This is a genomic window from Staphylococcus sp. GDY8P54P, from assembly GCF_017892645.1.
GTDB lineage: Bacteria > Bacillota > Bacilli > Staphylococcales > Staphylococcaceae > Staphylococcus > Staphylococcus ureilyticus.
The window spans coordinates 173,014-269,077 of the sequence record NZ_JAESLN010000009.1 but is presented as its reverse complement, the minus strand read 5'-3'; the positions used below and the strand labels follow the sequence as shown (position 1 = coordinate 269,077).

Below are 96,064 nucleotides of genomic sequence, written 5' to 3'. Positions count from 1 at the left end.
TTTTGGGGGCTTTTATTGTTACTATTCTACTACTTGTACATTTAAATCTACGTCAATATTACCGCGTGTCGCTTTTGAATATGGACAAAATTCGTGTGCATCTTGTAGATATTTTTCAGCATCTTCTTGTGATAAAACATTTTTAACTTTTGCATCTATTGAAACACTTAATTTAGGGCTTTCTGCATCTGGGTCATCTTCTAAACGTACAGTTAAAGTGACTTCAGGTTCAGCGCCTCTGACTTTGTTTTGTTTAAGAATTAAATCAAATGCACCATTAAAGCATGATGCATAACCTGCTGCAAATAATTGTTCAGGATTAGTACCTTTTTCAGCATCAGCTTGTGCTGGAGGAATGACTGCTACATCAATTGCTTTATCATCTGTTTGCACGTGACCGTTACGACCACCTGTATTCGTTGCTTTTGTTTCATAATTTACTGCCATTATATTACCTCCTAAATTACTTATATAACAACAATACCCTTAAAATTAAATTTTAATCATATAAAAGGTGAATAGATTTTTGTTATTTGTTTAAATGTACGCTTTAAAGATTGTGTTAGTTCTTAAGATTGTTATACAATAATTTTAATGTTGATTGAAAAGGAAGTTTTTAAAATGTCTGAAGTAAAAATTGCGGTAACGATAGAGCCAGAAAATAAAATTTCACAAACTTTTTTACATGAATTAGTAAAATATCAAACTTCTATCGATATAATAGAATTGAGAGTTGATCATTGGGCAACACCAGAGATAAATGATATAGCTAATGTCATTGATAAATTATATGAATTAAATTTAAATAAAAAACTTTTAGTTACGTATCGGACACAATCACAAGGGGGTAAAGGTGATTTGACGTTTGATTCGTACATTAAATTACTTGAAAGCATAATTAAAATAGATCACATAGATATGATTGATGTAGAATTTGAAATTAACCAACAATCTCAATATATATTGAACTTGATTGACCAAGCACACAAAAATAATATTGAAGTTATATTGTCTTATCATGATTTTCAAAAAACACCAGCACTCACACAGCTAAAACAGTTATATTTTAAAATGCATCAAATGAATCCAGATTACTTAAAAGTCGCGGTCATGCCTTTAAGTAAAGAAGATGTTTTAAATTTATTATATGCATTATCAGCAACAGTAGATACAGTTCCGCAACAAGTCATTGGCATTGCAATGTCGAAATTAGGCACCATTTCGAGAACTGCACAAGGTTTATTTGGAGGCGCAGTATCATATGGTTGTTTAGATAATCCTAAAGCACCTGGACAGATTCAAGTTGAAACTTTAAGCGCGCAATTAAAGTTATATCAGTAGTTTGAAAATCTTATCGTCCTGTCTTATAATTGAAAATAGTTATCAATAGTGAAAGGGCGATATTAGATGGAACTACAAGATGCAATAGCTCAACGAAGAAGTATAAAGGTCTTTAGAAGAGATATGAATATAGATGACGATGCTTTATATGAAGCGATACAGCGTGCTACAGATGCACCGAATCACGGTTTGAGAGCACCTTGGAGAGTGGTTCATATCGCAAAAGATAGATTGGGAGATATGAGTAAGCAATTAACTGAAATTGCTTTTCCTAATCTAAGAAAAAAACAGGAAGATCACTATAAAGTTGCTACTAATTTAGGTGGTATGCTTGCTTTAATCGTTAAAGAAGATCCAAGACAAAAAGAAAGTTTAGAGAATAATATGGCATTTGGTGCATTTGCGCAAAATCTCATGTTATTACTTTTTGAAGCAGGTATTGGTACATGTTGGAAGTCTCCGGCTTATATATTTAATCCTGAAATACGTAAAATATTTGGTGTGAAAGATGATGAGCGTTTAGTAGGGTTATTATATTTAACAGATTTGGAAGATTTAGAAAGAATGCCACACAGAGAACGCCAACACAATCAAATCATTGATAAGTTCTAATTATGAAAAAAGGGAGTGGGACTGAAATCTTTTAATAAAAAGATTTCAGTCCCACTCCCTAATAATGTCTATTTCAAAATTTTGATTGTTTAAAAGTTAAAATAAAAGAATTAAAGCAAAAATTACTCAAATGTTTCAGCTAAGAATGATTCAACTTGTTCAGGAGATTTTGCATTTGCTGAATGTAAATGTGCTAATTTCTCCCCATTTTTAAAAACTAATAAACTTGGAATACCCATAACGTCATTTTCAGCCGCGGCATCTTCTAATTCATCGCGGTTTACAGTATACCAATTATAATTGTTGTATTTTTCTACAATTGGGTCAATCCACATGTCCATAGCTTTACAATCTGGGCACCATCCTGCTTCAAATTTAACGATGACTGGTGCGTCGCTTTGTATTGTGCTTTTAAATTGATCATTAGTATTAATAGATTCCATAATTAGACTCCTTTATAAAAGATATTAGTATTGACATTATAACTGACAAATTGCAGTAAATAAAAAAATCAGCTTAATAATTAGAGCGTTTTTGTTATAAGTTTGTTATATTAGTGTTAACTAAGCATAGGAGGTTCTGAAAAATGATAAAATTTTACCAATATCCTAATTGTACAACTTGTAAAAAAGCAGCTAAATTTTTACAAGAATACGGGGTAAGTTTTGAACCCATCGATATTGTGCAACATACACCAACTAAAAATGAGTTTAAAGAAATCATAAATACTACAGGTATAGATATCAATAAACTATTTAATACACATGGTGCAAAATATCGTGAACTAGGCCTTAAAGATAAATTGAAAGACCTTTCTGACGAAGAAAAACTAGATTTATTATCCTCAAATGGTATGTTAGTGAAACGACCACTCGCAGTATTAGGGGATAAAGTAACGGTAGGTTTTAAAGAGGAACAATACAAGGAAACTTGGTTGTAAACACACATGCTTTTACAATTCATTTTTAACAACTTTTGAAAAAACCGTTATATACTTCGGAAAAGTTTTGTGCGATGAATTGTAAAACATGAGAAGTATTGTAAAATCAATTAAATAGTTGATTGTAAGCCTTTCATATGGCATCATGAATATGTAAAAACATTTAGGAGGGGATTCTCGTGGCAGTACCAAGTGAATTAAAATATTCTAAAGAACATGAATGGGTAAAAATTGAAGGAAATACAGTAACAATTGGTATCACTGAGTATGCGCAAAGTGAATTAGGTGATATCGTATTCGTTGAATTGCCTGAAACTGATGACGATATTGATGAAGGTGAATCTTTTGGCAGTGTTGAATCAGTGAAAACAGTTTCAGAACTTTATGCACCTGTTTCAGGAAAAGTTGTAGAAACAAATGATGAACTAGAAGATAGTCCAGAATTCGTTAATGAATCACCATACGAAAAAGCATGGATGGTTAAAGTTGAGTTAAGCGATGAAAGTCAATTAGACGAGTTAATGTCAGCTGACCAATATTCTGAAATGATCGGTGAATAATATGAAATCAAACTCCACGATACGATATATCATGGAGTTTTTATTTTTCTATAACAAAAGATTAAATTTCACTTGAATATATTAATTGATTTTGAAGTGTCAAAAACATTAAAAAGTTCAATGGTGACAAATGGATGGTTCAATTATAAGATTTTAATAAGAAACTATAATAAATGTTTATGTTGATAATGTATGGTGTAGAACTAAATATAAAATTGAATTTACTATCACATTTAGAGGTGACTGTCATGGCGATATTAAACCAAGTTATAATTGTCGAAGGTAAAACAGACAAGAAACGGGTGAAGCAGGTGATTGACCAACCGATTGAAATCATTTGTACAAACGGTACTATGGGAATTGATAAGTTAGATGAGATGATAGAATCGTTATACGACAAGCAAGTTTATGTGCTTGCGGATGCAGATGATGAAGGTGAAAAGATACGTAAATGGTTCAAAAAATATTTAAGTGAAAGTAAACATATTCGCATAGAGAAACAATATGGTGAAGTAGCGAGATGCCCTAAAGCCTATTTGTCAAAAGTGTTAGCAAAACATGGTTTTATAGTGAAAGATGAAGAAAAAGTAGCAAAAGCCAAATTAGATTATATTGCTGAAAGGGTCAGTTTATTAACATGAATGTAAAGAATGAAACGCGTGTTAATGTTTTCGAACACGTAGATAAAGAAAAATATCTAATTTTTGGTTATACGCCAACTTGTGGTACATGTAAAGTGTCAGAACGCATGTTAGATATTGCGAATGAAATTTTAAAATTACCAATTACTAAAATAGATTTAAATTTTCATCCTGATTTTAGTCAACAACATGAGATACAATCGGTACCGATACTTATGCTTATGTCTAAAGGTGAAGAACAAAAAAGAATTTATGCATTTCAATCAGTGCCTTATTTGTTAGAAAATTTAAAATAATTATTGACGAATCTTTAGTACAATGGTAGGATTATGGATAATTAAATAATGTACTCTTATCACGAGAGGTGGAGGGATGTGCCCTATGAAGCCCGGCAACCGTCTGTAATAGAAATGGTGCCAATTCACATAAAGTAGATAAACTTTAGAAGATGAGAGAAGCGACATTGCTTTCTCTATTCTTCAGTGAAAAGAGAAAGCATTTTTTAATTGAATGAGCAATACAAGGAGGAAACGACAATGATTGAATTAAATCAAATCGTTAAGAGATACAAGACGAAAAAACACGATGTGTTAGCAGTAGATCATGTTGATTTAAGTATTCAATCAGGCTCGATTTTTGGTGTGGTTGGTTTTTCGGGTGCAGGTAAAAGTACTTTGATAAGACTTTTAAATAATCTTGAACAACCAACTTCAGGAGATGTCATCATTGATGGAGATACGATTGGGAAATTATCAAAATCAGAATTGAGAAAAAAACGTCAAAAAGTGAGCATGATTTTTCAACATTTTAATCTATTGTGGTCACGTAATGTTTTAAATAATATTACTTTTCCATTAGAAATTGCTGGTGTATCACGCAATGAAGCCAAAAAAAGAGCGATTGAACTGGTGGAATTGGTAGGACTAAAGGGTAGAGAAAACGCCTATCCATCAGAGTTATCGGGTGGACAAAAACAACGTGTAGGTATTGCCCGTGCGTTAGCAAATGAACCTAATGTTTTACTTTGCGATGAAGCTACAAGTGCATTAGACCCGCAAACAACGGATGAAATACTAGAATTATTATTAAAAATTAAAGAAGAAAGAAATTTAACAATAGTTATTATCACACATGAAATGCAGGTCATAAGACGTATTTGTGATGAAGTGGCAGTGATGGAAAATGGTCGCGTCATTGAACAAGGACAAGTGTCAAATGTTTTCGAAAATCCACAGCATGAAGTAACAAAACGCTTTGTGAAAGAGGACTTAAATGATGAGTTTGATGAGTCTATTTCTGAATTAATCGAATTAGATGAAACTGCTTATATCGTACGATTGAATTTTACAGGAAATAATACAACTGAACCATTGGTATCATACATAACAAAGACACATAATATAGATGTTAATATTCTTGAAGCAAATATTAAGCATACTAAAGATGGTGCTCTAGGATTTTTAGTATTACATTTATTAGATGTGAATTCTGAAAAATTCGAAAAGTTCAAAAATGATTTAGCAGCACAACATGTTTCTGTGGAGGTGTTAAAGCATGGGTAGTTCATTCGGCGAGATTCTACAGGAAATGCTAACAATGCCTAATGTAAGTTGGGATGAAGTTTGGTTAGCTACATATGAAACAATTTATATGACATTGATTTCTACAATATTTGCTTTTATTTTTGGTTTGATACTTGGTGTGCTTTTATTCTTATCTGCTAAAAGCCAATCACCAGTAGCTAGAGTGTTTTACAGTGTCGTATCGTTTATTGTGAATTTATTCAGAGCAATACCATTCATTATTTTAATTTTACTACTTATACCATTTACGAGTTTAGTACTTGGAACAATTAGTGGTCCAACAGGTGCTTTACCTGCACTAATTATCAGTGCAGCACCATTCTACGCTAGATTAGTGGAAATTGCTTTTAAAGAAATAGACAAGGGTGTTATAGAAGCGGCTTGGTCAATGGGAGCTACAACATGGACAGTAGTTAAGAAAGTGTTGTTACCTGAAGCTATGCCAGCATTAATATCTGGAATAACTGTAACAGCAATAGCATTAGTAGGCTCTACTGCAGTAGCTGGTGTGATTGGAGCTGGAGGTCTAGGTAACTTAGCATACCTAACTGGCTTCACACGAAACCAAAACGATGTCATATTCGTTTCTACAATTTTAATCTTAATTATTGTTTTTATCATCCAATTTATTGGAGATCAAGTTACTAATAAAATAGATAAACGTTAAGTTAAAGGGGACAATTATATGAAAAAATTATTTAGTTTAGCTTCAATCATCGCTTTAGCATTAGTATTAGCTGCTTGTGGTAATGGCGGCGGAGGTAAAGATAAGACAATTACAGTTGGCGCTTCTCCGGCACCACATGCTGAAATATTAGAAAAAGCAAAACCAATTCTAAAAGATAAAGGTTATGACTTAAAAATTAAAACGATTAACGATTATACAACACCTAACAAATTATTAGATAAAGGTGAGTTAGATGCAAACTTCTTTCAACATACGCCTTATCTAAATACTGAAAAGAAAGACAAAAACTATAAAATTGAGTCAGCAGGAAATGTACATTTAGAACCTATGGCTGTTTACTCAAAGAAATATAAAAGTTTAAAAGAATTACCAAAAGGTGCTACTGTTTATGTTTCAAACAACCCTGCAGAAGAAGGACGTTTCTTAAAATTCTTCTCTGACGCTGGATTAATTAAAATTAAAAAAGGTGTTAAAACTGAAGATGCTAAATTTGATGACATCGTAGAAAATAAAAAAGATATCAAATTTAATAATAAACAATCGGCAGAATACTTACCTAAGATTTATCAAAAAGAAGATGCTGACGCAGTAATCATCAATTCAAACTTCGCAATTGATCAAAAATTAAGTCCTAAAAATGATTCAATTGTTTTAGAAAAAGCAAAAGATAATCCATATGCTAACTTGATTGGTGTAAAAGAAGGCCATAAAGACGACAAAAAAATTAAAGCGTTGATGGATGTATTACAGTCTAAAGAAATTAAAGATTACATCAATAAAAAATATGACGGAGCCGTAGTACCAGCAAAATAATAGCAACACAATTAACAAACCCTTTAACTTCAATAGTTGAAGGGTTCTTTTTGTTTGAATTTAGTAAAAGGGCAGTGTGTGAAATTATCAATATAACTCGGAAAATTCGTCCAAACAGTTATATTGATCTAAATTTATTCACTCAAGATGATCATATTTTCATATCAAAAACTATTTGATGCAAGTAACTTATGAAATATTGCTCTATGGGCTTAATGGTCTACAAAATGGCTTTTAAGTTGAAGCGGTATTCATTTGTTTTGTTTACAAGGTGATTTTATATAGAAAAATTGCATATTTGAAAATTAAAGTTTTATAGACTAAAATTAAATTATGTTTGAGTGAATTGCTTTAAAGCACGAAAATATTGAAGACGTTATTCAATATTATATTATCATTCAAACTGTGACAGGGAGAACTTAAAATTGTGCGTAACTTATATCATGATATAGGTTGCGTCATTATATATAAGCGTTCATCATATATCATTTCGCTGTTGATGTATAAGCATGAATGTAAAATAGCCCGGATATGGTATGGATTTGTAACTAAACTACTTAACTAGTTATTGCAACGAATCATTACCATTCCGGGCTTTTAATATTTTAATATGGGGAGAAATCAAATGTTATTACGTGATTTCAAAGTCAAAATCTTAGTAAGCTACTGATAAATTAATATGATTTCTGCATAGAAGTATTAAAAATCATCACTCGTAATATGTCCAAGTTTATAGCTAATAAAGTAACCTGAAATTATTGTGATAATAGAAATAATCCATGTAGTAACATCGCTTGGTAACCCAGGAAATACTGCATACAGTGATCCTACAACAAAACCAATGATAATGGCATATGTTAAGTATGTGTAATGGTTTAAAAGGTACTGAATCAATTTACTAGAAAATAAGAACCCACAAATAATTCCAATACCTACAATCATTAAGATAGGTACAGCGTTAAAATTTAAAGACATAAATTCTGAAATTGAAAACATTATAGTACCATATACACCAAATACTAATAGCATAAAGGACCCTGAAATACCTGGGAGTAACATTGCACTAGAAGCACAAACACCTGCAATAAAATATTTAATAATAAGACCAGTTGATAATTCAAGTGTTTCTCCTGCATGTTTATCACCATCATTTAATAAGGTAATCACTACAATGATTATAATACCAAGTAAAACGAGTAAATAATGAGAAGTTTGAAATGTTTGTTTAACTCTTGCTGTGTTTAATAAATAGGGTATGATGCCTGCTATTAGACCAACAAATAAAAACATCGTTGGCACGGTATGTTCACTTAAAAGATAATTAATTACTTTACTTAATAAACCTATGGCAATGACCATCCCTAACCCAATAGGAATCAGGAATTTTAAGCTTTCCCAAAACTTCTTTGAAAATATTCCACTAATAGAGCGTATAAAATCATCATAAATACCTAGAAGTAAAGCGATAGTTCCTCCGCTTACACCGGGTACTAAATCTGATGTGCCCATTGCAAATCCTTTCCATAGATTTGACCACTTAATTTTTGACATATCATAATCCTTTCTATCTAAAATATATTAAAAATGATAGCACAATTTGTCTTAGAACTATATTAAAAACAAAAGTTAAAATGAATAAATGATTATAGAATATGCTTTGTTCATAATGAATAATATAGGGATAAATGAGTTGAGAACATCATATCTTATATTATCAGTTAAAGAATTCTTTATTGCACTAACAAAAATCATTGTATTTTGATAACAATTTTAATTTAGCACTTGAAAAGGTTTATATTCCAACACAACTGCGTTATAATTAGAAGGTGTAACAAGGGCTCAGTCTTTTGACTGTAGATTAAAATTATTATAAACTGGATAGGAAAAACATATCATATAATACGGAGGGAATATGTATGCCATCAACATTAGAAATTAAAGACCTACATGTGTCTATTGAAGATAAAGAAATTCTTAAAGGTGTTAATTTAACAATTAATACAGGAGAAGTACATGCAGTAATGGGACCTAATGGTACAGGTAAATCGACGTTATCATCTGCAATCATGGGACATCCTAGCTACGAGGTAACACAAGGTGAAGTATTATTAGACGGCGTTAACATTTTAGAGTTAGATGTTGATGATCGTGCTAAAGCGGGATTATTCCTTGCTATGCAATATCCATCAGAAATTACTGGTGTAACGAATGCAGACTTTATGCGTTCAGCGATAAACGCTAAACGTGAAGAAGGCGAAGAAATTAACTTAATGCAATTCATTAAAAAGTTAGATAAGGAAATGGACTTTTTAGATATTGATCAAGATATGGCACAACGTTATTTAAATGAAGGATTTTCAGGTGGGGAGAAAAAACGTAATGAAATTCTTCAATTAATGATGTTAGAACCTAAATTTGCTATTTTAGATGAAATAGACTCAGGACTTGATATTGACGCATTAAAAGTAGTTTCAAAAGGCATCAATCAAATGCGCGGAGAAACGTTTGGTTCATTAATCATTACGCACTATCAACGACTATTAAATTATATTACACCTGACCATGTACATGTTATGTACGGTGGTAAAATTGTTACTTCAGGAGGACCTGAATTAGCGAAACGCCTTGAAGAAGAAGGTTATGAATGGGTTAAAGAAGAGTTTAATGCTGCAGAATAAGTCTTAATTCATATGAAAAAATATTATAGATGAAGATTTAGGTTTTGATTTATACCGATGAGTTAAATCATACAATCATCAAATGGGAGGAAAAAAGTATGACGACTGAAACTTTGAACATTTCTGAAGCACAACTTGTTGAATATTCACAAGCCCATAATGAACCTTCTTGGTTAACTGAATTACGTAAAGAAGCGTTGAAATTAACTGAAACTTTAGAAATGCCAAAACCAGATAAAACAAAAATCACGAGATGGGACTTTGATTCATTTAAACAACATGAAACAACAGGTAGCGTATATGAGTCATTAGAAGAATTGCCAAGTGAAGTTAGAGAGATAATTGATGTTGAAAACACTGAAAATTTGGTTATTCAACATAATAATACTTTAGCGTTCACAAAAGTTTCTGATTCAGCTCAAAATGATGGAGTTATCGTTGAAGGCTTAGCAGATGCATTAATAAACCATCCAGATTTAGTGAAAAAATATTTTATGAATGAAACTGTTACAGTTGATGAACATAGATTGACTGCACTACATACTGCATTGTTAAATGGTGGCGTATTTGTATATGTTCCAAAAAATGTAGTAGTTGAGCATCCAATTCAATATGTAGTATTGCATGACGATGAAAATGCCAGTTTCTTTAATCATGTCATTATTGCAACTGAGGAAAGTGCTGAAGTGACGTATGTAGAGAACTACTTATCAATCGCCAGTGGAGAAGGCAATCAACTTAACATTGTTTCAGAAGTGAGTGCTGGAGCTAATTCGAAAATCACATACGGTTCAGTAGATTATTTAGATAAAGGTTTCACTGGGCATATTATTCGTCGCGGTGTTACTGAAGCAGATGCCACTATCAACTGGGCGTTAGGTTTAATGAACGAAGGTAGCCAAATCATTGATAATACAACGAATTTAATTGGTGACCGTTCTGAAAGTGAACTCAAATCAGTTGTTGTTGGTACTGGTAGCCAAAAAATTAATTTAACTTCTAAAATTGTTCAATATGGTAAAGAAACAAATGGTTACATCTTAAAACATGGTGTAATGTTAGAAGGTGCGCAAACAGTATTTAATGGTATTGGTTATATTAAACATGGCGGTACGAAATCTATTGCGAACCAAGAATCTCGTGTTCTGATGTTATCTGAGAAAGCACGAGGAGATGCGAACCCTATCTTACTTATCGATGAGGATGATGTAGAGGCTGGTCACGCTGCATCAGTTGGTCGTGTCGACCCTGAACAATTGTATTATTTAATGAGCCGTGGTATTTCACGTCAAGAAGCTGAACGTCTTGTTATTCATGGTTTCTTGGACCCAGTTGTACGTGAATTGCCAATCGAAGATGTTCAACGTAAGTTACGTGAAGTCATCGAATTAAAAGTTAATAAATAATAAACACTGAATACAATTGAATCCGAAGCAAAATAAAATTAAGAGAATGTTATTGAACATGACTATAAAATGCTCAGATTAAATGAAATAATATACGTTAGTTTGTTGTATTTCTTAAATTGCTACGGTTTCTTTATTGATTTTTTAAATTAAGAAAGGTCTGTGGATAATTTGACCCAATCATTAAATGTTAACGAAATATTAAAAGACTTTCCAATTCTCAACCAAAAAGTTAACAATAATCGCCTTGCTTATTTAGATACAACTGCTACTAGTCAAACACCAATACAAGTTATTGATGTTATAGCGGATTATTATAAGCGTTATAACTCTAACGTACATCGTGGTGTACACACACTTGGATCATTAGCAACTGATGGTTATGAAAGCGCACGTGAAACAGTCAGACGTTTTATTAATGCAAAATATTTTGAAGAAATTATCTTCACTCGTGGTACTACAGCATCAATTAATATTGTTGCACATAGTTATGGAGATGCGAATATTTCAGAAGGTGATGAGATTGTAGTCACTGAAATGGAACATCATGCCAATATCGTGCCTTGGCAACAATTGGCTAAGCGTAAGCATGCATCTTTAAAGTTCATTCCAATGACAGATGATGGTGAACTTACAATTGAAAATATAAAAGCAACAATTAATGATAATACAAAAATTGTCGCTATTACACACGTTTCAAATGTATTAGGTACAATTAATGACATTAAGACTATTACTGATATTGCTCATGAACATGGTGCTATCGTAAGCGTAGACGGTGCACAAGCAGCGCCACATATGGATTTAGATATGCAATCACTAGATGTTGATTTTTATAGTTTTAGTGGCCATAAAATGCTAGGACCTACGGGTATCGGAGTATTATATGGTAAACGTGCCTTGCTAGATAAAATGGAGCCAGTCGAGTTTGGCGGAGATATGATTGACTTTGTTGAAAAATATGATGCTTCATGGGCTGATTTACCTACGAAATTTGAAGCGGGTACACCATTAATTGCGCAAGCGATTGGTTTGGCTGAAGCAATCCGTTATATTGAAAACCTAGGTTTTGATGCGATACAAGCACATGAACATGAATTGACGACGTATGCTTATGATAAGATGTCTGAAATTGAAGGTATAGAAATATATGGGCCACCAAAAGACAGACGTGCGGGTGTTATAACGTTCAATATGGCTGATGTTCATGCTCATGATGTAGCGACTGCAGTGGATACTGAAGGTGTTGCAGTTAGAGCAGGCCATCACTGTGCGCAACCATTGATGAAATGGTTGAATCAATCGTCAACTGCACGTGCAAGTTTCTATATTTATAATACTAAAGAAGATATTGATCAATTAGTAGAATCCTTGAAGCAAACGAAGGAGTTTTTCTCATATGAATTTTAATAATTTAAACCAGTTGTATCGTTCAGTCATTATGGATCATTATAAAAACCCTAGAAATAAAGGGCGTTTAGATACTGGTGCAATGACAGTTGATATGAATAATCCAACTTGTGGGGATCGCATTCATCTTACGTTTGATATTGAAGATGGTTTTATCAAAGATGCAAAATTTGATGGAGAAGGTTGTTCAATTTCAATGTCTAGTGCTTCAATGATGACTGAAGCAGTAAAGGGTCACTCTTTAGCTGAAGCAATGCAAATGAGTCAAGAATTCACAAAAATGATGCTTGGTGAAGATTATGAAATCAGTGAAGCAATGGGAGATATTGAAGCGCTGCAAGGCGTTTCTCAATTCCCAGCTAGAATTAAATGTGCTACTTTGGCTTGGAAAGCTTTAGAAAAAGGTACAGTTGAAAAAGAAGGAAATACAGAAGACTAATCCATGTTGATACGTTGACATTGTGTAAATTTCCATTCACACTAGACATAACACCAAGATTAGTTGTAATACGATGTAACTACAAACGAAGTTGTCTTGACGCGAGTCGTTTTAATATATAAAAGGAGTGATTTAAATGGCTAAAAAAGCACCTGATGTGGGTAATTACCAATATGGTTTCCATGATGAAGATGTTTCCATTTTTAGATCAGAACGCGGTTTAACAGAAAATATCGTCCGTGAAATTTCAAATATGAAAGAAGAGCCAGAATGGATGCTTAATTATAGATTGAAAGCATTAAAACAATTCTACAAAATGCCTATGCCTCAATGGGGTGGCGATTTATCAGAATTGAATTTTGATGATATCACTTATTATGTTAAGCCATCTGAACAAACTGAACGTTCATGGGATGAAGTGCCTGAAGAAATCAAACGTACATTTGATAAATTAGGTATCCCTGAAGCTGAACAAAAATACCTTGCTGGTGTTTCAGCCCAATATGAATCCGAAGTTGTTTATCACAATATGGAAAAAGAACTTGAAGAAAAAGGTATCGTCTTTAAAGATACTGATACTGCATTAAAAGAAAATGAAGACCTATTTAAACAATATTTCTCAACAGTTGTGCCAGCTGGAGATAATAAGTTCTCAGCACTTAATTCAGCTGTTTGGTCTGGTGGTTCATTCATTTATATACCGAAAAATATTAAGCTAGATACGCCATTACAAGCGTATTTCCGTATTAATTCTGAAAACATGGGACAATTTGAACGTACACTCATCATTGCAGATGAAGGTGCTTCAGTTAACTATGTAGAAGGTTGTACGGCTCCGGTTTATACAACAAGTTCACTACACTCAGCTGTAGTTGAAATTATCGTCCACAAAGATGCCCATGTGCGTTATACTACAATTCAAAACTGGGCTAATAACGTTTATAACTTAGTTACAAAACGTACATTAGTACATGAGAATGGTAATATGGAATGGGTTGATGGTAACTTAGGCTCTAAATTAACGATGAAATATCCAAACTGTGTACTTATGGGTGAAGGTGCTAAAGGTAGTACGTTATCCATTGCTTTCGCTGGTAAAGGTCAAGTTCAAGATGCTGGTGCAAAAATGATTCATAAAGCACCTAACACTTCATCTACGATTGTATCTAAATCAATTTCTAAAGACGGTGGTAAAGTAATTTATCGCGGTATCGTACACTTTGGTCGTAAAGCTAAAGGTGCACGTTCAAACATTGAATGTGATACTTTAATTTTAGATAATGAATCAACTTCAGATACAATTCCATACAATGAAGTATTTAATGATAATATTTCATTAGAACATGAAGCTAAAGTATCAAAAGTTTCTGAAGAACAATTATTCTATTTAATGAGCCGTGGTATTTCTGAAGAAGAAGCTACAGAAATGATCGTTATGGGCTTCATTGAACCATTTACTAAAGAGCTTCCAATGGAATATGCTGTTGAAATGAATCGTCTTATCAAATTTGAAATGGAAGGTTCAATCGGCTAAAAATTGATAATCAAAAATTTGGTTTTACAGTAAATGATTAAATATAAAACACGAGTGATACTATTTTGATACCCGTATACTTTTGGGATTCAAATTTGTATCACCTCGTGTTTTTTTATTCGTATTGTTTTGAAAACGTAGTTCTAATAGTTAGAAATGCGTTTATGCATTGTAATATGAGGGAATTGATACATATCGTTTAAAATTTTATAGAATACAAAAAGGAGTTATGCTGATATGATTATTGCTATAATCATACTTTTATTTGCTTCATTCTTCTTTTCTGGTAGTGAAACAGCTTTAACTGCTGCAAATAGGATGAAAATACAAACTGAAGCTGAAAATGGAGATAAAAAATCCGCTAAATTATCAAAACTACTTACAAAACCCAGTGAGTTTATTACTACAATTTTAATTGGAAATAATATTGCGAATATTATTTTACCTACATTGGTGACAGTCTTAGCAGTGGATATTGGCGTGAACGTTGGTATAGCTACTGCAGTGACAACGGTTGCTATCATCATTATTTCTGAAGTAATTCCAAAATCTGTTGCTGCAACTTATCCAGATCGTATGTCTAGATTGGTTTACACGCCAATTGCATTTTTTGTCATAATATTTAAACCAATTACGAAATTGTTAAACTGGTTAACGGATATGATTAATAATTTACTTTCCAAAGGACAAGAAGATCAACAACGGTTATCAAAAGAAGAAATTAGACAGATGGTTACAATTGCAGGTAGCGAAGGTGCATTTAATGAAATGGAACGAAATCGAATCCAAGGTGTTATGGATTTTGAACAATTAAAAATAACCAATATTGATACAACACCGAGGATTAATGTAACCGCGTTTCCGGCTGATATATCTTATGAAGATGCATATGATACTGTCGTGACGAATCCATATACACGTTATCCAGTATATGATGGTGATATCGATCATATTATTGGCATTTTCCATTCAAAATATTTGTTAGCATGGAGTAAAGAAAAGTCAAATGATATTTTACAATATACTTCAGAACCTTTATTTGTGAATGAACATAATAGAGCAGAATGGGTGCTCAGAAAAATGACTGTGTCGCGCAAACATTTAGCGATTGTATTAGATGAATTTGGTGGCACAGATGCCATTGTGTCTCATGAAGACTTGATTGAAGAGATGCTAGGTATGGAAATTGAAGATGAAATGGATGAACAAGAACGAGAAAAATTAGACGCACAAATGCAAGCTTATAATAAAAAATAAAAACTTTAGTAATAAATTTTCAATGATATTTAGGTTATTGTATTTCAATAAAAGGAGTGTTTTGTATGCACTTTTCATCAAAGGTGACCAAAATGTTGAATATCAAGCTTCCAATCATACAGGCAGGTATGGCAGGTAGTACGACACCGGAATTAGTAGCTTCTGTCAGTAATAGTGGTGGACTTGGTACGATTGGAGCAGGTTATTTTACTCCAGAAAAATTAGATTCTGAGATAACTTATGTGCAAGAATTAACTGACTTACCCTTTGCCGTTAATTTATTTGTTCCAAGTGAACAATTATATATTCCAGAAAATGTAGAACACATGAATGCATGGTTAAAACCTTATAGAAAAGCTTTAAACTTAGAGGAACCTGTGATTGATATTAGTGAAGAACAGCAATTTAACGATGCCATAGATATGGTGATTGAAAAAGGGGTTCCTGTAGTATCATTTACTTTTGGGATCCCAAATCAAAATATTATCAAAAAATTGAAAGCGCGTCAGATTACTGTGGTAGGCACAGCAACCTCTGTTGAAGAAGCGAAAGCCAATGAAAGCGCAGGAATGGATGCGATTATTGCTCAAGGTAGTGAAGCGGGTGGTCATAGAGGTTCTTTCACTGTGACTTCTGGTGAACACACGCCATTGGTTGGTACCATGTCATTGATTCCACAAATCGTGGATAATATATCTATTCCAGTTATAGCAGCAGGAGGCATTATGGATGCACGTGGTGTGGTTGCAAGTATGGTGCTAGGTGCTGAGGCTGTACAAATGGGAACAGCATTTTTAACTTCAGAAGAAAGTGGAGCTTCAACATTATATAAAAATGCAATACAGCAGAGCAAAGAAACAGATACTGTTATCACAAAAGCCTTTACGGGAAAACCAGCTAGAGGTATCGATAATGAATTTATACACAAGATGGAAAGTTATGCTGATGATATTCCAGATTATCCTATTCAAAATCAATTGACGAATAGTATTCGTAAAACTGCTGCTGATTTAGGTAAGGAACAATGGACGCATTTATGGAGCGGACAAAGTCCAAGGTTATCCCAACCGAATTCAGCTGCTCAATTGATAGCTGATATCGTACAAGAAACAGAACGCATACTCAATGATGATTAATCTTTAGATGTTTTAATAAAAGTTGCTATTTAATAAATGATAGCAACTTTTTTGATTTTTGTATCTATTGAATCTTTTAAAATGACCGTTGATTTTCTTAACTTTAACCGTTGAAATAATTGAAGAATAAAATTTAATCAAGTGAATCTTATAAATCATCTATGGTATCATGTAACTGGTGATACTATGATAAATATTGGTTTAACAGGTTGGGGTGACCATGATATTTTGTATGAAGATTTGCAACGTAAATCAGATAAGTTGATTACATATGCAAGTCATTTTCCCATTGTAGAATTAGATGCATCGTATTATGCGATACAACCTGAAAGAAATATTAGGAAATGGATAAGAGAAACGCCTGAGAGGTTTCAATTTATTGTTAAAATTCATCAGGCATTAACACTTCATGCAGATTATCATGATTTTGCTGAATCAAGACAAATACTTTTTGATCAGTTTAAAGCGATGTTAGCGCCATTAAAATCTGAAAAAAAGTTAGCGATGGTATTAGTACAGTTTCCACCTTGGTTTGACTGCACAGTTCAAAACATTAAATATATTCGATATGTACGAGAACAGTTGAAGGATTTTCCTGTCTGTATAGAATTTAGACATCAATCCTGGTTTAATGATAAGTATAAAGAAGAAACATTAGCTTTTTTAACTGAACATGACATGATACATGCGGTATGTGATGAACCACAAGTAGGCCAAGGTTCTATACCATTAGTCAATCGTATTACAAACGAAACAGCATTTGTGCGTTATCATGGTAGAAACGAACATGGATGGACAAAAAAAGACATGACGGATGAAGCTTGGAGAGACGTTAGATATTTGTATGATTATAATAAGCAAGAACTTAATGATTTAGCGCAAAAAGTGAAATTATTAGAACAAAAAGCTAAAAATATTTATGTCGTGTTTAATAATAACTCCGGTGGTCATGCTGCACAAAATGCTAAAACATACCAAACATTATTAGGCATTGATTATGAAGGCTTAGCACCACAACAATTAAAATTATTTTAGGAGCGGTCAGATATGTTAACAATAATCATTTTGATTTTAATTGGTGGTTTGTCAGCCATATTGGGTTCACTTGTGGGCATTGGTGGCGGTATTATCATCGTCCCAACTTTAGTTTATTTGGGCGTAGAAAATGATTTACTACATGGCATCACACCTCAGATTGCCATAGGAACATCTTCATTAATATTAATCGTGACAGGACTATCGTCAACATTAGGTTATTTAAAAACGAAACAAGTTGACGTCAAAAATGGTTCCATCTTTTTATTTGGTTTGTTACCAGGCTCTTTGGTTGGATCAATTTTAAGTCGTTTTTTAACTTTAGATTCTTTTAATTTATATTTTGGTATTTTCTTAATATTCGTAGCAATTCTGCTTATGATAAGAAATAATATAAAACCAATGAAAATGTTTAATAAGCCTAAGTATGAGCGTACATATGTAGACGGTTATGGAAAAATACATCATTATAGTGTTCCGCCAATTGTGGCATTTATATCAACGTTATTTATAGGTGTTTTGACGGGATTGTTTGGTATTGGTGGTGGTGCACTTATGACACCGCTAATGTTAATTGTTTTTAGATTTCCACCACATGTCGCAGTTGGTACAAGTATGATGATGATATTCTTTTCCAGCGTGATGAGTTCTATTGGACATATTGCACAAGGACATGTAGCTTGGGTATATTCTATTGTATTAATCATCTCTAGCTATTTGGGTGCGAAAATTGGTGTAAAAGTCAATCAATCCATACAATCAAATACTGTGGTTATGTTATTAAGAACAGTTATGCTTATAATGGGACTATATTTAATTATTAAGTCATTTTTATAAACTAAGAGGAGGGTACCAAGGTGAAATTAACTATTTACCATACAAATGATATTCACAGTCATTTGCATGAGTATGCTCGTATTTCCGAATATTTAGCTCAAGAGAGACCAAAATTAAATCATCCCTCGCTCTATTTAGATATTGGAGACCATGTAGATTTATCTGCTCCTGTTACAGAAGCTACTATGGGAATCAAAAATGTTGAGCTTTTAAATCAAGCACATTGTGATATAGCAACTATTGGTAATAACGAAGGTATGACAATATCACATGATGCATTAAATACACTTTATGACAATGCAGAATTTGATGTAACTTGTGCAAATGTTTTTGACGAACAGGGTGACTTACCTCGAAATATTACATCATCAATCATCAAAGAGATTGAAGGTGTGAGAATCTTATTTGTTGCAGCCACTGCGCCATTCACACCATTTTATAGGGCTTTGGATTGGGTTGTTACGAATCCATTAGAAGCGATTAAAGATGAAATTAGCGCACATCAAGATGCGTATGACTTATTGATTATTATGAGTCATGTGGGTGTGTTTTTTGATGAAAAATTATGCCAAGAAATTCCTGAAATTGATTTAATATTGGGTAGTCATACACACCATTATTTTGAAAATGGTGAAATGAATAATGGTGTGCTAATGGCAGCTGCTGGTAAATATGGTCACTTTTTAGGTGAAGTAACATTAGAGATAGATCAAAAAAAAGTTGTAGATAAACAAGCAGTGATTTATCCAGTAGACACTTTGCCGGAAGTAGAAACACATTTCGAAAAAGAAGGTAAAGCACTGTTAAGCGATCCAGTTATTAATAGACCAGTTGATTTGCAGAGAAGGACAGATGTAATAACAAAGACGTCTTATATGTTAGCTGAAAGTATATTTGAATTTACGAATGCTGACTGCACAATTATTAATGCAGGATTGATTGTAAAAGGTATTTCAGCGGATCAAGTGACGGAATTTGATATACATCAAATGTTACCTCATCCTATTAATGCTGTTCGCATCCGCTTAAACGGTCTAGAATTAAAAAATATAATCATTAAAAGTCAAAAGCAAGAATATCTAAATGAACATGCACAAGGTTTAGGTTTTAGAGGAGATATATTTGGTGGTTATATACTTTATAATTTAGGATTAATCGAATCTGAAGCAAGATATTTTATCAACGGAGAAGAAATTGAAGACGATAAAAGTTATGTGCTAGGTACTGTTGATATGTATACATTTGGTCGTTATTTCCCAACGCTTAAAGAACAATCTATAGATTACTTAATGCCAGAATTTTTAAGAGATATTTATAAAGATAAATTGCTCGAATATTAAAATATTACATTTTACGTTTTAATTTAATCCGATTTTCGTTATAATGATTACAGATTTGAAATCAGGAGGAATTGTACGGTTATGGCTACTAAAAATGAAGAAATTTTACGTAAACCAGATTGGTTGAAAATAAAACTGAATACTAACGAAAACTACACTGGTCTTAAGAAAATGATGCGAGAAAAGAACTTACATACAGTGTGTGAAGAAGCAAAATGTCCAAACATACATGAATGTTGGGGCGAGCGTCGTACTGCGACATTTATGATTTTAGGTGCAGTTTGTACGCGTGCATGTCGTTTCTGCGCGGTTAAAACCGGATTGCCAAATGAGTTAGATTTAGATGAGCCAGAGCGTGTGGCAGAATCTGTTGAATTAATGAATTTAAAACATGTTGTTATAACAGCGGTTGCACGTGATGATTTAAGAGATGCTGGATCAAATGTTTATGCTGAAACAGTCCGTAAAGTACGTGAGCGTAACCCTTATACTTCAATAGAAATATTACCATCTGATATGGGTGGTGACTTCGAAGCTTTAGAAACATTAATGGCTTCAAAACCAGATATTTTAAACCATAATATTGAAACAGTTCGTCGTTTAACACCAAGAGTTCGTGCTAGAGCGACTTATGACCGTACTTTAGAATTCTTAAGACGTTCTAAAGAATTACAACCTGATATACCAACAAAATCTAGTTTAATGGTAGGACTAGGGGAAACTCACGAAGAGATTTATGAAACAATGGATGATTTACGTGCAAATGATGTAGACATCTTGACTATCGGCCAATATTTGCAACCTTCACGTAAACACTTAAAAGTTGAAAAATACTATACACCATTAGAATTTGGTAAATTAAGAAAAGTAGCAATGGATAAAGGTTTCAAACATTGCCAAGCTGGACCACTTGTGAGAAGTTCTTATCATGCAGATGAGCAAGTGAATGAAGCTGCAAAAGAAAGACATCGCTTAGGTGAAGAACAACTTAACATGGATTCTAATAGTTAAAATATAGAAATTGTATTTAAAGACTTAGTTCAATTAGAGCAATTAACGACGCACGTTAACTCACTTTGGGCTAAGTCTTTTATTAGCAATTATAATAATAGATTACTAACCTTTTTAAGTCAGACACTGTATGGTTAAATTGAGTAATGAAAATTAGATTAGGTGAGTATAATGATAAAAGTTAATAGTTTTTATTTTGAAATTATAGAAGAATATAGAGAATGTTTTGATGAAACATTATTTGCAAATCGTTACGCAGACATTTTAGATAAATATGATTATATTGTAGGAGATTTTGGATATGATCAATTAAGGTTAAAAGGATTCTATAAAGACTCGAATAAAAAGGCTGAATTAAGTAAGCGCTTTTCGACAATTCAAGATTATTTATTAGAATACTGCAATTTTGGATGTCCGTATTTTATTTTAAGAAAAGTTCCTGAAAGTGAGATTAAATCCCGAATTGAAACAGAGGATGAAAATGCAGAAATACCTTTTGAAGAAAATAAATTACAAGATGTCAAAATCCAACCAACAATTCAAGATAATGAGCATTAAGTTGATGTAGATTTAGAGTTAGTTTCATATTATTAATAAGTTAGGCTACGATATTGAACCGAGATTTAAGGTTTAGTATCGTAGCCTTTTTCTATGATTGAAATATGGTGCCTAATGAAAAAGGCTGATTATCGTAGGTGATTCAGCCTTATATCAAGCAGTTATTATTGAATGATTCATGACATTGTGACATATCATGTGCATTAATTTCATTAGCAATATTGGATAAACTAATTGCTAACAAATTGAAGTGATTTTATGTAAGCAATATTATCTTAAACATGTGTGTTTATCGTGGTAATTATTGTATAACTTGATTGAGGTATTCAGTGATTTCATTGCCTTCATTTTCAGTTACACCTAAAATATAAGCAATATAGCCTTCTTCTTCTAAATCATCTGTACCAATAATGCCAAATTTATTTGTTTGCATGTTTAAAACCATTGTTTTTCCAAAATGGCGATCAGTTTGTATGAGCATTAAATCATAACGACTATATTCTCCGACGAAACCTACAAATTGTACCTGTGATGATTCATCATCGTCATAGAGGTACATATCTATCATAATAAACACCCTTTCATCATTGAGTTATTAAAGTTTTTTATCATTCGAATCATTTAATGAAATAAAAAGTCTTAATTTACAGTATAACCATAAATGAATTCGACTGCAAAGGTGTGGTATGATGAGAATGATAGGGGTGACATAGATGTATTTTGTTAATAAAGAAAAGTTAGATAAAAAAATAAATTACTTACAACAATTGGTAAATGATTATCCGAAATATAGAGATAATCACTATGCATTTGAAAGAATTTCACAAATGTTGATCGAATCATCGGTAGATATTGGTAATATGATTATTGATGGCTTTATTTTAAGAGATCCAGGCAATTATAAAGATGTCATCGATATTTTAGAGTTAGAAAATGTAATCACTAAAGATACTCAAAGTAATATTAACCAAACTGTAGATGTTAGAAAACAATTCGTTCATTATTATGACGAGCTCGATACTACAAAGTTAAAACCACTTTTTGATAAAACACTTGATTATTATCAACAATTTATCGATGAGGTAATACAATTTTTGAATAATGAAAATGTGCCTATTACAGCATTTGGACAAAAAGGAGAGAAGTAAGTTTTGATGAAACAGTACAAAGCATATCTCATTGATTTGGATGGTACGATGTACAAAGGAAATGAAAAAATTGATGGTGCAGCGCAGTTTATTGAATACTTAAACAAGCATCAAATACCTCATTTATTTGTTACGAATAACTCTACCAAAGAACCTACAGAAGTAGCAGAAAAATTAAAAGCGATGGGAGTTGATGCTACAGCAGATGAAGTCGTGACGTCTGCTCTAGCAACTGCAGAATATATTGCTGATGAACAACCAGGCGCTTCAATCTATATGTTAGGTGGCTCAGGTTTAGAAAAAGCGTTAACGCAACATCATTTGAAAATAAAAGAGGATGAGTATGTAGATTACGTAGTTATTGGTTTGGATGAAGCTGTAACTTATGAAAAATTAGCAACTGCTACGCTAGGTGTTCGAAACGGTGCAAAATTTATTTCAACTAATAAAGATGTATCCATACCCAAAGAACGTGGATTCTTACCAGGTAATGGCGCGATTACAAGCGTTGTGTCAGTCTCTACTGGTGTTGAACCAGTATTTATTGGTAAACCAGAACCTATTATTATGAATAAAGCCTTGGAAATTTTAGGGTTAGATCGCTCTGAAGTTGCAATGATAGGTGATTTATATGATACAGATATACTTTCTGGAATCAATGTTGATGTTGATACAATACATGTTCAAACAGGTGTATCAACTTTAGATGATGTTAATCAAAAAGCAATACCGCCAACATATAGTTTTAAAGATTTAAATGAAGTAATCAAAGAACTCGAAATTTAGGAGTGATTGAATGCAAAAAATCGTAGTTAGTAGAAAAATTCCACAGAAATTTATTAAGCAATTAGAGGACATCGGTGAAGTAGAAGTTTGTGATGCGTCATTGACCCCTATGCCACGAGAAAAGTTTTTAACTGCTTTAAAAGACGCAACTGCTTGTTTTGTGACATTAAGTGAAATAATGGATGAAGAAGTGATTGAAGCTGCACCAAATCTGAAAGTCATAGCAAACATGGCAGTAGGCTATGATAATATAGATATTGATTTGATGCAAAGTAAGGGTATTGTTGTGACGAATACACCAGGTGTTTTAACTGAAACGACAGCAGAATTAGGATTTACCTTAATGCTTGCAGTAGCAAGACGTGTAGTCGAAGCGGAAACATATGTTCAAAACGGTGAATGGCAGAGTTGGGGGCCGTATTTATTTGCTGGTAAAGATTTATATCAAGCTAACGTTGGTATTTATGGTATGGGGGATATTGGAAAAGCATTCGCGAGACGCCTAAAAGGTTTCAATACGAATATAAGGTATCATAATAGAACCAGACATAAAGATGATGAAGAAGCACTTGGTGCATTATACGTTTCATTTGAAACATTATTAAAAGAGAGTGATTTTGTCATTTGTACGGCACCATTAACTGCAGAAACACGTGATAAATTTGACGATAAGGCATTTAAAATGATGAAAAAAGATGCGATTTTTATCAATATCGGTAGAGGTGCTGTTGTCGATGAAGAAGCATTAGTGAAGGCGTTGCAAAATGAAGAAATTAAAGCATGTGGTTTAGATGTTTTAAGAGAGGAACCCATAGATATGCAACATCCATTACTTTCAATGAACAATGCAACGATACTTCCACATATTGGTAGTGCATCGGTTATAACAAGAGACCGAATGATACAACTGTGCGTAGATAATATAAAGCTAGTATTAGACGAAAAAGATCCTAAAACGCCCGTTGTATAAATGATTGAAACGAATTTAAGCTGCTTATTACCTGTTTAGTTCGGGTGATTGGCAGCTTATTTTTTAGGAACATTACATTAAATAGCGTAATTTGAACTTACTTAATAAATCGAGGATGCTCACCTCATTTGATAAAAAGGGTCATTACATTCATGTATATTACTATATCTTGGGTTAGAATAGTTAAAATTAATACACAATAAATTCTTTTAAATGAGTTTATTGTGTGTTTTTTTGAATTTTAAAATAATACTCTATTTATTTATATACTATCTAACAATTTTGTTATATATATGCACAAATATTTAATTGTAATGATGTAGGAAAAATTGTATAATTAATTGGTGAAAAAGTTGAATAACTTATATACAATAAGGTGTAAAATATAAAAAATAATTTAATGAAGATGATTAATGTTGAATTTATATAAATTTTAGAGGTGAAATATGCACAAAAACGATAAAGAACATACTGCTTTACAAAAATTCAAGCCATGGTTATTGACAGTAATGTACCTAACTATATTAATTGCATTATATTTAATTTATGGTACAGGTGATACACACAATAACTTTATTTACAATGAATTTTAATTAAGGAGACTATCATGAAAGACATCATTCAAACTTTAATAGGACATGGAGAAAACTGTCCAAATCAAGTTGCAGTTAAACATAATGACGAAATTTTGACCTATGAAGCACTAAATCGGTTAGCCAACCAACTTGCAATGATATTAAAAGATGCTAAAACACCATTGATTTTATACGGGCATATGTCCCCGTATATGATTGTAGGAATGGTAGGTAGTATGAAGGCAGGTTGTGGTTATGTTCCCCTAGATACTTCTATCCCTCAAGATCGTATGCTATCAATTATAAATAAAATAGAGCCACAATATATATTTAATACTACTGATGAACATATAGAAATAGAGCATGTTTCTTTTATTTCAAAAGATTCATTATCAAGTGTAAAACAAGATGACACCACAGTAAGTAATATAAAAAATTCTGATATTGCTTATACTATTTTTACATCAGGTTCTACTGGAGCACCAAAAGGTGTACAAATCAGTTATGAAAGTCTCAATCTTTTTACAAATTGGATGTTAGAACTCAATCAAGTTGATTCAAATCAACAATGGCTCAATCAAGCGCCTTTTTCATTTGATTTATCTGTCATGTCCATATACCCGTGTTTAATGACTGCTGGAACCTTAAACTTAGTAGATAAAGTAATGATAAATAAACCAAAATTATTAAATCAAATGTTAGAAGAAGCAAAAATAAATGTATGGGTATCTACGCCTTCATTTATGGAAATGTGTCTTATGCTGCCACGCTTAACGGAAACATATTATAGTAATTTGAAAGAATTTTTCTTTTGTGGTGAGATTTTGGCACATAAAACAGCAGAACTATTGCTTCAACGGTTCCCATCTGCATACATTTACAATACATATGGCCCTACAGAAGCTACGGTAGCAGTCACAAGTATATTAGTTACAGATGAAGTTTTAAATCAATATAATCCATTACCAGTAGGTATACCTCAACCGGGAACGAAGTTATCGTTAACCGACGAAGGTGAACTTATCATTTCAGGTAAATGCGTAAGTGAAGGGTATGTCAAAGATGACATACGTTCAAAAAAAGTATTTACCAAATTGGATGGTGAGAAATCTTATTATACTGGTGACAAAGCACAATTGATTGATAACCAATGGTTTATTAATGGAAGAATAGATTATCAAATTAAATTAAACGGCTATCGTATGGAATTAGAAGAAATAGAGTTTCAATTGCGAAAGTTAGCAAAAATCAGAGATGCAGTTGTTGTACCAACTTATAAAAATAACAAAGTCATTCATTTAAATGCTGCAGTTATTTTAAGTGATTGCGAAACCCACGAAGACGTTCAAACTTTGACTCATGAAATAAAAACGGAATTAAAACATGTATTGCCCGAATATATGATACCTAAAAAGTTAATATATATGAAGAAATTACCGCTTACGATGAATGGAAAATTAGATCGTAAAAAGATTGCTGAGGCTATAGAGAAATGATTCCATACGGCGATTTTACATTCTTTCTTATAGCATTTGTTATTTTGTTACCAGTTATTATATTAGGATTTATGGGTAAGCAGAGCAAAATTTATAATGGTTTGAGTACAGCAGTCATGATTATATTAATATTTTCATCGAATAAGCATCATCTATTTGGACAAGCTTTTTTGAGTTTAGAACTGATAAATTTTATCCTTTATTTAATTTGGCAAGTGTTGATTATCATATATTACTGGAATTCTCGTGCTAAAAATAATACAACAGCAAAATTTATATCGGTTATTTTTCTCTCTGTTTTGCCGCTTATTGTTGTGAAAGTTATGCAAAGTTCGTGGTTTGGAATGGCACAGTTAAAACTACATGAGAGTAAAGTCATAGAATTCATCGGATTTTTAGGCATTTCGTATGTTACTTTTAAAAGTGTTCAACTATTAATGGAAATTAGAGATGGCTCAATCAAAGAGATTAAATTTTGGAAAGTCGTACAGTTTATATCGTTTTTTCCAACCATTTCCTCAGGACCAATTGATCGTTACAAACGTTTTGTGAAAGATGACAATAAAATTCTGAGTGGAAGTGACTATAATGGTTTATTTGTCAAAGCAATACATTACATTATGCTTGGATTTTTATACAAATATATTATTGCTTATTTGATACAAACATTTGCAATTAATCCATTAATGCTCGATTTTTCTGGTGTTATCACAAAATGGTTATATATGTACGCATACAGTTTATATTTATTTTTTGACTTTGCCGGATATTCACTTTTTGCTATTGCGTTTAGCTATATTTATGGTATTCAAACGCCACAAAACTTTAACCAGCCATTTAAAGCTAAAAATATTAAAGATTTTTGGAATAGATGGCATATGTCACTATCATTTTGGTTTAGAGATTGTATTTATATGCGGTCATTATTTTTTATGTCAAAGAAAAAATTACTAAAAAGTCAATTTGCAATGTCGAATATAGCCTTTTTCTTAAACTTTTTAATAATGGGCATATGGCATGGTATAGAACTTTATTACATTTTGTATGGGTTGTATCATGCAGCATTATTTATTGGATATGGCTATTATGAAAAATGGAGAAAAAAACATCGTCCACGTTGGCAGAACCAGTTTACAACTGCTTTGAGTATTGTTGTAACATTTCATTTTGTAACATTTGGTTTTCTGATTTTTTCAGGAAAACTGTTTTAAAATTAGGAGGAATAATAATGGAATTTAAAGAACAAGTATTAGATTTATTAGTTGAAGTAACTGAAAATAATATCGTGAAAGAAAATCCTGACATTGAATTATTTGAAGAAGGTATTATAGATTCATTTCAAACGGTCGGTTTATTATTAGAAATTCAAAACAAATTAGATATTGAGGTTTCAATTATGGATTTTGACAGAGATGAATGGGCAACACCAAATAAGATTGCAGCGGTATTAGAAGAATTAAGATGAAATTAAAACATTTTATACCAATTATCATCAGTTTATGTTTATTTGGGATTTTCTTAATATTACCTTCTAGTTGGTTTAGTGGATTAATCACTCAGAAAACGTTAGATAATCAACGTACTTCACTCTCAGATCAAGTGTTAAAAGGTACGTTAATCCAAGAGCAGATGTTTAAGTCGAATCATTTTTATCCAATTTACGGTTCTAGTGAACTTGGGAAAGATGACCCGTTTAATCCATCTATATTGTTGCGCGATAAAAATATGCATGCTAAGCAACCATTTCTAATTGGCACAGGTGGTTCTACAGATTTAATTAATGCTGTGGAATTAGCCTCACAATATGATCATTTAAAAGGAAAGAAAATGTCACTTATTATATCGCCGCAATGGTTTACAAACCATGGATTAACTAATAAAAATTTTGATGCTCGTATGTCTAAAGCAAAGTTGAACCGCTTATTTAAGCAAAAGCATTTAAGCCCAGAACTTAAACAGCGCTATGCCAAACGTTTATTAAGATTTAAAAATGTAGAAAATCGAAACTATTTAGAAAAAGTAGCTAAAGGTAAAATTAGTGACAATGACCAATATGTATCATCATTTAAAATGAATCAATTTGAAAAAATTGAAGCAATAAAGTCGAATTTACCTCTTGCAAATACTGAGTTAGCAGATATTACACCGGTAACTGCACAAGATGACAGTTGGGGGATGCTTCGCAATAAAGCTGAATACTATGGTGCTAAACATTCACAATCAAATATATTTAAAATTAGAGATGAGTATTGGCAATTAATAAAAAAGCATAAGCGTAAAGTGAACAGAGATTATGAATTTAATAGTAATTCTCCAGAATTTAAAGATTTGGAGTTATTGGTAGATACTATGCGAGAGGCTGGTGCTGATATTGAATATATTAGTCTTCCATCAAATGGAAAATGGTACGATCACATAGGTGTAAATAAAGAAAAACGTCAGAAAGTATATAATAAAATTAAGAACACAGTTATTAGTCGTGGCGGGAAAATTTACGACATGACAGATAAAGATTATGAACCTTATGTTATCAGTGATGCCGTCCATATAGGATGGAAAGGTTGGGTTTATATTAGTGAGCACATTGCTCAGCACATGCGCAAATAACTACTTTCAAATTAAGGATGAATGATTTGAATGATGATTAAAATGTTGACTAGGATAGGAAATCGCAACTATGGATTTTCTATGGTGTTTACTGATTTTATTTATCGGTTCTGCCTTTGATTAAAAATGAACAGCGTGCTGATTACGTCAGGAATGACTTGTATAAATTTAAGCAATAAAGTCAAATCACTTCGCTATCATACAATTTTCAATTTTATTTCTGGTTTTAATATAAAAATGCACTTTCATGTTTAAATGAAAGTGCATTTTGTTATAAATCAGCTATTTGATGAAAGATTCATAAACGAAGAATTCTATAAAATTTGACGTTTTTGTTGTTTAATTTATTTATAAGTTGATCAACTAGAATACTTGCTCTACTTCTACTACTCCAGGTACTTCTTCATGTAAAGCACGTTCGATGCCTGCTTTTAATGTGATTGTTGAACTTGGGCATGTACCACATGCACCGTGCAATTGAAGTTTAACAATGCCATCTTCTACATCTACTAGCGAACAGTCGCCGCCATCACGTAGTAAGAATGGACGTAGTTTTTCAATTACTTCTGCTACTTGATCAAACATTGTTACGTTTTCAGTTGGCATGGAAATGCCTCCTTTCAAGTATATTATTTCATTTTCTGTCTATCTTTTTATTATAATAGATATATAAAGAAAAATCTATCAATCGAGACAAAAGGGGATAAGTAAAATGAATAAAGTAAGTGTAGTCGTTTATGGTGCAGATGTTGTTTGTGCAAGCTGTGTTAATGCGCCAACAGCGCGTAATACTTTTGATTGGTTGCAACCATTGCTCAAAAGAAAGTATCCAGATATCCAATTTGAGTTTACGTATATTGATATAGAAAAGGATACTGAAAATTTAACTGATCATGATCAACAATATATTGAGCGTATTCAAGATGATGAATTGTTCTATCCGCTTGTAACGATGAATGATGAATATGTTTCAGATGGGTATGTACAATTGAGAGATATCACTCAATTTATGGAAGCGCATTAATTTAATTATTTAAAAAAAGACACGTATCTATACTTTTTACGCATGTTAATAAAGTATAGGAAGACGTGTCTTTATAATTACTGATTAAAATTTATCCATTGTGATATTTGTATAACCATAGCACACCAGATTTTAAGATTGAAGCTAAACGTCCAGTGACTGTTCTATCCATGATGTAAGCAAAACCTTTTTTATCACCAAGAGAACCTAAGAAGCCTTGAACTTTGAGTTCTGGCATTTTTTCAGGTAGAGGTTTATCTTGCCATTGTAATTTCATAACATCAGCAATCTGGTCTCCCTGAACTTCAGCAAGTTGTGCACTAGGTGCATGAGGTAAATCTGCACAATCGCCAACTACGTATACATTTTTATAGGTTGGGACTTGATGGTATTGGTTTAGGATGACACGGCCATCTCTGCTAATATCAATTGGTAAATTTCTAACAATTTCCACTGGCTGAATGCCAGCAGTCCATACGATTAAATCCAATGGTTCAGGTACATCGTTATTGAAAATTTTACCAGGTTCTACACGATTAATATCAGAATTTGGAACTACCGTTACATCGTTCTTTTTAAACCAATTTTCTATATAACGACTTAGCTTTTCTGGAAAACGACGTAAAATACGTTCTCCTCGATCATATAAGTATATTTGCAAATCTTTACGGCTTTCGCGAAGTTCACTGGCTAATTCGATGCCACTTAAACCCGCACCTACAATACCCACTTTTGCTCCATTAGGTAATTCACTGATATGATGAAATGTTTCCCGTGAACTTGATAACGTTTGGATACTGTGTGTGTATTCTGCTGCTCCTGGAACATTATGATATTTGTCCTCGCAACCAAGTCCAATGACTAATTCGTCATAATCTACTTTTGTGTTGCCAACTGAAATAATTTGATCATCTAAATTAATATCATTGATTTCTCCGTACACAATATTAATACGTTCTGAATCAGGAAAATTCATACGAATATCTTTGTCTGATTTAGTACCAGCAGCTAATTCATAGAATTCTGGTTTTAAACCATGATAAGGCATACGATCAATTAATGTAATAGAATAATTTTCAGGAAGTGCCGATGGTAAAATATGAGACATAATGCGCATATTTCCATATCCGCCACCCAATAGTACTAAATTTTTCATTTATGATACCCCTTTAGTAAAAATATATTGAGCAATTTGATAAAAATACAGTTTATTTTTTGTAAATAAATAATATTTTTATCTCTTGTCGTCAATGTAAGTCAATAAATACAATTTGGTTAAATCATATTCGTCTTCATTGAACGAAATACCAATTTCATAATAAGCTTACTTAGATATATTATATGCTTTTTTATATACTTCTACAAATAAACGTGATGAATTGTAATTTGTAAACATAAATCTTTAAAAATACAATATGATTATAACAATATAAAAAATTAGTGTGAATGGCATTTTATACGAAAACGTGTTTTGTTTTAATTGAATTGTTACAAAAACAACAAAATGAATGATTAATTCATATAAGCTAGTAAGTGGTCAAAAGTGATGTGATTTTGTTATAATTACTAAACTGATAATTAATTGAGAGGGTGTAATATGAATCCAATAGTTGAGTTCTGCATTTCGAATTTAGCGAAAGGTGGAGATTATGTATATAATCAACTTGAAAATGATCCAGGTGTAGACGTTTTAGAATATGGATGTCTGCAAAATTGTGGCATTTGCTCAAGTGGCTTGTATGCATTAGTAAACGGTGATATTGTTGAAGGAGAATCACCAGACGACTTATTACAAAATATTTATTCACATATAGAAGAAACATGGATTTTTTAGGGAGGTAATTTCAATGGCAGTAGTTGAACTAACAGAAGCGGCAGCATACGAAGTTAAAGATATGATGGAACAGAATGATATGCCAGATGGCTTTTTGAAAATCAAAGTTAATGGTGGCGGTTGCACAGGATTAACGTATGGTATGTCTGCAGAAGCTGAACCTAGTGAAAATGATGAAATATTTGAATTTCACGGTGTCAAAGTGCTAGTTGATAAATATGATATACCAGTATTGGAAGGTACAAAAATTGATTTCAAACAATCGTTAATGGGCGGTGGCTTCCAAATAGACAATCCAAACGCAATTGCATCTTGTGGTTGTGGAAGTTCATTCAGAACTGCAAAAGTTTCTGGTTCACCAGAAGATTGTTAAAAATTTTAAACTGAGTGTTTATGGACTATAGTTCGACTAAATGTGGTTAGAACTATAGTCTTTTATCTGTTTATGTGAAAAAATAAACAATATATGCGTTTCGGCTTGAAAATAAACTATAAAAACTATAAAATTAGTGTTGGATGAAAAATGTCTTTTTTGTGAATTTCTATGTAAATCAGTAAATTATAAAAAGACGATCGCAACAAAAAAATTATGAAAGCTTAGGTGAATGAAATGGCTCAAGAACGTAAAAAAGTTTTAGTTTTAGGCGCTGGTTACGCTGGGTTACAAACTATTACCAAATTACAAAAGCAACTTTCAGCTGATGAAGCTGAAATTACATTAATCAATAAGAATGATTATCACTATGAAGCAACTTGGTTACATGAAGCTTCAGCTGGAACAATTAGTTATGAAGATGTTTTATATCCAGTTGAAAGCGTAATCAATAAGAATAAAGTAAACTTCATTAAAGCAGAAGTTACAAAAATTGATCGCAATGCTAAAAAAGTAGAAACTGATGCAGGAATCTTTGATTTTGATATTTTAGTTGTTGCTTTAGGTTTCGAAAGTGAAACATTTGGTATTAAAGGTATGAAAGATCATGCTTTCCAAATCGAAAATATTTTAACTGCACGTAAATTAGCGCGCCACATTGAAGATAAATTTGCTAACTACGCTGCTTCTAAAAATAAAGATGATAAAGATTTAGCTATTATCGTTGGTGGTGCAGGCTTTACAGGTGTTGAATTCTTAGGTGAATTAACTGACCGTATCCCTGAGTTATGTAACAAATATGGTGTAGATCAAACAAAAGTTAAAATTACTTGTGTAGAAGCTGCTCCAAAAATGTTACCTCAATTCTCTGATGAATTAGTAAACCATGCAGTTAGTTATTTAGAAAGTAAAGGTGTTGAATTTAAAATTGCTACACCGATTGTTGCTGCAAATGAAAAAGGTTTCGTAGTTAAAGTTAATGATGAAGAACAACAATTAGAAGCAAATACAGTTGTATGGGCAGCAGGTGTTCGTGGTAGTAAGTTAATGGAAGAATCATTCGAAGGCGTTAAACGTGGCCGTATCGTTACAAATCAAGATTTAACAATCGATGGTTATAATGATATTTTTGTAATAGGTGATTGTTCTGCATTTATTCCAGCTGGTGAAGAACGCCCATTACCTACAACAGCACAAATTGCTATGCAAGAAGGCGAGCACACTGCTAAGAACATTAAAAATATTTTAGAAGGTCAACCTACTCAAGAGTTTGAATATGTTGATCGTGGTACAGTATGTTCTTTAGGTGCTAACGATGGCGTTGGTGTTGTTTATGGTAAAGATATCCAAGGTAAAAAAGCTGCATTTATGAAAAAAGTAATCGATACACGTGCAGTATTCAAACTTGGTGGTATTGGTTTAGCATTTAAAAAAGGTAAATTTTAATAACTGATAACCAATAGATAAGTATCTATTGACCATAAATATTGAGGCTGAGACATAAATTGTCTCAGCCTCAAATTTTATATATAGTATGATATAATCTATCATTTTTTATAATGATCCGACATTAAAATGATACAATGTGACAGAATAAATTGAAATGAGGGATGTTTGATGAAAACAGTTATAAATAACACTTCTAAGATTGAACAAGAAACAATTATTGTTGGTGTGCCTGAACATTTAAATCAATTAGAGTCGATACGAATTGCTGGAAATGACATAAAAGACTTATTATCCCCTTTAAAAGAACATCATATTTTCAGCACCAATGTTGGAGCGATTTCGAGTACATTTTTTAAAGTAGATGAGAAGGCACATAAACTGATTACTGTGGGCTTAGGAAATACTAAAACATTAGGATATAATGATTATTTAAAAATCTTCGGAAATTTATTTCAAACCTTAAATAGCAAGAGAGTAACTAAAGCTTCATTGTTGTTTAACACGTTTAAATCTCAAAAAGTAGAAACGGAATTAATTGCAGAAATTCTTGGTAAACAAAGTAAACAATCTATATATCATTTTGATGGTTATAAAACTAATAAATCAGCGCCTTATCAATTAACAATAGAGATTCACACAGAAGAAGATCACATTGTCGAGTTTATTGAACGAGGAGAGGCTATTGCAACTGCTGTTAATTTAGCACGTGATTATAGTAATATACCACCTAACATATTGACACCAGCTTATTATGCAGAACTGATACAAAAACAATTTAATGACACTAGCGTATCAGTTGATATCAAAGATAATAAAACTTTACAAAAAGAAGGTTTTGGGTTAATTCATGCAGTTGGTAAAGGTTCTAAAAATGGTCCACGCGTAATAACGTTGACTTATAATGGTGGAAAACCAGGAGAAAATCCTATTGCACTCGTAGGTAAAGGCATTACGTATGATTCAGGTGGCTATTCAATCAAATCAAAAACAGGTATGCAGACCATGAAATTTGATATGTGTGGCTCAGCAAATGTAATAGGAATGATCGAAGCTGCTCGTCAATTAGCACTGCCACTAAATATTGTTGGAATTATTGCCGCTGCCGAAAATATGGTGAATGACGAAGCAATGAAACCAGATGATGTTTACACAGCACTTAGCGGAGAATCAGTAGAGGTATTAAATACTGATGCAGAGGGGCGCCTTGTTTTAGGTGACGCTGTATTTTATGCAAATCAATTTCAGCCAAGTATAATATTAGATTTTGCAACGTTAACTGGCGCTGCTGTAGCTGCGTTAGGTGAAGATAAAGCTGCCGTTTTTAATCAAAATGCTGACACTACGTTAAAATCTATTCTACAACAAGCACAAATGATGGATGAAAAAGTCTTTGAATTACCGATTACTGACACAGAACAAGCACTGATAAGAAAAAGTGAAGTGGCTGATTTAGTTAACCATACCAATGGTCAAGGTAAAGCATTGTTTGCAGCAACATTTATCAATCATTTTGCAGGTAATACACCACATTTACATTTTGATATCGCAGGGCCTGCTACTACGAATAAATCAAGTTATAAAGGGCCTGTGGGACCTACAGGTTATCTAATATCAACAATCGTACAATGGTTACGTGTACTATAGATGTAACAATATTACCATTAAAAACAAAAGCTTCAAGTTAATTTTAGTAGATTAACTTGAAGTTTTTTTAACCTTATATCACAAGGTTGGCAGGTTAATGATTCATATTTTATCTAAATATCAAGATAGGATTGACAATTTGATAAGCAATTGTTATTATAAATCTCGTGATACTTTAGTTCGATAACGTAATAAAGGAGTTGTGCATTTGTGATAAATGCAGTTGTTATAGCAGTGGTACTGATGATTGTACTCTGTTTATGTAGATTAAATGTTGTTATAAGCTTATTTATCAGTGCACTAGTTGGTGGCTTAATCGCAGGTATGAGCGTCACAGACATTGTATCTGTATTTGGTAAAAATATTGTTGATGGCGCAGAAGTGGCATTGAGCTATGCTTTACTAGGCGGGTTTGCTGCGTTGATTTCTTATAGTGGTATTACTGACTATTTAGTAAATAAAATTATCAATGCTATTCACGCGGAAAACAGTAAAATGTCACGTATTAAAGTTAAAGTGATTATTATCGGTGCACTCTTAATTATGAGTGTAATGAGCCAAAACTTAATACCTGTACATATTGCATTTATCCCAATTGTGATACCACCATTAATAAGTTTGTTCAATGAACTTAATATAGATAGAAGACAAATTGCTATTATCATTGGCTTTGGTTTATGTTGGCCATACGTATTATTGCCATATGGTTTCGGTCAGATTTTCCATCAAATTATTCAAAGCGGATTTTCTAAAGCAGATCATCCAATTGAAATGGGCATGATATGGAAAGCGATGCTGATTCCTTCATTAGGCTATATTGTTGGCTTAATTGCAGGTATTTATTATTATAGAAAACCTAGAAAATATTCTGAACATAAAGATATTAAAGATATGAGTGAAATTGAAATTAGACCATATGTCCTCATAGTAACCATTATTTCTATTATTGCTACGTTTTTAGTACAAATGTTCACTGATTCTATGATATTTGGGGCTTTAGCTGGTGTGCTTGTGTTCTTCATCTCACGTGCATACAAGTGGACTGAGTTAGACCAAAAATTTGTAGATGGTATTAAAATTATGTCATTTATAGGTGTCGTAATCTTATCAGCAAATGGATTTGCAGGTGTAATGAATGAAACAGGAGATATCGGTAATTTAGTAAGTGGGCTTAGCGATGTTATTGGTGAGAATAAATTATTTAGTATTATTGTCATGTACATTATTGGTTTGGTCGTAACATTAGGTATCGGTTCATCATTTGCTACAATACCTATTATTGCAACGTTATTTGTGCCATTAGGTGAATCTTTAGGATTAAGTACTATGGCATTGATTGCGTTGATAGGAACAGCAAGTGCATTAGGTGATTCAGGATCACCTGCAAGTGATTCAACATTAGGACCTACGGCAGGTTTAGATGTTGATGGTCAACATGATCACATTCGTGATACATGTATTCCAAACTTTGTTTTCTATAACATTCCTCTAATTATTTTTGGAACAATAGCGGCTATGATATTATAAATCTAAGAATAAAAAAAGAGGTGTCTTAAATGGCAAATATGCTTGATGCTTTAAAGATAAAGGTAGAGCGACAAGAACATGGACTTATGGTTATGTCCATGCCAGTAACAGATGAAGTGAAACAACCATTTGGCTTTTTACATGGTGGGGCGAGTTTAGCGCTCGGAGAAACAGCATGCTCTATGGGGGCTGCTGAAATCATTGACACAGAGCATTACATTCCCCTAGGTTTAGAAATGAATGCGAATCATATAGGTTCGACAACCGAAGGGACAATATTTGCGACTGCTACAATCATACATGAAGGTAGTACGACTCAAGTTTGGAACATAGATATCAGAGACCAAAATGATAGATTGATTTGTGTAATGAGAGGAACCGTTGCTATAAAACCACGTAAACGGCAATGAGCAATTAAAGTATTAGATTAGTGATTTTTATTTTAATGATTAGCATGTATTCAAGCTAATTAATATTAAATGTAAACTATATATGAGCTTGGTACAAAAACTTAGAAAAATAGCACGCAGATGATTTAATTAATGCATCTGTGTGCTTCTTTGTTATTCAATATTTCGTATGGTTGGCTCGCTTTCTTAGGGGCAGCTTCAGCTTGTCTTGTTTCCTCAAGCGGCTCGCCAAAATATAGCGTATTCATATGTCATTTCACATTAAAATACTTTAAAAACAAGGTCTTATATCAACCAAAATGATGTTAATAATTATTCTACATGCATACACCCAATCTGTATACACTGGTCGAAAAATAGAAAAAATGCTTAATAATCGTATCCGAAAGATGTAGCTCTCACAAAATCAAACACCTTCTTATAAAACAATGAATCGTTTTAGAGTAAATCTTAAAGTAGATGTCTTATTAGTATCTTTATTTCTTGGAATTAATGGTATTTAATATGAGCAAAGTAGCAACTCAATGAGTTAATTATTATTTCAATTGAAATTGGCTTTTTCACATGTCCAAGAACTTTATGTCCCAGATTCTTTTGAATATGTTCATTTGTTGTTAAATATATCTTATGTTCAATACGGTTTTTTTGATAATACAGCAGTTGCAATTTTTGCTGCTGCTTCACGGCCACCCATGATGTTGCGAGCAAAGGGACCGAGTTCTAAATCTGCTAGACCACCTGTGACGAATAAATTCGGTAACCATTCTAAATGAGATGAAATAGAAGGCAGTCCCGCGTCTGACACAGGTGCATTAAAATTTTTAACGAGCTGCTTGATAATTGGTTGTTGCATAAGTGTATCTTCGAAACCTGTGGCTAATACTACGCTATCATAGAACATACAATATTGTTCTGTACAAATATGATGATGATGTATATCTTTTAATTCATTGATATGCATTATTAATTTACCTTGCTTCATGTGTTTTTTGAGCCTCAATGCTAATTCTTTAGGCATAGAACCTTTATGGCGCTCTTTTTGAATGATTTTCAGTTTGGTTTTTGAATCAGTTAATGCACTAAAGTTTGACATTTTTTTTGGACCTAACCAACCTGGATCTGCGTCGAAGTCATGTACGTCAATGACTTTATTTGTCCAAAGATGAATGACTGATTGCGGTTGATGTTGTAGTAATTTTAAAGTGACATGTGCTGCAGAAATCCCACTTCCGACGACATGAGAAGTTTGTTTATGTAAATTTAATCGTGAATCAAAAATATGATATACATCTGGTGTATGTTTAAAGTTATGTGGAATATAGGGTACGTGATTACAACCTGTTGCAATCACCAAGTAATCTGATGTAATCCAATTGTGTTGTGATAATTGTACATGCCATTGTTTTTGCTTGAAGCTGATTTTATTAGCAAAACCGACAATATGGTTCTTGTTCAAATTGAATTTATGTAATAGATGGTGAATATGGTCTATAAATAACGCTCGATTTGGTCTTTTATACGGTCCATAACTGGCATTAATATATTGATGACATTTAGCAAATTGATTTAAATGAAAGGGATTAGGATGTATATGGTGGACACACGGCGAACGTAAATAAGGCATTTGAATGCGTTGAGTATAATCCTCGAATTGCTCGCATAAACTTTGATGTGGATCAATAATTGTTAGTTCGTGGTCTTTGATACCTATGGATTTTAATTTTATTGCGATTGTAACTGCTTGGATACCGCCACCGATTATGGTCCAAGTAGACATATTTTCAGCTCCTTTTAAAACGTAATAATTACGATTTAATATATCATCACACACCGAATTTAGCAATCATTAATTTTATAAAATAAAAAACGCATCCCAGTTAATTGGAATGCGTAAGTTAATGACTTTACAATTTTGTTTCTTTTAGGTCTTTTTGTATATCATCACGTTTTGTTCTTTTGGAAGCGGGTGTTCTTAAATTATATGCGGATTTAATAATAAGGTGACTTGCTAGTGGACCTGTTATCAGAATAAATAATATTCCAATAAGTAATTGCATATTTACGTAACCTTCACGCCCGATGAAATATAAGAAAACACCACTTATAAGTAACATTGCTCCCAATGTAGCGGCTTTACCAGCAGCATGTGCGCGCGCATATACGTCATCTAAACGCAAGAGGCCAATCGCAGCTAGTGCACTTATGAGTGAGCCGAGGATAACTAAGATAAGCGCTATGCTAATGATGATCGTTGTTATCATGTTCAATCACCTTACCTTTATCCATATATTTTGCAAACACTGCGGTTCCTAAAAATGCTAAAATACCAATTAACAAAATAGCAACCATCATATATTTAGTACCTAAGAAAATACTAAATAGTGCTACAATCGCCATTAATTGGATACCCATTGCGTCGAGTGCCACAACCCTATCCGCAAGAGAAGGGCCGATAATGACACGAACAAGCATACCAAACATTGACAATGTTACGATAACTAATGCCACGATTAATATTACGTTGTAGTTCATTAATATTCGCCTACCTCTCTTACCACTTTTTCAAGTGATGATTTAATACTTTTTATTTCTTCTTCCTTAGTACTAAAATCAATACTGTGAATGTATATTTTTGTGCGATCATCACTAATGCCTAGAACAATTGTGCCTGGTGTCAGGGTAATCAAATTTGATAACAACACAATTTGCCAATCTTTTTTTAAATCGGTCGGATAAGTAAAAAAGGCGGGTTCGTTGTTGATTTTAGGCTTAGTTACAATTCTAATAACATCAATATTTGCTTTAATCAATTCTACTAAAAAGACGATAAATAATTTAATGATTTTATAAATAGTAATAATATAAAATCTACCGGGTAAGACACCGCGCATTAGGAATACTAATAAAAGTCCAAAGATATAACCTAAAAGGAAATTATTAAATGTATAACTGCCGGTAACGAATAGCCAAAACACAGATAAAATTAAATTTACTAATATTTGAATTGCCATACTATTTACCCCCCAATACGCTGTCTATATATACACTAGGATTATAGAATGTTTCAGCAGCATCTTTTATGATTGGCTGTAAAAAGTCAGCGGATAGGCCAAATATTACTGATATGGCAACTGCGATAATAGCTACTGTTAAGATACCTTTGTACTGCAGTTTAGGATTGACTTCATAACCTTCAGATTCACCGAAGAATCCTTTTAAGAAAATACGAATAACAGAGTAAAGTACGACTAAACTAGATAGTAATACGATTATACCGCTTAGATAAAATCCTTTTTCGAAAGTAGCTTGAACGATATAGTATTTACCATAAAAACCACTTAACGGCGGAATACCGGCTAAACTTAAAGCAGCGATAAAGAAAGACCAACCTAATACAGGATAATGTTTGATTAAGCCACCATATTTGCGTAAATCGTGTGTTTTAGTGATTTTATACATCACACCAATTAAGAAAAATAGTGCAGCTTTTATCAACATATCGTGTAAAGTATAATAAATTGCGCCCATCATGCCAGCCTGATTCATCATTGCTACGCCTACTAAAATGACACCAACAGCAATCATAATATTATAAATGATAATTTTTTTAGTATCAAAGTAGCTTACTGCACCCACACAACCAAAAATAATTGTAAGTAAGGCTAAGAATAGAATGGTGTACAGCGAAAAATTAGAGGAATCGCCAAAGAAAAGGCTTGCTGTTCTAGCTATTGCGTAAACCCCAACTTTTGTTAATAATGCACCAAAGAAAGCGATAATTGCTATAGGTGGCGCATAATAAGCACCTGGTAGCCAGATATACATTGGAAACACACCAGCTTTTGTAGCAAAAACAAAGATGAACATAATAAATATAATACTGATAATTCCTTTGTCTTGTGTTGATAGTTGGCTTAATTTTTCACTAATATCTGCTAAATTCAATGTACCGACGACAGAATAAAGCATTGCAACGGCTATAACAAAGAAAGCAGAAGATGTCACATTCACAAGCACATATTTTATCGTTTCACTCAATTGAACTTGTGTGCCACCAATAACTAATAAAATATAAGATGCCATTAAAAATACTTCAAAGAATACGAAAAGGTTGAAAATATCACCAGTTATAAATGAGCCTATAACACCTGTGAGCATAAACATTATGGCAAAATAATAATAATATGTTTCACGTTCGATACCTACTGATTGATATGAATATAAGATAATCAACATTGTTACAATTAAACTTGTAATCACAAGTAAGATACTAAAAATATCTGTAACAAAAACAATACTATACGGTGCATCCCATGAACCAAGCTCGAGTTTTATAGGTCCATCTCTGAGAACATTCTTTAGATTTATAAAAGCAAAAATTAATGTAACTGCAGTACCTGTTAATGCAACGTAGCGTTTAATTTTAGGGCGTTTACCAATAAAAATTAATGCAATAATTGTTAACATTGGTATGACAAGTAATGAAATAATAAGATTACTCTCTATCATTATCTAGCACCCCTTTCATGCTTTCTACGTTGTCTGTACCTAGTTCTTTATAGCTTCTAAAAGCCAATACTAAGAAAAAGGCTGTTACTGAAAATGAAATTACAATTGCTGTTAATATGAGTGCTTGTGGAATTGGATCCACATATGAAGTGAACCCTTTTTCATAAATAGGGACTTCACCTTTTTTAAGACCACCCATCGTTATTAAAAATAAATTAGCTGTATGTGTTTGTAATGTAGTCCCAATAATGATGCGTATCAAACTTTTAGAAAGAATGAGATAGACGCTCATTGCAGTGAGAATACCACAAACAAAAATCATCACTATTTCCATTACTCATTCTCTCCAATCGCTAATATTATAGTCATTATTGTGCCAACAACCGCACATAAAACACCTAAATCAAAAAATGTGGCAGTGTGCATTTCTATAGGTTTTAAAATACCTAATGGAATTTCAAAAGGTGTATGCGTAAAGAAGTTTTTATTGTATAGCCAACTCGCCATCGGTGTAGCTAAACAAAAGAACAACCCGATACCAATGAGTTTTTTGAAGTCCCATGGGTATATTTTACGCATCGTTTTAATATCATAAGCAACAGCTACAATCACAAGTGAACTTGATAATAGTAAGCCACCGACGAAACCGCCACCAGGTGTATAATGTCCTGTTAGAAATAGGTGTAAACCAAACATAACGATTAAGAAGAAAATCACAATGGCAGAGTATTGGAATATTAAATTATTTTTCTGTCTTTTCAATGTGAGTTCCTCCTTCATCATTTGGTTTATTTTTATAACGAAGTTTAATCATTGTGTAAACACCTAATCCAGCAATACCTAATACTGAAGATTCGAATAAAGTATCCGTACCACGGAAGTCAACTAGGATAACGTTGACCATGTTTGTACCATGAGCTAAATCATATACATGCGCTTTATAAAATTCTCCAATTGAGCCAAAGTGTCTATTTCCGTATGTGATTAAACCCAATACTGTTACAACAGTACCAGCACCGATGGCAATCAAAACATTCAGCCACTTAAATGAAGTGGACTCGTTATGTCGATTTAGATTTGGTAAGTGATAGAAACATAATAAGAACAATGCAGTAGAAATAGATTCTACAACAAATTGCGTCAGCGCTAAGTCTGGCGCACCAAAGAAAATAAAGAAGATTGCTACTGCATAACCTACTGCACTTGCCATGATAATACTGAATAGACGTGAGCGAGCAAAAATAATCATTGAAGCTGCCGTAATAATAATGACTACGATGATCAATTCGAATGGTCTGATTTCACTAACATCTTTAAAGTTAACACTGAATGGTGTTACTAATAACGTCACAAGTGTAATTACGATTAAAGACGCAAAAATGATTAATAAGTTATTACGTGTAAATCCAGTAACATAAGTGTTGGTAAATTGACTAGAATAGCCTGGGAATACCGTTCCAACTTTATCATACCAATAATTGATTGTTAGTTTTGTAGGTTGTGCTTTTAATAAACTAATCCAATAACCAAAGCTAAATATTAACAATATACCAGCTACATAAATGCCCAATGTGGAGAAAAAGGCTGGTGTAAATCCATGGAACATATGAAACTCAGCTGTTGCATTTGTATTATTACTGATTGCGTTGACAGCTGGTTCAATAATCGTACCTGTCAATATTGAAGGGAAGAACCCAAAAACAATGACGAGTAGTGCTAAAATACCTGGAGAGATTAGCATTAATTTTGAAACTTCATGAGCTGATTTTGGTAAATTATCTGGTTTATAACTACCTAAGAATATTTGACCAATAAATCTAACTGCATAAACAAAAGTGAATACGCTGCCCAAAATTGCTACGATAGGTATGAGTATGCCAATACTATTTAAACTGAAGATATTAGCATGTGTAACTTCAATCATACTTTCAAGAAATTTCTCTTTAGATAAGAAACCATTAAACGGTGGAATACCCGCCATACTCAATGATGTAATTAATGTAATCGTAAAAGAAATTGGCATGATTGTTACTAAGCCACCCAATTTATTGACATCACGTGTTCCTGTACTGTGATCAACAGCACCAGTTACCATAAACAATGCACCTTTAAATGTAGCGTGATTTATAAGGTGAAACACAGCCGCTGTAAACGCAGCAACATAAATTTGACTATCTGCACCTTCGAAATGATAACTTACTGCCCCGATACCTAACATTGACATAATCATGCCTAATTGTGAGACAGTTGAAAAAGCTAAAATGCCTTTTAAATCTTGTTGTTTTGTGGCATTCAAAGATGCCCAGAACAGCGTGATTAAGCCGACTGCAGTAATCGTCCAAATCCAACCTTGAGAAAGTGCGAATATTGGTGTCATACGAGCAACTAAGTAAAGACCAGCTTTAACCATCGTTGCAGAATGCAAGTAAGCACTAACGGGTGTCGGTGCTTCCATAGCATCCGGTAACCAAACGTAGAATGGAAACTGAGCTGATTTAGTCATCGCTCCAATGATTACAAAAATCATAGACAATATAAAGTAAGGGCTTGTCTGAATTTCAGACGCATGATTGATGAGCGTTTGAATACTGGTAGAATTACCTGCAAGTGATAGTAAAATAAGACCACCTAGCAGAGAAAGACCGCCCAAAACAGTTATGAGCATTGATTTTTGTGCACCATAAATAGATGCTTGTTTTGTTCTCCAAAATGAAATGAGTAGAAAACTTGAAAATGAAGTTAGCTCCCAAAACAGATATAAGATAATGATATTATCTGATAATACGACCCCTAACATGGCACCCATAAAAAGCAAAAGGTAACAATAAAAATGACCCAATTGCTCTTGTCGACTTAAATAACTAATGGAATATAATACAACCAAGCTTCCGATACCAGTTATTAATAAACTGAATAATAAGCCTAAGCCATCAACGTATAAATCGAAATTCATGCCAAAATGAGGCATCCAATTTGCTTTATGTACTACGTTTTCACCTGACATTGTTGTCGAAATGATTGATATAAAATATATAAATAAGACGACGGGGATAGGTAACACAAACCATCCTAAATGTATCCGCTTATGTATGCGATATACAATTGGAATAATGAGTGCAAATATTAACGGTAATAACACCGCTATATGTATCAAACTCATTATTTTATCCTCCTTTTAAAAATAGTATAAGGTCATTATACATGAATAAGACTATTCTGAAAAACCACGCTAACCCTTGTGGAGCTTTAATTTTAAGTTTGTTTTAAATAAGAAGAAACACGGTATTTTTATTCAAAATTTTGTTTGTATTGAATTGAATAATCTTTTTTTAATTGTGCTAAATTAGCAAGTGAGTATTGTGCAAATTCGGTATTTTCTTCTTTTAATTTGTTTTCTAAATTCGTAATGGCAAATTGTAAAGATTGTATATAATCCAGTTCTTCTACATTAAAAGGTCTAAGTTTGGATTTTGAAGTATAGCGCTTTTCAAATTGACTTAAAGCTTTGCGTTCGTGAAAAAAGACATTGTTCGTTTCGTTTGGGTGATGTAAGTCTCCTTGTTTTGGATGTTTAATGACCTGTTCAATTTGAACAAGTACTTGATTGCCATCTTCTTCTATAATAGATACACCATAACTTCCAGTTTTATGTGCAAAACGATATAACATAATTCAATACACTCCTCATTTTATGTTAGAATACATATATCATCTTAACATGAAATGGAGAATAAAAATGTCGAACTATCCTCAGTTAAATTCAGAAGTAAACGAAAATGAAATAAAAATGGTTATGCATACAAATAAGGGTGATATGACTTTCAAATTATTGCCTGATATTGCGCCTAAAACTGTAGAAAACTTTGTTACACATGCAAAAAATGGCTACTATGATGGCATTTCTTTTCATCGAGTAATCAATGACTTCATGGTACAAGGAGGCGACCCAACAGCAACTGGTATGGGCGGTGAAAGTATTTATGGAGGTCCGTTTGAAGATGAGTTTTCACTAGAAGCATTCAACTTATATGGTGCTTTATCAATGGCAAATTCTGGACCGAATACGAACGGTTCACAGTTCTTTATTGTTCAAATGAAGGAAGTTCCAGAATCTATGCTTAGCCAACTCGCAGATGGTGGTTGGCCAGAACCGATTGTGAAGGCTTATGGTGAAAAGGGTGGTACACCTTGGTTAGATCAAAAGCATACTGTTTTTGGTCAATTATTAGAAGGTGAATCTACATTAGAAGATATTGCGGCTACTAAGGTAGGGCCACAGGATAAACCTTTACATGATATCACGATTGATTCAATAGATATTATTGAAAAATAAGGTAAAATAAAGTTTGGAAGATGGTAAACTCTAGTAAGGATTTAACCATTTTTAAATTGTTTTTAAATACCTGTTATATTAAAAATAAAAAATGTTTAAGAGGTTGAGACAAATTCATTGTTTCAGCCTCTTATTTTATTTTGACAATTTTAGTTATCTCCATTGGAGCGTGATGGTGTAATATATTCAATTAAATACCATTATAAGTAAAAACCTAAGAATTTTTATTTTGAAAGCATTGATGCAAGTATCAGTTCTTGGGAATGGTTTAAAAGCCTTTGTATAATGAGATATAAGAGAAATTCAATCCGTGGTTGTGTAGCTTGATTTTTGATAAATCGTGAAATTTTTCTAGGTAATATTAGTACCATTGAATGATTTATGCTATTATGAACATGTTAAGTAAAACGAATTAAGGGGTTATCACGTTGAATAATCACTATAAAGTAGGTCAACATATCAAAGTTCGTGTGACTGGAATTCAACCGTATGGCGCTTTTGTAGAAACCCCTGACAATACTGAAGGATTAATCCATATTTCTGAAATTATGGATGATTACGTCCATAATTTAAAAAAGTTTTTATCAGAAGGACAAATTGTAAAAGCGAAAGTCATTTCAATTGATAAAGAAGGAAAGTTAAATCTTTCTTTAAAAGATAACGACTATTTTAAAAATTATGAACGTAAAAAAGAAAAGCAATCAGTATTAGATGAAATTAAAGAAACCGAAAAATATGGGTTTCAAACAATTAAAGAACGCTTACCGGTTTGGATTAAACAGTCCAAAAACGCGATAAAAGATGAACAGTCATCTTTTAAAAAACACTAACATCTTATTTTAAGATGTTAGTGTTTTTTATTTATAAGCTAAAATTTATTGGAAGAGTAGCAATATAAAATTATATGCGTGAGCATATAATTTTATATTTAAAACTAAGGAAGTTAGAATTAAAAACACTTAAAGTGATTATGTAATGACATTTAAGTATTTTGTATTTTAGGAGGATTTAATTTAATGGATAAAAAATTTCAACCGTTATTTGAAAAATTAAAATTACCAAATCAAGTTGTTTTAGACAATCGATTTGTACTAGCACCTTTAACACATGTTTCATCTAATGACGATGGCACAATTTCTAATGAAGAGGTTGTGTATATGGAACAGCGTTCAAAAGATGTTGGTTTAGCAATTTCAGCTGCAAGCAATGTAACAGATTTAGGTAAAGCTTTTCCTGGACAACCTTCAGTAGCACATGACTCTAATATAGAAGGTCTAAAACGTTTGGCAAAAGCTATGAAAAAAAATGGTGCAAAAGCGGTTGTTCAAATACATCATGGTGGCGCGCAATCTTTACCTAATTTAACACCTAATGGTGATGTTGCGGCGCCAAGCCCGATATCATTAAAGAGTTTTGGTGAACAAGAAGCACATGATGCACGTGAAATTACAAAAGAGGAAATTGAATCAACAATAAAAGCTTTCGGTGAAGCAACTAGAAGAGTCATTGAAGCTGGATTCGATGGTGTTGAAATTCACGGTGCAAACCATTACTTAATCCATCAATTTGTATCTCCATATTATAATCGTCGTAATGATGAGTGGGGACAAGACCGTTATAAATTTGCTACAAGCGTGGTAGATGAAGTGACAAATACTGTTAAGCAATACGGAAGTAAAGATTTTATCGTTGGCTATAGATTTTCTCCTGAAGAAGCTGAATCTCCAGGTATAAGCATGGAAATTACTAAAGAGTTGATTGAATTATTAGTAGAAAAACCTTTAGATTATTTACATGTATCGTTAATGGATATTCACTCACAAACGCGTGAAGGTCAATACAAAGGCAAAGAGCGTATTAAACTTATTTTAGATTGGATGAATGGACGTATGCCACTCATAGGTATAGGATCTATTTTCACAGCTGAACAAGCTATTGAAGCAATTGAGTCAACTGGTGTAGAACTGGTCGCACTAGGACGTGAAATCTTGTTAGATCATAATTTTGTAAGTAAAATTAAAGATGGCAAAGAAGATGAAATTCTATCTCAATTTGATCCGCAAAGAGCTGATAAACATCACTTGCCACCAAAATTATGGGAACAATTTAATAAAGGTTTTTATCCATTACCTAGAACTGATAATAAATAAAAGTTTTGAATGCGTAAATACTAACTTTATTAATCCTATCTAACTGCCAAAGTGAGTACAAGTTATAAATATTTTACTAGCAAAAAAACGTCAATTTCTATTGAAAAAATTATAGAAATTGACGTTTTTTGTTTGTATAAAATTTTAAATTATAAACACTAGAATTAGCATAAATCTTGTAATCTGGATTTAAATCAAGAAGAATTTTTAAATTTATAAAAATTGGCTTGTGTAAACGGTCGAGAATGTGTCATTATATTAATGTAAAGGCTTACATTTTGACGGTTATATTCTAAATTTAACGTTTAAAAGTTGTAATGTAAGTTCTGAATCGATGATTTTATAGTATTTTCGGAAAATAGTTTTCGTAAGTGAATAAATACGTTATGCTATGAATGAGTAATGCCAATAAATTATTATATAATTCATGCAAAGGGGAGATATTATGTCAAGATCTGAAGAAATCATTGAATTAACAAATCATTACGGTGCCCACAACTATGTGCCACTTCCAATTGTAATTTCAGAGGCTGAAGGTGTATGGGTTAAAGATCCTGAAGGAAATAAATATATGGATATGCTATCTGCTTATTCTGCAGTAAACCAAGGTCACAGACATCCTAAAATCATTCAGGCTTTAAAAGATCAAGCTGACAAAGTGACTTTAGTATCACGTGCGTTTCATAGTGATAACTTAGGGGCATGGTATGAAAAAATATGCAAGTTAGCCGGTAAAGATAAAGCCTTACCTATGAATACAGGTGCTGAAGCGGTTGAAACAGCACTAAAAGCAGCACGTCGTTGGGCTTATGATGTGAAAGATATTGCACCTGATAAAGCTGAAATTATTGCGTTCAATGGTAACTTCCATGGCCGAACAATGGCGCCAGTATCATTGTCATCTGAACCAGAATACCAACGAGGATACGGCCCATTATTAGATGGTTTCCGTAAAGTTGATTTTGGTAACATAGAAGCTGTTAAAGAAGCAATTAATGAAAATACTGCTGCTATTTTAATCGAACCTATTCAAGGAGAAGCAGGTATCAATGTTCCACCAGAAGGTTATTTAAAAGAAATTAGAGAATTATGTGATGAGCATAATGTATTATTTATTGCTGATGAAATTCAAGCTGGACTAGGGCGTTCAGGAAAATTATTTGCCACAGATTGGGATAATGTAAAACCAGATGTCTATATTTTAGGTAAAGCATTAGGTGGAGGTGTATTCCCAATTTCTGTTGTATTAGCTGACGAAGAAGTGTTGGGCGTATTTACACCTGGTTCTCACGGATCAACGTTTGGTGGTAATCCATTAGCGTGTGCTGTATCGATTGCAGCGTTGGATGTATTAGTTGATGAAGATTTAGCAGGGCGTTCATTAGAGCTAGGTGAGTACTTTAAATCAGAATTAGAAAAAATAAATCACCCAGCGATTAAAGAAGTGCGTGGTCGTGGATTATTTATTGGTATAGAACTAAATGAAAATGCTAGACCTTATTGTGAAAAGTTAAAAGAAGAAGGATTATTATGTAAAGAAACACATGATACAGTAATTAGATTTGCACCACCTCTTATTATTTCCAAAGAAGAACTGGACTTTGCATTGGATAAAGTAAGAAATGTTTTTAAATAAAAATGTTCTGTAACTTAAGTTTTGAAAACCCTTTAAAAAGCAAAATCTTATGTTACAATTATCGTGAAAGCGAAATCATTAGTAACGAAAAAGAGGCGAAATGAATCATGACTGAGAATAATAATTTAGTTACTTCTACGCAACAAATTATTAAAGAAGCATTGCATAAATTGGGATTTGATGATGGGATGTATGATTTAGTAAAGGAACCATTAAGATTCCTTGAAGTCCGCATTCCTGTACGTATGGATGATGGTACGGTTCAAACATTTAAAGGTTATCGTGCTCAACATAATGATGCAGTTGGACCAACAAAAGGTGGGGTGCGTTTCCATCCAGACGTTGATGTCGAAGAAGTTAAAGCATTATCTATGTGGATGACATTAAAATGTGGTATCGTCGACTTGCCATATGGCGGCGGTAAAGGTGGTATCATCTGTGATCCTAGACAAATGAGTATACATGAAGTTGAACGTTTATCTCGTGGTTATGTACGTGCGATATCTCAATTTGTTGGACCTACAAAAGATATCCCAGCACCAGACGTATTTACTAACTCACAAATCATGGCTTGGATGATGGACGAGTATAGTTCATTAGATAAATTTAATTCACCAGGGTTTATTACTGGTAAACCGATTGTATTAGGTGGATCACAAGGTAGAGACCGTTCTACTGCACTGGGAGTAGTTATTGCCATAGAACAAGCTGCTAAAAGAAGAGGTCTAGATTTGAAAGGTGCACGTATCGTTATTCAAGGATTTGGTAACGCAGGTAGTTTCTTATCTAAATTCCTTTATGATATGGGAGCAAAAATTGTGGGTATTTCAGATGCTTACGGTGCTTTACATGACCCAGACGGTCTTGACATTGATTATCTTTTAGATAGAAGAGATAGCTTTGGTACTGTAACAAATTTATTTGAAGAAACAATTTCTAATAAAGAATTGTTTGAACTTGATTGTGATATTCTTGTACCTGCAGCGATTGCTAATCAAATCACAGAAGACAATGCAAATGAAATTAAAGCTGATATTGTGGTTGAAGCGGCTAATGGCCCAACAACACCAGCTGGTACACGTATTTTAACTGAACGTGGTAAATTGCTCGTACCTGATGTATTAGCAAGTGCAGGTGGCGTAACAGTTTCTTACTTCGAATGGGTACAAAATAATCAAGGTTATTATTGGACAGAAGAAGAAGTAAATACAAAATTACGCGAAAAACTTATCACAGCTTTCGATACAATTTATGAGTTATCCCAAAATAGAAAAATTGATATGCGCTTAGCAGCTTATATTGTAGGTATTAAACGTACTGCTGAAGCTGCACGTTATCGTGGTTGGGCTTAATTAAATATTAAACTTTTAGAAAAAGAAGAAGTTCTTGAACCCAAGAACTTCTTCTTTTTTGTTATTTATTTTTTTGTTCATTATCTAGAATGACTTGTTTATATAAATCAGGATAATTTGTAAAAACGCCGTCAACGCCATATCGATTTAAGCGGTGCATATCGGTTTCATTATTAACGGTGAAAGGATGTACCAGCAGACCAGCTCTTTTAAGGTTTTTAACATTTTGTTTAGTTAAGTCTGTATATTCAGGGCCGACACCAATTGCGTATTGACGAATTTGATTAAAATCTTGTTGGGTTAACGCGGGTAATTCACCTTTATCTAATAACCTTATCAATGGGACATTGCTATTTAAACGATGTAATTTACTTAAGCTTTCAGGTGAAAATGATTGTAATAAGACATGCCCTTGATTTAATGATTGCTCATTAAGCATTTTGTGATTGTTTAGTGTTTTTAATACTGCTTCTTCCATCCCTGGATACACATCTGGTGATTTAGTTTCAATATAATAATTAGCATTCGGGCCATATCGTTCTAATATTTCATCTAATGTAGGAATTTCAGCACCTACATAATTTGAATTAGCATACTGAGGGTTTGTGGCATTAAATTTACTACCAGCATCTAATTGCTTTAATTCTTTTAGTGTATATGAATCAACTCTACCTGTACCGTTTGTAGTTCTATCAACTGTTTCATCATGCATGGCAACTAGATGACCATCTTTAGTCATCTGAAGATCGATTTCGATATATGATGCTCCCATTGCATTGTGACTTTTATCATATGAATAAAAAGTATGTTCTGGTGAATAACCACTGGCACCTCTATGAGCAATCGTTGCATATTTTTCACCTGTTAGATTTTGAGCTCTGTTTGGGTTGTGTGAGTTGTTACCTTGTTGCTTTGAGGGTGTGGCAGATGATTGTGTATTAATATTGTGGTTATTTTCACTTGCAGTTGCTATAGATGTCGTTCCAATCAAAGCTAGAGATAACGTTGCTAGACTCGTTGATAATGCTTTTTTAAAATTTTGCAAGAATGGGTCACTCCTCGATATGTATTTACATATCAACCCTACAAAATAAACGTTTGTTTGAGAATGACATTTACACGATTAAAATTTAAGATTTAAAAAGTTAATATTGTTATAACAATATATTAAACTAATTAAAATTTTTTCTAGCATATATAGAATGTATTAGTTTAATCACGTTAACTTCATATGTCTATATATAAGTTCAAACCAACAAAAAGCGTCAATTTCATTTGAAACGGACGCTTTGGCGTAGTCAAAGCTGCTGTGCCGGTGACTTAATACATTTATTTGGTTTTAAAATTTTCAATTGCTAATTTAATTTCGTCTCTAACACGTTGAAATTCTGTCCAAGTTTTTCCAGCTGGATCATCAAAACCCCAATGTTCTTTTTTTACATTCGGTGGTAAAATTGAACAATTTTTATCTGCATCGCTACATATAATGTTACGATTAAATTTGCTTGCTTTAAAATATCATTATCAATCAAGTCTGACGTATGATTTGATATATCAATACCTACTTCATTCATAGCATCTATCGCTTTAGGGTTAACACCATGTGTCTCAATACCAGCAGAATAGACATGCCATGTTTCACCTAATATATGCTTTCCCCAACCTTCAGCCATTTGGCTACGACAAGAGTTACCAGTACATATAAAATAAATTATTTTCTTCTTCATAATTAAGACCTCTTTTCTTAAAAAATAACGAGCGTGAAATATAAACCTAACAAGGTAACAAATAGTACTGGAATGGTAATGACGATGCCTGTTTTGAAATAGGTACCCCAAGCAATTTTTACACCTTTTTGTGTTAAAACATGAAGCCACAATAATGTAGCTAAAGAACCAATAGGCGTGATTTTAGGGCCCAAGTCAGAGCCAATGACATTCGCATAAACCATACCTTCTTTCAAAGTGCCAACGACATTGGATTGGCCAATAGCAATTGCATCTATTAAAACGGTAGGCATATTATTCATGATTGATGATAAAAAGGCCGATATAAAGCCCATTCCGATAACACTACTGAATAGTCCATAACTTGAAATACTGGATAATACGTCGGCTAAAATTGTGGTAATACCCACGTTTTTTAACCCAAATACGACGAGGTACATACCAATGGAAAATAACACTATATTCCATGGAGCACCTTTAATTACTTGCTTAGTATGAACTGCATTAGATTTACGAGCTAAGCATACAAAGACAAAAGCAATCATACCTGCAATGATTGATACAGGTATTTGGATAAATTCACTTACAAGATAGCCTACGAGCAGTACGGCTAATACAATCCATGAAATCTTAAATAATTTAGGATCTTTAATAGCATCTTTAGGTACTGAAATGTTTTCAGTATCAAATGTATGTGGTATAGATTTTCTAAAATAAAGCCACAATACGAGAATACTAGCTAGTAAAGAAAATACATTAGGGATTATCATACGACTAAAATACGCAATGAATCCTATATCAAAATAATCTGCAGAAACGATATTTACTAAGTTACTTACAATCAGGGGCAATGATGTCGCATCAGCGATAAATCCACTGGCAATAATAAAAGGGAAGATGACTTTTTTATTAAATCCTAAATTTCTCACCATGGCTAATACGATAGGCGTTAAGATTAAAGCAGCACCATCATTTGCGAAAAATGCTGCTACAACTGCCCCTAATAGCATGATGAAAACAAACATTTTTAACCCGTTACCATTCGATGCTTTAACCATATGTAGTGCAGACCATTCAAAGAAACCAATTTCATCTAATATTAATGAAATAATAATAATAGCAACAAAAGTTAACGTGGCATTCCAAACGATGCCTGTTACTTCTAATACATCGGAAAAGCTAACTACACCTGTAATTATAGCTACGATAGCCCCAGCTAAAGCAGTAATACCAATATCTAATCCCTTAGGTTGCCATATGACAAAAATTAATGTTAAAAGAAAAATTAATATAGCTAAAATGGTCATTGATTAACATTCACCTGATTTCATATTATGACATGCGCAATGTTGGTTCGATGTGTGAATTATATTGAGACTTTGATTGATTTCATCTAAAATAACATGATTAAGCTGGTACAAACGCTTATTTCCATTTTTACGTGTATGCACTAACTCATAATCCACTAATGTTTTCATGTGATGGCTTAGCGTGGGTTGCGAGAATTGAAAGTGCTCCAACAAATCGCATGCACATCGTTCACCACAAGAAAGTAAATCTAATATTTCTAATCTGTTTGAATCTGATAAAACTTTAAGCAATGCTGAAAGTTTTTTATAAGACATAATGATACCTCCTAAGCATTAAATAGACTAACATCTATATAGAAAAGTGTCTATATAGATTTGAGACATATAAATAAATAGCTTTATCTATAGGATTCAAGACATGGTGAGTTGAGTACTGTTAATACATTTATACAAACATATGTTGAGGGAGCTAAGTAAAATGTGAAATGGATTAAAACGTTGGACTATGAATGGAAGAAAAAACCGGAAGTTAAGTAATGGTTTAACTTCCAGTTTTTAAAGGTTTATTAATTTGTATTTAGATGTTGCTTGATAACTGATAATTGATGTTCTACCGCTGATTGTCCAGTTGAGCCATAACTAATTCTACGACTAACGCAATTTTCTGGCTTTAAATAATCATAAATATCTGAATCAATACGTTTATGCGTTTTCTGATATTCTTCCAACGGCACATCTAATAAATAGACATTATGTTGAATTGACCACAGTACGATTTTTCCTACAATTTCATGTGCTGATCTAAATGGAACACCTTTATTGACAAGGTAATCAGCCAATTCAGTAGCGTTTGAAAAATCATTGTAAACAGTTTGTTGTAGATGATCGACATTCACAGTCATTGTATCTATCATGCCAGCAAAAATTCGTAAGGAGCCCTTTATCGTATGCACCGCATCAAATAGCCCTTCTTTATCTTCTTGCATATCTTTGTTATAGGCAAGCGGTAAACCTTTGAGCGTCATCAAAATGCTCATTAGGTTTCCTGTTGTACGTCCTACTTTGCCTCTTATTAACTCTGCCATGTCAGGATTTTTCTTTTGAGGCATAATTGAGGAACCTGTTGAGAATGCATCCGATAAAGTTACAAAATTGGCTTCTGCTGATGACCAAAAGATAATCTCTTCAGCAAAACGTGATAAATGTATCATTGTTAATGATATATTGTGCAATGTTTCTACTATATAGTCTCTATCACTTACAGCATCTATACTATTTTCATAAACAGAGCCGAAATTCAATAAAGATTGCGTTTCATGACGATCGATTGGATAAGTCGTCCCACTTAGAGCAACAGCACCAAGTGGTGAAATATCGATTCGCTTCAAACTATCTTGAAAACGCGATTTATCTCTATCTAACATCCAGAAATAAGTCAGTATATGGTGTGCAAATGAAATAGGTTGAGCTCTTTGCAAATGTGTATAACCAGGCATAATTGTATTGACATGTTGTTCTGCGATATTGACAATTGTTTGTTGCAACTCATTGATGAGCTCAATAATTTGAGTAACTTCTTCTTTAGTATATAAGTGCATATCAGTAGCAACTTGGTCATTTCTGCTACGTCCTGTATGCAACCTACCACCTGCATCACCGATACGTTTAATCAATTCATGCTCAATGTTTAGATGAATATCTTCTAAAGAAACATCGAATGATAAATTACCTTGTTCATAATCATTTAAAATCGTTGTTAAACCATTGATTATTTGCTGACAGTCTTCATCGGTTATGATATCTTGTTTAGCTAGCATTTTAGCGTGAGCAATACTTCCTTGCACATCATATTGGATGAGCGTTTTATCAAAGTGAATGGAGGCATTAAATTCATCGACCCAGTCTTCGGGTTGCTCACTAAATCTTCCACCCCAAGCTTTATTACTCATCTGAATATCCGCCGTGTAACATAGAATTAACTTTTGTAGGTAAACCAAAGATATCAATAAAACCGACTGCAGATTCTTGATTAAATGCATCTTCTTTTGTATAAGTCGCTAATTTTTCATTATATAGTGTATGCGGTGATTTTCTACCATTTACAACGGCATTACCTTTAAATAATTTAAGACGTACGACACCAGAAACGAATTTTTGTGTACTATCTACAAACGCTTTTAGGCTATCAGTTAGTGGAGAAAACCAAAGTCCATTGTACGTTTGTTCCGAAAATTGTTTTTCAATAATAGGTTTAAAATGAGCGACATCTTTAGTTAAAGTGATCGTTTCGAGTGCTTTATGCGCTTTGATTATAACCTCTGCTGCAGGTGTTTCGTAAACTTCTCTAGACTTAATACCGACGAGTCTATTTTCTACATGATCAATTCTTCCAATACCATGTTTACCCGCTAATTTGTTTAAATCCAAAATTAATTGGCTTAATTTATAGGATTTACCGTTTAAAGCGGTAGGTAAGCCTTGTTCGAATGTAAGTACGACTTCATCTGCTTCGTCAGGTGTATCTTCAATTTCATTCGTTAAGTCAAATGCATCTTTTGGTGGTGCTGCATATGGATCTTCTAAAATGCCACATTCATTACTTCTTCCCCATAAATTTTGGTCAATAGAATATGGTGAATCATGTTGGATAGGTACTGGAATATTATGTTTGATTGCATAGTCAATTTCTTCTTCACGGCTCCAAGCCCACTCCCTTACTGGAGCAAATACTTTTAACTCTGGATCCAATGCTTTTATGGCCACTTCAAAACGAACTTGGTCATTACCTTTGCCGGTACAACCATGTGCAATACCTACTGCATTTGTTTTGTTAGCAATTTCAACTAATTTTTTTGAAATTAAAGGTCTTGATAATGCAGATACAAGGGGATATGTGCCTTCATACATTAAATTGCCTTTGATTGCATATGAAACAAAATCTTCACTAAATTCTTCTGTGGCATCAATAATGTGACATTCAACTGCGCCCATATCTAAAGCTTTTTGATGCACTAAATCTAAATCTTTACCCTCGCCGACGTCCAGACAACAAGCTACGATATCATAGTCTTTATCTATCAACCATTTCACTGCAACACTTGTATCTAAACCGCCCGAATATGCTAAAACTATTTTTTCCTTCATACCGTTACACCTCAATTGAATTTTTTAATATGTTGTTTATAAATTTGATATTAGTAAGTATAGCAGAAGGATAATGAAAATAAAACCATTTTTATACATAAATATGCAAATTGTAGAAATTTCTTACAATTTAACCGTCTGCTTGTATATTGAATTATAGGTGTTTTGGAGTTATGTGCGTTTTATGAACATGTATATATCAGTGAATATATAATTGGATGTTCTGTCTGTTGTATAAGAAATGAATAAGCTAAAATAATTATAAAAAATTTTGTTTTGTAGGCTAGTTGTTTGAATAGTCAAAATAAACTTAGTAAAATATGTATGAAATCAAAAACACTGGAGGCAATTTAGATGACTCATATTCAATTAGATTACGGTAAAACTTTAGAATTTTTCGGCGAACATGAATTAAAACAACAAAAGGATATTGTTAAATCAATTCATCATACAATTCATGAAGGAACAGGTGCTGGTAGTGATTTCTTAGGTTGGATTGATTTACCTGTTAATTATGATAAAGAAGAATTTTCACGTATATTAGAAGCTTCTAAACGTGTCAAAAATAATTCAGATGTATTTGTTGTAATTGGTATTGGTGGTTCATATTTAGGTGCACGTGCTGCAATTGAAATGTTGACACCGGCATTTAGAAATAGTAATGAATATCCTGAAATTGTCTTTGTAGGTAATCATTTATCTTCGACATATACACAAGAGTTAATTAGTTATTTAGATGGTAAAGATTTTTCAGTAAATGTTATTTCTAAATCTGGTACTACAACAGAACCAGCAGTTTCATTTAGACTATTTAAACAAATATTAGAAAATAAATATGGTAAAGAAGAAGCAAAACAACGTATTTTTGCTACTACTGATAAAGAAAAAGGTGCATTAAAACAATTAGCAACAAATGAAGGCTATGAAACATTTGTAGTGCCGGATGATATTGGTGGACGTTACTCAGTTTTAACTGCAGTAGGTTTATTACCAATCGCTGTCGCAGATATTGATATTGAAGCAATGATGGGCGGGGCTGCAAAAGCGCGACAAGAGCTCTCTTCTGAAAACTTAGAAGATAATATTGCATATCAATATGCTAGTATCCGTAACATTTTATATGCTAAAGGTTATGACACTGAAATGTTAATCAATTATGAACCTTCAATGCAATATTTTAACGAGTGGTGGAAACAATTATTTGGTGAATCAGAAGGTAAAGATTACAAAGGCATCTATCCATCCAGTGCAAATTATACAACTGATTTACATTCACTTGGACAATATGTACAAGAAGGTCGTCGTTTCTTATTTGAAACTGTTGTCAAAGTAAATACACCAAAGCATAATATTACAATTGAAGAAGATAATGACAATTTAGATGGTTTAAACTATTTAGCAGGTAAAACAATTGATGAAGTGAACACTAAAGCCTTTGAAGGTACTTTATTAGCACATACTGATGGTGGCGTGCCAAATGTAGTGATCAATGTTCCACAATTAGATGAAGAAACATTTGGTTATCTCGTTTATTTCTTTGAAATGGCTTGCGCAATGAGTGGCTATCAACTTGGTGTAAATCCGTTTAACCAGCCTGGTGTAGAAGCATATAAACAAAATATGTTCGCATTATTAGGTAAACCAGGTTTTGAAGATAAAAAAGAAGCATTAGAAAAACGTCTATAATTTTATCTGTGCATTAGATTAATAAGTGACTGAGAAAATGATTTCCGCATTGAAAATGCGGAAATTTTTTTATGTGCTATTTTATAAAAAAACTTATCATATGTGTGTAATGTCATTTACTGTTTTGGTACTTGAGACTGATATTTACACAAAAGTATACATAATTGTTTTAAAATCGCTATAATACACTTATAATAATCGTTGACTAACATTGGTAGGGATTGATGAAATGACTCAAGAACAAGTGCAGTATTGGTTTGATTTATTTGGTAGTTTAGGTTATATCGTAGGATTTTTATTGCCTTTTATTGAAGCATTTATCCCAGTACTACCTATTATTGTATTTGTGATTGTGAATGTGAATGCATTTGGATTTTTGATGGGTACATTATTAGCATGGTTGGGTACTGTTTTAGGAAGTTATCTTGTATTTTTAGGTTTTCGCAAATTGAACCATACACGTTATATGAAAAAATTACAACAACGCACCTCGGTTCAAAGGTTAATACATTTTATAGATAGAAAAGGCGTTATCCCTATTTTCATTCTATTATGTTTCCCCTTTACCCCAAGTGCATTAGTAAACTTGGTCGTAAGCTTGTCGCATATCAGAGCACACGTTTATCTGGTAGTATTGTTCAGTTCGAAATTGATAATGATCGGTTTGATTGGATGGTTAGGCAATGATATTACGACGCTATTTACACAGCCTTTAAGGTTGGTCATCATCATTATTGTTATTATTGTCGTTTGGTTTATAGGTAGAAAACTTGAACGATATTTTATGCATTCTCCAGAGGAGTGACAATTTGACTAAGGTAGTAAAACATTTGATTTCTATAATATTTGCGATTATTATTGTAATATTGATTCAGACTTTTATTATTACAGGAGCAGTCATACAAGATAAAAGTATGACGCCAACGTTGAAACAAAATGATCGTGTGATTGTTAATAAAATCAAGACAACTTTTAATATGTTAAAGCTTAACGATATCATCATGTACCATAAAGGTGACGATGTACATATTGGTAGAATTATTGGGAAGCCTGGCCAATCTATAACCTTTAAAAATAATCAGTTGTATAGAGATGACAGACAAGTAGATGAAATGTATACTGAGTCAAGTATGAAAGATTTATCCCTCAGAAATATTAAAGGCTCTGAAGGAGATATAATTCCACCAGGCGAATACTTTGTACTGAATGATAATCGAGAACTAAAAAACGATTCAAGAACAGAGGGTTTTGTTCGACAAGAAGACATTATTGGTGATGTAAGTTTAAGGTATTACCCTTTAAGCAACTTCACAGTAAACTTTAAATAAATAGACGAGGTGTAAAAAGTGAAAAAAGAAATACTAGAATGGATTGTGTCAATTGCTGTCGCAGTAGCGTTAGTACTATTGATTACAAATTTTGTTGCAAAATCATACACAGTCAAAGGGGATTCTATGGACCCAACCTTAAAAGATGGTGAACGCGTAGTTGTAAATATGATTGGTCAAAAACTAGGACATTTAGAAAAGGGAAATGTCATTGTATTCCACGCTAATAAGGAACAAGATTATGTAAAACGTATTATTGGTACATCTGGAGATAACATCGAATATAAAAAGGATCAATTATATGTTAATGGTAAAAAAGTTGATGAACCTTATTTAGATTACAATGAAAAACACAAACTAGGTGAATACATTACAGGTACTTATAAAACAGAAGATTTTAATCAGGCTGATGGAAAAAACAAAATTCCAAAAGGTAAATTGTTAGTATTAGGCGATAATCGAGAAGTGAGTAAGGATAGCCGCTCATTTGGTTTGATTGATGAAGATAAGGTAGTAGGTAAAGTTTCATTTAGATATTGGCCGTTAAATAAAATGACATTTGGATTTAACCCAGATGTTAGTTATGAATAGATAGCATATGTGTATACTTCCTGAGACATAAAAATGTCTCAGGTTTTTCTATATATTAATGTTGTTCAATTTGTGCTTTTTGAACCTTTTGAATGACACCTTTCAAATATTAAACTTACACAGTATATCATTCATTTATGAACTTAAATGTAGGTAAATCACATAGACTATTAAACAAAGTGTAATGCCTAATATGTTAAAATATGAATCAAAGGAGTTGTTGCACGCAATGGAATTTAATGCTTATATTGGGAGAGCTGGCACTGGTAAATCGCACAGTGTAATAGAAGAAATAAAAACTAAAATGAAACAAAATCCATTAGGTGATCCTATTATCTTAATCGCACCTACCCAAAACACGTTTCAGTTAGAGCAAGCTTTTGTAAAAGATCCATCATTATATGGCAGTTTGAGAACTGAAGTGCTCCATTTTGAACGTTTAAGTCACCGTGTTTTTCAAGAAGTTGGTGGATTAACAGAACAACAGTTATCCAAAGTTGGTACTGAAATGATGATTTATGACATTATTCAACAACATCAGTCAGAATTGAAATTATATCAATCTCAAGTAAAATACTATGGCTTTAGTGAAAAATTATATGAGCAAATTCAAGATTTTAAAAAATATGCAGTTTCTCCACAACATATTGAAGATTATATAGCAAACAACCACTTACAAACGAGGACTAAACACAAATTAGAAGACATCGCGTTAATATATAAACATTTAGAAGATAGGATTCGTGGCGAGTATGTTTCTACTGAGGATAGTTTGCAGCGATTTATTGAGGTGATGAACCAATCCGATTGGTTGCAACGTGCTGAGATTTACATTGATGGATTTCATAACTTTTCTACAATTGAATATCAAATCATTCGTTCATTAGTTCAGCATACCAAGCAAGTTACGGTTGCTTTAACTACAGATGGAGATAAAGATGTTTTTAGTTTATTTAGAAAGCCGTCAGAATCATTAACACAAATGCAAGCCATCGCAAATGATTTGAATATCCATTTAAATGTTAAACCATTTTATCAACAACAAAGATTTATTCATAATGACTTATCGCATTTAGAGAAAAACTTTAATGCATTGCAATTTGAACCTATTGCATTAACAGGTCATATCTCTATCCTAGAATCATCAGTGATGCGAGAAGAAATAAATGAAGTTGCTAGACGGATTTTAAAAGAAAACCGTGAATTAGGTAGACGTTTTCAAGATATTGCTATTTTATATAGAGATGAATCATATGCCTACTTAATGGAATCGATATTACCACAATACGATATACCTTATAACATTGACGTCAAGGCTTCTATGACTCATCATCCTATAATGGAAATGTTTCGCTCGTTAATTGAAGTGCTTCAGACAAATTGGAACTTTGAGCCTCTAATGCGTTTGTTTAAAACGAATATTTTAACTAAAAAATTTAAAGACAGCCAGTACTTAATTGATATTTTAGAAAATTTTGTATTAGAACGTGGTATTTATGGAAAACGTTGGATAGATGATAAATATTTCCAAGTTGAACAATTTAGGAAAATGGGTTTAAAACGACAACCATTAACAGAAGAAGAACGTGAAACATTTGAAAGGGTTATTCAGTTAAAAACAGATGTGATAGATAAAATTATGCGCTTTGAAAATCAAATGGCTGATGCAACCACAGCTGTTGATTTTGCAACAGCGTTTTACGAAGCTATTGAATCGTTCGATTTGCCCAGTCAGTTAATGACAGAACGTGATACGTTAGACGCTGAAGGCGAACACCGTAAATCAGAAGAAATTGATCAAATATGGCATGGATTTATTCAAACATTAGATGATTTAGTTACGGTTTTTGGAACTCAAAATTTAACAAAAAGTAGATTTTTAGAGTTATTAGATATTGGTTTGGATCAATTGGAATTTGTAATGATTCCCCAAACGCTTGATCAAGTTAGCATTGGTACAATGGACCTAGCAAAAGTTGATAATAAAGAACATGTGTATTTAGTTGGGGTCAATGATGGCGTTTTACCACAGACTGTGAATGCTTCAGGCTTAATAACAGATGAGGAGAAAAAATATTTTGAAGAACAAGCTGATATCGAATTAAGTCCAACATCAGATATATTACAAATGGATGAAGCATTTGTTTGCTATATTGCTATGACACGAGGGCGTTCAGAGGTGACATTTTCATATTCCTTAATGGGATCAAATGGGGATGAAAAAGAAGCGAGCCCATTTTTAGGTCAAATTCAGCAATTGTTTACAGATCTTGAAGTACAAAACATCCATCGTCAACATCAAGCAAATCCGCTAACGTTAATGGAACATCCACATCAAACAAAAATTGCATTATTTGAATCACTTAAAGCTTGGCTTGATGAAGAAATCGTCGCAGATACGTGGTTAGATACATACCAAGTTATGAGGGATGATGAGCAGTTAAATGAAGGGCTTACTTATTTGTTATCAGCACTCACTTACGATAATAAAACTGTACAATTAAGTGAATCTTTATCAAAAGATTTATATGGTACGACTATAAATGCTAGTGTATCACGTTTTGAAGGGTATCAATCATGTCCATTTAAGCATTTTGCTTCACATGGTTTACGACTTAATGAACGAACAAAATATAAACTAGAAAACTTTGATTTAGGTGATATATTCCATCAAGTATTAAAATTTATCTCTGAAAAAATTAATGGCGACTTTAAGAATTTAAACATCAAGCAAATTCACAAATTGACGAGTGACGCGTTATCTGAAATCCTACCAGAGATACAATTTAATCTATTAAATTCAACAGCTTATTATCGCTATTTGTCACAGCGCATTGGTTCAATAGTAGAAACAACTTTAACGGCGTTAAAATATCAAGGTAGTTATAGTAAATTCACACCGCAACGCTTTGAAGCCAGTTTTAGAAAAAAACCTAGGGACAATCAAGAACTGTATGCGCAGCCTTTAAAAACTAAACAAGGGGTTCCTATCAACATTCGAGGACAAATTGACAGGATAGATACGTATAACCATGGAAATGAAAGTTTTGTGAATATTATTGATTATAAATCATCAAAATATAGTGGGACCTTAGATTTAACAAAAGTATATTATGGCATGCAAATGCAAATGATGACTTATATGGATATTGTATTACAAAATAAAGCAAGGCTCGGCCTAACCAATATGACTAAGCCGGGTGGGTTATTGTACTTTCATGTCCATGAACCACGTATTAAACTTGCGTGGAATGAATTAAATGAAACGAAAAGGGATTTAGAATTTATCCAATCCTTTAAATTAAGTGGCTTATTAAATAGTGACGAAGCAGTATTGGATGCTTTTGATACTCGAATAGAACCTAGCTATAATTCAGATATTGTACCTTTAGGTTTAAAAAAAGATGGAGGCATTAAATCTAATAGTAAGGTCGCGGACGAAAAGACGATTTATAAATTAATTCAACATAATAAGCAAAATTTTATAGAAACAGCATCTAATATTATGGATGGTCACACAGAAGTAGCGCCAATGAAATATAATCAAACACTGCCATGTGATTTCTGTAACTATAAACCAGTCTGTCATGTTGATGGCATGATTGACAGTAAACGCTATAGAACCGTAGACGAAACAATCAACCCAATTGAAGCAGTACAAAATATGGAGTTAGAAAGTGAGGAAGAAGAATGATCAGTGAGATTCCTGTAAAACCAGCTGGCACAAGATGGACCGATAATCAGTGGAAAAGTATCTATGCAAAGGATCAAGACATACTTGTAGCAGCAGCTGCAGGTTCTGGTAAAACAGCGGTTTTAGTAGAACGCATCATTCAACGCATTCTTAGAGATAAGGTCGATGTAGATCGTTTATTAGTCGTAACGTTTACTAATGCAAGTGCAAGAGAGATGAAGCAACGTGTAGATCAACGAATACAAGAAGCATTTATTGAATCACCTGATAATACGCATTTAAAGAATCAGCGCATCAAAATTCACCAAGCTCAAATTTCTACACTACACAGTTTTTGTTTAAAGTTAATTCAGCAACATTACGATGTATTGGATATTGATCCAAACTTTAAAACAAGTGGTGAAGCGGAAAATATTTTATTACTGGAACAAACCATAGATGAGGTTTTAGAACAACATTATGACATCTTAGACCCGCATTTTGTTGATTTAACTGAACAGTTGTCCTCAGATAGGAATGATGAACAACTCAGAGATATTGTAAAAAAAATGTATTTCTTTAGTGTTGCTAACCCCAATCCTTTGAATTGGTTAAGCGGTCTTGCAACACCATATAAAGATGTAGTGCAACAGGAAGCGTTATTAAAATTACTTAATGAGTTGGCCATGATATTTATGAGGTCTGCCTTAGAGTCATTAAATAAAAGTTATGATTTATTTATGATGCTGGAACAAGTCGATAAACAAATTGCAGTTATTGAAAAAGAACAACAATTCTTAAACAAAGCTATGGAAAATGGCCATATCAATCATGAAGCAATCGTACAACACGAATTTGAAAAAACATTTCCTCGAAAAGATAAAAAAATTAAAGAAGCAAACGAAATGATGATAGATGCTTATGATGATGGTAAAGCATATTATGATAATTATAAAAAATTAGTGTCAAAAGTTAAGAATGATTATTTTTCAAGGTCTTCAGAAAATCTAAAAGAAGATATGCAACGTTTAGCGCCTAGAGTATCTTATCTTAGCCTTATTACAAAAGATGTCATAGAACTTTTTAATCAAAAAAAGCGCAGTCGAAATATTTTAGATTTCTCGGATTATGAACATTTTGCTTTGAAAATTTTAACAAATGATGATGGTTCACCTTCAATGATTGCACAATCTTATCGTGATCAGTTTGAAGAAATATTAGTAGATGAATATCAAGACACAAACAGAGTACAAGAAAAGATTTTGTCATGTATTAAACGTGGTGAGGAACATGATGGCAACTTATTCATGGTAGGGGACGTCAAACAGTCGATTTATAAATTTAGACAAGCAGATCCTAGTTTGTTTATCGAAAAGTATAATCGTTTTACTGTAGATGGCTCATCATATGGCTTACGTATAGATTTATCACAAAATTTCCGTTCAAGATTAGAAGTGTTAACGACAACTAATTATTTATTTAAACATATGATGGATGAATCTGTAGGAGAGATTAACTATGATGATGCAGCACAGTTATATTATGGAGCTCCCTTTGACAACAAGCCATATGATGTGAATTTAAATATGCTAGTAGAAGATGCATCTTCTGAGTTAAATGGTTCTGAACAAGAAGCAGAATATATTGTACAACAAGTTGAAAAAATAATGAATACACGTGAAATCTTTGATATTAAAGCCCAACAATATCGAAAGCCGAACTACAAGGACATTGTTATTTTAGAGAGATCATATGGGCAAGCACGAAAAATACAACAAGCATTTAAGGATCATAATATTCCGTTCCATGTTAATAGTAAAGAAGGTTATTTTGAACAAACAGAAGTGCAACTGATATTGTCTTTTTTAAGAACGATCGACAACCCACTACAAGATATTTATTTAGTCGGTTTAATGCGTTCAGTTATTTACCAATTTACAGAAGATGAATTATCAAACATTAGAGTATTTAGTCCTCATGATGATTATTTTTATCAATCTATCCAACATTATATGGAAAATGACGTGGCAAATAAGAAATTGGTCAAAAAATTAGAAGTATTTTTAAAAGATATAGCTATGTATCAATCGTACAGTCAAAATCATCCTGTATATCAACTGATTGATAAATTTTACAATGATCACTATGTTATACAATATTTTAGTGGTCTTATTGGTGGCAAAGGTCGACGTGCGAATTTATATGGTTTGTTTAATAAAGCAGTAGAATTTGAAAATTCTAGTTTTCGTGGTCTATATCAATTTATTCGATTTATTGATGAACTTATGGAGCGAGGAAAAGATTTCGGTGAAGAAAACATCATAGGTCCTAATGATGATGTTGTGAGAATGATGACAATCCATAGCAGTAAGGGGCTGGAATTTCCATTTGTTATTTACTCTGGCTTATCGCGTAAGTTTAGAAGAGATGACTTACATAAACCTGTGATTTTAAATCAAAATTATGGACTTGGAATGACGTATTATGATGTAGAATCAAATTTAGCTTATCCTTCATTATCATCAGTCACTTTGAAAGCAATCGCGGAAAAAGAAATGGTCTCAGAAGAGATGAGATTAATTTATGTGGCGTTGACACGTGCTAAGGAACAATTATTTTTGATTGGCCGTGTTAAAGATGAGAAAGAATTAACACAATTAGAGCAGGTTTCTGCTTCGGAAACACATTTACCAGTCAGTTATCGGATTACAGCCCAAAGACCGATTGATATGATATACCCAATATTAGCAAAATATCAATCATCATCTTTACCAAGAGAGATGCGTTTTGAGCAATCAATAGAAGATATTGATTCAACGATGCAACCTTATGTGAATTTGACTACAGAATTTTATGAAGACATTGCTTCAGAACAAGTTATTTCAGATAGTGAACAGCGTACAGTTAGTGATATTGAGTATATAAATAGTGGCAATGACACATTAAAAACGCAAATACATCAGCAATTAAGTTACGTCTATCCATATCAAGAAGCTATGATGAAACCTTCAAAACAGTCCGTTTCTGAATTAAAACGACAATTAGAAACAGAACAAGCGGATACAAATTATGATAGAGTTCGTCAGTATCGTATTGGCACAACTTCATATGAAAGACCAGCTTTCTTAAGTCAACAAACAAAGAGAAAAGCAAATGAAATAGGGACATTAATGCATACGGTAATGCAGCATTTACCATTTAAAGAAGAAAGGCTGACAGCAGAAGAAATTGGAATATTTGTTGACCAATTAATAGTTAAAGCGATCATACCTAAAGATGCAAAAGCTGATATTCAATTTGATGATATTTATAAATTTGTTGAGAGTGACTTGTATCTTACGATTGCTCAAAGTGATTATATTTATCGTGAATTACCTTTCGTTGTGAATCAAGCAAAAGTAGACCAGTTGAAAGATGTAGAAACAGACGCATCAATCATTCAAGGGATGATTGATTTGATTTTTATTAAAGATCAGCAATATTACTTTGTTGATTATAAAACAGATGCATTTAATAGACGCTTGCATATGTCAGATGAAGAAGTTGGAAATCAATTGCGTGCGCGTTATAAAATACAAATGGAATACTATAGAAATACCTTACAGACCATACTTGGCGAACCTGTTAAAGGTTATTTATACTTCTTTAAATTTGGTCAGCTTTCAATAGATGATAAATCGATTAAATAATGCTTTGATAAAGGAGTGCTAAACAGTGTCGACACAACAGAGAATATTCGAACTGGATGCTTTACGTGGATTCAGTTTGTTAGGTATTGTATTGATGAATATATTGACATTTAGTATGCCATATGAGGAATCATTTTTACCGGATTTAGTGAAAGGGATAGATCAAAGTATATTAAGAGTTATTACACTGTTTGTAATCAGTTCTTTTTATCCTATTTTCACCTTTTTATTTGGTTATGGTTTAGCCATTATGTACAAACATAGTCAGAGAAGAGCGATGAAATATTATCCCTTTATTTATAGAAGATTAACTTTTTTATTAATATTAGGTGCATTACACGGTTTTTTACTATTTTCAGGAGATATTTTGTTCAGTTATGCATTTACAGGGATGATTGCAGTATTATGTATTAAAAAAAGTAGCAAGAAACTCTTTAAAATAGGTGTTATTTTATATGCAATAAAAGTATTTATCTTAATTTTACCTACTTTTTTAGTAACATACTTAGATGATCCATATAGTACTATTAATATAAGCGGATTTAATGTTTCTGAAATCGTCAATCTAAAGCAAAGTGGCGAATATTTTAACTATTTAAAAGTAAATGTTGTAGAAAACACCTATAATATTATAGATACAATAACTTTTTCTGCATATTTTGAATTTTTACCGTATGTGTTTTTAGGAATGGCAGCACAAAAATACAACTTGGTTGAAAAGGTACAATTCGCACAAAATCGTCATCGTCACGTTTTATATGCATGCCTTATGTTAATTGTTGGATACGCTTTTAAAATGCCATATGTAGTGGACATTGGAAACCAAGCTTTTGCAATCATTAGTGCTATGATTGGTGGGCCACTTGTAGCGTTTGGCTACATATTATTATTTATCTATTGTTGTCGATTTAAGCAATTTTCCAAAACCGTAAATATCTTTAAATACCCAGGAAAATTGAGTCTAACAGTATACTTAATGCAAAGTTTTATTTTTACATTTATTTATGTAGGTTTAGGTTTATATAATAAGTTACCACTGTATGAATCTTATTTAATCGTATTGGTTGTATATAGCTTACAACTAATTTTCTGTTATGTGTATCTGAAATTTTATAGATACGGCCCTATTGAATGGTTGTGGCGTAAAGTGACTTATTTAAAATAGCGATACAAAATTATGTCTATGTTTATTGAATTTTTTGAAAATAATGGGTATTTATTTGTGATTTGTTACTAAATATAGTTATAATATGTAATAAGATAAAGATGAGGAGCTGATATTGAATGAAATTTCTATCATTCAGACATAATGAACAGACATCTTATGGTGTGAAAGTTAAAAGAGAAGAAGCTGCTTGGGACTTGAAAAAAGTCTTTGCAGATTTTGCGGAAGGGGACTTTCATCCTAAGACATTATTGAATGGTCTTCAACAAAATCAAATATTAGATTTCCAAGAACAGGTTCGTAAAGCAGTCGTAGCGGCAGAAGATAGTGGTAGAGGTGAAGAATATAAAGTCGCATTTGCAGATATTGAATTTTTGCCACCGGTCACGCCAACAAATAATGTGATTGCTTTTGGACGTAATTATCAAGACCATGCTAGTGAATTAAATCATGAGGTACAGCGTTTATACGTCTTCACAAAAGCAGCTTCATCGTTAACTGGTGATAATAGTGTAATACCAAATCATAAAGATATTACAGATCAGTTAGATTATGAAGGTGAGCTAGGTATTGTGATAGGTAAATCTGGTGAGAAAATTCCTAAAGCTTTAGCACTTGACTATGTATATGGCTATACAATCATTAATGATATCACTGACCGCAAAGCCCAAAATGAACAGGATCAAGCATTCTTATCTAAAAGTTTAACTGGTGGTTGCCCAGTTGGTCCATATATAGTAACTAAAGATGAATTACCTACACCTGAAGATGTAAATATTGTAACTAAAGTAAACAATGAAATTCGTCAAGATGGTAATACAGGAGAAATGATTCTTAAAATCGATGAATTGATTGAAGAGATTTCGAAATATGTAGCATTACATCCTGGTGATATTATTGCTACTGGTACACCAGCTGGTGTGGGGGCAGGTATGACACCGCCTAAATTTTTACAACCAGGTGATGAAGTAAAAGTAACGATTGATAATATTGGTACTTTAACAAATGTCATAGCAGAAAAATAATTATAAACGAATTAGGCTAATTATAATAAGTTAGCCTAATTTTTTTGATACAAAGTAATGATGTTGCTATAAATTGAAAATGAAGATAAAATGTGAAGTGCAGAACTTTTTTTGAAAAATATTTACTTTTTCAGTATGATTAAAAAAGTACGCTTTTAATTTTATAATTAAAAGTAACAATGTATTGATATTTTTATAAAGTAAAAATAGTGTGGGGGTATTAAATATGTTACATATGCATATTGCAAGTTGGGTATTGCTAATTATCTTGTTTTTCGCTGCTTATTTTAATTTCTCAGAAAAGCAAGGTGCGACACCTTATTTTAAACCAATTCATATGTTATTAAGGTTATTCATGGTTTTAGTCTTAATTTCAGGATTCTGGATTTGGATTCAAGCATTTGGTGATGGAAATTCAGGCGGGCACATGTTATTAACATTGAAAATGATTTGTGGTGTGGCTGTCGTAGCATTAATGGAAGTTACAGTTACAAAACGAAAAAAAGGACAAGCAAGTCATGGTATGATGTGGAGCACAATTGCAGTTATTATAATCACTATCATTATTGGGGTTATTTTACCGCAAGGCCCAATCACACAAATGTTTGGTATGTAATATAAAAAGCGGAGACATTAAGCTGTCTCCGCTTTTTATTTTCACGTATTAAATTAGCTGAAATTATTTGTTGCGCGCTTTATAACCAATCATATTGATGATATCTTTTGGTCGACTATAAGGCGGGGCATAGGAAACTTCGAACTCAGTAAGTTCATCTATTGTCAACTTATGCAACATTGCCATAGATAAAACATCTATACGTTTATCTGCACCATTTTTTCCTACTGCAGCAGCTCGAATAATGCGTCTGCTTGATTTATCGAAATAAACACGTAAATGTAACTTAGTATTTCCTGGGTAATAGCCCGCGTGTTCTCCTTGGTTAGCTTCTACCATTATGTAATCAAAGTTATCTAATTCTTGTGGTGTTACGCCAACGCTGGCAAACGTATAATCAAAGAATTTTACAATATTTGCACCCAAGTAACCTTTAAAGTGTATAGATGCATTGCCAGCTAGTTGTTCTGCTATAATACTCGCTGCTCTATGAGCACCCCATGCTAATGGTACGTGTGCATTTAAGTCCACATGACGATAATGTGAAGTAATAATATCACCTAAAGCATAAATGTTATCAATGTTAGTTTGGAACTGATCGTTTACTGGAATATAACCCTTACTGTCTAAACTTACATTTGATGATTGAATAAATTCGGAATTAGGTTTTACTCCAACCCCTTCAATAATCAAATCATAGTTTTCAACTTTACCAGATTTGAAATGAACTGTATTACCATCCACTGATTCAATTTCTTCATTTAAACGATAATTGATATCTCTCGCTTCCATTTCATCAAAAATGGGTTGATTCATATCGCTATCCATTAACTTGTTTACATGAGTTGAACGGTGTATCAATGTGCTTTCGATACCTCTATGGTGTAAATTGTCTAATATTTCTAAACCTATATATCCTGCACCAACGACAAGGGCAGTTTTAACGTTTTGCTGTTCTATAAATTTTTCAATGGCATCAGTATCTTCCATATTTCTTAATGTAAAACTGATATCACTGTTTAAGTTTAAAGTATTTGCACTGCACCCTGGACTTAAAATTAAAGTGTCATAATCTTCTTCAAACGTTGTATTGTCACGCTTGTTATAAACAGTAATTGTTTGCGCTTTGTCATTAATTGCAGTTACCTCGTGATAAGGTTTAACAACAATTTTTTTAGAATCATAGAAAGACTCGGGTGTAGCTTCTAATACTTTGTCTCTTGAATCTACGACATTTCCTAAATAATAAGGAAGTGCACAGTTAGCAAAACTCATATCTCTATCTTTTTCAAAAACAGTTATTTCACTCTCATGGTCTAGTCTTCTGATTTGGCTAGCAACGGTTGCACCTCCAGCAACAGCACCCACCACTACAATTTTATTCATAGTATATTGCCCCCTATAAATTTAGTGTTTAAATATGTGATTCTACTACTGTTTCATACGATATATTTAAATGAAAGAAATCGTTTAAATAGCGACCAATGCCATCTTCATTATTTGAATAAGTCACATGATTGGCTACATGTTTTAGTTCATCTAAACCATTTCCCATAGCAATACCATGTTTGGCATATTTTATCATTTCTAAGTCATTATCTTCATCGCCGAATGCAATAATATGGTTTCTGTCTACATCTAAATAAGTTTTCACATAATCTATGCCTCTAGCTTTACTAATTCCTTGTTTTACGATTTCGATTACTGGGAAAGGTGAGCCCCATCTTCGGTGTTCAATATTTTCTGCATAGAAACGGGTTAGCATTTGTTTGATTCTAGGAATCATAAATTCTTCAGCTTCAACTAAAATGGAAGTAGGCGATTCATTTAAGGAGTAAAGTAAGTCACCAGTTTCAATTTTAGGATTTCCCATTGAAAAACCATCGAATAATTTTTGGTCAAAATTATTTAAAAAAACATAATCTTTTACTTCAGCAATAATATTGGAGACACCAAAGTTGTTCAGTGATTGAATGATCTCATGTGATAAGTCTAAATCCAGTACTTCATGTTTATTTTGGAAATGATCATCTTTTGGATGGTGAACGAATGCACCATTAAAGTTAACTACAGGAGTATCCATATTTAGTTCATGGTAATAAATTTGACTGGCTCTGTATGGTCTGCCTGTTGCTATCATTAGTTTGTGTCCTTGCTTTTGCAATGTAGTTAAAACCTTTTTTGTATAAGGTGTAATTTTCTTGTCATCGTTTAATAGTGTTCCGTCTAAGTCTAAACAAATTAAATAAGAACTCATGTAAATCTCCTTTGAATTTAATAAATGATGTATGAACATCATAGCATTTTATTGGCGTTTTGTAAGATATTTGATATATTGTTAGTATGATTAAATACGAAGAGGTGAAAAGTATGGACGAAGGATTAAAAGATAGCATACTAAATGCTTTAGAGATGGTCATAGACCCTGAGTTAGGAATCGATATTGTAAACTTAGGTTTAGTATATAACGTAGATGTTGATGATGAAGGTTTATGTACAGTGGAAATGACGTTAACTTCTATGGGTTGTCCGCTTGGACCGCAAATTATGAACCAAGTAAAAATGGTCTTAGCAGAAATTCCAGAGATTTCAGATACAGAAGTAAATATTGTTTGGAGTCCACCATGGAGTAAAGAAATGATGTCACGCTATGCAAAAATAGCGCTAGGCATAGGTTAATATATAGATTAGAGAACTAGTTTAAGTAACAATGCGATGAGATACGTATTGCTAACTTAAGCTAGTTTTTTTATTTAAACAACATATACCCACTTTGTGTCAGGCTATTTTAAAATTATTTATTTCTATCGCTCAATTCATTAAAATAATTGCAGTTGTATTACATTAGTATTACAATGGCTAGGTGAATAAAATAGATGTTTATGTAATTTTAGGAAAGTTTGTGGGAAAATGAACAATAATCTTGAAAATTGTCGTGTGAAACGTAGCACGCGATACATGCCAGGTTTAGATGGTTTAAGGGCAATTGCAGTGATTGGTATTATTATTTACCATCTAAATAAGCAATGGTTAACCGGTGGGTTTTTAGGTGTTGATACATTTTTTGTTATTTCGGGATATTTAATTACTAGTTTACTGTTAAATGAATATGAAGAAACAGGGATAATTAATTTAAAAAACTTTTGGATAAGACGTTTTAAAAGATTGATACCTGCAGTATTAACTTTAGTATTTGTTGTCATTGTGGTAACACTGGTATTAAAACCAGACGAAATTATTAATATTAAAAAAGATGCAATAGCAGCAATTTTTTACTTTTCAAATTGGTGGTACATCGCTACAGATGTCAATTATTTTGAACAATTTGCTTTCATGCCATTAAAACATTTGTGGTCTTTAGCAATTGAAGAGCAATTTTACATAGTTTTTCCAATTCTTTTTATATTCCTTTTATTAGCTTTTAAAAAATATCGTAATGTTGTTTTGATATTTTGGATTATTTCGTTAATTTCTTTACTAGTGATGATAAGCATTTCACAACCACATATGTCTCATTCTCGAGTTTATTTTGGTACAGATACAAGACTTCAAACTATGTTATTAGGCGTCATATTAGCGTTTTTATGGCCTCCGTTTAAGTTGAAAAAACATCCGAAAAAGACATTAACGCATATCATAGATGGTATTGGTGTTTTTGGTATTTTCATCTTGCTTTTACTTTTTTATAAAGTTAATGATAATAGCGATTGGATTTATAATGGTGGTTTTTATTTAATATCTGTAATGACATTATTTGTCATAATGAGTGTTGTTCATCCATCAGGTTACTTTGCTAAAGTCATAGGAAATCCTATTTTTGTTATGATAGGTAAAAGGTCCTATAGCTTATATTTATGGCATTTTCCAGTGATTAGTTTTGTACATTCATATTATGTTGATGGACAATTACCGAGTTATGTGTACTTATTAGATATCATATTGACAATTATTTTAGCAGAATTATCGTATCGTTATATTGAAACGCCTTTTAGAAAAAAAGGTTTCAAAGCACTTTCTATAAAATTAAACAAAAAAATACCATTAGTGAGAACAGCTATTTTATTAATTTTTATGATTCCAAGTTCATTTGTTTTAGCTGGTAGCTTTGATAAATTAGGGAAAGATATGGTTTCAGATAAAAAAACTACGTTTAAGACTAATGAATTTGATAAACAAATAGTGAGGCCTATACCAATTGATGATGTAAACTTTTTTGGTAAATCAAATGCTAAAAAAACCTCCAAATCAGAAGTTTTTACAAATATTAAACCACTGCTCATTGGTGACTCAGTGATGGTTGATATTGGTGAGAATTTTAAAAAAAGGGTGCCCAATGCACAAATTGATGGTGAGGTTGGTCGTAATCTTTACGATGTCGCTCCACTTGTAGAAAAACATTATCATTCGTTTAATAAAAAATCAGATAAAATTGTACTAGAGCTTGGTACAAATGGAGATTTTAGTAAAGAACAATTAGATACGTTAATCAATAAATTCGGGAATGCTCAAATTTATTTAGTGAATACGAGAGTTCCGAGAAGTTATGAAGGCCATGTGAATAAATTGATGACAGATGCTGCACACACACACAAGAATGTAACGCTTGTTGATTGGTACAAACGCTCTGAAAATCATACAGAATACTTTGCACCAGACGGTATTCATTTAGAACCAAAAGGTGTAGAGGCATTGACGGATGAAATTTTAAAACATATAGCTAGCAATGCAAAATAAATTAAAAACTTAGAGAAATATGAAATCAATGAAGCTTAACTAACAAGTAAACGCCAATTTTTGTTAAAATTGGCGTTTACTTTGCTTTTGAACATCTATAAAGAAAACTGTCATTTGAAGATGTACTTTAAATGACATATATTTACCATTGATGAATTAGCATAGTTGATATTAATACTTTCTATCTTGTTTCTTGATTGGGTAATCGTTTGCGCTCATATCCCTTCTAGTCATGAGTCCATGGCTATTAAATTCCCAATGTTCATTACCATGGGTACGCATCCATTGAGTTGTTGAAGCATCATACCATTCATACTCAAATCTAACTGAAATACGGTTATCGGTGTAACACCATAATTCTTTCATCAATTTGTAATGAAGTTCTTTATTCCATTTTCTATATAAAAAAGATTTGATTGCTTCTCGGCCTTCAAAAAACTCATTACGATTTCTCCATTGTGAATCAAGTGTATAAGCGAGACATACTTTTTCAGGATCTTTAGTATTCCATGCATCTTCCGCCAATTTAACTTTTTCTAAAGCTGTCTGTTTATTAAACGGCGGCGTTGGCTTTTTGATTACATCTTTCATATAGATAACCTCCAATCTTGTATATTTACAATAATGCTAACATAGCTTTAAAGTAATGAGGAATGTCCTATTGTTGAAAATATAAATATTGCTATAGAATTTAATAGCTTTATATTATTTATCTAGATGTTTTAACATATATGTATCTGGTAAAAGTTATGATATAGTAAGCGTTCAAAACTTATAAAAAATAATTGAAAAACCAACCCTTTATTGTTGATTATTGCCGAGTAGCGTAATATAATATAAATAAGGTCAAAGAAAGTCAAAGTCAAACTTACTTTATTGATCAATCATTAAATGGTGAGGTGAATCAATTTGGATATCAATCAAATGACCTATGCAGTCCAAAGTACATTACAAAATGCTATTGAACTGGCTAAAATAAATGAAAATCAAAATATTGAAATTGAAGCTGTATTATCAGCGGCATTAACAGAAAGTGAAAGTTTATTTAAAAGTATTTTTGATAGAGCGCATATAGACACTGATAAATTAGATCAATCATATAAAGAAAAGCTTAAAAAATATCCATCCGTTCAAGGAGATAATGTCCAATATGGCCAATATATAAGCCAAAATGCTAACAATTTATTAAATAAAGCTGAATCTTATATGAAAAAATATGAAGATGAATATATATCTATGGAACACATCGTATTAGCTGCTATTGATATAGATGATACGACTAAACAATTTGTAGCAAATAAAAAAGAAGTTATTGAAGAAATTATTAAAAAAGTTAGAGGGGGCAGTCACGTGACATCACAAAATCCAGAAGCAAATTATGAAGCTTTAGAAAAATACGGTCGTGACTTAGTTGAAGAAGTACGTCAAGGAAATATGGACCCTGTCATTGGTCGTGACGAAGAAATTCGTAATTCAATCCGTATATTAAGTAGAAAAACTAAAAATAATCCTGTTTTGATTGGTGAACCAGGTGTAGGTAAAACAGCAATCGTCGAAGGGTTAGCGCAACGTATCGTTCGTAAAGATGTGCCAGAATCATTGTTAGATAAAACAATTTTTGAACTTGATTTAAGTGCACTTGTGGCTGGAGCTAAATATCGAGGAGAATTCGAAGAAAGATTGAAAGCAGTACTTAAAGAAGTCAAAGACTCTGACGGCAGAATTATTTTGTTTATTGATGAAATTCATATGCTTGTAGGTGCTGGTAAAACTGAAGGGGCTATGGATGCAGGTAATATGCTTAAACCGATGTTAGCTCGTGGTGAACTACATTGTATTGGTGCGACTACATTAAATGAATATAGAGAATATATTGAAAAAGACTCAGCTTTAGAGCGTCGTTTCCAAAAAGTAAATGTATCTGAGCCTAATGTAGAAGATACAATTTCTATCTTACGTGGTTTGAAAGAACGTTACGAAGTATATCACGGTGTTCGTATACAAGATAAAGCATTAGTAGCAGCAGCTGAATTATCAGATCGGTATATTACAGATCGATTCTTACCGGATAAGGCAATAGATTTAGTAGACCAAGCATGTGCGACGATACGTACTGAAATGGGCTCAAATCCAACAGAATTAGATCAAGTGAATCGTCGTGTTATGCAGCTGGAAATTGAAGAGTCGGCATTGAAAAATGAATCTGATAATGCTAGTAAACAGCGTTTACAAGAGCTACAAGAAGAACTAGCGAACGAAAAAGAAAAACAAAGTTCTATTCAATCACGTGTTGAAGAAGAAAAAGAAAAAATAGCTAAGTTGCAAGAGAAACGTTCAGAATTAGATGAAAATCGAAAAGCTTTAGAAGATGCTGAAAACAACTACAATTTAGAAAAAGCAGCGGAATTACAGCACGGTAAAATTCCACAATTAGAAAAAGAATTACGTGAACTAGAAGATGCTTTCCAAAATGAACAAAATGAAGACAATGACCGCATCATTCGTGAAATTGTTACCGATGAAGAAATTGGTGATATTGTTAGTTCTTGGACAGGCATTCCAGTATCAAAATTAGTTGAAACTGAAAGAGAAAAACTCTTGAACTTATCTGATATACTTCATGAACGTGTTGTGGGACAAGATAAGGCTGTAGATTTGGTTGCAGACGCAGTTGTCAGAGCACGTGCTGGAATTAAAGATCCTAACAGACCCATTGGCAGCTTCTTATTCCTAGGCCCAACTGGTGTGGGTAAAACAGAATTAGCGAAATCTTTAGCATCAACTTTATTTGATTCAGAAAAACATATGATTCGTATTGATATGAGTGAATATATGGAAAAACATTCTGTCTCACGTTTAATAGGTGCGCCTCCAGGTTATGTTGGACATGAAGAAGGCGGTCAACTGACTGAATCAGTACGACGTAATCCTTATTCAGTCATTCTGTTAGACGAAATAGAAAAAGCACATTCAGATGTGTTCAATGTGTTGCTTCAAATATTAGAAGAAGGTCGTTTAACTGATTCACAAGGTCGAGAAGTAGACTTTAAAAATACAATTATTATCATGACGAGTAATATAGGTTCACAAATTTTATTAGAAAATGTAAAAGATACAGGTGTAATAACTGAATCAACAGAAAAAGCAGTTATGAATAGTTTAAATCAATACTTCAAACCTGAAATCATTAATCGTATGGATGATATCGTATTATTTAAACCATTATCTGTAAATGATATGAGTTTAATTGTTGATAAAATTTTAACACAATTAAACATTAGACTGATGGAACAACGTATTTCAATTGAAGTTTCTGACAAAGCTAAGACTTGGTTAGGTGAAGAAGCATATGAACCACAATTTGGTGCAAGACCACTTAAAAGATTTGTTCAAAGACAAATTGAAACACCACTTGCACGCAAAATGATTAGAGAAAATCTACCGGAAGGTACGTTAATAAAAATAGATTTATCTGATGATGGTTTAACATTTGAAGAAATTAAACCAGAAATGATATAAGAAGAAATAAATAGAAAATAGTGTTTGCGCATCATCGCTATTAAAATATGCCCATAAATGATTTGGAGAAATTCATTTATGGGCTACTATTATATTAATGTTGGATTAATTAAAAAGTTAGTACATTTAAAATCTTAGAAATTTTTATAGCAAAAAGGCAATCTCTAAATTGATAACTTAGAGATTGCCTTTTTAAATTCGTTCGAGATATTTTCGTTTCGAACGCTTCTTAAAAATGTGTATGCGATAAATAATTAGTGTTGTTCTTTCGTTTCATGCTTTGAAGGTTTAATAATCAAGTCAAATAATACGACAATGATTGTAAATACAATAGCACCAATAATAGGGGTGATCAAATTAAGTGCGCCCCCACCTGAAAGACTGTTAAGCACGAAATTTACCATTTGTAATAAGACAATAGACCAAAATAACACTGCGAGGTATTTCATTATGTAATGCCTCCAATTTAATATATATACATTTATTATAAATAAGAATGTGATATTTGTATAGTAGTAAGTTATAAAGTGTAGATTTTAATTGTACTAATTTTCACTATAAATTATAATAATAAATGTGATTTTAATGAGTATACTAGGTGAAGTTCTTGTATTGGAATTATGTATTATGTTAAATTAATACCTGGTATTAAAAAATTATTAAGAAGGTGTACAACCATGAACGTGGGTATTAAAGGTTTCGGCGCATATGCGCCTGAAAAAGTAGTAGAGAATGCCTATTTTGAATCGTTTTTAGAAACTTCAGATGAATGGATTTCGAAAATGACAGGTATTAAAGAAAGAAGATGGGCTGATGAAGATGAAGAGACGTCTGATTTAGCTTATCAAGCAAGTGTTAAAGCTATTAATGATGCTGGTATTGAACCAACGGACATAGATATGATTATTGTTGCAACATCTACAGGAGATTTTCCATTTCCAACTGTGGCTAACATATTACAAGACAGACTTGGCATCGGAAAGGTTGCTTCTATGGATCAGTTAGCTGCATGTAGTGGTTTCATGTATGCAATGATTAACGCTAAACAATTCGTACAATCAGGCGATTATAAAAATATTTTAGTTGTAGGTGCAGATAAATTATCTAAAATCACAGATTACACAGACCGTTCAACCGCTATTTTATTTGGTGATGGTGCTGGTGCAGTCGTTATCGGCGAAGTGTCTGAAGGCCGAGGTATTTTAAGTTATGAACTTGGATCAGACGGTTCTGGAGGCGAATATTTATATTTAAATCCAGAAAATGGTAAGATATTTATGAATGGACGAGAAGTGTTTAAATTTGCTGTTAGAATCATGGGTGAAGCCTCTAATAATGCAGTTGCAAAAGCAAATTTAGAACCAAACGATATCGATATGTTTGTGCCACATCAAGCGAATATTAGAATTATGGAATCTGCAAGAGAACGATTAGGTATACCTAAAGAAAAAATGAGCGTCTCAGTGGATAAATTTGGTAATACTTCTGCAGCTTCAATTCCATTAAGTATCGCACAAGAATTAGAAAATGGTAAAATTAAAGATGATGATGTTTTAGTACTAGTAGGATTCGGTGGCGGTCTTACTTGGGGTGCTGTAACAATAAGATGGGGAAAATAGGAGGATAATATATGAGCAAGGAACATCGTGTCGTCATTACTGGTATGGGTGTTTTATCACCAATCGGTAATGATGCAAAAACTTCATGGAAAAATGCACTAAATGGTGTTAGTGGTATAGATGAAATAACACGTATAGATACATCAGCATATAAAGTTCATTTAGCTGGTGAATTAAAAGACTTTGATATTGAAGATCATATAGATAAAAAAGAAGCGCGTCGTATGGATCGATTCACACAGTATGCAGTAGTCGCTGCAAGAGAAGCGGTTAAGGATGCAAAACTAGATATTAATGAAGATACAGCTAATAGAATTGGTGTTTGGATTGGCTCAGGTATCGGTGGCATGGAAACATTTGAATTATCACATAGCCAATTGCTAGAGCGTGGCCCTAGACGTGTCAGTCCTTTCTTTGTTCCGATGTTAATTCCTGATATGGCTACAGGCCAAGTATCTATTGATTTAGGTGCAAAAGGGCCGAATGGTGCTACGGTTACAGCATGTGCTACAGGTACAAACTCAATTGGAGAAGCTTTCAAGATTATCCAACGCGGTGATGCCGATGCTATGGTTACTGGTGGTACTGAAGCGCCAATTACACATATGGCAATCGCAGGCTTTAGTGCAAGCCGTGCTTTAACAACGAATGAAGATAAAGAAACAGCTTGTCGACCATTCCAAGAAGGCCGCGATGGCTTTGTAATGGGAGAAGGCGCAGGTATTGTTGTACTTGAATCTTTAGAGTCAGCCAAAGCACGTGGTGCAGAAATTTATGCTGAAGTAGTTGGTTATGGTTCAACAGGTGATGCTTATCATATTACAGCTCCAGCACCTGAAGGCGAAGGCGGCTCACGTGCGATGCAAGCAGCGATTGATGATGCAGGCATTGAGCCCCAAGATATTCAATATTTAAATGCTCATGGTACGAGTACGCCAGTAGGCGATTTGACTGAAATTCAAGCGATTAAAAATACATTTGGTGAAGCAGCTAAAAACTTAAAAATTAGCTCTACAAAATCAATGACTGGTCACTTATTAGGTGCAACAGGTGGTTTAGAGGCCATTTTCTCTGCTTTATCTATTAGAGATGGCCGCATCGCGCCAACCATCCATGCTGAATCTCCAGACCCAGAGTGTGATTTAGACATTGTTCCAAATAAAGCTGAAGATTTAGATATTACTTACGCTATGAGTAATAGTTTAGGATTTGGTGGCCATAATGCCGTCCTTGTTTTGAAAAAATTTAACGACTAAATCATATGTAATGATAAAAGGCTGAGACAATTCATTTGTCCAGCCTTATTTATTTTGGCTGAAATTATTTAACAGATACGGAGTGATATGAATAAGCGATGATATCGATTGAAGATAGTTTTAATTTTTAAATAATATATATTTTAATAGTAAAATACATAATTAAATTTGATATATTGTATATTTATAGTGTGCATCTAGTGTATAATGTGCTTTATATTTACTTCAAAAGGAGGCAGTCAAGATGAAACGCTTTTTAACTTTGTCAACAACTTTGAAAACACGAATGATTGCAGATTTTATCTTGATTATAGCAAGTCAAGCCATCATGCCTTTTATAGCACTTTATTTAACGAGCAAGGTGAACGCAGTTTTTGCAGGGACATTTTTAATTATAAATATTATAGTGAGTTTTATAGTGTCTTTTTTAGGTGGATATTTAGGTGATAATTATAATAGGAAGAAAACGGTGAATTATATTCACTTTTTATATGCAATTTGCCTAATTATTCTAAGTATTACGGTTACTATGGACGGTACTGGTTTAGTTATATTTTGTATTGCTATTTTTGTTTTTCAATTATTATTTGCTGCAAGTGAACCTATATTTGAAGCGGCTATTATGGATGCTATATATGAAGATGTTAGGGCATATGTATATCAACTCAATTATTGGATGTTTAATATCGGTACAGCCATCGGTATGGCGTTAGGTGCATTATTATATTTGGGGCATAAACATTTATTATTTATTCTTTTCTTTGTCGCTATGTTAGTAAGTTGGTACTTATTTGAGAAGTATTATGATGTTAAACAAGTTATTAGTAAAAAAAGCGACGTTACGACTAAGTTTAAACATTTTTTTGAAAGCTATCGAGATGTAGTTAAAGATAAATATTATATGATGCTAAATTTGGGCTATATGATGGTAATCATGGCTGAATTGAGTTTAAATTCTTATGTCGTGGTAAGGTTGAAAGATGCTTTTGAACCATTATCAATTTTAGGTTTTTATATAGATGGTGTCAGAATGTTTACGGTCATTATGATTATTAATACAGTAGTTGTCGCCACTTTAACATTTACTGTCAACAGAATTGTCGCAGCGACTTCGACTAGAATTGCATTTATGATTGGGATTGTCTTGTATACATTAGGATACAGTGTATTGACGTCTGCAACATCGTTTTGGATTTTATGCTTATTTTCAATTTTGGCTACTTTAGGGGAATTAATATATTCACCTATACAAAATGCACAACGATTCTTGATGATTCCTGAAGATAAACGTAGTACGTATAGTACATTTGCAATGGTTTCATTTTACGGCGGAAATATTTTAGCACGTCTAGGACTTATTATTGGCGCATTTATATTACCGTGGATGATGTCTATCTACGTGGCAGTCATTGTTTTGTTGGGCTTTATCCTACTTTATTATGCACTTTTTTGTAATCCTAATATTGATAATCAACAGAAAAAAAGGCTGGATTAGTTATTGTTATTAAATACAATTACTAATCCAGTCTTTTTATATAGCAAATGATATTAAAATAGAGATAATGACATAAATGAGATTACAAAGAAAAGCAATTTTCACCCAAGATGAAACAATATAAATATCTTTTTTAGGTTTAGTAGGCTTAAAAAACGTATCATCTTCAAGCGAGCTTCTATGTTTCTTTCTCATCAATTGATATTTTAATCTTCTAAAACCAAAGCTTGTAGGATCTAAAATGCCTTCCTGCACAATCAAAATGATAAAAGAGAATATTGCTAAGAAGATAGAGACATAGAATATAATATTAATAAAGTTTATCCAATTATGGTTTGAAAATAACCATAAAATAAATGAAATTATAGGTGTAATAAGTAAAAATAATACGGGATGTTTTAAATATTTCATGTCGTTGCCCCCAAAAAAGAATTAAATTAATTGTAACTTAAGTTAACTAAAAAATGAATAAAAATTACTATAAATTCGTTAACAACAGTATTTAATTAGAAGTTTAAAATTAATTAATTTTTAATTTCTTTAATAAAGTAAAGCAATAGAATATTGATTAAAATCTTAACTAAACGTATAATGTTATTAAATATTCTGAATATTGTGAAGGGAATGTTTAATTCGATTCAAAGGGGGATACAATATGCTTAAATATATTTTAAAGCGATTGGGTTATATGTTTTTGTCATTATTCATTATCATTACCATTACTTTTTTCTTGATGAAACTTATGCCAGGTTCACCATTTAATGATGAAAAATTAAATGATGAACAAAAGCAAATTCTAAATGAAAAATATGGTTTGAATGACCCAGTACCAGTTCAGTATGCGAGTTATTTGAAGAATGTTGTTACGGGGGACTTTGGTAACTCATTCCAATATGATAACCAGCCAGTTTGGGATTTAATCAAACCAAGGTTATTACCATCTTTAGAGATGGGTTTAACAGCGATGGTGATTGGTGTCATACTCGGTCTGATTTTAGGGGTCATTGCGGCAGTCCGGCAAAACACCTGGGCTGACTATACAGCTACAGTAATTTCAGTTATAGCAGTATCGGTACCATCATTCGTCTTAGCTGTTTTATTACAATATGTATTTTCAGTAAGATTGCAATGGTTCCCAGTAGCAGGTTGGGAAGGTATTTCAACAGCAGTGTTACCATCTTTAGCACTATCAGCAGCAGTTTTAGCGACGGTAGCAAGATACATAAGAGCAGAAATGATAGAAGTGTTAAGTTCAGATTATATTTTACTTGCACGTGCCAAAGGTAATTCAACAATGAGAGTATTATTTGGACACGCATTAAGAAATGCCTTGATTCCAGTAATTACAATTATTGTGCCAATGTTGGCGAGTATATTAACAGGTACTTTGACAATTGAAAATATTTTTGGTGTGCCAGGGTTAGGGGATCAATTCGTAAGATCGATTACCACGAACGATTTCCCAGTAATTATGGCGACAACTATTTTATTCAGTACACTATTTATAGTTTCTATTTTCCTTGTAGATATATTATATGGTGTTATTGATCCACGTATACGTGTACAAGGAGGTAAAAAATAATGGCTGATAATAAAAATGAAAATTTAAATCAAGATTATTCAAATGCAGTTATGTCACATACCTCAGAAGCAATCCCAGCATCAGATTTTATTAGAAGTAACAATGATATTGAAAAAGAGCCTGAAATACAGCGAGAAAGTAAAAACTTTTGGCAGGATGCATGGACACAATTAAAGCGTAATAAATTAGCGGTAGTTGGTATGATAGGGTTAATTATTATCATTATTTTAGCGTTAATTGGGCCATTATTTAGTGCGCATGACTATGCTGAACAAGATGTTGAAAGACGTAACTTACCAGCTAAAATACCTGTACTAGATCAAATTTCATTTTTACCATTCGATGGTGAAGGTGCTCAAGGTAAAGATGCTTATGAAGAAGCTGGAGTGAAAGAAAATTTCTGGTTTGGTACAGACCAATTAGGTAGAGATTTATGGTCACGTACTTGGCAAGGTGCACAAGTATCATTATTTATTGGTGTTGTTGCAGCATTGCTCGATATTTTTATAGGGGTCATTTATGGCGCGATTTCAGGATTTTTTGGAGGACGACTTGATAATGTGATGCAACGTATTATTGAAATTGTTGCGTCTATACCAACATTGATTGTTGTTATTTTATTCGTGTTAATCTTTGAACCATCTATATGGACGATTATATTAGCGATGGCAATCACAGGCTGGATTGGAATGAGTCGTGTTGTCAGAGGGGAATTCTTAAAATTAAAAGGCCAAGAATTTGTATTAGCTTCAAAAACATTAGGTGCATCTAAACTTAAATTAATATTTAAGCACATATTACCTAACACACTAGGAGTTATAGTTGTTACATCTATGTTTACAGTGCCGAATGCAATCTTCTTCGAAGCATTCCTAAGCTTTATTGGTATTGGAGTGCCAGCACCAAGAACATCACTTGGTTCACTTGTAAATGATGGTCGCGCAATGTTATTGATTCATCCACATGAATTATTTATTCCGGCTATTATTTTAAGTTTATTAATATTATTCTTCTATCTATTTAGTGATGGATTACGTGATGCATTTGATCCGAAAATGCGTAAATAAAAAGGGGGCAACATTTTATGTCAGAAAGAATATTAGAAGTTAACAATTTGCATGTTTCCTTTGATATTGACGCAGGGGAAGTGCAAGCAGTACGTGGCGTGGATTTCTTTCTAGATAAAGGAGAAACACTAGCGATTGTTGGTGAATCAGGTTCTGGGAAATCAGTGACAACAAAAGCTATTACGAAATTATTCCAAGGTGATACAGGGAGAATTAAAAAAGGTGTTATTAATTTCTTGGGTGAAGACTTAGCTCAAAAATCAGAAGAAGAGTTAATTAAATTACGAGGAAAAGATATTTCTATGATTTTTCAAGATCCGATGACTTCGCTTAATCCTACAATGAAAATAGGTAAGCAGGTTATGGAACCACTAATGAAACATAGAAATTACAATAAAGTAAATGCGAAAAAAAGAGCATTGGAAATATTAAACCTTGTCGGTTTACCAAACGCTGAAAAACGTTTTAATGCCTATCCACATCAATTTTCAGGGGGACAAAGACAGAGAATAGTCATTGCGACAGCACTTGCATGTGAGCCTAAAGTATTAATTGCTGATGAGCCAACTACTGCACTTGATGTAACGATGCAAGCTCAAATATTAGAATTGATGAGAGAGTTACAAAGTAAAATAAGTACTTCAATCGTTTTCATCACTCATGATTTAGGTGTTGTTGCTAATATAGCAGACAGAGTAGCTGTTATGTATGGTGGTCAAATGGTTGAAACAGGGGATGTAGATGAAATATTTTATGACCCTAAACACCCGTATACTTGGGGACTATTATCATCGATGCCTGATTTAACGACTGGTTCAGAAACAGAATTATTAGCTATTCCAGGTACACCACCAGATTTATTACACCCGCCTAAAGGAGATGCATTTGCTGAACGTAGCCAATATGCATTAGATGTGGATTTTAAAACACCGCCACCATGGTTCAAAATATCTGATACACATTTTGTGAAATCTTGGTTACTTGACGAGCGTGCACCTCATGTTGAACCACCAGAAATGGTACAAAAACGTTTACGTAAGATGCCAAATAATTACGATAAACCACAACAAGTAGAAAGGGTGGCGTTTGATGATGCAAAATAAAGACATACTTTTACAAGTGAAAAATGTTAAACAATATTTTAATGAAGGAAAGCGTAACGAAGTGCGTGCAGTTGAAAATATTTCATTTGATATTTATAAAGGGGAAACATTTGGATTAGTTGGTGAATCTGGTTGTGGAAAATCTACAACTGGTAAAGCTATTATTAAACTCAATGATATAACTGATGGAGAAATACTTTATGAAGGTATCGATATTCAAAAAATAAAAAACCGTAAAGATTCTTTAAAGTTTAATAAAAAGATGCAAATGATTTTCCAAGATCCGTATGCTTCATTAAACCCAAGGTTAAAAGTCATGGATATCGTAGCAGAGGGGATAGATATTCATAAGCTAGCTAGTGGGACAAAAGACCGAAAAAGAAGAGTTTACAATTTATTAGAAACAGTAGGTCTTAGCAAAGAACATGCCAATCGTTATCCACATGAATTCTCAGGCGGTCAAAGACAACGTATCGGTATTGCACGTTCATTAGCAGTAGAACCAGAATTTATTATTGCAGATGAGCCAATATCAGCGTTAGATGTGTCAATACAAGCCCAGGTCGTTAATTTGTTATTAAAGTTGCAAAGAGAACACAATATTACGTTTTTATTTATTGCCCATGACCTTTCAATGGTGAAATATATTTCAGACAGAATAGCAGTAATGCATTTTGGTAAAATTGTCGAATTAGGTTCTGCAGATGAAATATACAATCATCCGTTACATCCTTACACGAAATCATTGCTTTCAGCAGTACCACAACCGGATCCTGAAAGTGAACGTTCTCGAAAAAGAACAGTGTATAAAGAAGACACATCCAAAAATAATCAACGGTCATTAAATGAAATACAACCTGGCCATTTTGTATTTACTACGGATGAAGAAGCAGAAACATTAAAATCTCAAATGCAAGCACCATCAGTATAAGGGGAAGGGGGATTAATATGAAAAGGATTAAACTATTTATAGTTTTATTAGCTTTAACGGTGATTACAGCGGGATGTAGCAGTGCTGAAGGTATCTACTCGGACAAAGGACAAGTATTTAGAAAAGTGATACCACAAGATATTTCTTCATTAGACTCTGCACTAGTGACCGACACGGTATCTTTTGATTTATTCAATCAAGTCTATGAAGGTCTTTACACTTTGGATAAGAATGATAAAGCACAACCAGGTGTCGCTAAAGAAATGCCAAAGAAAAGTAATGGCGGTAAGACATTGACAATTAAATTGCGTAAGGATGCAAAATGGTCTAATGGGGATCCAGTTACTGCACAAGATTTTGTTTTTGCATGGAAACGTGTTGTCAATCCAGATACAGCTTCAGAATATGCTTACATAATGTATGACTTAAAAAATGCTGAAGACATTAATATGGGTAAAAAAGATGTTGATAAATTAGGTGTAAAAGCGTTAGATGACCACACATTAAAAATTGAACTAAATAAGCCAATACCATATATTAATGAAATGCTCGCATTTGGCACATACTTGCCACAAAAAGAAAAAGTTGTGAAAAAGCATGGTGAACAATATGCTACAACTGCAGATAAAACAGTGTTTAATGGTCCGTTCAAAGTTCAAGATTGGAAAGTAGAAGATAAAATTCAATTAGTTAAAAATGAAGATTATTGGGACAAGAAAAAAGTTCATTTAGACCGTGTAAATTATAAAGTGTTAAAAGACCAGCAAGCAGGAGCATCACTTTATGACACTGGTTCTGTAGATGATACTACTATCAGTGCAGACCAAGTGGACAAATATCAAGGAAATCCTGGTTTGAAAAAACGTTTGTTGGCTAGTACGTTCTATATGAAGTTAAATCAAGATAATGTACCTGAATTTAAAAATAAAGATTTACGAATTGCAATTTCACAAGCGATTGATAAAGAAGGCTATGTGAATTCAGTTTTAAATAATGGATCTGAATCGACAGATGGGTTCACAGCTAAATTAACGGCAGAAACACCTGACGGCAAAGACTTTGCCGAATCTATAGATTCACCACTTGCATATAATCCGAAAGCAGCTAAGAAACACTTAGAAAAAGCGAAAAAAGATTTAGGTGTGAAAGAATTGACGTTTACCATGAATACTGAAGATACACCAGGATCAAAAGTATCAGCAGAATATATAAAATCAGAAGTAGAGAAGAATTTACCAGGTGTAACGATGAAAGTTAAACAGTTACCGTTTAAACAGAGAGTAAACCAAGAACATTCTGAAACATTTGAAGCATCGCTATCAGGTTGGGGGCCAGATTATCCAGACCCTCTAACATTCTTGGAAATTATGACAACAGGTAATCCTTCAAATAATACCGCTTGGGGTAATAAAAAATACGACCAACTCGTTAAAGATGCGAATGGTAAATTATTGAAAAAACCTGAAGAACGTAATGCAGCGATGAAAGAAGCGGAAGAATTATTACTCAATGATGCACCTGTAGCACCTATATATCAAAAAGGGGAAGCACATTTAACCAATCCACAAGTCAAAGGTTTATTCTATCACCAAATTGGTGGTGATACTTCGTTAAAAGAAGTAAGCATTGATAAATCAATTGACCGTGAAACTGGTAAAAAGAAATAAAAGAAGTGAAAAATGAAATTTGAGTACAACTTATTGAAATAATGAAAATACGTCACTTTCTATGTCATTATATAGAGAGTGACGTATTCTTTGATATCATACATTTTTGATCCTTGTTAAATAATTACTTTCCAACAGAAGAACTGACAATAAATGATTATTGATATTGTAAGACCTAATTGATATATTTCAAAAATTACGGTGTTAATGTAGCATTTATCAACTAAACAAAATTGTAATTTGCTAAAATCACGCGGATAGTTGTAGAAGGAATGATGAAATTTGAGTACAACCAGATTAATATATGTATCGAAAGTTGAAAAAAACAGACTAATCCTTTAATTTGGATTGGTCTGTTTTAAAATGAGATGTATGCCAATTTTTTTGATTTTTAGATTATCTTTTTCGACCTAAGCCCATTGCTTTTTCCATTTTTTTTAATGTTTTAAATGAAGCTTTTTGAGCTTTCTCTCTACCATTATCTAAAATCGTATCTAATTCATCTGAGTTGAAATAATACTCATATTTTTCTTGGAACTGAACTAAAAAGTCTTTTACAATTTCAGCTAAATCTGATTTAAATTCACCATAGTTAGAATCTTTATACTGTGTTTGGAGTTCATCAATTGTTTTATCAGTTAAACTTGAATAGATAGATAATAAATTTGAAATGCCAGGCTTATTGTCACGATCAAATTTAATAATACCATCTGAATCTGTTACTGCGCTTTTTATTTTTTTAGCGCCAACATTGGGTTCATCTAACAATGAGATATAATTTTTTTGGTTATCATCACTTTTACTCATTTTTTTCGTTGGGTCTTGTAAACTCATAACACGACCACCAACTTTTGGCATGCGTATTTCTGGTTTTACAAGAACATCGTTGTAACGTGAATTGAATCGGTCTACTAAATTTCTAGTTAATTCAATATGTTGTTTTTGGTCGTCTCCAACAGGAACGATGTTTGTGTTATAAATAACGATATCTGCTGCCATTAATGGAGGATATGTAAGTAAGCCAGCTGGTATACCTTCCGTTTGTTTTACTGCTTTATCTTTAAATTGTGTCATGCGTTCTAATTCACCAATAGATGAAATAGTTGTTAACATCCAGCTAGCTTGCACATGCGCTGGCACTTCAGATTGTATAAATAATGTTGATTTTTCTGGATCAATGCCTGAAGCTAAATAAATTGCTGCTAGTTGTCTTGTTTGTTTACGTAGTTTTAATCGATCTTGTGGAATTGTAATTGCGTGTTGATCCACGATGCAGAAGAAACAATCATAGTCTTCTTGGACTTCACCAAATTGCTTCAACGCACCAATATAATTACCAAGCGTTGGGATGCCGCTAGGTTGGATACCAGAAAATAAAGTTTCCATTTTTTGATGCCTACCTTTTTAATAATTTAATTTATCTACTTTAGTAATAGTATAACAGTATTTCAATCATTTGTAAGTTATGTTAAACTGTATACATATCAATATTTCTAACTAAATTGATTGGGAATTAAGCTTATTTGAAAATTTTTAAAAAAATTAGAGAATTCTCATTTAATTTTAATGTTGATAGGGTATACTTTAATTGTAAGGTTAAGAGAGGTAAAAATGACTTAGTAATTTCTTAATCATATAAAAATTGAAATCTAATGAATTTATATTCATGAAAAATAGGAGAGTGAGATGTATGGTAACATTATTTACTTCACCAAGTTGCACATCTTGCCGTAAAGCGAAAGCATGGTTACAAGAACATGACATTCCGTATACGGAGCGTAACATTTTTTCAGAACACTTAACAATTGATGAAATTAAACAAATTTTAAAAATGACTGAAGATGGAACAGACGAAATCATATCTACTCGTTCTAAAACTTATCAAAAATTAAATGTAGATATTGATGCTTTACCACTTCAAGACTTATATTCAATTATCCAAGATAATCCAGGTTTATTAAGACGTCCGATTATCTTAGATGATAAACGTTTACAAGTTGGTTATAATGAAGATGAAATCAGACGTTTTTTACCTAGAAAAGTACGTACGTTCCAATTGCAAGAAGCGCAACGTATGGTTGATTAATTTATAAATAGAGCGATTAAGCCATAAAGTAATGTTATTGTGATGTTGCTTTGTGGTTTTGTTGTGTTTACCATAACAGATAAATGTATACTTACGTCAAACAAATCGATTATTCGATTGTGAATAATTATTGACTAAATTCAAACAGCACTCTATAAAAAGTGCTGTTTTTTGGCCTTTTATAAGGGTATATGTTATTATAAGAGACCAAATAGAAAATAGTAAAAATTAATCAAACAAATTAATTGTAATTCTTACTACGTTCTAATACAATAATGATTACTATTCATCGACTGTAAGGAGTGAGATGATATGAGAATAGAGCGAGTTGACGATACTACCGTTAAACTATTTATAACATATAGTGATATAGAAGCAAGAGGTTTTAAACGAGAAGATTTATGGACTAATCGCAAACGTGGAGAAGAATTCTTTTGGAACATGATGGAAGAAATCAATGAAGAAGAAGATTTTGTTGTTGAAGGTCCTTTATGGATTCAAGTACATGCCTTTGAAAAGGGCGTTGAAGTAACAATTTCTAAATCTAAAAACGAAGATCTTATCAATATGTCTGATGAAGACAATGACCAATTAGATCATCAAGTTAATGATTTATTATCACAAACATTTGATCAAGATGATAGTTTAGAGGATTTATTTGAACAACGACAACAACAAAAAGAGACACAACAAGATCAAGAACGCAACAAACGTAAGCCGCAAAATACACGTACTGTTATAGTTAGATTTAATGACTTGGAAGAAGTAATTGATTATGCTTACCATAATAATCAAAGAACAGATGAGTTTGAAGATTTATTATATAGTCTTAATAATGTATATTACTACACTGTTCACTTTGATGAAACAGTTGGACAAGAAACAATTAACGATAGTTACAGTCAATTACTTGAGTTCGCATATCCTACTGATAAATCAGAAGTATATTTAAACGATTACGCAAAAATTATTATGAGTCATAATGTCGCTTCACAAGTACGTCGTTATTTTCCTGATACAACAGAATAACTACGATAAAGAAACTAATATAAATTATTATCAGCAATGATTATGATTTGATTAGTAGATTAATTTGAGACTGACAGTCTGGGACATAAGGTTCTTGGACAAATGAAAAAAGGCAATTTCTATTGAAATCATATAGAAATTGCCTTTTTCTGTATTGTTTTAAAATAAGTCATTTGATTCTGTGAGAGCTACATCATTCAGATACCATTATTGATCTTTTTCTATTGTACGACTAGAGCATACAGATTGGGTGTCTACATGTAGAATAATTGTTAACATCATTTTGGTTGATATAAGACGTTGTTTTTAAAGTATTTTAATGTGAAATTACGTATGAATACGTTGTATTTTGGTGAGGTACTGAAGGAACAGGATAAGCTGAAGACTGCAGTATGAAGCTGTTTTCTAAGAAAGCAAGTCAACAATACGAAGTATTGAATAATAAAGAAGCGCGCAGATAAATTGAATTAAATCATCTGCGTGCTATTTTTCTAGGATTTATGTCTCAGATTCTTTATGTAATAACAAGGTGATTTCTAAATAAAGTATAGTAATTTGTTGGCTTATCACGTGTAATTAAATGAGGTGAAGAAATGTTATACGCGAACAATAATCGAAATCAGGCCGTTTGGGCAAAAGATGCGATAAAAAATAAGCATTATCGTTGCCCATTTTGTAAATGCAAAGTGATATTAAAAAAAGGAACATACAATACACCTCATTTTGCGCATATCCGTAATAATCGTTCATACTGTCATAAAAATGAATCACAAGAACATTTTAATTTAAAATACCATATTGCTCGTGAGTTAAAAGGCTTAAATCACAAAGTTAACATCGAACCTTATGTACCACAAAGTTACCAATATCCTGATTTAATCATTGATGATGAAATTGTATTAGAAATACAATTTTCAAAAGTAACGACAGCATGTATTTCAAAACGCAGTAAAACTTTACAAAATGCTGGGTATAAAGTGTATTGGATAACAAAAAAAGTTAAATTTAATAAAAGTAATAGTGTTTTGTATTTATCAAAATACGAAAGAAATTTTATTAACATTCATAATAGATTATTATTATCGTGGGATACAACACATAAAATTCTTTTTGGTTATAAAGTGATTAATTTTTTAGGAGGGCAACAATTTATTGCCAAAAGGCATTGTATGACATTTGCACAATTAATTAATCAAATTCAAATAGAGCGTGTTTATCATGCGCCAACACAGCCCTTAAAATTATCCAAAATTGCTATAAGCACTTATTTGAGAAACTGCCGTAAAACACACTCAGTTTTAGAACCAAGTTTAAGTGTGATGTATAATTTAAAATTAACGGATGCATGGGTAAATAAATATATAGGTATAATTTACCCAGAACAAATTTATATTAAGTCACATCCTGTGTATTGGCAATTACAACTTATATATTTGTGGCGTACACACACTTTTAACATGACACGATTTAAACAACTGATAGAATTAAATCATTTTTATAATGTTGAAATAGATAAAACGCAAATAAGCCATAGCGTTGTTCAAAAGTTCAAACAATTCTATCATAATCATGGGTGTTATAGCGTGCAAAAATAATCATGACATGAGAAAATTATACTAATAGACTTTATAGGAGGTTTACTAGATATTATGACACAACAATTAACAAGAGAAGAGCAAGAACGTAAATATCCAGAATATACTTGGGATTTATCTACCATTTTTGAATCTGACAATGCTTTTGAAGATGCATTTAAAGAAGTAGAAAATAATATCGGCAAAGAACAACAATATGTCGGTCACTTAGCTGATAGCTCATCTACACTATATAATGCATTAGCACTAGAAGATGAATTAGGTTCTAAGTTAGAAAAAGTATATGTATATGCACATTTAAAACAAGATCAAGATACAGCGAATGATAAATACACAGGTTATGAATCTAGAGCACATCAATTAATTATAAAATTCAGCTCAGCATGGAGTTTCTTAGTGCCAGAAATTCTACAAATAGATGAAACAACGATACAAAAATTTATTGATGAAAATGATGATTTGGAACGTTACAAATTTGATTTAAAATTAATTAATGAAAAAAGACCACATGTATTGAGTGCAGATAAAGAAAGATTACTAACTGAAGCACAAGATGCATTGTCTACACCTGACAATGTGTATGGTATGTTTAGTAATGCGGATTTAGAATTTGAAGATGCGATAGATAGTGAAGGCCAACGACATTCATTAACACAAGGAACATTCATTAAATGTCTTGAATCAGATGATCGCGTATTACGTCAATCTGCTTATGAAAATTTATATAAAGCATACGGTGCTTATAATAATACACTAAGTGCGACGCTCGCTGGAGAAGTTAAGAA

The 96,064-nt window shown here is 32.6% G+C and carries 92 protein-coding genes, 2 pseudogenes and 1 riboswitch (1 of these 95 cut by a window edge); of the genes and pseudogenes, 66 read left to right on the top strand and 28 right to left on the bottom strand.

Annotated features, from left to right (window positions below):
* Positions 1–21: 21 nt before the first annotated feature.
* A complete protein-coding gene (locus KA883_RS05025) occupies positions 22–447 on the bottom strand; it encodes an organic hydroperoxide resistance protein (RefSeq protein WP_046207487.1) in 426 nt (141 codons plus the stop codon).
* Between the two features lie 174 nt (positions 448–621).
* Here KA883_RS05025 and aroD point away from each other — a divergent pair, with 174 nt between their 5' ends.
* Both aroD and KA883_RS05015 read left to right on the top strand, forming a co-directional pair.
* Positions 622–1,341 carry a type I 3-dehydroquinate dehydratase gene (gene aroD / locus KA883_RS05020; protein WP_046207488.1) on the top strand — a complete coding sequence of 240 codons (720 nt, stop codon included), beginning with the start codon at positions 622–624 and terminating at the stop codon, positions 1,339–1,341.
* Positions 1,342–1,407: 66 nt separating this feature from the next.
* Positions 1,408–1,953 carry a nitroreductase family protein gene (locus KA883_RS05015; RefSeq protein WP_046207489.1) on the top strand — a complete coding sequence of 182 codons (546 nt, stop codon included), beginning with the start codon at positions 1,408–1,410 and terminating at the stop codon, positions 1,951–1,953.
* Between the two features lie 122 nt (positions 1,954–2,075).
* Here KA883_RS05015 and KA883_RS05010 read toward each other — a convergent pair whose 3' ends face one another.
* Positions 2,076–2,396 (bottom strand): thioredoxin family protein, encoded by a 321-nt coding sequence (locus KA883_RS05010; protein WP_046207490.1) that lies wholly within the window; start codon positions 2,394–2,396, stop codon positions 2,076–2,078.
* 143 nt (positions 2,397–2,539) lie between these two features.
* On the opposite strand from KA883_RS05010, the gene KA883_RS05005 reads away from it, so the two are divergent.
* The 7 genes from KA883_RS05005 to KA883_RS04975 all read left to right on the top strand — a co-directional run bounded on the left by KA883_RS05005 (position 2,540) and on the right by KA883_RS04975 (position 7,178).
* Positions 2,540–2,893: an arsenate reductase family protein gene (locus KA883_RS05005; protein WP_046207491.1), complete on the top strand. Its 354-nt coding sequence runs from the start codon at positions 2,540–2,542 to the stop codon at positions 2,891–2,893.
* Positions 2,894–3,072: 179 nt separating this feature from the next.
* Entirely contained in the window at positions 3,073–3,453 is a 381-nt protein-coding gene (gene gcvH, locus KA883_RS05000) for a glycine cleavage system protein GcvH (RefSeq protein WP_046207492.1), read from the top strand.
* A 248-nt stretch (positions 3,454–3,701) separates the two neighbouring features.
* Positions 3,702–4,094 carry a toprim domain-containing protein gene (locus tag KA883_RS04995; RefSeq protein ID WP_046207493.1) on the top strand — a complete coding sequence of 131 codons (393 nt, stop codon included), beginning with the start codon at positions 3,702–3,704 and terminating at the stop codon, positions 4,092–4,094.
* The gene (locus KA883_RS04990) at positions 4,091–4,390 is read left to right on the top strand and encodes a thioredoxin family protein (RefSeq protein WP_046207494.1); all 300 of its coding nucleotides are present in this window, start codon (positions 4,091–4,093) and stop codon (positions 4,388–4,390) included. Before KA883_RS04995 ends, KA883_RS04990 begins: the two co-directional genes overlap by 4 nt.
* A gap of 53 nt (positions 4,391–4,443) precedes the next feature.
* A riboswitch (SAM riboswitch) is annotated at positions 4,444–4,549 on the top strand.
* Positions 4,550–4,630: 81 nt separating this feature from the next.
* Positions 4,631–5,656 carry a methionine ABC transporter ATP-binding protein gene (locus KA883_RS04985; RefSeq protein ID WP_046207495.1) on the top strand — a complete coding sequence of 342 codons (1,026 nt, stop codon included), beginning with the start codon at positions 4,631–4,633 and terminating at the stop codon, positions 5,654–5,656.
* Positions 5,649–6,344, top strand: coding sequence for a methionine ABC transporter permease (locus KA883_RS04980; protein WP_046207496.1), 696 nt, complete (start codon positions 5,649–5,651; stop codon positions 6,342–6,344). The genes KA883_RS04985 and KA883_RS04980 overlap by 8 nt, the downstream gene beginning before the upstream one ends.
* 18 nt (positions 6,345–6,362) lie before the next feature.
* The gene (locus KA883_RS04975; protein ID WP_046207497.1) at positions 6,363–7,178 is read left to right on the top strand and encodes a MetQ/NlpA family ABC transporter substrate-binding protein; all 816 of its coding nucleotides are present in this window, start codon (positions 6,363–6,365) and stop codon (positions 7,176–7,178) included.
* A gap of 699 nt (positions 7,179–7,877) precedes the next feature.
* Here KA883_RS04975 and popT read toward each other — a convergent pair.
* Complete coding sequence (gene popT, locus KA883_RS04970) at positions 7,878–8,729, bottom strand: polyprenyl-phosphate transporter PopT (RefSeq protein WP_046207498.1); 852 nt, start codon at positions 8,727–8,729, stop codon at positions 7,878–7,880.
* A 365-nt stretch (positions 8,730–9,094) separates the two neighbouring features.
* On the opposite strand from popT, the gene sufC reads away from it, so the two are divergent.
* The 12 genes from sufC (at position 9,095) to KA883_RS04910 (ending at position 21,819) form a co-directional block, all read left to right on the top strand.
* A complete protein-coding gene (sufC, locus tag KA883_RS04965; protein WP_046207499.1) occupies positions 9,095–9,856 on the top strand; it encodes a Fe-S cluster assembly ATPase SufC in 762 nt (253 codons plus the stop codon).
* Positions 9,857–9,954: 98 nt separating this feature from the next.
* Positions 9,955–11,262: a Fe-S cluster assembly protein SufD gene (sufD, locus tag KA883_RS04960; protein ID WP_046207500.1), complete on the top strand. Its 1,308-nt coding sequence runs from the start codon at positions 9,955–9,957 to the stop codon at positions 11,260–11,262.
* Positions 11,263–11,433: 171 nt separating this feature from the next.
* Complete coding sequence (locus KA883_RS04955) at positions 11,434–12,672, top strand: cysteine desulfurase (RefSeq protein WP_046207501.1); 1,239 nt, start codon at positions 11,434–11,436, stop codon at positions 12,670–12,672.
* Positions 12,662–13,111, top strand: coding sequence for a Fe-S cluster assembly sulfur transfer protein SufU (gene sufU / locus KA883_RS04950; RefSeq protein ID WP_046207502.1), 450 nt, complete (start codon positions 12,662–12,664; stop codon positions 13,109–13,111). Before KA883_RS04955 ends, sufU begins: the two co-directional genes overlap by 11 nt.
* A 136-nt stretch (positions 13,112–13,247) precedes the next feature.
* The gene (gene sufB, locus KA883_RS04945; protein WP_046207503.1) at positions 13,248–14,645 is read left to right on the top strand and encodes a Fe-S cluster assembly protein SufB; all 1,398 of its coding nucleotides are present in this window, start codon (positions 13,248–13,250) and stop codon (positions 14,643–14,645) included.
* 237 nt (positions 14,646–14,882) lie between these two features.
* Entirely contained in the window at positions 14,883–15,902 is a 1,020-nt protein-coding gene (locus tag KA883_RS04940) for a hemolysin family protein (RefSeq protein ID WP_046207504.1), read from the top strand.
* A 65-nt stretch (positions 15,903–15,967) separates the two neighbouring features.
* Entirely contained in the window at positions 15,968–17,038 is a 1,071-nt protein-coding gene (locus KA883_RS04935; RefSeq protein ID WP_210139889.1) for an NAD(P)H-dependent flavin oxidoreductase, read from the top strand.
* 186 nt (positions 17,039–17,224) lie between these two features.
* A complete protein-coding gene (locus tag KA883_RS04930; RefSeq protein ID WP_046207506.1) occupies positions 17,225–18,073 on the top strand; it encodes a DUF72 domain-containing protein in 849 nt (282 codons plus the stop codon).
* A 12-nt stretch (positions 18,074–18,085) separates the two neighbouring features.
* Positions 18,086–18,910 (top strand): sulfite exporter TauE/SafE family protein, encoded by an 825-nt coding sequence (locus KA883_RS04925; RefSeq protein ID WP_046207507.1) that lies wholly within the window; start codon positions 18,086–18,088, stop codon positions 18,908–18,910.
* Between the two features lie 20 nt (positions 18,911–18,930).
* A complete protein-coding gene (locus KA883_RS04920) occupies positions 18,931–20,250 on the top strand; it encodes a bifunctional metallophosphatase/5'-nucleotidase (protein WP_046207508.1) in 1,320 nt (439 codons plus the stop codon).
* An 81-nt stretch (positions 20,251–20,331) separates the two neighbouring features.
* Positions 20,332–21,261, top strand: a complete 930-nt coding sequence (lipA, locus tag KA883_RS04915; RefSeq protein ID WP_046207509.1) for a lipoyl synthase — start codon at positions 20,332–20,334, stop codon at positions 21,259–21,261.
* 171 nt (positions 21,262–21,432) lie between these two features.
* Positions 21,433–21,819: a YutD family protein gene (locus KA883_RS04910; RefSeq protein ID WP_046207510.1), complete on the top strand. Its 387-nt coding sequence runs from the start codon at positions 21,433–21,435 to the stop codon at positions 21,817–21,819.
* Positions 21,820–22,120: 301 nt separating this feature from the next.
* On the opposite strand, the gene KA883_RS04905 is transcribed toward KA883_RS04910, so the two are convergent.
* A complete protein-coding gene (locus KA883_RS04905; RefSeq protein WP_046207511.1) occupies positions 22,121–22,387 on the bottom strand; it encodes a DUF3055 domain-containing protein in 267 nt (88 codons plus the stop codon).
* 145 nt (positions 22,388–22,532) lie between these two features.
* Between KA883_RS04905 and KA883_RS04900 the strand changes: the two genes are divergently transcribed.
* The 8 genes from KA883_RS04900 (at position 22,533) to dltD (ending at position 29,401) form a co-directional block, all read left to right on the top strand.
* Positions 22,533–22,967, top strand: a complete 435-nt coding sequence (locus KA883_RS04900; RefSeq protein WP_046207512.1) for a DUF86 domain-containing protein — start codon at positions 22,533–22,535, stop codon at positions 22,965–22,967.
* Between the two features lie 6 nt (positions 22,968–22,973).
* Entirely contained in the window at positions 22,974–23,753 is a 780-nt protein-coding gene (locus KA883_RS04895; RefSeq protein WP_046207513.1) for a TIGR01457 family HAD-type hydrolase, read from the top strand.
* A 10-nt stretch (positions 23,754–23,763) separates the two neighbouring features.
* Entirely contained in the window at positions 23,764–24,723 is a 960-nt protein-coding gene (locus KA883_RS04890; RefSeq protein ID WP_210139888.1) for a 2-hydroxyacid dehydrogenase, read from the top strand.
* 446 nt (positions 24,724–25,169) lie between these two features.
* The gene (locus KA883_RS04885) at positions 25,170–25,316 is read left to right on the top strand and encodes a teichoic acid D-Ala incorporation-associated protein DltX (RefSeq protein WP_046207515.1); all 147 of its coding nucleotides are present in this window, start codon (positions 25,170–25,172) and stop codon (positions 25,314–25,316) included.
* 14 nt (positions 25,317–25,330) lie between these two features.
* Positions 25,331–26,794: a D-alanine--poly(phosphoribitol) ligase subunit DltA gene (dltA, locus tag KA883_RS04880; RefSeq protein ID WP_046207516.1), complete on the top strand. Its 1,464-nt coding sequence runs from the start codon at positions 25,331–25,333 to the stop codon at positions 26,792–26,794.
* Entirely contained in the window at positions 26,791–28,005 is a 1,215-nt protein-coding gene (gene dltB, locus KA883_RS04875) for a D-alanyl-lipoteichoic acid biosynthesis protein DltB (RefSeq protein WP_046207517.1), read from the top strand. The genes dltA and dltB overlap by 4 nt, the downstream gene beginning before the upstream one ends.
* Before the next feature lie 17 nt (positions 28,006–28,022).
* A complete protein-coding gene (gene dltC, locus KA883_RS04870) occupies positions 28,023–28,259 on the top strand; it encodes a D-alanine--poly(phosphoribitol) ligase subunit 2 (protein WP_046207518.1) in 237 nt (78 codons plus the stop codon).
* Positions 28,256–29,401 (top strand): D-alanyl-lipoteichoic acid biosynthesis protein DltD, encoded by a 1,146-nt coding sequence (dltD, locus tag KA883_RS04865; RefSeq protein WP_210139887.1) that lies wholly within the window; start codon positions 28,256–28,258, stop codon positions 29,399–29,401. Before dltC ends, dltD begins: the two co-directional genes overlap by 4 nt.
* Positions 29,402–29,764: 363 nt before the next feature.
* Here dltD and KA883_RS04860 read toward each other — a convergent pair whose 3' ends face one another.
* Entirely contained in the window at positions 29,765–30,007 is a 243-nt protein-coding gene (locus KA883_RS04860) for a NifU family protein (protein WP_019469675.1), read from the bottom strand.
* Positions 30,008–30,113: 106 nt separating this feature from the next.
* On the opposite strand from KA883_RS04860, the gene KA883_RS04855 reads away from it, so the two are divergent.
* Positions 30,114–30,425 (top strand): YuzD family protein, encoded by a 312-nt coding sequence (locus KA883_RS04855; RefSeq protein WP_046207520.1) that lies wholly within the window; start codon positions 30,114–30,116, stop codon positions 30,423–30,425.
* A 91-nt stretch (positions 30,426–30,516) separates the two neighbouring features.
* Here KA883_RS04855 and KA883_RS04850 read toward each other — a convergent pair whose 3' ends face one another.
* Positions 30,517–31,581 (bottom strand): NAD(P)/FAD-dependent oxidoreductase, encoded by a 1,065-nt coding sequence (locus KA883_RS04850; RefSeq protein ID WP_046207521.1) that lies wholly within the window; start codon positions 31,579–31,581, stop codon positions 30,517–30,519.
* A 441-nt stretch (positions 31,582–32,022) separates the two neighbouring features.
* Here KA883_RS04850 and KA883_RS04845 point away from each other — a divergent pair, with 441 nt between their 5' ends.
* The 6 genes from KA883_RS04845 (at position 32,023) to KA883_RS04820 (ending at position 37,662) form a co-directional block, all read left to right on the top strand.
* The gene (locus KA883_RS04845; protein WP_019469672.1) at positions 32,023–32,259 is read left to right on the top strand and encodes a YuzB family protein; all 237 of its coding nucleotides are present in this window, start codon (positions 32,023–32,025) and stop codon (positions 32,257–32,259) included.
* Positions 32,260–32,272: 13 nt separating this feature from the next.
* Complete coding sequence (locus KA883_RS04840) at positions 32,273–32,632, top strand: HesB/IscA family protein (RefSeq protein WP_046207522.1); 360 nt, start codon at positions 32,273–32,275, stop codon at positions 32,630–32,632.
* Positions 32,633–32,869: 237 nt separating this feature from the next.
* Complete coding sequence (locus KA883_RS04835; RefSeq protein WP_046207523.1) at positions 32,870–34,078, top strand: NAD(P)/FAD-dependent oxidoreductase; 1,209 nt, start codon at positions 32,870–32,872, stop codon at positions 34,076–34,078.
* Between the two features lie 171 nt (positions 34,079–34,249).
* On the top strand, positions 34,250–35,725 hold the full coding sequence (locus tag KA883_RS04830; RefSeq protein WP_046208809.1) for a leucyl aminopeptidase family protein: 1,476 nt from the start codon (positions 34,250–34,252) through the stop codon (positions 35,723–35,725).
* A gap of 210 nt (positions 35,726–35,935) precedes the next feature.
* Positions 35,936–37,252: a Na+/H+ antiporter family protein gene (locus tag KA883_RS04825; RefSeq protein WP_046207525.1), complete on the top strand. Its 1,317-nt coding sequence runs from the start codon at positions 35,936–35,938 to the stop codon at positions 37,250–37,252.
* 29 nt (positions 37,253–37,281) lie between these two features.
* The gene (locus KA883_RS04820; protein ID WP_046207526.1) at positions 37,282–37,662 is read left to right on the top strand and encodes a PaaI family thioesterase; all 381 of its coding nucleotides are present in this window, start codon (positions 37,282–37,284) and stop codon (positions 37,660–37,662) included.
* Positions 37,663–37,787: 125 nt separating this feature from the next.
* Here KA883_RS04820 and KA883_RS13675 read toward each other — a convergent pair whose 3' ends face one another.
* Positions 37,788–37,910, bottom strand: a complete 123-nt coding sequence (locus KA883_RS13675) for a hypothetical protein (protein WP_268989455.1) — start codon at positions 37,908–37,910, stop codon at positions 37,788–37,790.
* A gap of 48 nt (positions 37,911–37,958) precedes the next feature.
* Here KA883_RS13675 and KA883_RS04815 point away from each other — a divergent pair.
* Positions 37,959–38,147, top strand: a pseudogene (locus tag KA883_RS04815) (transposase); the annotation flags it as partial.
* Positions 38,148–38,293: 146 nt separating this feature from the next.
* Here KA883_RS04815 and KA883_RS04810 read toward each other — a convergent pair.
* From KA883_RS04810 to kapB, 9 genes are all read right to left on the bottom strand, one after another.
* Positions 38,294–39,439, bottom strand: a complete 1,146-nt coding sequence (locus KA883_RS04810; protein WP_210139886.1) for an NAD(P)-binding domain-containing protein — start codon at positions 39,437–39,439, stop codon at positions 38,294–38,296.
* A 127-nt stretch (positions 39,440–39,566) separates the two neighbouring features.
* Complete coding sequence (locus KA883_RS04805) at positions 39,567–39,923, bottom strand: Na+/H+ antiporter subunit G1 (RefSeq protein WP_046208017.1); 357 nt, start codon at positions 39,921–39,923, stop codon at positions 39,567–39,569.
* On the bottom strand, positions 39,901–40,194 hold the full coding sequence (locus tag KA883_RS04800; RefSeq protein WP_046208018.1) for a Na(+)/H(+) antiporter subunit F1: 294 nt from the start codon (positions 40,192–40,194) through the stop codon (positions 39,901–39,903). The genes KA883_RS04805 and KA883_RS04800 overlap by 23 nt, the downstream gene beginning before the upstream one ends.
* On the bottom strand, positions 40,194–40,673 hold the full coding sequence (locus tag KA883_RS04795) for a Na+/H+ antiporter subunit E (RefSeq protein ID WP_046208019.1): 480 nt from the start codon (positions 40,671–40,673) through the stop codon (positions 40,194–40,196). The genes KA883_RS04800 and KA883_RS04795 overlap by 1 nt, the downstream gene beginning before the upstream one ends.
* Before the next feature lies 1 nt (position 40,674).
* A complete protein-coding gene (locus KA883_RS04790; RefSeq protein ID WP_046208020.1) occupies positions 40,675–42,171 on the bottom strand; it encodes a Na+/H+ antiporter subunit D in 1,497 nt (498 codons plus the stop codon).
* Positions 42,158–42,505, bottom strand: a complete 348-nt coding sequence (gene mnhC1, locus KA883_RS04785; RefSeq protein WP_040030166.1) for a Na+/H+ antiporter Mnh1 subunit C — start codon at positions 42,503–42,505, stop codon at positions 42,158–42,160. The genes KA883_RS04790 and mnhC1 overlap by 14 nt, the downstream gene beginning before the upstream one ends.
* The gene (locus KA883_RS04780) at positions 42,505–42,933 is read right to left on the bottom strand and encodes a Na(+)/H(+) antiporter subunit B (protein ID WP_080760407.1); all 429 of its coding nucleotides are present in this window, start codon (positions 42,931–42,933) and stop codon (positions 42,505–42,507) included. The genes mnhC1 and KA883_RS04780 overlap by 1 nt, the downstream gene beginning before the upstream one ends.
* Positions 42,914–45,331 carry a Na+/H+ antiporter subunit A gene (locus KA883_RS04775; RefSeq protein ID WP_046208022.1) on the bottom strand — a complete coding sequence of 806 codons (2,418 nt, stop codon included), beginning with the start codon at positions 45,329–45,331 and terminating at the stop codon, positions 42,914–42,916. Before KA883_RS04775 ends, KA883_RS04780 begins: the two co-directional genes overlap by 20 nt.
* Positions 45,332–45,459: 128 nt before the next feature.
* Entirely contained in the window at positions 45,460–45,840 is a 381-nt protein-coding gene (kapB, locus tag KA883_RS04770) for a sporulation phosphorelay system protein KapB (protein WP_046208023.1), read from the bottom strand.
* Between the two features lie 67 nt (positions 45,841–45,907).
* Between kapB and KA883_RS04765 the strand changes: the two genes are divergently transcribed.
* From KA883_RS04765 to KA883_RS04745, 5 genes are all read left to right on the top strand, one after another.
* The gene (locus KA883_RS04765; protein ID WP_046208024.1) at positions 45,908–46,504 is read left to right on the top strand and encodes a peptidylprolyl isomerase; all 597 of its coding nucleotides are present in this window, start codon (positions 45,908–45,910) and stop codon (positions 46,502–46,504) included.
* Between the two features lie 428 nt (positions 46,505–46,932).
* A complete protein-coding gene (ygs, locus tag KA883_RS04760; protein ID WP_046208025.1) occupies positions 46,933–47,334 on the top strand; it encodes a S1 domain-containing post-transcriptional regulator Ygs in 402 nt (133 codons plus the stop codon).
* A gap of 186 nt (positions 47,335–47,520) precedes the next feature.
* On the top strand, positions 47,521–48,654 hold the full coding sequence (locus KA883_RS04755) for an NADH-dependent flavin oxidoreductase (RefSeq protein WP_046208026.1): 1,134 nt from the start codon (positions 47,521–47,523) through the stop codon (positions 48,652–48,654).
* 445 nt (positions 48,655–49,099) lie between these two features.
* Entirely contained in the window at positions 49,100–50,290 is a 1,191-nt protein-coding gene (locus KA883_RS04750; protein WP_046208027.1) for an ornithine--oxo-acid transaminase, read from the top strand.
* A 107-nt stretch (positions 50,291–50,397) separates the two neighbouring features.
* The gene (locus KA883_RS04745; protein ID WP_019469653.1) at positions 50,398–51,642 is read left to right on the top strand and encodes a Glu/Leu/Phe/Val family dehydrogenase; all 1,245 of its coding nucleotides are present in this window, start codon (positions 50,398–50,400) and stop codon (positions 51,640–51,642) included.
* Positions 51,643–51,703: 61 nt separating this feature from the next.
* Here KA883_RS04745 and KA883_RS04740 read toward each other — a convergent pair whose 3' ends face one another.
* The 6 genes and pseudogenes from KA883_RS04740 to KA883_RS04715 form a co-directional block, all read right to left on the bottom strand.
* Positions 51,704–52,687 carry a glycerophosphodiester phosphodiesterase gene (locus tag KA883_RS04740; RefSeq protein WP_046208028.1) on the bottom strand — a complete coding sequence of 328 codons (984 nt, stop codon included), beginning with the start codon at positions 52,685–52,687 and terminating at the stop codon, positions 51,704–51,706.
* Between the two features lie 284 nt (positions 52,688–52,971).
* Positions 52,972–53,369: pseudogene (gene arsC / locus KA883_RS04735) on the bottom strand (arsenate reductase (thioredoxin)).
* Between the two features lie 17 nt (positions 53,370–53,386).
* Positions 53,387–54,676 carry an arsenite efflux transporter membrane subunit ArsB gene (arsB, locus tag KA883_RS04730; RefSeq protein ID WP_210139885.1) on the bottom strand — a complete coding sequence of 430 codons (1,290 nt, stop codon included), beginning with the start codon at positions 54,674–54,676 and terminating at the stop codon, positions 53,387–53,389.
* Positions 54,677–54,679: 3 nt separating this feature from the next.
* Positions 54,680–54,994, bottom strand: coding sequence for an ArsR/SmtB family transcription factor (locus KA883_RS04725; RefSeq protein ID WP_046208030.1), 315 nt, complete (start codon positions 54,992–54,994; stop codon positions 54,680–54,682).
* Between the two features lie 251 nt (positions 54,995–55,245).
* Positions 55,246–56,628, bottom strand: a complete 1,383-nt coding sequence (gene argH, locus KA883_RS04720; RefSeq protein ID WP_046208031.1) for an argininosuccinate lyase — start codon at positions 56,626–56,628, stop codon at positions 55,246–55,248.
* Positions 56,621–57,823 carry an argininosuccinate synthase gene (locus KA883_RS04715; protein WP_210139884.1) on the bottom strand — a complete coding sequence of 401 codons (1,203 nt, stop codon included), beginning with the start codon at positions 57,821–57,823 and terminating at the stop codon, positions 56,621–56,623. The genes argH and KA883_RS04715 overlap by 8 nt, the downstream gene beginning before the upstream one ends.
* Positions 57,824–58,177: 354 nt before the next feature.
* Here KA883_RS04715 and KA883_RS04710 point away from each other — a divergent pair, with 354 nt between their 5' ends.
* The 9 genes from KA883_RS04710 (at position 58,178) to KA883_RS04670 (ending at position 71,596) form a co-directional block, all read left to right on the top strand.
* Complete coding sequence (locus KA883_RS04710; RefSeq protein WP_210139883.1) at positions 58,178–59,509, top strand: glucose-6-phosphate isomerase; 1,332 nt, start codon at positions 58,178–58,180, stop codon at positions 59,507–59,509.
* A 229-nt stretch (positions 59,510–59,738) separates the two neighbouring features.
* The gene (locus tag KA883_RS04705; RefSeq protein WP_046208034.1) at positions 59,739–60,314 is read left to right on the top strand and encodes a TVP38/TMEM64 family protein; all 576 of its coding nucleotides are present in this window, start codon (positions 59,739–59,741) and stop codon (positions 60,312–60,314) included.
* A 4-nt stretch (positions 60,315–60,318) separates the two neighbouring features.
* Entirely contained in the window at positions 60,319–60,837 is a 519-nt protein-coding gene (gene lepB / locus KA883_RS04700) for a signal peptidase I (RefSeq protein ID WP_046208035.1), read from the top strand.
* A gap of 18 nt (positions 60,838–60,855) precedes the next feature.
* On the top strand, positions 60,856–61,428 hold the full coding sequence (lepB, locus tag KA883_RS04695; RefSeq protein WP_046208036.1) for a signal peptidase I: 573 nt from the start codon (positions 60,856–60,858) through the stop codon (positions 61,426–61,428).
* Positions 61,429–61,657: 229 nt separating this feature from the next.
* Entirely contained in the window at positions 61,658–65,122 is a 3,465-nt protein-coding gene (addB, locus tag KA883_RS04690; protein ID WP_046208037.1) for a helicase-exonuclease AddAB subunit AddB, read from the top strand.
* A complete protein-coding gene (addA, locus tag KA883_RS04685) occupies positions 65,119–68,790 on the top strand; it encodes a helicase-exonuclease AddAB subunit AddA (RefSeq protein WP_046208038.1) in 3,672 nt (1,223 codons plus the stop codon). The genes addB and addA overlap by 4 nt, the downstream gene beginning before the upstream one ends.
* A gap of 25 nt (positions 68,791–68,815) precedes the next feature.
* A complete protein-coding gene (locus KA883_RS04680; protein WP_046208039.1) occupies positions 68,816–69,955 on the top strand; it encodes a DUF418 domain-containing protein in 1,140 nt (379 codons plus the stop codon).
* Between the two features lie 119 nt (positions 69,956–70,074).
* Positions 70,075–70,980: a fumarylacetoacetate hydrolase family protein gene (locus KA883_RS04675; protein WP_046208040.1), complete on the top strand. Its 906-nt coding sequence runs from the start codon at positions 70,075–70,077 to the stop codon at positions 70,978–70,980.
* Between the two features lie 226 nt (positions 70,981–71,206).
* Positions 71,207–71,596 (top strand): YisL family protein, encoded by a 390-nt coding sequence (locus KA883_RS04670; protein ID WP_046208041.1) that lies wholly within the window; start codon positions 71,207–71,209, stop codon positions 71,594–71,596.
* Between the two features lie 63 nt (positions 71,597–71,659).
* Here KA883_RS04670 and KA883_RS04665 read toward each other — a convergent pair whose 3' ends face one another.
* Together KA883_RS04665 and KA883_RS04660 are read right to left on the bottom strand one after the other, a co-directional pair.
* A complete protein-coding gene (locus KA883_RS04665) occupies positions 71,660–72,982 on the bottom strand; it encodes a CoA-disulfide reductase (protein WP_046208042.1) in 1,323 nt (440 codons plus the stop codon).
* Between the two features lie 28 nt (positions 72,983–73,010).
* Positions 73,011–73,853, bottom strand: coding sequence for a Cof-type HAD-IIB family hydrolase (locus KA883_RS04660; RefSeq protein WP_046208043.1), 843 nt, complete (start codon positions 73,851–73,853; stop codon positions 73,011–73,013).
* A 113-nt stretch (positions 73,854–73,966) separates the two neighbouring features.
* On the opposite strand from KA883_RS04660, the gene KA883_RS04655 reads away from it, so the two are divergent.
* A complete protein-coding gene (locus KA883_RS04655; protein WP_019469047.1) occupies positions 73,967–74,275 on the top strand; it encodes a metal-sulfur cluster assembly factor in 309 nt (102 codons plus the stop codon).
* Between the two features lie 231 nt (positions 74,276–74,506).
* The gene (locus KA883_RS04650; RefSeq protein WP_046208044.1) at positions 74,507–76,330 is read left to right on the top strand and encodes an acyltransferase family protein; all 1,824 of its coding nucleotides are present in this window, start codon (positions 74,507–74,509) and stop codon (positions 76,328–76,330) included.
* A gap of 171 nt (positions 76,331–76,501) precedes the next feature.
* Here KA883_RS04650 and KA883_RS04645 read toward each other — a convergent pair whose 3' ends face one another.
* Positions 76,502–76,921, bottom strand: a complete 420-nt coding sequence (locus KA883_RS04645) for a nuclear transport factor 2 family protein (RefSeq protein WP_046208045.1) — start codon at positions 76,919–76,921, stop codon at positions 76,502–76,504.
* 318 nt (positions 76,922–77,239) lie between these two features.
* Here KA883_RS04645 and clpB point away from each other — a divergent pair, with 318 nt between their 5' ends.
* Positions 77,240–79,849 carry an ATP-dependent chaperone ClpB gene (clpB, locus tag KA883_RS04640; protein WP_046208046.1) on the top strand — a complete coding sequence of 870 codons (2,610 nt, stop codon included), beginning with the start codon at positions 77,240–77,242 and terminating at the stop codon, positions 79,847–79,849.
* A 254-nt stretch (positions 79,850–80,103) separates the two neighbouring features.
* On the opposite strand, the gene KA883_RS04635 is transcribed toward clpB, so the two are convergent.
* On the bottom strand, positions 80,104–80,298 hold the full coding sequence (locus tag KA883_RS04635) for a YjzD family protein (RefSeq protein ID WP_046208047.1): 195 nt from the start codon (positions 80,296–80,298) through the stop codon (positions 80,104–80,106).
* A 228-nt stretch (positions 80,299–80,526) separates the two neighbouring features.
* Between KA883_RS04635 and KA883_RS04630 the strand changes: the two genes are divergently transcribed.
* From KA883_RS04630 to KA883_RS04620, 3 genes are all read left to right on the top strand, one after another.
* Positions 80,527–81,468, top strand: coding sequence for a beta-ketoacyl-ACP synthase III (locus tag KA883_RS04630; protein ID WP_040030149.1), 942 nt, complete (start codon positions 80,527–80,529; stop codon positions 81,466–81,468).
* Between the two features lie 11 nt (positions 81,469–81,479).
* Positions 81,480–82,724: a beta-ketoacyl-ACP synthase II gene (gene fabF, locus KA883_RS04625; RefSeq protein ID WP_073342619.1), complete on the top strand. Its 1,245-nt coding sequence runs from the start codon at positions 81,480–81,482 to the stop codon at positions 82,722–82,724.
* A gap of 244 nt (positions 82,725–82,968) precedes the next feature.
* Positions 82,969–84,219, top strand: coding sequence for an MFS transporter (locus KA883_RS04620; RefSeq protein ID WP_046208049.1), 1,251 nt, complete (start codon positions 82,969–82,971; stop codon positions 84,217–84,219).
* Positions 84,220–84,255: 36 nt separating this feature from the next.
* Here the strand turns inward: KA883_RS04620 and KA883_RS04615 are convergent, their stop codons facing one another.
* Positions 84,256–84,630: a DUF3899 domain-containing protein gene (locus KA883_RS04615; protein WP_210139882.1), complete on the bottom strand. Its 375-nt coding sequence runs from the start codon at positions 84,628–84,630 to the stop codon at positions 84,256–84,258.
* Positions 84,631–84,874: 244 nt separating this feature from the next.
* Between KA883_RS04615 and opp3b the strand changes: the two genes are divergently transcribed.
* From opp3b to KA883_RS04590, 5 genes are read left to right on the top strand one after another with little or no spacing between them, the layout of a single operon-like run.
* Complete coding sequence (gene opp3b / locus KA883_RS04610; protein WP_046208051.1) at positions 84,875–85,801, top strand: oligopeptide ABC transporter permease; 927 nt, start codon at positions 84,875–84,877, stop codon at positions 85,799–85,801.
* Positions 85,801–86,868, top strand: coding sequence for an oligopeptide ABC transporter permease (gene opp3C / locus KA883_RS04605; protein WP_046208052.1), 1,068 nt, complete (start codon positions 85,801–85,803; stop codon positions 86,866–86,868). The genes opp3b and opp3C overlap by 1 nt, the downstream gene beginning before the upstream one ends.
* A 17-nt stretch (positions 86,869–86,885) precedes the next feature.
* A complete protein-coding gene (locus tag KA883_RS04600) occupies positions 86,886–87,971 on the top strand; it encodes an ABC transporter ATP-binding protein (protein ID WP_046208053.1) in 1,086 nt (361 codons plus the stop codon).
* Complete coding sequence (locus KA883_RS04595; protein ID WP_210139902.1) at positions 87,961–88,902, top strand: ABC transporter ATP-binding protein; 942 nt, start codon at positions 87,961–87,963, stop codon at positions 88,900–88,902. The genes KA883_RS04600 and KA883_RS04595 overlap by 11 nt, the downstream gene beginning before the upstream one ends.
* A gap of 17 nt (positions 88,903–88,919) precedes the next feature.
* Positions 88,920–90,569 (top strand): peptide ABC transporter substrate-binding protein, encoded by a 1,650-nt coding sequence (locus KA883_RS04590; protein WP_046208055.1) that lies wholly within the window; start codon positions 88,920–88,922, stop codon positions 90,567–90,569.
* A gap of 396 nt (positions 90,570–90,965) precedes the next feature.
* On the opposite strand, the gene trpS is transcribed toward KA883_RS04590, so the two are convergent.
* A complete protein-coding gene (gene trpS, locus KA883_RS04585) occupies positions 90,966–91,955 on the bottom strand; it encodes a tryptophan--tRNA ligase (protein WP_046208056.1) in 990 nt (329 codons plus the stop codon).
* Between the two features lie 304 nt (positions 91,956–92,259).
* On the opposite strand from trpS, the gene spxA reads away from it, so the two are divergent.
* The 4 genes from spxA to pepF all read left to right on the top strand — a co-directional run.
* Positions 92,260–92,655 carry a transcriptional regulator SpxA gene (gene spxA / locus KA883_RS04580; RefSeq protein WP_040030144.1) on the top strand — a complete coding sequence of 132 codons (396 nt, stop codon included), beginning with the start codon at positions 92,260–92,262 and terminating at the stop codon, positions 92,653–92,655.
* A 312-nt stretch (positions 92,656–92,967) separates the two neighbouring features.
* The gene (gene mecA, locus KA883_RS04575; RefSeq protein WP_210139881.1) at positions 92,968–93,684 is read left to right on the top strand and encodes an adaptor protein MecA; all 717 of its coding nucleotides are present in this window, start codon (positions 92,968–92,970) and stop codon (positions 93,682–93,684) included.
* A gap of 593 nt (positions 93,685–94,277) precedes the next feature.
* Entirely contained in the window at positions 94,278–95,279 is a 1,002-nt protein-coding gene (locus KA883_RS04570) for a competence protein CoiA (RefSeq protein ID WP_046208058.1), read from the top strand.
* A gap of 54 nt (positions 95,280–95,333) precedes the next feature.
* A protein-coding gene (gene pepF, locus KA883_RS04565) for an oligoendopeptidase F (RefSeq protein ID WP_046208059.1) crosses the window boundary here: on the top strand, positions 95,334–96,064 show its 5' portion. It continues 1,078 nt past the right edge of the window; only the first 731 of its 1,809 coding nucleotides appear in the window; its start codon is at positions 95,334–95,336; the stop codon falls past the right edge of the window.

Excerpts from the sequence above, each read along its gene's own strand:
- KA883_RS04850 (WP_046207521.1), bottom strand. The coding sequence starts at position 31,581 with ATGAAAAATTTAGTACTATTGGGTGGCGGATATGGAAATATGCGCATT.
- sufC (WP_046207499.1), top strand. The coding sequence starts at position 9,095 with ATGCCATCAACATTAGAAATTAAAGACCTACATGTGTCTATTGAAGAT.
- KA883_RS04745 (WP_019469653.1), top strand. The coding sequence starts at position 50,398 with ATGACTGAGAATAATAATTTAGTTACTTCTACGCAACAAATTATTAAA.
- mecA (WP_210139881.1), top strand. The coding sequence starts at position 92,968 with ATGAGAATAGAGCGAGTTGACGATACTACCGTTAAACTATTTATAACA.
- KA883_RS04840 (WP_046207522.1), top strand. The coding sequence starts at position 32,273 with ATGGCAGTAGTTGAACTAACAGAAGCGGCAGCATACGAAGTTAAAGAT.
- dltC (WP_046207518.1), top strand. The coding sequence starts at position 28,023 with ATGGAATTTAAAGAACAAGTATTAGATTTATTAGTTGAAGTAACTGAA.
- KA883_RS04635 (WP_046208047.1), bottom strand. The coding sequence starts at position 80,298 with ATGAAATACCTCGCAGTGTTATTTTGGTCTATTGTCTTATTACAAATG.
- KA883_RS04910 (WP_046207510.1), top strand. The coding sequence starts at position 21,433 with ATGATAAAAGTTAATAGTTTTTATTTTGAAATTATAGAAGAATATAGA.
- KA883_RS04985 (WP_046207495.1), top strand. The coding sequence starts at position 4,631 with ATGATTGAATTAAATCAAATCGTTAAGAGATACAAGACGAAAAAACAC.
- KA883_RS04710 (WP_210139883.1), top strand. The coding sequence starts at position 58,178 with ATGACTCATATTCAATTAGATTACGGTAAAACTTTAGAATTTTTCGGC.
- KA883_RS04655 (WP_019469047.1), top strand. The coding sequence starts at position 73,967 with ATGGACGAAGGATTAAAAGATAGCATACTAAATGCTTTAGAGATGGTC.
- opp3C (WP_046208052.1), top strand. The coding sequence starts at position 85,801 with ATGGCTGATAATAAAAATGAAAATTTAAATCAAGATTATTCAAATGCA.
- addB (WP_046208037.1), top strand. The coding sequence starts at position 61,658 with ATGGAATTTAATGCTTATATTGGGAGAGCTGGCACTGGTAAATCGCAC.
- opp3b (WP_046208051.1), top strand. The coding sequence starts at position 84,875 with ATGCTTAAATATATTTTAAAGCGATTGGGTTATATGTTTTTGTCATTA.
- KA883_RS04845 (WP_019469672.1), top strand. The coding sequence starts at position 32,023 with ATGAATCCAATAGTTGAGTTCTGCATTTCGAATTTAGCGAAAGGTGGA.
- KA883_RS04615 (WP_210139882.1), bottom strand. The coding sequence starts at position 84,630 with ATGAAATATTTAAAACATCCCGTATTATTTTTACTTATTACACCTATA.
- KA883_RS04975 (WP_046207497.1), top strand. The coding sequence starts at position 6,363 with ATGAAAAAATTATTTAGTTTAGCTTCAATCATCGCTTTAGCATTAGTA.
- trpS (WP_046208056.1), bottom strand. The coding sequence starts at position 91,955 with ATGGAAACTTTATTTTCTGGTATCCAACCTAGCGGCATCCCAACGCTT.
- KA883_RS04595 (WP_210139902.1), top strand. The coding sequence starts at position 87,961 with ATGCAAAATAAAGACATACTTTTACAAGTGAAAAATGTTAAACAATAT.
- KA883_RS04765 (WP_046208024.1), top strand. The coding sequence starts at position 45,908 with ATGTCGAACTATCCTCAGTTAAATTCAGAAGTAAACGAAAATGAAATA.
- popT (WP_046207498.1), bottom strand. The coding sequence starts at position 8,729 with ATGTCAAAAATTAAGTGGTCAAATCTATGGAAAGGATTTGCAATGGGC.
- dltA (WP_046207516.1), top strand. The coding sequence starts at position 25,331 with ATGAAAGACATCATTCAAACTTTAATAGGACATGGAGAAAACTGTCCA.
- KA883_RS04890 (WP_210139888.1), top strand. The coding sequence starts at position 23,764 with ATGCAAAAAATCGTAGTTAGTAGAAAAATTCCACAGAAATTTATTAAG.
- KA883_RS04885 (WP_046207515.1), top strand. The coding sequence starts at position 25,170 with ATGCACAAAAACGATAAAGAACATACTGCTTTACAAAAATTCAAGCCA.
- KA883_RS05010 (WP_046207490.1), bottom strand. The coding sequence starts at position 2,396 with ATGGAATCTATTAATACTAATGATCAATTTAAAAGCACAATACAAAGC.
- KA883_RS04645 (WP_046208045.1), bottom strand. The coding sequence starts at position 76,921 with ATGAAAGATGTAATCAAAAAGCCAACGCCGCCGTTTAATAAACAGACA.
- lipA (WP_046207509.1), top strand. The coding sequence starts at position 20,332 with ATGGCTACTAAAAATGAAGAAATTTTACGTAAACCAGATTGGTTGAAA.
- KA883_RS04805 (WP_046208017.1), bottom strand. The coding sequence starts at position 39,923 with ATGATAACAACGATCATCATTAGCATAGCGCTTATCTTAGTTATCCTC.
- KA883_RS05025 (WP_046207487.1), bottom strand. The coding sequence starts at position 447 with ATGGCAGTAAATTATGAAACAAAAGCAACGAATACAGGTGGTCGTAAC.
- sufD (WP_046207500.1), top strand. The coding sequence starts at position 9,955 with ATGACGACTGAAACTTTGAACATTTCTGAAGCACAACTTGTTGAATAT.
- KA883_RS04590 (WP_046208055.1), top strand. The coding sequence starts at position 88,920 with ATGAAAAGGATTAAACTATTTATAGTTTTATTAGCTTTAACGGTGATT.
- addA (WP_046208038.1), top strand. The coding sequence starts at position 65,119 with ATGATCAGTGAGATTCCTGTAAAACCAGCTGGCACAAGATGGACCGAT.
- spxA (WP_040030144.1), top strand. The coding sequence starts at position 92,260 with ATGGTAACATTATTTACTTCACCAAGTTGCACATCTTGCCGTAAAGCG.
- kapB (WP_046208023.1), bottom strand. The coding sequence starts at position 45,840 with ATGTTATATCGTTTTGCACATAAAACTGGAAGTTATGGTGTATCTATT.
- KA883_RS04995 (WP_046207493.1), top strand. The coding sequence starts at position 3,702 with ATGGCGATATTAAACCAAGTTATAATTGTCGAAGGTAAAACAGACAAG.
- KA883_RS04675 (WP_046208040.1), top strand. The coding sequence starts at position 70,075 with ATGAAATTTCTATCATTCAGACATAATGAACAGACATCTTATGGTGTG.
- sufU (WP_046207502.1), top strand. The coding sequence starts at position 12,662 with ATGAATTTTAATAATTTAAACCAGTTGTATCGTTCAGTCATTATGGAT.
- KA883_RS04800 (WP_046208018.1), bottom strand. The coding sequence starts at position 40,194 with ATGAACTACAACGTAATATTAATCGTGGCATTAGTTATCGTAACATTG.
- KA883_RS04755 (WP_046208026.1), top strand. The coding sequence starts at position 47,521 with ATGGATAAAAAATTTCAACCGTTATTTGAAAAATTAAAATTACCAAAT.
- aroD (WP_046207488.1), top strand. The coding sequence starts at position 622 with ATGTCTGAAGTAAAAATTGCGGTAACGATAGAGCCAGAAAATAAAATT.
- KA883_RS04935 (WP_210139889.1), top strand. The coding sequence starts at position 15,968 with ATGCACTTTTCATCAAAGGTGACCAAAATGTTGAATATCAAGCTTCCA.
- KA883_RS05015 (WP_046207489.1), top strand. The coding sequence starts at position 1,408 with ATGGAACTACAAGATGCAATAGCTCAACGAAGAAGTATAAAGGTCTTT.
- KA883_RS04990 (WP_046207494.1), top strand. The coding sequence starts at position 4,091 with ATGAATGTAAAGAATGAAACGCGTGTTAATGTTTTCGAACACGTAGAT.
- KA883_RS04835 (WP_046207523.1), top strand. The coding sequence starts at position 32,870 with ATGGCTCAAGAACGTAAAAAAGTTTTAGTTTTAGGCGCTGGTTACGCT.
- mnhC1 (WP_040030166.1), bottom strand. The coding sequence starts at position 42,505 with ATGGAAATAGTGATGATTTTTGTTTGTGGTATTCTCACTGCAATGAGC.
- KA883_RS04630 (WP_040030149.1), top strand. The coding sequence starts at position 80,527 with ATGAACGTGGGTATTAAAGGTTTCGGCGCATATGCGCCTGAAAAAGTA.
- KA883_RS04940 (WP_046207504.1), top strand. The coding sequence starts at position 14,883 with ATGATTATTGCTATAATCATACTTTTATTTGCTTCATTCTTCTTTTCT.
- fabF (WP_073342619.1), top strand. The coding sequence starts at position 81,480 with ATGAGCAAGGAACATCGTGTCGTCATTACTGGTATGGGTGTTTTATCA.
- KA883_RS04775 (WP_046208022.1), bottom strand. The coding sequence starts at position 45,331 with ATGAGTTTGATACATATAGCGGTGTTATTACCGTTAATATTTGCACTC.
- argH (WP_046208031.1), bottom strand. The coding sequence starts at position 56,628 with ATGAGTAATAAAGCTTGGGGTGGAAGATTTAGTGAGCAACCCGAAGAC.
- KA883_RS04790 (WP_046208020.1), bottom strand. The coding sequence starts at position 42,171 with ATGATAGAGAGTAATCTTATTATTTCATTACTTGTCATACCAATGTTA.
- KA883_RS04705 (WP_046208034.1), top strand. The coding sequence starts at position 59,739 with ATGACTCAAGAACAAGTGCAGTATTGGTTTGATTTATTTGGTAGTTTA.
- KA883_RS04665 (WP_046208042.1), bottom strand. The coding sequence starts at position 72,982 with ATGAATAAAATTGTAGTGGTGGGTGCTGTTGCTGGAGGTGCAACCGTT.
- KA883_RS04810 (WP_210139886.1), bottom strand. The coding sequence starts at position 39,439 with ATGTCTACTTGGACCATAATCGGTGGCGGTATCCAAGCAGTTACAATC.
- KA883_RS04900 (WP_046207512.1), top strand. The coding sequence starts at position 22,533 with ATGTATTTTGTTAATAAAGAAAAGTTAGATAAAAAAATAAATTACTTA.
- KA883_RS04905 (WP_046207511.1), bottom strand. The coding sequence starts at position 22,387 with ATGATAGATATGTACCTCTATGACGATGATGAATCATCACAGGTACAA.
- KA883_RS04715 (WP_210139884.1), bottom strand. The coding sequence starts at position 57,823 with ATGAAGGAAAAAATAGTTTTAGCATATTCGGGCGGTTTAGATACAAGT.
- KA883_RS04650 (WP_046208044.1), top strand. The coding sequence starts at position 74,507 with ATGAACAATAATCTTGAAAATTGTCGTGTGAAACGTAGCACGCGATAC.
- KA883_RS04670 (WP_046208041.1), top strand. The coding sequence starts at position 71,207 with ATGTTACATATGCATATTGCAAGTTGGGTATTGCTAATTATCTTGTTT.
- KA883_RS04980 (WP_046207496.1), top strand. The coding sequence starts at position 5,649 with ATGGGTAGTTCATTCGGCGAGATTCTACAGGAAATGCTAACAATGCCT.
- dltD (WP_210139887.1), top strand. The coding sequence starts at position 28,256 with ATGAAATTAAAACATTTTATACCAATTATCATCAGTTTATGTTTATTT.
- KA883_RS04795 (WP_046208019.1), bottom strand. The coding sequence starts at position 40,673 with ATGGCAATTCAAATATTAGTAAATTTAATTTTATCTGTGTTTTGGCTA.
- sufB (WP_046207503.1), top strand. The coding sequence starts at position 13,248 with ATGGCTAAAAAAGCACCTGATGTGGGTAATTACCAATATGGTTTCCAT.
- arsB (WP_210139885.1), bottom strand. The coding sequence starts at position 54,676 with ATGACCATTTTAGCTATATTAATTTTTCTTTTAACATTAATTTTTGTC.
- KA883_RS04750 (WP_046208027.1), top strand. The coding sequence starts at position 49,100 with ATGTCAAGATCTGAAGAAATCATTGAATTAACAAATCATTACGGTGCC.
- KA883_RS04660 (WP_046208043.1), bottom strand. The coding sequence starts at position 73,853 with ATGAGTTCTTATTTAATTTGTTTAGACTTAGACGGAACACTATTAAAC.
- KA883_RS04820 (WP_046207526.1), top strand. The coding sequence starts at position 37,282 with ATGGCAAATATGCTTGATGCTTTAAAGATAAAGGTAGAGCGACAAGAA.
- KA883_RS04725 (WP_046208030.1), bottom strand. The coding sequence starts at position 54,994 with ATGTCTTATAAAAAACTTTCAGCATTGCTTAAAGTTTTATCAGATTCA.
- KA883_RS04860 (WP_019469675.1), bottom strand. The coding sequence starts at position 30,007 with ATGCCAACTGAAAACGTAACAATGTTTGATCAAGTAGCAGAAGTAATT.
- KA883_RS04930 (WP_046207506.1), top strand. The coding sequence starts at position 17,225 with ATGATAAATATTGGTTTAACAGGTTGGGGTGACCATGATATTTTGTAT.
- KA883_RS04620 (WP_046208049.1), top strand. The coding sequence starts at position 82,969 with ATGAAACGCTTTTTAACTTTGTCAACAACTTTGAAAACACGAATGATT.
- KA883_RS04830 (WP_046208809.1), top strand. The coding sequence starts at position 34,250 with ATGAAAACAGTTATAAATAACACTTCTAAGATTGAACAAGAAACAATT.
- KA883_RS05005 (WP_046207491.1), top strand. The coding sequence starts at position 2,540 with ATGATAAAATTTTACCAATATCCTAATTGTACAACTTGTAAAAAAGCA.
- KA883_RS04895 (WP_046207513.1), top strand. The coding sequence starts at position 22,974 with ATGAAACAGTACAAAGCATATCTCATTGATTTGGATGGTACGATGTAC.
- dltB (WP_046207517.1), top strand. The coding sequence starts at position 26,791 with ATGATTCCATACGGCGATTTTACATTCTTTCTTATAGCATTTGTTATT.
- KA883_RS04600 (WP_046208053.1), top strand. The coding sequence starts at position 86,886 with ATGTCAGAAAGAATATTAGAAGTTAACAATTTGCATGTTTCCTTTGAT.
- KA883_RS13675 (WP_268989455.1), bottom strand. The coding sequence starts at position 37,910 with ATGAATACGCTATATTTTGGCGAGCCGCTTGAGGAAACAAGACAAGCT.
- KA883_RS04570 (WP_046208058.1), top strand. The coding sequence starts at position 94,278 with ATGTTATACGCGAACAATAATCGAAATCAGGCCGTTTGGGCAAAAGAT.
- KA883_RS04855 (WP_046207520.1), top strand. The coding sequence starts at position 30,114 with ATGAATAAAGTAAGTGTAGTCGTTTATGGTGCAGATGTTGTTTGTGCA.
- KA883_RS04925 (WP_046207507.1), top strand. The coding sequence starts at position 18,086 with ATGTTAACAATAATCATTTTGATTTTAATTGGTGGTTTGTCAGCCATA.